The organism is Sphingobium sp. CFD-2, from assembly GCF_024611135.1.
In the GTDB taxonomy this organism is placed as follows: Bacteria; Pseudomonadota; Alphaproteobacteria; order Sphingomonadales; family Sphingomonadaceae; genus Sphingobium; species Sphingobium fuliginis.
In genome coordinates this window covers 2203781-2312779 of sequence record NZ_CP084405.1, presented here as the reverse complement: position 1 = coordinate 2312779, position 108999 = coordinate 2203781, and the positions used below count along the sequence as shown (strand labels likewise).

Below are 108999 nucleotides of genomic sequence, written 5' to 3'. Positions count from 1 at the left end.
CGTGGCGAAGGCGAAGGGGATGCGCTGTTCCACCAGCGCGTCGGCGACGGGAAACGCCATGTCGCCGCACAGATTGACGTCGAGCACGGCCAGGTCGATCCGCGTTCCGGACCCGATCAGGGATAGCGCGTCCGCGACGCGCGGCACCGGCCCCAGGATCACGGCATTGTCCTGTTCCAGGGCCTCGGCAATATCGGCGGCGATGAGATATTCATCCTCTGCGATCAATATGCGGCAATCCTGCAGCGCAGCTTCCGTCATCTTACACCGCCTTCACTATCCTCAGAGGGGACGCGCACGTCGATCGTGCAATGAACGCCGTCGGTTTCCACGGCGTAGCTGGTTTGCGCATTGAGCTGATAGGGCAAGGCGCGTTCGATCAGTTCCCGACCATAGCCGCCGCCCTTCGGCTCCGCACCGGGGGCGGGCAGTTCGGACACGCCGCGCTCGCGCCAGTCGACGAACAGCCGGCATTCGCCCGGCGCGGGCCTGCGGATGTCCCAGCGGACCTCCAGCCGGCCGGCGGGTTGCGACAGCGCGCCATATTTCACCGCGTTGGTCGCCAGTTCGTGCAGGGCGAGCGCGAGCGTCTGAACCGTCGCCGATTTCAGCGATATGCCGGCCGGCCCGGTAAGCGTCACATGCTCTCCCCTGCCGTCTGCATCCAGCGGGACATGGGCGGACAGTTCCTCGCGCAGCAGCGCGTCGAACGTGACCCGCAGCCCGCCCTTGCGACGGGATAGCAGTCCCTGGACGCGGGCCAGCGCATCGAATCGGTCCCCGATGCACTGGGCGAAATGATCGAGCGAATGGCTGCCCTTCAGCGTGCGCGCCGTGACCGACTGGACCACCGCCATCAGGTTGCGCGTGCGGTGCTGAAGTTCCCCCACCAGCACTTCCTGATGCGCCTGCAACTGGACGATGTCGTCGACATCGGTCGACGTTCCCAGCCATTCGAGCAAGCTGCTCTCGCTGGAGCGCACGGGCACGCCGCGGGTACGGAAATGGCGGTAGCGCCGGTCCTGCGCGTTGAATATCCGTCCTTCGATCTCCAGGCTGCCGGTCTGTTGCGCCCGGGTCCATGCCGCCATGGCATGGTCCCGGTCGTCGGGATGGAGCATCTCCAGCCAGCCGAGCGACCGGCTGGCCTTCTCGCTCTGGCCGGTGAAGGCGCTCCATTGCGGGCTGGACCAGGTCCACTGGCCGCTGTCCACGGCGCGCCAGACGAGCTGGGGCATGCCCTCGATCAGCGTGCGGAACCGCAACTCGCTGCGTTGAAGCGCCTCCATGGCGGTGCGCTGCTCATGCATGTCGGTGGCGGCGGCGAACCAGGCGAGGATCGTGCCGTTCGCGTCGCGCATCGGTTCGGCGCGGATCAGGAACCAGCGATAATCGCCCTGCGCGTCGCGAATGCGATGCTGCTCCTGATAGACGGTGCCCGCCGCCATCGCCTGCGCCCAGGCCGCGAGGGAGGAGGCGCGGTCCAGCGGATGCAGCGCATTGGCCCAGCCTTCTTCCTTCAGTTCCTCCTCATCCCAGCCGGTATAGTCGCACCAGCGCTGGTTGAACCAGTTGGCATGGCCGGTGGCGTCGCTGCGCCAGAGGAGGTCGGGCACGAGGTCCGCGATCGTGCGCAGGGAGTCCTCGGTCGCGCGCAACGTGTCGTTGATCTCCTGGATCTGGCGAGTGCGTTCCTCGACGCGGCTGTCCAGTTCGTGATTGGCCTGTTGCAGGCTGCTGTTGGCGACCTCCAGTTCCTCCGTCAGGACCTGCAATTCCTCGAAGGCGACGCGCAGCTCCTCTTTGGCCTGCCCCTGTTCGACGGACGGCAGGGAAGGGGGCGCCGGCGGCGGCGCCGAGCGGGCGGCCTGAAGGTCCTGCGACAATTGGGTCACGCGGCGGCTCAGCCGGTCGCGATCCTCCATCAGGCGCGCATTCTCCTCCAGCGAGGATTCGAGGGACGTGCGCAACTGTTCGACCTCGTCGAGCAGCCTGGCGCTGATCTGCCCCGGAGCTTCAGCCTTGTTGCCCATGATTTTCCCTGTTGCGTCACCCTGATAACGCGCCCGCGGGGGAATTGGGTCTAAAATAAGTTGGTTCCGTCTGAACCTTTTTGTCGGCACGCTTCGTTGCCTCCCTGGAGAAGCGCAGCATGCCCAGCAGGGACATTATCGTGATCGGGGCATCGGCCGGGGGAGTGGATGCCCTGCGCCGGCTCTGTGCCGCGCTGCCCGCCGATCTTCGCGCCTCGCTGTTCATCGCCCAGCATCTTTCGCCTTCGGCGCGCAGCGTGCTGCCGCAATTGCTCGACAGGGCCGGGCCCTTGCCTGCTCTGTCCCCGGTGGACGGACAGGCGATCGAGCCGGGGCGCATCTATGTGTGCGCGCCCGACATGCATCTGCTGCTGCGTCCCGGCAGGATATTGATGCGGCGCGGTCCCTATGAGAACCGCACGCGGCCGGCGGTGAACGCCCTGTTCCGATCGGCGGCGATCCATTATGGCGGGCGCGTGACCGGCATCGTGCTGACCGGCCTGCTGGACGACGGGACCGATGGGCTGATCGCGGTCAAGGCGGCCGGCGGGCTTTCGGTCGTGCAGGACCCCGCCGACGCGGAATGGCCGTCCATGCCGTGCAATGCGCTGAAGCGCGATCATGTCGACCATGCGCTTGCCCTGGACCATATGCCCGACCTGCTCGCGCGGCTGGTGCGGGAGGAAGCGGGGCCGACCATACCCCTGCCCGAGGAATATCTGATCGAGGACCTCATTGCCGCACAGGAGTTTGCCGTGGCCGAACCGCAGATCGTCACGCCGGGTGAGCCCAGCCACCTGTCCTGCCCCGATTGCGGGGGCGTGCTGAACCATATCGAGACCGAGGATGAAGTCCGCTTCCGCTGCCAGGTCGGCCATGCCTTCACGCCGCTGGGACTGGCGGCGGCGCAGAATGACGAACTGGAGCGGGCGCTGGCGATTGCGGTGCGGACGCATCGGGATCGCATCCGGCTGTTCGCACAGATGCAGGACAGTGCGGAGAAACGGGGCCTGGCGCATGCGGTCCGGCGCTGGACGGAAGCTTCGCGGGAAAGCGGGCATATGATCGAGGTGCTGGAAGAGGCGATGACGAGCCTGCGCAAGGCGTCGAACGAAGCGGAGGGTTGAGCCCGTCCGGCGGCCGGCCGTAATGGAGCAGCAGCGCGCTCATCTCTGCAAGGGGGCAGACATGGTCCACCGGCGCGCAGGCGATGGCCCGTTGCGGCATGGAAGGAGCGACCGCCTCCGCCGGGTCCTGCACGATCGCGATGCCGCCGCCCTGCTTGATCGCCAGCAGACCCGCCGAACCGTCCTGCAGCTTCCCGGTCAGCACGATGCCGACGACGCGCGGGCCGTAGGCGGCGGCGGAGGATCGGAACAGCGGGTCGATGGCGGGCCTGCTGAAATTCTCCTTGTCGCCATGGGCCAGCCTGACGCGGCCGCCCTCCACCGTCATGTGCAGGTCGGGCGGGGCGACATAGATATGCCCGGCTAGTATCTCCTCGCCATCGGCGGGCTGGCCGGCGGGCAGCTTGCCAGCGCGGTTCAATATGTCCGCGAGCCGGCTGACGCCGGTGCCGACATGCAGTACGATGAGCATGGCCGCGTCCATCCCGGCGGGAAGCTGCGCCACCAGCCGGACGAGCGCATCGACGCCGCCAGTGGAGGCGCCGACGACGATGATGTCATGGCCGGCCATGTGCCGCCTTTCTATTCGAGCGCGGCGGACAGTTCGCGCTCGCTCCTGTCATATACCATGGCGACGAGGATGGGCGGCGTTTCTTCGGAAAAATATTGCAGGCGCAGGTCGACGGGCAGACTGCCGCCTTCGCCGAACCGCATCGCCGTCTGGAGGGGCAGCTCCGGCAGTTCGCCGCCCAGCAGCGGGGCGAGGATGGCGTGCAGGTCGTCGGCGGATATGTCCGGCAGCAGGTCGGGCAGGGCCATGCGCGAAAGCTGGTGGGCGTTGAAGCCCAGCTTCTTCTGCGCGCTGTCGTTCACCAGCAGGAAGCGCAGATTATCGGGGTCCAGAAAGTAGATCTGATTGGCCGCGCCGCCCAGCACGCGGCCAAGATAACGGGTGTAATCCTCGCTGTTGCGTTCGTCGGTAATGTCCTGGAAGACGAGCACCAGCCCGTGATTTGCGCCGATTTCGTCCATCAGGCCGGTAATGCGTATCCGGCAGATGATGCGGCGTCCGCGTCGGTCCAGCCCCTCGAGCTGGCGCTCGGTCTGCTCCTCCGACCCCGACTGGACCGCGATCATGCTGTCGCGCAACTGTTGGACGGGCAGGCCGATGTCCAGCCTGTCGAAACTGGTGCCGAGCACCTCCTCCGCGCGCAGGCCCCAGCTGTTTTCGCTCCAGCGGTTCCAGCTCTGGATGAAATGGCGCGGGTCGAGCACGACGATGCCCGCATTCATCGAGCGCAGCACCGATTCCAGATGGAGGCGGTACCCCGCGGCCTGTTCGGCCTGTATGCGCAGTTCCTCGTTGACCGACTCCATTTCCTCATTGGAGGAGCGGGCTTCCTCGTTCAGCGTTTCCAGTTCCTCATTGGTGGACTGGAGTTCCTCATTGGTGGTCTCCAGCTCCTCATTGGTGGACTGAAGCTCCTCATTTGTGGTTTCCAGCTCTTCATTGGCGGACTGGAGTTCCTCGATCGACTGTTCGAGATTTTCCTGCGCCGCCTCCAGTTCCCGCCGCAAGCCGTGAATGCCGGTATGGTCGTGGAAGGCGAGCAGGATGGCATGCACGCTGCCGTCCGCGCGCTGGAGCGGGCGGACGTCGATGGTGAGCCGCATCACCTCCGTCTGGTTGAGCCGATATTCCTGGTCCTCCAGCCGCAGGCCCCTGCGGCCGCGGAACGCCTCATCTATGGGGCCGCGCAATTCTATGGGACGGTAGGAAATGGGCAGGTCCTGGAACGGCCGGCCAAGATCGGCCTCGCCCACGCCCAGCAGGTTGCGGGCCGGTAGATTGGCGAGCGCCACCGCGCCGCTGTCGTCGATCACCAGCAGGGCGGTGCCGACCTCGTCGATCACGGCTTCCAGCAGGTGGACGTCGGGCAGGGGCATGTCGAGCCGGGTCGGGCGGTTGGCGGTGAAGCTGCCGTTCAGGGGGCGGCGCCATTCCTGGGGCACCTTGGCGAAGATGCGGTGCTTCATGTCGACGGGCCGGAACAGCGAGGATCGCGCAAGCTGCGTTTCCGCCTTGCCCAGGAACAGGAAACCGTCGGGGTTCAGCGCATAATGCAGGCGCGGCAGCACGATCGACTGGGTTTCGGCCTCCAGATAGATCAGCAGGTTGCGGCAGGTGAGCAGGTCGATGCGCGAGATGGGCGCGTCATGCACGACATTGTGGCGGCCGAAGATCACGCATTTGCGCAATTCCCGCTCGAACACATAATGATTGCTGGTACGCTCGAAATATTTTTCGAGCAGATGGCCGGGCACGCTCTCGACCTCCCGGGGCGAATAGGTGGCGACCCGCGCCACCTTCAGCGCTTCCTCGTCCAGATCTGTCGCATATATCTTCACGCGCCGGCAGAAGTCGGCCATGCCCATCGCCTCGGCCAGCAGCATGGCGATGGAATAGGGTTCCTCGCCGCTGGCGCAGCCCACGCTCCAGACCCGGATCGCGCGGTCGTCCTCCGCATTTTTGAGGATTTCCGGGATCACCTCGTCGCGGATCACGTTCCACGCATCCTCGTCGCGGAAGAAGGAGGTGACGTTGATCAGGACGGTGTTCAGCAGTTCCTCATATTCGCTGGGCTGCGCCTCCAGGCAGGTACGGTAGGCGGCGAAATCCTCCGCGCCGACCGCCTCCATCCGCAGGGAGATGCGCCGCCGCAGGCTGGTGCGCTTGTAGCCGCGGAAGTCCAGTCCCCGACTCTCCTGAATGTGGCGCAGCAGGGCTTCGAACTCGGGATCGGGGGCAGCTCTTTCGACCATTGAACTCTTTCGGCTCCGCAACAGGATTGCCCTTGCTATGCCCGAATGGCGCCGCCGTCCATGCCGCTTGCTTGCAAAGCCGAAATATCAACGGGTTGCCGGGCCGCAACAGGGTCAATCGTCCGTTTCAGCGACGCCGTTGCGATTGTCGTCCTCGCCCACCTTGCGGCCGCCCAGATGGCCGGTGCCGTGATAGCCGATCTCCGTCTGCCCGCCATGGCCCATGCGGCTGCCGAAGTCGTTTTTCGATTTCCTGCGCCCGTGCGGATAGGGGGCGCCGGCGCTTTCCCCGCCGGGACTCGCGGCGGACATGTCGAGATCGCTGACCCCGTCCGGATGGGCGCGCCTGCCGCCTTCCTGCCGCGGCTGCATGCGCCTGTCTTCGCCGTCGCTGTCGCCGTCGTCGTGGGTGGACGCCATGTCCGCGCCGCCCGCCTCGACGAAGGCGGTGCCGGATATGTCCTCCACCTCCGCCTTCACGCCTGTGATCCGGCGCCGCCTTGGACCTTTTCCAGCCGGTTCGTCGGCGGCGCGTTCGCCGCGCCAGCCCTGTTCGGGCGGCGCCGCGTCGTCCCTGATGGGCGATCCTTGCCCTTGCAGAAATGCATTGCGGTCGTTCATCGCGCGTCTTCCTGAAAATATCCGCTTTCCAAAGCAACGCATCGGGTGGAGGGGCGATCCGCGCGGGACGATAAACTGGATCAGCTTCGGACTGTCTTTTCCATGGCGCGGCGTTCGCCACCGGAAGCGCAGCCGGAGCCCGGATGCCGGTCCTTCATCGGAAATCCTGCCGGGTGGGGACGGAAGTTTCCAGGCTTCTGCTTCCGATACTTTCATGATACGGGCCGCCATGATTGTCGATCCGGAATGGTTCTGGATCGCAGTCGAAGTTTTCCGGCGGAAATATCGTAGATCGGTTCGCTGTAAACTGCATTAGCGTTCCATCGCGGATCGCGGAACGCTTGCTCCCGGTGAGGCTTAACTGTCCTTGTTCGATGTGGGAGCAATCATGAGCAGGGTAAATAGAAGCGCCAGGGCAACGGCAAGATTGCTCGTCGGTGCGGCCATAGAGGCGGCGGGGATCGCGGCCCTGTGCATCCTGCTTCATGTCTGGCTGACCGGCGCGCCGCTTCGGCGGGAGGCGGTCATGGCGGCGGTGCTGGGCGCCGGAGCGATGGTTCTGATCGCCGGGGGTGTGCTGGCCTGCGTCCGCCATATCCTGCACGGCGAATTCAAACCCGGCGGGGCCAGCGCCCGCACCCATCATCCCGACATATTTTCATCCGGCGGCGGAGTCTGAGGAGACCATTCCATGTTCATGCATAACAAGCGGCTTCAATATACGGTCAGGGTTTCGGAAACCAATCCTGCGCTCGCTTCGCTTCTTCTGGAACAATTTGGCGGACCGGACGGAGAACTGGCGGCGGCCATGCGCTATTTCACCCAGGGCCTTGCCGAGGACGATCCCGGCCGGAAGGACATGCTGCTGGACATTGCGACCGAGGAACTCAGTCACCTGGAAGTGATCGGATCGATCGTCGCCATGCTGAACAAGGGCGCGAAGTCGGCCTTGACCGAAGCGTCGATGGAGGAGGCGGAACTCTACATGTCGCTGAATGCGGGCGGCAACAGCCATACCCAGTCGATCCTCTATGGCGGCGGGCCTTCGCTCACCAACAGTTCGGGCGTTCCATGGACGGCCGCCTATGTCGACAGCCGCGGCGACCCGACCTGCGACCTGCGGTCCAACATCGCGGCGGAAAGCAGGGCCAAGATCATCTACGAACGGCTGATCAACATCACCGACGATCCGGGCGTCAAGGATGCGCTGGGTTTCCTGATGACGCGGGAGGTTTCGCACCAGAAGAGCTTCGAGAAGGCGCTCTATTCGATCAAGGACAATTTCCCCGCCGGCAAGCTGCCCGGCCTTGCTCCCTATGCCAACCTCTATGTCAACGCCTCCCAGGGGGAGGGCGATGCGGTCGGCCCCTGGAATACGGGCGAGCAATGGGAACGGCTGGACGATGTCGAGGGCAAGCTGCCGGTCGATGGCGGCGACGGCCAGGCCTCGGTCACGCTCCGCGAGCAGGAGATGCAGGATTTCGCGGCCATGACCGGCCGGCTGCAGTCCGATCCCAACGCCAATCCGGTGACAGGCGCGGACCTGGGCGGCGGGCCAGGCGCGGGCAAGTTGAGCGACGAGGATCTGGGCGGGGCGAGCGACATGGCCGACGCCCGGTCGCAGGCCGCCGCCAAGAGCCCCCTCCCGTCCGACGGGGAGTGAGATGGACCAGGACACCGTCCGGCACATGTTCATCGTCGGTCTGCGCGACGCCCATGCCGTCGAGCATCAGGCGCTGGGCATCATGGACCGGCAGATCGAGCATCTCGCCCAATATACCGAGGTCGAGGCGCGGCTTCGCAGCCACAGGGGCGAAACCGAACGCCAGATAGAACGGCTGGAGGGCATATTGGACGCGCTGGGCGACAGTCCGTCGGCCATCAAGGACGCGGCGCTGAAGTTCGGGGGAAGCGTTGCTGCGCTGTCCCACGCGCTGGCGCCGGACGAGGTCATCAAGAACAGCCTCGCCAACTATGCGTTCGAAAATTATGAGGCGGCGGCCTACAAGGCCCTGATCGCCATGGCCAAGGCGGGCGGGTTCGAAGCGGCCATTCCCGTGCTGGAGGAAAGCCTGCGCGAAGAACTGGCGATGGCCACCTTCCTGGACGAGATGCTGCCCAGGGTGATCGACAGGTTCCTCGCGCTGCGCAGCCGGGGAGAGCAGGCCAGCCATTGAGCATCGACCTGTCGCCGGTTCTGGCCGGCACGATTGCAAGCCTGCTGGCAGGCGCGGCGACCGGCTTGGGCGGATTGCCCATATTGGGCATCGGCCTGTCGGCGGCGCGCTGTCAGGGCGTGATGCTGGGATTTGCGGCGGGCGTGATGCTCGCCGCTTCCTTCTTCTCTCTGATCGTGCCCGCCATCGGTATATTGGACCGGCAGGGCATCGGCTCCTGGCCGGCGGCGGCCATGATTGCCGTGGCGGTACTGGTCGGCGGGGCGCTGCTGCTGGTCCTCGGTCGCTTTTCCGTCGAGCGTTTCACCAGCGAGGAGGGGCTGGACCGGACGGGCCATCGCATCTGGCTGCTGGTCGCGGCGATCACGCTGCATAACGCGCCGGAGGGGCTGGCGGTCGGCGTCAGCTTCGCGCGGGATGCGGGGGGAGAGGGCTATGCCACGGCCCTGGGCATCGGAATCCAGAACATACCCGAAGGTTTCGCCGTGGGCAGCGCGTTGGCGTTGCGCTATCCGCCGTTCCTGGCCTTTGCCGGGGCGCTGGCATCGGGACTGGTGGAACCGGTGTTCGGCGCGCTGGGCGCGACGCTGGTGCATCGCTTCGCCATGCTGTTGCCGATCGCCCTGTGCCTTGCGGCGGGGGCGATGATCAGCGTCGTGATGAGCCAGATCGCCCCTGAACTTGGCGAGGACGGGCATGCCGCCCAGGGAAGCCTGCTGATCGGCCTTGCGGTGATGACCTGCCTCGACGTCGCGCTCGGTTGAGGGCGTTCAGCGGCCCGGCGACCGCAGCGTGAGCGCTGCGGGATAGAGAAGCGCCATGCCGCAAACGGCCAGCAGGACGATGAGCATCAGCATGGCCATGGACGCCCCGACCCGGCGACGACGCAGCGCGACGAGGATGCCGGTCAATCCCGCCAGCGCGACCGCCGCGACGATGGCTATGATGATCATGCCGCCTGCCTGCCCGACTTGATCATGCCGGGAATCGGGTGTTTCGCGACCAGCCTGCGCCGTCGTTCATCCTTGTTGATCATGCTGCGCCTTGCCATGCTGTTTTGTCGAAAATCTTCCGATGAAGAAGCGCCGATGAAGGAAGATGTCACCAACACAGATGAATCCGGAGGCGATTTCTTCCCCATTTCATGGGTTGCGCTAACATAGGAAAGGACGTGTTTCTGCGTTCCGGCAAAGGCGATTCCGCGCTAAGATGGATCAGCGTCCATTCCGATGCGGTCGGGGCGGTTCCGCTCTACTCTTCTCCTCATCGTCCGGCTCGCCCGTGATCATCCGCAGGCCGCCCCCTCTTACCGATGCGCCGCTCCTGCCATTGAACGGGGCGGATGGAAGGACATGATGGCCCGCGAACCGACCAGCGCAACCCGGAATTTCGCTCATCCCATAGCAGGAGAGGAGCCGACGCCCGGCGACACCGCCATCCACAATTACACGATCAATTTCGGACCGCAGCATCCGTCGGCCCATGGCGTGCTTCGACTGGTGCTGGAACTGGATGGGGAAGTGGTGGAGCGGGTCGACCCGCATCTCGGCCTGCTGCATCGCGGCACGGAAAAGCTGATAGAATATAAGACCTATTTGCAGGCGCTCCCCTATTTCGATCGCCTCGACTATGTATCTCCCCTTTGTCAGGAGCATAGCTTCGTTCTGGCGATAGAGAAGCTGCTCAATCTGGAAGTTCCCATGCGCGGCCAATATCTGCGGGTATTGTTCGCGGAAATGACGCGGATCAAGAATCATTTGCTCTCCGTGGGCGCACATATCATGGATGTCGGGGCGATGACCCCCAATCTCTGGCTGCTTGAGCTTCGGGAACAGCTCATGGGCTTTTACGAGCGGGCATCGGGCGCGCGGATGCATGCGGCCTGGTTCCGGCCGGGCGGGGTGCGCGTGGACGTGCCGGAAAAGCTGCTCGACGACATAGGGGCATGGCTGGACCATTATTCCACCATGTTCGAAGATGCCGTCGGCCTTGCCATCGACAACCCGATCTTCAAGGCGCGCAATGTCGACATCAGCGCGGTTTCAAAGGAGGATGCGCTGCGCTGGGGCTTTTCAGGGCCGATGCTGCGCGCCTGCGGCGTACCGTGGGACTTGCGCCGGAGCCAGCCCTATGACGTCTATGACCGGATGGATTTCGACATACCGGTGGGCAGCCGGGGCGATTGCTACGACCGGCTGCTGGTGCGCGTGGAGGAGGTGCGGCAATCCGCCCGCATCATGCGCCAGTGCCTGAACGTCATGCCCGGCGGACGCGTGTCGAGCGACAACAACAAGGTGGTGCCGCCGCGACGGGCCGAGATGAAGCGGTCGATGGAAGCGCTCATCCATCATTTCAAACTCTACAGCGAGGGTTTCCACGTTCCGGCCGGGGAAGTCTATGTCGCGACCGAAAGCCCCAAGGGAGAATTCGGCGTCTATCTGGTCGCCGACGGCACGGACGCCCCCTATCGCTGCAAGATCAGGCCGACCGGGTTCAGCCATCTTCAGGCGATGGATTTCCTGACGCGCGGCCATATGCTGGCCGATGTGACGGCGATATTGGGATCGCTGGACATCGTGTTCGGAGAGATCGACCGCTAGAGCCAATCGACATTCAGCCCTGACGGCCTGCAAATGACGCTTTTCCGTGCTTCCGGTGCTCACCTACTTTGAGTAGGCTGCGCTCCGGGTCACGGAAAACCACCATTTTCGGCTCGTCATCATCTGAATGTCGATTGGCTCTAGGCGGGAACCGGCCGGTTCAGCCGCGCAGTTCGCCCTCTTCCGACAGGGCGGCGATGACGCGGGCGGCCTTGGCCACGCCCTCCGCCCTGCACTGTTCGCGCGCCTCCGACGCGATGCTCTGCGCGTCCTGGGTGGTGATCAGGCCCTTTTCCACCAACCTGCCGACCAGCGCGGCCACCCATTGGACGCCGGCGGTGGCGATGTCTCCGTCGGTCAGGGCTTCATCCTCGATCGTCATGGTGTCTCTCTCCTCTTCAGCTCATGTGCGTCGTCGTCAGAACCGACGGATAGACCAGGATGACGGAGGCGGCCGCCAATATGAGGATCGCCGCCGCGAGCGCGCCGCCCCGGCTCAACCGGCCCCTGTGCAGACCGTAGAGCACGACGCCCAGAAGCGCGGCCGCCACGAGGACGATGATCGCCGTCAAACCTGTCACCGACATGGCCGTCTCCGATCGCGATGTGTCGCGCTCCATCGTCAGGATGGCGGCGCACGGGATGGGGGAAAGCCTCTATACGCGGCCCGTCGGCAGGGGGTTCCCGGGTCGGCGGATGGCCGCGCCGCAAAAGGGGAAAAGCGCGCCCGCGCTAACATAGGGTTATCGCACGGACGCTGCCCTTCGGCCTGCCGGGCGTTGTCGCCGCAGCAGCCCCGCAGAAGGAGAACCTCATGCTCTGTCCCAGCATGCCCCGCCCCATATCGACCGCCCTGATCCTGATGGCGTCCTCCGCCCTGCTTTGCGCCTGCAGCCCCGCCGCGCAGAATGAGAATGGCAGGGTGCCCGGCGGAACGAACCAGCAGGAGGCGATCAATGCCGCTGGCGACATGGGTGGCGCGAACGCCATGCCCGGCATCGGCGCTCCGGGCGCGGCCGGCAATGGAACGCAGCCATGACCGGCGGCCGTTCGTTCCGGCCGGGACTGCCCGCCTGCCTCGCCATGCTGGCCCTTTCCGCCTGCAACCAGACCGATGGCGCGTCCGAACGGGGACCGGCCAATGGCAGCGCCACGGTGGCCAAGCATTATGAAGGGCCGAAGCCCGAGGGCGTCTCCCGCCCTGACGAGGCGGTGACCACCACCTTCTACATTCCGCAGGCCGCGATCGGCGACATGTATGAGATAGAGGCGGGCAAGATCGCCATGGTGCGTGCCCGCGCGCCCGAGGTGAAGGCCTTTGCGCGGAAGATGGTCTCCGACCACCAGAAGAGCAGCGAGCGGCTCAGGCGCTTCGTTGCGGACAATCCGGTCAACATCGCCATCCCGCAGAATATCGATGCGCGCCGCCGGGCGATGCTGGGGGCCCTCAACGGTTCGGGCGACCGGGAATTCGACAGCGTCTATGTCGGCCAGCAGGCGGCGGCGCATCTGGAGGCCTTCAACCTGCAGAGCAGCTATGCCCGGCGGGGCGATTATCCCGCGTTGAAGAAGATGGCCGGGGAGATGGTCCCGGTGATCGCGGCGCATCGCAGGGAGGCGGAGGCGCTGGACGCCAGCTTCGGTCCGACCGCCAGGCCGGTTCCGGCCGGGCAATGACCTGCGGAAATGCCCGGATGGCACGGCCGGAATGCCGAGGGCAATCGCCTGTTTCTACCGGCGCGAACTGGATTCCGACCGGCGCCGCTGTACCCCCGGCGCCGGAAACGCAAAAGCATTCATTTGCAGGCCGTCAGGGCTGAATGTCGGTTGGCTCTAGCGGTCGCCCTTTCCGCTGGCCGTTTTCCCGTCTTCCTTCTTCTTGCCGGAACTGGCGCTGCCGCTGCCGCGCGCGTTATTGCCGCCGCCGCGGCCCGTGCCGGTGCTTCCATGAGCGCCATCGCCGCCCTTCTTTGTGACCGCGCCCGGATTTCCGCCTGCACCTTTTTGCGCCATTCCTGCCTCCTGATATGATCGAAGGATCAACGGAGCGGCGCTTGCGGCGTTCCGGACGCCGGCCCCTTTCATGCGCTGGCGCTAACCCAGATGAACGACTTCGGGAAAGACCGTCTGGGGCTTATCGCGCCCGCCTAGCAGGCCGTCCGCCGAAGGGGCATGGTCATGCAATGGATGCCGCCTCCACAGGCGGCGAATTGCGACACGTCCAGCGCGACGCCTTGAAATCCCGCCGCGCTGATCCGGGCGGCGACGTCGTCATGCCCTGCGCCCATCAGGATCGTCCGGCTGTCGATGGAGAGGATATTGCAGCCCAGGCCACGCGCCTCCTTGTAGGAAACGGGCAGCAGCGTGATGCCGCGCGCCTCGACGGCTGCGAGGAAGGCATCGTCGAGAACGTCGACGCAGGCCAGTGCATGATGGGCGTCGAGCATGCAGAATTGCGTGTCTAAATGGAGGAAATGCGGATCGAAGGGGTAGCGGAGAATGTCCCAGCCATTGGCGGCAAAGGGCTCCGCAAAGGCATGGGCGCCCGCCTCGTCCGTCCGCTCGCCGGATATGCCCAGGATCAGCAGCCCGCGCCGCGCCAGGCAGATGTCGCCGCCCTCGATCCTGCCTTCGCGGATGCGCCGGACGGGGCGGGCGCCCAGGCGGGACAAGGCCTGCGCCACATGGTCCGCTTCCCGCGCGCGGTGCGGCATGGCGGGATTCAACGCGACAAGGCCCCAGGGCGTCGCCACGCCCGTATCGCGGGTGAAGCAGAGGTCCGGCAGATCGGCATGCGCCGGCAAAAGATGGCACCGCACCTGATGATCGGCCAATGCCCCGCGCAGGGCGCGATGTTGCCGTTCGGCCTTGTCGACCGAAACCGCCAGTCCCTTGCGCAGGCTTTCGCGCGTCACCGAACAGCAGGGAACCGGCTCCAGATGGGAAGGCGCGCAAAGCAGCACGTCGGTCAGCCTGTCGCTTTCCCATTCCACGAAAAAATCGCGGATGATGGTGGCGCCTGCTCCGCCGTCTTCGCCGTGCCAGTCCAGTTTCATGCCTGCGCTCCGTGCCGCCTTGCTTCCTTCGCGTTCAACGCATCCGCCTTGCGACTGTATCCCGGCAATCTTCCCGCGACTGTCGAAGCATTGCGCCGCTCCTGCCCGGAAAATCGACGGCTTACGGGCACTATCATAAGTTAATGTCGGCGGTTCGGTTCGCACCTATTCTTTGCAATGGGGGCCATATTGTCGCAGGCGCAAAATAATGGATCGAATTTTCACCAACATCGCCACCAGCAGTGCACGCCTCATGGGACAGCCCCAGGCCTTCATCATATCCACCTTGCTGATCCTCCTCTGGGCTGTGTCAGGGCCCTTTCTCCATTTCTCCGATACCTGGCAGTTGATCGTGAACACCGCCACGACGGTGCTGACCTTCCTCGCCGTCTTCCTGATCCAGAACAGCCAGAACCGCGACGGCGCGGCCATGCAGGCGAAACTGGACGAGATCATCCGGGCCCTGGACAGGGCGCGCGTGGAATTTGTCGGCATCGAACATCTGACGGATGCGCAGATCGCCGCCATCCGCGACGCGCTGGAACGCGACATCAAGGACAAATCGGGCCGCGAAGGGTCGGCCGCCCCCACGGTCGAACGCTTGCTCAAGCGGTATTGAGCGCCGCTATTGGCTGAGACGGCTCAGCCTGAACCGGATCTCTATCGTCAGGCCGGCATCCTTCCACAACCGGACGAGGGTGCCGCCCGTTCCCCTGAGCGACGCCTGCTCCAGCGCCGTTCCGAAGCCTTCGCGATCCGGCGCCCGGTCCAGGGTGGGGCCGCCGCATTCCACCCACTGGATGAGCGCATCGTCATCCTGGATGCTGACGGTGACGTCCAACCGGCCGTCCGGCGTCGAGAGCGCGCCATATTTGGCGGCATTGGTCGCCAATTCGTGCAGCAGCAGCGCAACCGACGTCAACGCGCCACCGCCGATGGTCAGGTCCGTGCCCTTCACGAATATGCGCTTGCGCTCATCCGCCAGTTCATGGGGGGCGACGATGGCCTCCAGCAGCGAGAACAGGGTCGTGGCGGTTCCCGCCGTCCCCTCATTGTCCACATCGGGCAAGGTAAGCTGGTGCGCGGCGGCGAGCGCCATCAGCCGCGCCGTCAGATCGCGCGTCAGTTCCCCGACATCCTTCGCTCCGCGCGCACTCAGCGCCACCAGCCCGGTGGCCAGCGCGAAGAGGTTCTTGACGCGGTGGCGCATCTCCTTGAGCAGCAGGGTCTGTTGCGCGGCTGCGCGTTTCTGCGCCGTGATGTCGCGCGCGATCTTGGATGCCCCCAATATCTGCCCAGCCGCGTTGCGGACGGGGGAAACCGTCAGCGATATTGCGATGAGCGTGCCGTCCTTGCGCCGGCGAACCGTCTCGAAATGATCGATCCGCTCTCCCGCCCTCAGGCGCGCGAGGATATGATCTTCCTCATGCAGGCGGTCTTCGGGAATGACGATCGTCACCGGCCTGCCGATCGCTTCCTCGGCGGAATAGCCGAACAGGCGGCTGGCGCCCCCGTTCCATGTCGTGATGATGCCGTCCAGCGTCTTGCTCAGAATGGCGTCGTCGGAATTTTCAACGATGGCGGCCAGCCAGGCGCCGGCATCGATCTCTGATTTTCCGTCCGAACCGCCTGCCGCCCTGGCTGTAGCTGGTATATCCGACAATCCTGCTTCCTTGCGTGCCCCCATTCAGGGGCGATGGCGTTGACTGGCCGCTTATAATGGCGCCCGGCCTCCATGCACTAAAGCAGGTTAAGCTCTCCGCCCTGGAGTGCCTGTGATGCGGGTGAGGCGGGTGGCCTTCAGCCTGTGAAATGGCCGTGCGGCTTTGCGTGGCCATGGGTTCGGAGGTAGCGATCGTCCAGTTCCGCGATCAGCGCATCCGCCTTCTCCCCGCCTTGCAGTTTCAGCAGCGCGTCGATCTTGGCCTCCATCCGATCATCATTCTCCTTCGACGCGGGGGAGCCGACATAGAGGAAATAGGCAAGGCCGACGACCTGCCAGATCAGTTGCAGAAATTCCGATTGCCAGTTCTCGAAAGTGTCGCGGCCCATTTCCACGGCATATTGCGCGAATTCGGCGGCCTGCCCATGTTGTCGCGCGTCGTCCACATAGGCGAGCCATCCGAACGCCCAGTGACCGACGATGGAAACCAGGAAGAATATCGCCGTGATCCATCCATAGGCATATCGTTTCATGAAGGCCGCTTCCCTGCATCATCTTCCACGTGGAAGATGAAACGCCCGGCAAGGGATTGGGATCACTAACATAAGTTGGCCTTTGCGCCTTTTGTCTCATGCGGTCGGGCCGGAAGGAATCCGGGGGGCGGGAGAGATGCTAACCCAGGTCATCGCCATGCGCGTTTCGGGGCGGCATTCCGGAACAGCCTGCCACGCCGAAGCGATATGGGTCGTCTTCCCGAGCCGGAGAGCGCCGTCATGCCCCACCCCGCCGATCCGCCCGCCGCGCCGCCGGTCACGTCCACCCCCCGCTTCACCGGGCGATCCGCCCTGATCACCGGGGCGGGACGCGGCATCGGGCGGGCCTTCGCCGTGGCGCTGGCGCGGGAAGGGTGCAGGCTGGTGATCTGCGACATTTGCGAGGGCTTGCCCGAAGGCACGCCCTATCCCCGGACATCCCGCGCCGACCTGACGGAGACCCAGCGCATCTGCGAAACGCTGGGTGCGGAGGTGGTCTGGAAGGTCGGCGATGCAGGCGATCCGGCCTTGGCGCGCGAACTGGTGGCGCTGGCCGAGCGGCACTTCGGCGGGCTGGATTTCCTGATCGCCAATGCCGCCCTGACGATCGAGGGCGAGATCGTCGACCTTACCCCGGAGATATTCGAGACGGTGGTCCGCAACAATCTGCTGGGGGTGTTCAACATCCTCTCGCCTGCGCTGCGCAGCATGCGCCAAGCCGGGCGCGGGCGCGTGATCGTCGTCGCTTCGGGCGATGCGCGCCATGCCGAGCCCAACGCCGCCCCCTATGTGGCGTCCAAATGGGGGCTGATCGGCCTTGCCAAGGTCGCCGCGCTGGAGGTGGCGAAGGCCGGCATCACCGTGAACGCGATCCTGCCGGGGCCTGTCGACACGCCGATGATGTCCAGCGAGCAACGCTTCCGTCAGGTGGTCCCCGACAAGGAAAATCCGACGCGCGACGATTATCTGGAGGCGCGCAGGGATGCGACGCCGATGGGCTATGCCTGGGTCAAGCCGGAGGACATTGCGGCCGGCGCGCTTTTCCTGCTGAGCGACGAGGCGCGCTTCGTCAGCGGCGGAACATTGAGCATCGACGCGGCCGACAGCGCCAACTGGACCTGATGCGCAGCGGCGAGCCCATCGTAGGATGGCCCGGCCCTGACGGCGTGCCGCCGCAGGTGGAGGCGGCGGCGGAAAGGCCCGCTTCGCCCTGGCGGCCGATCGGGATGATCCTGTGCGCGGTGTTCCTGTTTTCCATTTCGGACGTCTTTGCCAAGGGGCTGGGCAAGACGCTTCCCGGATTTCAGGTCGCCTGGCTGCGCTATCTGCTTTTCTTCATGCTTGCCGCCATGCTGGCCGTGCGGGCGGGCAGCGTGCCGTGGCGCAGTCGCCAACCGGGGTTGCAATCGCTGCGCGCCTTGTGCCTGTTGCTTTCCGCCAGCCTCTTCCTGCTGGGCCTGGGGCGGTTGCCGGTCGCGGAGGCGACGGCCATATCTTTCGCGACGCCCGCCTTCGTGACGATGCTGTCCGTCCCCCTGCTGGGCGAGGTCGTGCGGCGAAGGCGCTGGACCGCCATGTTGCTGGGTCTGGCCGGCGTGCTGATCGTCGTCCGGCCGGGGGCGGGCGCCTTCGCGCCCTCCGCCCTCCTGCCATTGGGTTCCGCGCTATGCGGCGCGCTGGGCATCGTCGTGACACGCCGGATCGGGGACCGTGATCCGCTGTCGATCACATTGTTCTGGTCGTCGGGTCTGGGACTGCTGGTCCTGACTTCGGGCAGCCCCTTGTGGTTCACGGCCATGGACCGGGGGGAGGTGGCGGCCGCGGCGCTGATGGGCCTGCTCTATGCCGCCGCGCAATTGCTGCTGATCCTGGCCTACCGGCGGTGCGAGGCGTCGTTCCTGGCGCCCTTCTCCTATGCGCAGGTGCTGTTCGCCACGCTGGTCGGCTATCTGGCCTTCGGCGCCCTGCCGGACGGCGTTTCGCTGCTGGGCATTGCCCTGGTGGCGGCGGGCGGAGCCTATACGCTGCGGCGGGAAGGATTTCTCGGCCGGTTGCGGCTGCGGGGCGGGCGCCTGCTGCGGCGGCCGGGCTATGCCGGCAGGATCTGAGCGCGATCCTTGCCCTGTTCCGCGATCAGCCGCATCGGCCTTCCCCGCACCCAGAGGCGATCGACGGCGATGGAGGACCAGCCAGATGGCAGCGTCACGGGGCGGTGGGGCCATGCCTCCGGACTGTCGCCGCTGATGCGGAGGCCGGGCAGTCCCAACAGCATCGTCATCAGCATGCCGCCGATATTGGCGAGGAAGGGGCCGGCGGGCACGGCCGAGTCCGGATGGTCGACGCGATATTCCAGGCATTGGTGGAACCGTCCCGCATCATAGGCGGCATAGCCCTCCTCGAACAGGTCGAGCGCCAGCTTCCGGTCGCCCGCCATGGCCGCCCAGGCGGGATAGAAGGCGGCCAGCATGGGCGATCCCACATAATCGCGCCAGCGGGACAGGAAGAAGTCCAGCGTCGCCTGCCGCTCCCTTTCGCCTGCGGGATAGTCCATCGGGAACAGGCCCGCCAGCGGACTGGGCGTGGCGCCCTTGTCCTCGTCGATGCGGAAGTCTTCATGCGCGGGGATGACCCCGTCGCTCCGGCGCGGCAGGTAGAGCGCGTCCAGCATGTCCTGCCAGGCCGCCGGGATGTCGGCGCCGATGCCGGCGCCGATCCGGATCGCGCGCTTCAGCAGGTCGGCGGCCGTCATCAGGGTGAAGCTGTCATTGTCCGGCGGATCCGGCACTTCGGCGGGGCCGGTGGCGCAGGGCAGCTCTGCGCCGCGCTGGGTGCGTCGCAGCCTCCCGGTCAGCCAGTCGGCAACGCCGGCGATGATCGGCCAACCCCGGTCCCGCAGGTAGCGCAGATCGCCCGTGCAATCGGCGTCCAGGGAAAAGGCGCGGGCGACGTGGAGGGACAGGTGGGCGGCGAAGGCTGCTGCCGGGCCATCGTCCGGAGCGGCCTCCTCCCCGCTCAGGGGCGCGGCCTGCCACGGGAAGCGCATGCCCGGCTTCCCATCCAGCCGGGCATAGCGCCGGGCAGCCTCGACATGGCGCGCCCGGAAGTCGATCAGGCTGCGGGCGGCGCCAGGTTGCAGGAGCAGAAGGGGAGGCACGCAAAAGGCGTCGATGTCCCACATCACATGGCCGTAATAATAATGATAGCCCGGCCAATGGGCGAGGCCGAACATGGATGTCGCGGCGGGTGAAGAGCGGTGGGCCGAGGCGTTGAGATAGTAGAAGCCGGCGTCGATCAGTTGCTGATGCCGGGGTTCCGCGCCTTGCGCAACGATGCGGCCCTTCCAGATTTCCGCCCAGCTTTCCCGATTGAGGGCGCGCAGACGCGCCAGCCCGCGCCGCGCGCCTAGGCTGGCGCGTCTGACCGCCTCCTCCCTTGGCCGGTGATGCACGATGGAGGGGATGAGGGCGGCGATCTGATGCAGTTCCACCGGCTGGCCGGCCCTCAGGTCGACGCGATATTCGGCGACCAGAGGGCCGGAGCCGAATTTCGGCGCGATCATGCTGTCGTCCGTCAGCGAGCAGCGGCTGTGGAAGGCAATGCCGCAATGGCTGAGATCGCCCTCGGGCACCCAGAGCAGCGACCCTTCGCCCCCGCCGGCGGAGGGGCCGCCGGTGCGCCTTTCGGCCATGCGTCCCTGCGCCGGGCGGGAATCGACCAGCGTGCGCAGCCGGATCGAGCAGGCCTGCCCGGCGGTGATGCGGCTTTCCTGCAGGACCAGCGAGCAGTCGCTGCGGCTGGCGAAAGTCGTGACCTCCACGGTCAGCGCCACGTCCCCGATGCGGAAGAGAAACTGGCTGAACAGTTCCCCTGTGCCGAAGTCATAGCTCTGCAGAAGGTCTTCGGCGGCCCAGGGCTGGTCCGACAGCCATGCCTCCCCAATCGCGATGTCGGCGGCGAGCGGATAGGGAATGGGCACCGCCGCTTCGATCCCCTTGTCCGGATCGGGACCGACGACGCCGTTCAGGATCGCGGAACCCGCCAGCAGGGGGATTTCCCGCACCCGAAGGCCGATCATGCCGTTGCCGACATAGGCCGGCAGGTCGCTGCCGCGGGCGCCGCGACAGGGCGGCGGATTGAGGGGGGCGGAGGTCATCTCCCCGCCCCGGTCATCGCACCTGTCGCGTGGGCACCGGCGGCGCATGGTGAAACGCCATGTCGTCCGGCTCTATGGTGGTGGGGGACCCTTGGTCGTCGGCAGGCGGATCGGGGGGTATGCGCGGCTTGCCGGGAGACAGCGGCAACATCTTCCCGGTCTTTCGGTCCAGCGCGCGCGCCACGATGATGTCCGCCACCGTGGCGCCCATGACGAAGGCCATCGGCCCCCAGAGCGGGCGGCGCCGGCTGGCCAGGGCGAGCGCCGCAAGATCGAGGGCATCGCCCGCCACGCGGTTCCAGACCCGCGTGGAATGCGCCGGCGCCGCAAGGATGCCTGCGCCGGCCAGCAGCTCGCGCGCTCCGAACAGCCTTATCGTCGCACGGGCGGCGGCATGGTCCTGTCCCAGCCGCCTCGCAATGGCGCGTGGTCGTGCGACTTCCGCCAGTCCCAGACCGATGGAGAAAAGACCGAGTCCAAGGCTCCAGCTCTTCGGTGTCATGTGCAGACGGCCTCCTCGGCGGAAGAACGGCGGCTCTCGCGGGCAGGTTCCCCGATGCCGGGGCAAGCCATATAATTCATGTTAGGGCGGTCGCCTTATATTCCGGTGCAATCCTGTTCCCATCCGGAAGAGAAATATATCGGCATCGAAGATCAGGCCCAGACCTTGGCGGAGGATGCGACAGTCGGCATCCGCATCATCCAAGTGGAACACAGTCGCCACATGATTCGTTCTCGTGGCCTCAAGAAACGAATACAGGAGAGTATATGCGTGAGATCAGCTTTTCCATGCGTGCTTTCGCTGCTGCATCGGCCCTGTTCCTGGCAAGCACGCCCGCGCTGGCGGGCGATGAAGAACGCGCGCTTGCGGCGATTGCGCAGGCCCAGGGGAAAATCGACGCTGCGGGCAAGTTGAAGGCCGGCGACTTCGATCCGGCGGTGTTGGCGAAGGCCCAGGCGTCCCTGCGTCTGGCGCAGGAGCATCTCAAGAGCGGCAAGGAACAGGCCGCCATCCGGACGGCGGTGGAAGCGCAGCAATTTGCGGACACCGCAATCGGTGAAAGCCGCCTGCGCGCCGATGCCGACGCCCAGGTGCATGCATCGACGGCCGTGGCCGCGCAACAGGATGCCGCGGCGGCCAATGCGCGCGCCGAAGCCGCCGAGCGCGCAGCGGCTTCCGCGGCAGCAGACGCCCGCGCCGCCCGCGCCGCCGCAGCGGTGCCCGCGCCCGCGACCACCACGGTCACCACGGAAACCGTGAAGACCACCCCCACTGCGACGCGCAAGGCCGCTCCGGTCAAGCGCAAGGTGGTGCAGCGCACGACGAGCCCGGCCCGCGCTTCCGTGGTGGAGAAGACGACCACGACCGTCACCCAGCGCTGACGGCAGACGCCGGACCCCGGACATGGCGGCTTCTTGAGCGGAGCCGCCATGTTTCATGCACGGGAATGGATCGCGTCGGAACAATCGCAGGCGGCGCGACTTATCCAGCCTGACTTAGCGACAGCGAGGCCGATCATGTTGTGGACCATCCTTATCATCCTCCTCGTCCTCTGGGCATTGGGCGCATTCATCGTGCCGGTGGGCGGGGGACTGATCCACCTGCTGCTGGTATTGGCGTTGGTCGTCCTCGTCTATCAGCTTGTGGCGGGCCGACGGGTTCCCTGATCGTTTCACCAGGATGATTGTCGGCACCCGTCCGGCAGTCATCATGGTCGTTTCCTGCAGAGTTGATCCGGATCAGTAAGATTTTCAGGAACGCTCGCCTGTCCCGGGATTTTTAGCCATGATGAATGAGAGGTTTTATCGTGGCGACACAATGGGAATATCACGGGTCACAATTTCTGCAGCAGCCGTTTCAGGAGGAGCTTACCTACTGGAATCGTGAACGGCTTTCGCCAGCATTTCCTTCGGACATGACCGCGGAGAGATTCGACCGCGATCGGCGGATGCTTCGTCTGGAGCATGGCTTTATCGAGGAGCTGCGGGCGGAAGTTCGCGAGGAAGCGGCGCAGGCGCCGACCGACCCGGACGGGTTCATCGCCTGGTTCGAAGGACTGAAGGAAAGCGGACCCGGCCAGAAGGACGCGCTTTTCCCCTGGCTGGCGCAGGAGGCGAGCCGGGACGAGATTCGATGGTTCCTTTCGCAGGAAGCGGCGGGGGAAGCGGGTTTCGACGATCTGGTCGCCCTGACTCAGGTGAAGCTGCCGCCGCGCGCCAAGCTGGAACTGGCGCGCAACTATTGGGACGAGATGGGCCGCGGCAATGCCAAGGGCATGCACGGCCCGATGCTGGGCCAGCTGGTCGACATACTTCACCTCGACATCGGGGTCGAGAGCACGGTCTGGCAGAGCCTGGCCCTCGCCAATGCGATGACGGCGATGGCGACGTCGCGCTGTTATGCCTGGCACAGCGTCGGCGCGCTGGGCGTGATCGAACTGACCGCCCCCGGCCGTTCCGCCCATACTGCCCAGGGCCTGCGCCGCATCGGGCTCAGCGGCAGCGAAAGGCGCTATTTCGATCTGCATGCCGTGCTGGACGTCAAGCACAGCCGCGACTGGAACGATGAAGCCATAGTGCCGCTCGTCGCCGAAGACCCACGGCGGGCGACGGCGATGGCGGAAGGCGCGCTGATCCGCCTTCAATGCGGGGAGCGCTGTTTCGAGCGCTATCGCGCGCATTTCGGATTGGGATGAGGCGCCATGGCGGCAAATCCCAAAATTTTGCTGGTGGAGGACGATCCGGCGATAGCGGGCATCATCGCGGACCTGCTGGAAGACGCGGATTATGAGGTGGACGGTCCATATGCCAGCCTGGCGGACGGCATGGCGGCGGTCGCGGCGGACTTCCCGGCGGGCGCGGTGCTCGACGTGCGGGTGAGGGATGGGGATGTCGGTCTGCTCGCCGACGATCTGGACCGATATGACATCCCTTATCTGTTCTGCACCGGCGCCTTTGCGCATCCTGCCGTCAACGCTCATCCCGGCGCTCCGCTCGTGCCCAAATGGGCCTTGTCCCGCCAGTTGATCGATGCCCTGCGCCGGATCGTGCATTAGAATGAGGATGGCCCGCCATGAGCGCATCGGATGGGAAGGGCGATACGGCGGAAACCCTGTCGCCTATCATTCCCGAAGATATTGAGAATGCCGCCGCCACCTTGCTGAAGGACTGTTGTTCCGCCGAACTGACGCTGGCGACGGCGGAAAGCTGCACGGGCGGGCTGCTGGCGTCGCTGCTGACCGATGTGGAGGGCGCGAGCCATGCCTTCGAACGCGGCTTCGTCGTCTATAGCGAGGATGCCAAATGCGAATTGCTGGGCATCCGCAGCGAGCGGATCGCGGCCTGCGGTGCGGTCAGCCGGGAGGTCGCCATGGCGATGGCCGATGGCGCGATCGAACGGTCCCATGCGGACATCGCGCTTGCCATAACCGGCTATGCCGGTGCGGCCCCGCCCGGGGAAGAAGCGGGCCTGGTCCATTTCGCCTGCGCCGCACTAGGCGGGCCGACCGAGCATCGGGAAGAGCATTTCGGGGACATAGGGCGAGGACCCGTGCGGATCAGGTCCATCCGGGTCGCGCTCGAGATGATGAGGCATGCCCTTGAGCGAGGTTGAAAGGTTCGCGTCGATCCATAGCCACGGCCTTGTCCGTGTCGCGGCGGCGACGCCCAAGGGCAGCGTTGGCGATGTCGGAGCCAATGCACAGGCGATCCGGGCGCTTGCGCGGCAGGCGGCGGGCGGCGCGGCCGACCTCCTGCTGTTTCCCGAGCTATGCCTGTCATCCTATGCGATCGACGACCTGCACCTGCAGGAAGCGCTGCTCGACAGGGTGGAACGGGAGGCGGCGGCGCTGATCGAGGCGAGCGCCGGCTGGCCGGTGTTGCTGATCGGTGCGCCGCTTCGGCGCGGCGGGCGGCTCTACAATTGCGCGCTGGTCATTGCGGACGGGCGGCTGCTGGGAGTGGTGCCGAAAAGCTATCTGCCCAACTACCGCGAATATTATGAAAAGCGCTGGTTCGCGTCCGGAGCCGGTCTTTCCGGGCTGGAAATCGACGTCGGCGGCCATGTCGCGCCGTTCGGCACGGACCTGCTGTTCGCGGCGGACAGCTATCCCGACTTCATCTTCCATGTCGAGATCTGCGAGGATTTCTGGGCGCCGCTGCCGCCCTCCACCATGGGGGCGATGGCGGGCGCGCTGATCCTGTGCAATCTTTCGGCCTCCAACATCACCATCGGCAAGGCGCGCGACCGGCATCTGCTATCCGCCTCCCAGTCGGTGCGCTGTCAGGCGGCCTATGCCTATTCGGCGGCGGGCACGGGCGAGAGCACCACGGACATGGCCTGGGACGGGCAGGCCATGGTGCATGAGCTGGGCGAACTGCTGGCGGAATCGGAGCGGTTCGGGGATGCGGCGGAACTGCTCTACGCGGATGTCGATGTGCAGAGGCTGCGGCTGGAGCGGATGCGCAACGGCACCTTCAACGACAATGCGGCCGCGGCCGGGCATCCGGAAACCCGCTTCCGTACCGTGCGTTTTCCCTTTCTGCGCGGCGGCAAGGATGTCGGCCTGCACCGGTCGCCCCGGCGCTTTCCCTTCGTCCCCGCCGATCCGGGGCAGCTTGCGGCGGATTGCTACGAGGCTTTCAATATCCAGGTCGAGGGGCTGGTCACGCGCTTTCGGGCGACCGCGGGCCGGCATTTCGTCATCGGCGTGTCGGGCGGCCTCGATTCCACCCATGCCCTGATCGTCGCCGCCAAGGCCTGCGACCGGCTGGGCCTGCCGCGCTCGGCCATATTGGGCTACACCATGCCGGGCTTCGCCACGGGCGAGTTGACCAAGGGCCATGCCTGGGCGCTGATGAACGCATTGGGGGTGAAGGGGGAGGAGATCGACATCCGCCCCGCCGCCCGCCAGATGCTGGGCGACATGGGGCATCCCTTCGCGCGGGGGGAGCCGGTCTATGACGTGACCTTCGAAAATGTGCAGGCGGGGCTGCGCACCGACTATCTGTTCCGGCTGGCCAACAGGCATGGCGGCTTCGTCGTGGGGACGGGCGACCTCAGCGAACTGGCGCTGGGCTGGTGCACCTATGGCGTAGGCGACCAGATGAGCCATTATGCGGTCAACAGCGCCATTCCCAAGACATTGATCCAGTTCCTGATCCGCTGGTGCATCGCGACCGGCCAGTTCGATGCGGCGACTGCGCGGATATTGGACGCGATATTGCATACCGAAATCTCGCCCGAACTGGTGCCGGCGGGGGAGGACGGCGCCTTGCAGAGCACGGAGGATCGGGTCGGCCCCTATGCGCTCAACGATTTCTTCCTGCATCATATCGTGCGCCTGGGCCTGCCGCCGTCGAAAGTGGCCTTTCTGGCATGGCACGCCTGGCGCGACGCCGGAAGCGGCGCATGGCCGACGGATTATCCGGAGAGCGCCAAACGCGCCTATGATCTGCCGACGATCCGGCACTGGCTGGAAAATTTCCTCTACCGCTTCTTCACGATCAGCCAGTTCAAGCGGTCCGCGCTGCCCAATGGCCCGAAAATCTCCTCCGGCGGCGCGCTGTCGCCCAGAGGCGACTGGCGGGCGCCGTCGGACGGGACCGCGACGGTGTGGCTCGATGAATTGGCGCGTGGTCTGGATGGCGACGACAAAGGGGGCTGACCTCCGCCGAAGTCGTCGTGGGGATCACGCGGCCTGACACCGGAACAATGTTTCGAACACGGATTTTATCACCCATGCCGATATTCCACATTCACCTGTTCAACGACGACAATGTGATCGACGAAGCCGGCCAGCAATTTGCTGACGTGGCGGAGGCGCGGGCCGAAGCGATCCGCAGCGGGCGCGAAATCATCGCGGAACATGTCATCCACGGCCGGCCTGTCAATCTCGATCATCATCTGGTCTTGCAGGACGATCAGGGCCGAAAGCTGGAAACGATCTATTTTCGCGATGTCGTGACGTTCGGTGGCTGACCTGCGGCGATTCTGCAGGCCGCCCCCCTCGCGCATCATCGCCCTGCGGCGGTTGCGCCCTCTTGTGGGGAGCGTCGGCTGATGCCGCATCCCGCCCTGCAATATTTCCTGAACCGGCTTCTGATCCGTTCCCCGCTGACGGAGGAGGAACGGCAGGCGATCCTGTCCATGCGCTTCCATTTGGCGCAGGTGTCGCCCAATGTCGACATCGTCCCTCCCGGTCATCTGGTGACCTATTCCTGCCTGGTGGCGGAAGGCCTTGCGGGGCGGTTCGGGCAGTTGCCCAACGGCATGCGGCAGATCACGGCGATGTATATTCCCGGCGACATGTGCGACCTGCATTCCGCCATGCTGCCGCGCGTGGAATGGGCGGTTCAGGCCCTTTCCGCGCCGCTGACCTACCTGAAGATCCCGCATGAGGAACTGCTGCGGGTCTCGCGCGCCCATCCCCGCGTGGCGGAGGCCTTCTGGCGCGACTGCGTGGTCGACGCTTCGATCATCGCCCAATGGGTGGTCAGCCTTGGCAGGCGGGATGCGGCGGCGCGCACCGCGCATCTGCTGTGCGAAATGGCGTTGCGGCTGGAATGCGCGGGCCAGGGTTCGCGCACGGCCTTCGAATTCAAGGCGACGCAGGCGCATATTGCCGACGCGCTCGGCATCACGCCGGTGCACATGAACCGCGTCGTTCGCTGGCTGAGGCAGCAGGGTGTCCTGTCCTGGACCGGGCGGACCATCCGCGTGCTGGACTGGGACGGCCTCGTCCGCATCGCGAGCTTCGACAGCGGCTATCTGGAAATGCGTCGGGAATAGGCTCATAGCAGCCAGCTCGCCGCCAGCGACAGGGCGCAGAGGAAGGTGACGCCGGTCGTCGTCCAGCCCAGCAGGTTGGTCCAGCGGCCGTTGGTGCGCGCGCCGACCACGGCCGGGCGGTTGGTGAGCAGCATCATGAGCAGCAGCAGCGGCGGCACGGAAAAGCCCTGGACGATGCCCGACCAGACCAGCGCCTTCATCGGGTTGAAGCCCAGGAAGTTCATCGCCACCGCCAGCGCCGTCACCGCCGCGATGATGGCATAGAACAGCCTGTTGTCCTGCGGCGCGTCATGCAGGCTGCCCGCGCGGCCCAGCCCCTGCACCACGTCATAGGCCGCGCCCGTGGTCATCACCGGCACCGCCAGGAAGCCCACCCCGACCACGCCGGCGGCGAACAGGAATTTCGCGGCCTGACCGGCGATGGGTTCCAGCGCGGCGGCGGCGTCGGCGGCGGTCTCGATCTCCGTCCGTCCGGCGGCGTGCAGGGTGATCCCGGTCGCGAGCAGGATGAAATAGAGGATGAGGTTGGAAAAGATCATGCCGGTCAGCACGTCGCGGCTCGTCCGCTTCATCTCCGACGCGGTCGCGCCCTTGCGCTGCCAGAGCCGGCGGCGGCCCAGGGCGATCTGCTCCTCCACCTCCTGATTGGATTGCCAGGTATAGATATAGGCGGAAAGCGAGGTGCCTATGCAGGCGACGATCAGCGACAGCGATTGCGCATCGATCCTGAGCGCGGGGATGAAGGTGGCTCGCAGCACCGCGATGGGATCGGGGCGGGCCATGACCGCCGCCGCCACATAGGCGAAGAGGATGAGCGCCAGCCAGCGGAACACGCGCCGGATGAGCATGTAGGAACCGAAATATTGCAGGGCGAAGATGATCGCCGCCGCGCCCACCACGATCAGCGGCACCGGGATCGGCACCAGCAGGTTGAGCGCCGCGCCGATGCCGCCCAGGTCCGCCGCCGCCTCTATGATGTTGCCGGCGAAGGCGAGCGTCACCAGCGGCAGCAGCAGCCAGCGCGGGAACTGATCGCGGATGCAGGCGAACAGGCCCTTGCCATAGACCTGCCCGATCTTCGCGGACAGATAGACGACGACATACATCATCGGCAGCAGGACCGGCGCGATCCACAGGAAGGCAAGGCCGTAGCGCGCGCCCGCGCTGGCATAGGTGCCGATCGCGGAAGGATCGTCGTCGGCGGCGCCGGTCACGATGCCGGCGGCGAGCATCTTCATGACGCCCCGGCGCGGCCTGTCCACCGGCCTGAGGGTTTTCAGCGGTTCACGGGATTGGGCAGTCAATTTCCACCTCGAACGGGCAAAGCCGTGGTTCAACACGGCAGGCACGGCGGGAGGTGCATGGCCGTTAACCCATGATAGCGGGCCGGTTTCCACGACGCGCCGATGCCGGAATTTCGATCACATAGGTTAGCGGATCGTCCGGGTCGCGCCGGCGGTCCGGAACGCGCTCCACCGGGCGGGAATTGGGGACGGCATGGCGGATCACATGGCAGATTGGGCGGCTGCGATGCGCGCGGGGGACCATGCCGCCGCCTGGGCGATTTCGGAACGGGAACTCCAGCGGCGCGATCCCGCCCGCCGGGACGATCCGACGCTGCCCTATCATCAGCGCTGGGTATGGGACGGGCGGCCTTATGAAGGCAGGCACTGTCTGGTGCGCTGCTATCATGGCCTGGGCGACAGCATCCAGTTCGCGCGCTTCCTGCCGATGCTGGCGGCGCGCACGGCCTCGCTGACGGTGGAGATGCAGCCGCGGCTGATCGACCTCATCGCCGGACCGGGCGGCGGCATCCGCTTCGTCCCCTTTATCGACGCCCATCCGCTGCCGCAGTCGGAATGCGATCTGGAGATCACGGAACTGGACTTCGCGCTTCGGCTGACGCCCGCCGATGCGGCGATGCCCTATCTCGCGGCGGAAAGCGGCGTGCTGCCGCATGGTTGCGTCGGGCTTTGCCATGGCGCGGGACCGTGGGACCCTGCGCGGTCCATTCCGCCGCACCTGCTGGCGCCGATCTGCGCCATGGCGCCCTGCATCAGCCTGATGCCGGAGGCGACGATGCTGCCCGTGCTCAATCCGGACGGCTGCCCCTTCGACATGAAGGCGACGGCGGCCCTGGTCGGCGCGACGGATCTGGTCATCACCGTCGACACGATGATCGCCCATCTGGCCGGCGCCATGGGCAAGCCGACCTGGCTGTTGCTGAAGTCCGATCCCGACTGGCGCTGGCCGGTCGGCGCGCGCGGCACGCCCTGGTATCCGTCGATGCGGATCTATGCCCAGCCCAGCGCCGGCGACTGGGAAACGCCATTGGCCGAACTGGCGCGCGACCTTGCCGCCTGTCCGGCGCTCGCAGCGGAAAGGTAGCTGAACATGGGATATATGCCGACCCCTTCCGTACCGGTGTCCTGGGGGGAGCTGCTGGACAAGATGACGATCCTGCAGATCAAGCAGGAGCGGATCGCCACGCCCGCCGCGCGGGACAATGTGGGCAGGGAATATCGGTTGCTGAGCGCCATTGGCGAACAGGCCCTGCGCGACGGGGCCGTGGGCGGTTTGGTCGAAAGCCTGAAGCGGGTGAACGAGGCGCTGTGGGAAATCGAGGACGCGATCCGGGGGGAAGAGGCGGCAGCGCGGTTCGGCGCGTCCTTCATCGACCTTGCCCGGTCGGTCTACAGGATGAACGACCGGCGCGCCGCGATCAAGCGGGAGATCAACCGCCTGCTGGATTCCGAACTGGTGGAGGAAAAAAGCTATGCCGCCTGCGCAGCGGACTGAGATGCGGCGGCTGGGCGTCCTGACATTCCACCGTTGCATCAACTACGGTTCCTATTGGCAGGCGCGCTGTCTGGTCGAAGGGTTGCGGCGCATGGGCGTCGAGGCCGAATTGCTGGACCATGAGTCGCCGCGCGTCACCCGGGCGGAGCTTCGATGCGCGCTCAGTCCCACCCTGCCGCAGCGGACGCCGCGCAGCGATTTTCCGGCCTATGCCCGCAAGACCCGGAAATTTCGCGAGGCGTTCGAGCGGTTGCCTCTGTCGCGCCGCTTTCCCATCGACCGGCCGGAAGAGATGGGCGATTATGACGCCGTCATCGTCGGCAGCGACGAGGTGTGGAACCTGCGCCACCCCTGGTATGGCGGATGTTCGGCCTTTTACGGCAAGGGGGTTCGCGGGACGCTGATCTCCTATGCGGCCAGTTTCGGCAATCAGAATGCGTCGGAGGGACTGTCCGACCATTGGGCAAGCCAGATCGGCAACTTCGCCTCCATTTCCGTGCGCGACCAGAACAGCCGCCGGATGATCAGAACCGCGCTGGGTCATGACCCCGACATCGTGCTGGACCCTTGCCTGCAATTCCCCGGACCGGCGGTGCGCAGGGGCGCGTCGGGCGAAGGCTATGTGGCGCTTTACGGTCATAATTTCCCGGAGTGGTTCTGTCTTTCCGTCCGCAACTGGGCAAGGGCGCGCGGGCTCCCGATCCGCAGCATAGGCTATCGCAACGACTGGGCGGACGAGCAATGGCTGGAGGCCGGACCGCTGGAATTCGCCGAGCTGATGGCGGGCGCCGACGCCGTCGTCACCAATTTCTTCCATGGCTGCGTCTTCGCCCTGCTGAATGGGCGTCCTTTCGTCACGGCGCCCTCCGCCTACCGCATGAACAAGGTGCGCGATCTCCTCTGGGAGCTGGGCGCGCAAGGGCATATGATCCTGACGGAGGATGATGATCGGGTCGTCGCCCGGAGCCTCGACGAACCGCCGGCATCGGCCGTGCAGCAGCGCATCGATCGATTGCGGGCGCAGTCGGGCGATTTCCTGCGGCGGGCGCTGGCGATGCCGTCATGAGCGCGGCGGCGGTCAGCCCCCGCGACATGGTTTCGTCGGGCCTCTGCATCGGCTGCGGCGGCTGCGTCGCGCAGGCCCGGCCCGAGCAGGCCCGGCTGGAGTGGAACAGGGACGGCCAGCGCAACCCGGCCGGCGATCCGGATTGGTATCGGCGGCGGAGCGAGGGCTTTTCGGCATGCTGTCCTTTTTCCCCGCACGCCATGAATGAGGATGAGATCGCCCGACAGCGCTTTCCGGCAGCGGCGGCGCAGGACGAGTATATCGGCCGGTTCGACGCTGCCTATGTCGGCCACGCCGCCGAAGCCGGCTATCGCGAAAGGGGCAGTTCGGGCGGCATGGTGAGCTGGGTCGCGGGTGAACTGCTGCGCCGGGGGATGGTGGATGGCGTGGCGCATGTGACGCGGGCCGATCCCGCGACCGAGGGGCGTCTGTTCCGCTATCGCATAGCGCGCGATCTTCCTGCTTTGTGGGAGGGCGCGCAGTCGCGCTACTATCCCGTCGACATGGCCGAGGTGCTGCGCGAGATCCGGGAGGTGCCGGGCCGCTATGCCGTCGTCGGCATTCCCTGCTTCATCAAGGCGGTGCATCTCGCCCGCGCCGCCGATCCGCTGCTGCGGGAACGTATTGTCTTCACGCTGGGCCTGGTGTGCGGGCATATGAAAAGCCGCCATATGGCGTCCAGCTTCGCCCGGCAGATGGCTTTCGACCCCGCCGCTGTCCGGCAGATCGACTATCGCGTCAAGGACCCGGAGCGGCCGGCCAACTGGTACAGGGCGCGGCTGACCGATCGTGCCGGCGAACAGCGTATGCGGGACTGGTGGCATCTGGTGGATGGTGACTGGGGGTCGGGATTCTTCCAGAACAGCGCCTGCGACTTTTGCGACGATGTGGTGGCGGAGACCGCCGACATCGCCTTTGGCGATGCCTGGGTGGAACCCTATTCCTCCGACGGGCGCGGCACCAATGTCGTGGTGGTGCGGTCGCCCGCGCTGCATGCAATGCTGCGCGAAGGCATCGATGCGGGAAGGCTGGCCTTGCAACCCGTCGACGCCGGTTTCGTGCGGGAAACGCAGGCGGCGGGCTTTCGCCAGCGGCGGGAAGGACTGGCCTATCGGCTTTGCTGGCGCAAGGCGGGCGTCCGGCCGCGCAAGCGCGTGCGGCCGGGCAGCGCGGGCCTGCCGTGGCGGCGCAGGATGATCTATCGGCTGCGCCACGCGATCAGCAGGGGCAGCGGCACGGTGTTCCGGCTGGCCGAGGCTCTGGGCAGGCCCGGCCTGTTCCTGGTCTGGGCGCGGGCCATGCTGAAGCTCTACCATGGCCTCGCTTATTCGCGCGGCTGGCTGGGGAAGCTGTTCGACCGTTTTGCGTGACCCTTGGCCGCAATGGTCGGCGGGCGCCTGCTGCCGGCTTACCCCTTGTCGCGTTCCACGAATTTGCTGAACCGGCTTTCCTTCCCGTCCTTCGTCTTGTCCTGATAGAGGAAGGCGAGATTGTTCTCATCGAAGATGCGGAAGAATTCATCCCACTCGATTTCGTCCAGCGCCTCATCCTTCTCGCGAAAGTCGATGCGCAGCAGGCCGCCGCCCTTGCCATTGTCTTCCGTCGCCTTGACGACTGCGGGGCGGCCGCCGCGATCCTCCACCCATTTGCGGATGGTGTCATGGTCGGTGGTCGTGTCCGATGTGCTCATGATGAAGTCCTTTCCTTATACCGTTGCGGCGGCGTAGATGCCGTCCATGATGTCGGCCACATGCGCCAGTTCTTCGCATCCCGGATCGAAGCGAGGGGAGCGCGCCAGCTTTTCGGCCCATTCCGCCGCCATTCGGCCGCCCCATGGATCGCCGGGCTCCGACAGCGTTTCCCGCGCCGTGCCGCGGAACAGCTCTGCCCGGAAGTCGTAGAAGGAGCCGCCGATGTTGCGGAATGCGGCTCCCGCCCTGTCGCCGTAGAAATCGGCGGCGATCACCGCATCCTGCCCCGCATGGAGGTTCCAGGAGCAGGCGATCCGGACCATGCGCCCGTCCGCCAGATGCAGCGTCGCCATGCCCAGATCCTCGACCTGCCGGCCGCGATCCTCCAGCGGACGTCCTTTCGCGAAGAGGGCGGCCTCGATCCGCTCCACCTCGGGGAAGTCGAGCACCCAGAGCGCCAGGTCGACCAGATGCACGCCAAGGTCCATCATGCAGCCGCCGCCCGACAATGCGGGATCGTGGAACCACGGCTTGTCCGGGCCATAGGCATTGTGGAAGATGAGGTCGACGGCATGGACATGGCCCAGTTGGCCGGCGCGGACATGATCCCGCAGGGCGCGCATGCCTGCGGTGCCGCGATAGGACAGGTCGACGCCCAGCAGCCGGTCGGCCGCGCGGGCGGCGTCGATCACGGCCCGGACCTGCGCCCCGGTGCGGCCCAGCGGCTTCTGGCAGAAGACCGGCACGCCCCGCTCCAGCGCGCGGATCGACTGTTCTGCGTGGAGTGCGCTGGGAGTGGCGATGACCATGCCGTCGAGCGGCTGTTCCAGCAGCGCGTCGAGCGACTCCAGCCGCACCGCGTCGGGAGCGAGCAGGGCCGCCTCCGCACCGTTGCCGGGCAGGGCGTCGGCAATGGCGGCCGCCTCGATCCCGCCGGTCGCCAGCATGGCCTCCATCCGGTTGCGGCCGATCCAGCCCACGCCCAGAAAGCCGATGCGCGGGCGGGTGAGGAGGGTGGGTGCAGGGGCGATAGCGGCATTCATGGGACGATGATCGCCTTTACGAAACCGTCCGGCTTGTCGCGCGTGGCGTCCAGCGCCTCGCCCAGCCGGTCGAGCGGATAGCGGTGGGTGAGGAGCGGCGCGGGATCGATGCGGCCGGAAGCGACCGCCGCCACCGCTTCCCTCATTCCCTCTGCATAGGCCGCGGGATCGCGCTCATGGGCGTTGATGACGTCGATGCCGCGCCAGTTCCACAGCCACATGTTCACCTGGCGCGGCCCGTCCTGATGATAGCCCGCGACGATCAGCTTGCCGCGCTCGGCGGTGAGTTCGCCCGCCAGGTCGAGCGGCCATTGCTTGCCCACCGCCTCTATCGTCCGTTCGCAGAAGCGTCCTTGGGTGAGCGCGCTGACCCGGTGGATGATCGCCTGATGATCGTCCATCGCGATCGTCTCCGCCGCGCCATGATCGCGGGCGAGGGCGAGCGAGGAGGGGCGCCGCGAAATGGCGACGACGCGGGCTCCGGCCTCCGTCGCCAGCCGGGTGAGCAGCGCCCCCAGAAAGCCGATGCCGATGATCGCGATGGTCTGGCCGGGCTGGATGTCGGCGCGGCGGAAGATGTTGAACGCGCACCCCAGGGGCTCGCCGGGGAAGGGCAGCCCGTCCAGTTCGGACGGCAGCCGCACGATGGCGCTTTCGTCCGCCAAATCATGGTCGGCATAGCTGGCATAGGAAAGCGCCGCCACGCGGTCCCCCACCGTTACAGAGGTCACGTCCTCCCCGATGGCATCGACAATGCCCCAGCCCTCATGGCCGAGCGCGCCCGGCTCCAGCGGGAAGCTTTGCCATTCCGGTCCCGCCCAGGGGGTGAGGTTGGAGGCGCAGACGCCGCATCCCTCCAGCCTTATGCGGACCTGACCGGGGCCGGGCCGCGGCATCGGAACCCGGTCGATCCGCACCGCGCCGGGGCCGGTGACAACCGCCGCGCGCATGGTCGCCGCCTTTTCGGCCGGTTCGCGCTCCGGCATCAGCAATTCGCTCATTCCGCCGCCAGCGCGATTGCGCCCTCCCCACGGATAAAGGCCTCCAGCGCTTCATGCGCCCGGTCATCGGTCATCTGCATCGGCGGATGCTTGCAGAAATAGGCTGCCGCCGGATGGATGGGGCCGCCCAGACCGCGATCCAGCGCGATCTTGGCGCAACGGATCATGTCGATGGCGACGCCCGCCGAATTGGGGCTGTCCTCCACCGACAGGCGCAGTTCCAGGTTCATCGGCACGCCGCCGAAGAGTTGGCCTTCCATGCGCAGGAAACAGACCTTGTTGTCATTCTGCCAGGCGACATAATCGGACGGGCCGATATGGATATTCTCATCCTCCAGCCGGGTTTCCGCGACCGACTGCACGGCTTCGGTCTTCGAAATCTTCTTCGACTTCAGCCGCGAACGGTTCGACATATTGAGGAAATCGGTATTGCCGCCGGTGTTGAGCTGGTAGGTGCGGTCCAACTTCACGCCCCGCTTGGCGAACAGGTCGGTGAGAACCCGATGGACGATGGTCGCGCCCAGTTGCGCCTTGATGTCGTCCCCGATGATCGGCACGCCGGCCCGCTCGAACCGGTCCGCCCAGGCGGGGTCGCTGGCGATGAAGACCGGAATGTTGTTGACGAAGGCGACGCCCGCCTCCAGCGCGCATTGCGCGTAGAATTCCGTCGCCTGCTGCGATCCCACCGGCAGATAGTTGAGCAGCACGTCCACCTTCGCCTCGCGCAGCCGTTCGACCACCTGCGCGCGGTCGGGTTCGGCGTCGTCGGCAGGCAGGAAGGTGCGATCGTCGGGATGGTCCGCCATATGATCGGCGCAGCCGTCGAGCAGGCGGCCCATCTCCACCTTCACCCCGCTGGGGCGGACGTCGCCGCAGAAGGCCTGGGTGCAATTGGGCCGGGCGAAGATCGCTTCGGCAATGTCGCGGCCGACCTTTCGCCGGTCGATGTCCCAGGCCGCCGTCAGTCGGATGTCGCAGGGGCGATAGCCGCCCAGTTCCCAATGCATCAGGCCGCTATGGTCGTTGCTCTCGGCGCGATAGTGGGACAGGCCCTGCACCAGCGAACTGGCGCAATTGCCGACGCCGACGATGCCGATGTTGATAGGTTGCATGATGCGTCTCCGTCAGGCGGTGCGGGCGACCGGCAGGGCGGCCGATGCCGGCGCGTAGCGGTCGACCATCCAGGCGCAGAAATCCGCGAAGGCCTGCGGATCGTGGACCGCGCTGCTGTGATGGGGGGCGATGCCCAGATGTTCGGGCGTGAAGCAGAAGGTGACGGTGACGTCGAAATCGCTGAGCGCCTCCATCTGCCGGTCGAACCAGTCGACCGCATTGGGGCGGAAGCTGTCGGCCCAGCTCAGGCCGGTGCGCAACTGCCTGACGCCCAGCCGCTTCATCCAGTCGACGGCATCGTTCAGGCGCGGGTCCTCGAAATGGAACCATTGCATCAGCCCCATCTCGCCAGCGACCCTGGCATAGTCCTCCAGTGCGGGCTTGGGCGTGCCGTCGGCGCGGATCAGCCCCATGTAGAAATGGCGGTAATAGCTCGATCCTTCCGCTTCCCGATGGCGCGTGGTTGCGCCCCATTCCTGCGGCAGGTCGTAGAGGCTGTACCAATAGATGCGCGGCACCCGCCCGATCAGCAGTTCGGCGGTGCGGTTGAGGCCGAAGACCTGCACTTCCTCCGCGCCGAAGGAGCCGACGCCGACTTCCGTCACCCAGACCGGCTTGTCGGGCACCACCGCCTCGATCTCCGCGATCCGGGAGGGCCAGTCATTGAGCGGCCAGAGGTTCCAGTCGAGCGGGAAGCCGTGCACCGCCACGACATCCACCGCGTCCAGCGCGCCATGGTCGCGCATCCGGTTCACCCAATGCGGATCGATGGGCGACATGCCGCCCAGCACGCGGGTCACGGCGGGATTGGCGTCGGCGATGGCGGCGCCCGCGCGGATCACCATGTCGGCATAGAGCGACCAGTCGGGGTCGACCTCCGGGTCCCAATGCGACTTGTTATTGGGTTCGTTCCAGATCATCGCGGCTTCGATCATGCGTCGGTTCCCTCCTCTGGCCCTTGGGCTGGATAGACGGCCGGCCTGCCCATCAGCTCCCCGAACGGGATCGGGGCGGCGCGGCAGAGATAGACTTCCTCCTCCGGCTCGGCCTCTATGGTGAAGCCGGCGGCGCGCAGCAGCGCCTGCGCGCCGGCCTTGTTCGGGGCCCACCAGTTGGTCCAGTCATGCGCGAATTTCCGTTCGATGAAGTGCAGGCGCGGATAGGCCGGATTGTCGAAGAAGCCGGGCGGGCGGCTGGTGCCGGGGACGTGGAAGGGATGATCCTCCGGCACCAGCAGCACGTCGGACGAACCCTGCTGCATCGTCTGGAACAGCATCATGTCGCCCGCCACATGCTCGCGGATCAGGTCGAGCGCGAGCAGGGGGTGCCGCAGATGGTAGAGCACGCCCATGAAGATCACGAGGTCGAAGCGGCGACCGAGCTTTCCGACGTCATAGACGGACAGGTTGCGGAACTCGATGCCGTCATGGCCCAGCGCTTCGGCGGCGAAACGGGCCTGGGCCAGATACCGGTCGTCGGAATCGATGCCCAGGACTTCGGCTGCGCCCCGGCGTTTCATCTCGAGCGAATAGAAACCGGCGTTGCAGCCGATGTCGAGTACGGATTTTCCGGAAAGGTCTTCGGGAACGGCATCCGCAAAGCGCGCGAATTTGAAAGCCGGATAATCGCCCAGGAAATGATCCGGCGCGGTTTCCATGCCGCCGATGCGAAGATTGTGGAACCATGGGCCCAATTCTTCGATCTGGCGGCGCAATGCGTCGGTCTTGCGGTCTGCGGCGAGATTCACTGTCTTCATGCGGGTACCTCGTTCAATCGGGTCACGCTACCGCCGCCTGGTCCCAGCAGGATCGTGCTGATCGAACCGGGATCGACTTCGAACCTCAGCAGATTGTCGAGGCTGAGGCCGAGATAATGCGCGATCGTCCCGCGGATGATGTCGCAATGGGTGACGCAGAGGATGGTCGCGCCCGCCTTTTCCCGCGCGACTGTTTCCAGATGCCGGACGGTTCGGGCGACCGCGCCGCCCATCGTCTCTCCGCCCGGCGTCGCGCTGGTGGAGCGGTTGCGGTTCCAATCGCGCCAGCGCGGATTTTCCTCCAGTTCCGGAAAGGACTGTCCGTTCCAGGAACCGAAATCGACCTCGTCCAGATCAGGGACGATGGCGACCTCCAGCCCCAGGGACCGGGCAATGATGGAGGCGGTTTCCACCGTGCGCCGGCGCGGGCTGGCATGGACGGCGTCTATGTCGTGCAGGCCGCGCCATGCCGCGACGCCGGCTGCCTGCATGCGGCCCCGCGCAGTGAGGGGCGACGCGCCCGCCCGTCCGCTCAGCAGGCGGCCATATTCGCCATGCATCCCATGACGGATCAGGTGAAAGCAGGTGCGGGGCGGTTCGCGAGAGGAGGACAGCATCAACATAGATGCTGCTTAACAGGATTAAGAGAAGGAAAGTTCCATAGCCGTAATTCTCAAACAGGTAAATGGAAACATCATGAATAACCTGTGTTTTTGTCGTATAACATGAGTTATTTTCATGAGTTTATATTGAGTATAGATTCAACGGTTTTCTGAAATATTTCCGGAACCTGACGGTAGAAGAAGATGTTCATGATCCCGTTGCCACGGTTGCGGGGAATATCACATTCCCGCGGCCAATCCTTGGCAAATCATCATCAATGAAGGGGAGCGGCCGTGGAAAAGATTCTTGTCACGGGTGGCGCCGGTTTTATTGGCCGGACGGTTTGCCGGGAGTTGCTGGAGCGCGGCCATGCCGTTCGCGTGCTGGACAGCATGATCGAGCAGGTTCATGGAGACATCGAGCGGCCGGCCGATCTCGATCCGGAGGTTGAGCTGATCCGCGCCGATGTGCGCAACGGCCATGCGGTGGATCGCGCCTTGCAAGGCGTCGACGCCGTCATCCACCTCGCCGCGGAAGTCGGCGTGGGCCAGTCCATGTATGAAGTGGAGCGCTATACCTCGGTCAACGACGTCGGCACCGCCGTCCTCTTCGAACGGCTGATCGACCGTCCGGTGCGGCGTGTGGTGACGGCCTCCTCGATGAGCATCTATGGCGAGGGGCTGTACCGCGACGAGGACGGCCGGATCGTCCAGGACGCGGAGCGCGGGTCGATCCGCGACAATCAGAAGGTCTGGGACCCGGTCGACCGGCAGGGCCGTCCGCTCACCCCCATCGCCACGCCGGAATGGAAGCAGCCCAATCTCGCCTCCATCTACGCGCTCAACAAATATGTGCAGGAACGCACGACTCACATCATGACCGCGCCCTATGGCATGGAGGGCGTCTGCCTGCGCCTGTTCAACGTCTATGGGCCGGGGCAGGCGCTGTCCAATCCCTATACCGGCGTGCTGGCGATCTTCGCGTCGCGCCTGCTGAACGGGCAGAAGCCGATGATCTTCGAGGATGGCGGGCAGCGGCGCGACTTCGTGCATGTCGGCGACGTGGCGCGCGCCTTTGCCGATGCGCTGGAACTGCCGCAGGCGGCGGGCGGCACCTTCAACATCGGCTCGGGGCAGGACCGCTCCGTCACGGAGGTGGCGCAATCGCTTGCACTGGCGATGGGCCGGAACGACGGGGAACCGGAAATCGTCGGCAAGGCGCGCACCGGCGACATCCGCCATTGCTTCTGCGACACCGGCAAGGCGGAAGAGGTGCTGGGCTTCAGGGCGCGGCAGGACTTCCAGCAGGGCCTTGCCGTGCTGGCCGAATGGGTGGCGCGGCAGACCGCCGACGACCGCGTCAATCAGGCGCGGGCGGAGCTGGAAGCGCGGGGGCTGGTCGCGTGAAGCGCGCCGACGGAAGGCCCGTGCTGGTCACGGGCGGCGCCGGCTTCATCGGCTGCAACATCGCCGACCGGCTGGCGGGGGAGGGCGAGCAGGTCGTCGTCTATGACTCGCTGGCCCGGCCCGGCGTCGAGCGCAACCTTGTCTGGCTGGAGCAGCGCCACGGCGCCGCGATCACGCCGGTCATCGCCGATGTGCGGGACGATGCGGCGGTGGACCGGGCGGTCGCCGGCGCGAAGGCGGTCTTCCACATGGCCGCGCAGGTCGCCGTCACCACCAGCTTCACCGATCCGCGCGCCGATTTCGAGGTGAACGCGCTCGGCACGCTCAACGTGCTGGAGGCTGCGCGCCGCTGCGCCACGCCGCCCCCGGTGATCTTCGCCTCCACCAACAAGGTCTATGGCGGGCTGGAGGACCTGGACTTCCCGTTGATCGACGGCGCCTATCAGCCGGCCTCGGAGCATCTGCGCGCCAGCGGCATCGACGAGAGCCGCCCGCTCGATTTCCATACGCCCTATGGCTGCTCCAAGGGGGCGGCGGACCAATATGTGCTGGACTATGCCCGCAGTTTCGATCTGCCCGCCGCAGTGCTGCGCATGAGCTGCATCTACGGCCAGCGGCAGATGGGGACGGAGGATCAGGGCTGGGTCGCGCATTTCCTGATCAGCGCCCTGGAAGGGCAGCCGATCACCCTTTATGGCGACGGCCATCAGGTGCGCGACATATTGGACGTGCAGGATGCGGTGGACGCCTATCTGGCGGTCTGGCGGCAGATCGGACGGGTGGGCGGCCGCGCCTTCAACCTGGGCGGCGGGCCGGACAATGCCGTCAGCCTGCGGCAGATCCTGGCCTTCATCGGCGTCCATCTGGGCAAGTCCATCGTACCCGACTTCGCGCCCTGGCGGGCGGGCGACCAGCGCTATTTCGTCGCGGACACCGGCGCGGCGCGCATGGCGCTGAACCTGAAGGCGCGCAAGCCCTGGCGGCAGGGCGTGGCCGACCTGACCCGCTGGCTGGCGGAGGAACGGGCGGAGCGCGCCGGGCCCAGGCTGATGACCGCGAGCGCGCTGTGAGGGGCGGCGGGCATCTGCTGCTGTCCGCCGACGCGGTGGGCGGCGTCTGGCAATATTCGACCGACCTCATCCGCGCGCTCCAGCCCCATGGCTATGAGGTGACGCTGGCCGTCATGGGGCCTGCGCTGAGCGAGGCGCAGCGGGCGGAGGCGGCGGCCATAGCCAATTGCCATCTGGTGGAAACCGGCCTCGAACTCGAATGGCTGGCGGCGGAAGCGGCGCCCATCGTGCAGGCCGAGGCGCGGCTGGCGGAAATGGCGGGCGACCTTCGCGCCGACGCGGTGCAACTGCATACGCCGGCGCTGGCCAGTGCCGGCCGTTATCCCTGCCCGGCGATCGCGCTGCTGCACAGTTGCGTCGCGACCTGGTGGGAAGCGGTACGCGGCGGTCCCATGCCGGAGGATTTCAACTGGCGCACCGCGCTGGTCGCGGCCGGCCTTCGGCAGGCGAGCCGCATCGTCGCGCCCAGCATGGCCTTTGCGCAGGCGGCGCGTCGCCACTATGGCGTGCTCCCCATGGCGGTCCATAATGGCCGGTTCTTTCCGGTGAAGCCGCAGGCGATGCAGGACCATGTGTTCACCGCCGGCCGTCTCTGGGACGAGGGCAAGAATGTCCGGGTGCTGGATGAGGCGGCCGCCCGCATCGCCGTGCCGTTCAGGGCCGCCGGGCCGCTTGAGGGGCCGCAGGGAGGGGCGATCGGTCTGCGTTCGCTGCTGCCGCTCGGCCCGCTCGACAGCATGGCGCTGGCCCGGCATCTGGCCAGCCGGCCGGTCTTCGCTTCGGCGGCGCTTTACGAACCCTTCGGCCTTGCGGTGCTGGAGGCGGCGCTGGCCGGTTGCGCGCTGGTGCTGTCCGACATTCCCACTTTTCGGGAGCTATGGGATGGCGCCGCCATCTTCGTCCATCCTCACGACGCGCGGGGCTTCACCTTGGCGATAGAGGAATTGCTGGGCGACGGCGCCGCTCGCGGGGAAATGGGCCAGCGCGCCCAAGCACGGGCGGGCGCCTATACCCCCGCCGCCACGGCCGCGCACATGGCCGCCCATTATCGCGCCGTCCAGCGGAAGGTCGCCGCATGAAGATCCTCTATTTCACCCATTCGCTGCTGTCCTGCTGGAATCACGGCAATGCCCATTTCCTGCGCGGCGTGCTGCGCGAACTCGCCGCCATGGGCCATGACGTGCTGGCGCTGGAGCCGGAGGGCAATTGGAGCCTCGCCAACCTCCTGTCCGACCATGGGGAGGAGGGTCTCGCCGCCTATCGTCAGGCCTATCCCGAACTCCGTGCCCAAGGCTATGGCATGAAGGACGATCTGGTGGCCCTGCTCGACGGCGCGGAACTCGTCATCGTCCATGAATGGAACGAGCCTTCGCTGGTCGGGGCGCTCGGCCTGATCCGGGCGGGGCGGAGCGATTTCACGCTACTGTTCCACGACACCCATCATCGCGCCGTGTCCGATCCCGACGCGATCCGGGCGTTCGACCTGTCGGGCTATGACGGCGTGCTGGCGTTCGGCGAGGCCCTGTCGGAGGTCTATCGAAGCTGGGGCTGGGGCGAGCGCGTCTGGACCTGGCATGAAGCCGCCGACACGAGGCATTTCCGTCCCTTGCCCGGTGAGAAAAGCGGCCTCGTCTGGATCGGCAACTGGGGCGATGGGGAGCGTACCGCCGAGCTGGAGGATTATCTCTTCCGCCCCGCGCGGCAGGCGAAGCTCCCGCTCGACATCTATGGCGTGCGTTATCCTCAGGAGGCGCTGGCGATGCTGGAACGCTACGGCGTCGCCTATCATGGCTGGGCGCCCAATGCCGCCGCGCCGGCTATCTTCGCCCGCCACCTTGCCACCGTCCACGTGCCGCGCCGCTATTATACGCAGCTTCTGCCCGGCATTCCGACGATCCGGGTGTTCGAGGCGCTGGCCTGCGGCATTCCGCTGCTGTCCGCCCCTTGGGACGACAGCGAAGGGTTGTTCCGGCCCGGCGAGGATTTCCTCTTCGCCCGGACCGGCGACGAGATGAAGGGCCATATGCGCGCCATCAGCGAGGATGCGGACCTTCGCGCCAGCCTCGTCCGCAACGGATTGGAGACGATCCGCAGCCGCCATAGCTGCGCCCATCGCGCGCAGCAGCTGATGGACATCACGGCGTCGCTCGACGCGCAGCCGATCAGGAGCGTAGCATGAAGATCGCCTTTTACGGCTCCAGCCTGCTTTCCTCCTACTGGAACGGCGCGGCCACCTATTATCGCGGGATATTGGAGCAGCTGGCCCGGCATGGCCATCGCATCGCATTCTATGAACCGGATGCCTTCGACCGGCAGCAGCACCGTGACATCGACCCGCCCGACTGGGCGCGCGTGGTGGTCTATCCCGCCACGCCAGACGCGCTGAAGGGCGTGATGGACGAGGCCGCCGATGCCGATGTCGTCGTGAAGGCCAGCGGCGTGGGCGTATTCGACGACGAGCTGCTGGACGGCGTCATGCGCCGCGCCGGGCCCCATGCGCTGCGCATCTTCTGGGATGTGGACGCCGCCGCGACGCTGGACGAGATGCGCGCCGATCCGGACCATGCCGTGCGCCGCGCCTTGCCCGGACTGGACATGGTGCTGACCTATGGCGGCGGCGATCCGGTGGTGAACGCCTATCGCGGCTTCGGCGCGGTGGAGTGCGTTCCCGTCTACAATGCGCTCGATCCGCAGAGCCACCATCCCGTGCCGCCCGATCCGCGCTTCACCGCCGATCTCGCCTTCCTTGGCAACCGCCTGCCCGACCGGGAGGCGCGGGTGGAGGAATTCTTCCTGAAACCCGCCGCCCTGTCGCCCGGCCGCCAGTTCCTGATCGGCGGCAATGGCTGGGACAGCAAGGCGATGCCCGGCAATGTCCGCCATCGCGGTCATGTCTACACCGCCGAGCACAACGCCTTCAATTGCAGCCCGCTGGCCGTGCTGAACGTCGCCCGCGACAGCATGGCGCATATCGGCTTTTCCCCCGCGACCCGCGTGTTCGAGGCGGCGGGGGCAGGGGCCTGCCTGATCACCGATGCGTGGGAGGGGATAGAGATGTTCCTGACCCCGGACGAGGAGGTGCTGGTCGCCCGCGACGGGCAGGATGTGGCGGATCATCTGGCGGCGCTGACGCCGGAGCGGGCGCGGGCGATCGGACAGGCGGCGCTCGCCCGTGTCCGGGCCGAACACAGCTATGAACTGCGCGGGCGCCAGGTCGACGAAATCCTGCGTGACCGGTCCGGGCGGCGCGCCGCCAGGCAGCATCAGATGGAGGGAGCATGAAACTCGTCGTCCTCGGCCTCAGCCTGTCTTCATCCTGGGGCAATGGTCATGCCACGACCTTCCGCGCCCTGCTCTCGGCCTTTGCCGGGCGCGGGCATGAGATACTCTTCCTGGAGCGGGACGTGCCCTGGTATGCCAGCCAGCGCGACCTCATCGATCCCGCCTTCTGCCGGCTGGAATTCTACGACAGCGTGGAAGCGCTGGAAGATTGGCGGCAGGAGATCGAGACGGCGGACGCGGTCATGGTCGGCTCCTATGTGCCCGACGGCATCGCGGTCGGCCATTATGTGCAGCGCACGGCGCGCGGGGTCACCGCCTTCTACGACATCGATACGCCCGTCACGCTGGCGGCGCTGCGCGAAGGGCGGTGCGACTATCTGTCGGCGGAACTGATCGCGGGCTATGGCTGCTATTGCTCCTTCACCGGCGGCCCGACGCTCGACCTGCTGGAGCGGCATTATCGTTCCCCCATGGCGCGGGCGCTCTATTGTTCGGTGGATGCGTCGGCCTATCGGCCGATGGACGTGCCGAAGAAATGGGATCTCTCCTATCTCGGCACCTACAGCCCGGATCGCCAGCCCACCTTGGAGAAGCTGCTGATCGAACCGGCGCGGCTGCTGCCCGACAGGCGTTTCGTCGTCGCCGGGCCGCAATATCCGGACGACATGGACTGGCCCGCAAATGTCGAGCGGATCGAGCATCTCGCCCCGCGCGACCACGCCGCTTTCTATTCCGCCTCGCGCTACACGCTGAACGTCACGCGCGCCGACATGATCGAGGCGGGCTGGTCCCCCTCCGTCCGGCTGTTCGAGGCGGCGGCCTGCGGCACGCCGATCATCTCCGATGTCTGGCCGGGGCTCAATGAACTGCTGGAGCCCAATCGCGAAATCATCTTCGCCTGGAATCCGGAGCAGGTGATCGTCGCCCTCCATGAGGATCGCGCCGATGTGGGCGAGGCCGCACGCCGCCGCATCCTGGACCGGCATATATCGGGCAGCCGCGCCGCCGAGCTGGAAAACTGGCTGCAAGAGGCCGCCCGGATGCGCACGCGGGACATGGCGGCGGCCGAATGAAGAACGACAGGACAGAAAAGGACGGAGGGTCGATGAACGGAAAGCGTGAAACAGCCCTGGTGGCCGGAGGAGCCGGCTTCATCGGGTCGCATCTGTGCCGGGCGCTGCTGGACCGGGGGCATGAGGTGATCTGCCTCGACAACCTCCAGACCTCGCGGGAGGTCAACCTGCGGATGCTGGAGGGGCATCGCGCCTTCACCTTCGTGCGCGGCGACATCGTCGATCCCCTGCCCGATGCGGTCACGCGCCGGCGCGACATCAGCCGCATCTACAATCTCGCCTGCGCCGCTTCTCCCCCGCAATATCAGGCCGATCCCGAACATACGATGCTGACCAGCGTGGTCGGAACCGATCGCCTGCTGCGGCTGGCGGAGCAGGTCGGCGCGCGCTTCCTGCTCACCTCCACCAGCGAGGTCTATGGCGATCCGGAGGCGCATCCCCAGCGCGAGGACTATCGTGGCTGGGTGAACTGCACCGGCCCCCGCGCCTGCTATGACGAGGGGAAGCGCGCGGCGGAGGCCATGGCCTTCGACTTCGCCCGGCTGGGCCGCGCCGATGTGCGGGTGGCGCGGATCTTCAACACCTATGGCCCGAACATGCATCCCGACGATGGCCGGGTGATCTCCAACCTCGTCTGCCAGGCTTTGTCGGGCGATGCCATCACCATCTATGGCGACGGATCGCAGACGCGCAGCTTCTGCTTCGTGTCGGACATGGTGGACGGGCTGATCCGGTTGATGGAGGCGCCCTTGTCCGACATGGCGCCGGTCAACCTGGGGAATCCTGAGGAATATACCATCCTGCAACTGCTGGATCAGGTCGTGGCCGCCACCGGCACGCGGTCCCAGGTCGTGTTCCAGCCGCTGCCGGTCGACGATCCGCGCCGGCGCAGGCCGGACATCCGCAGGGCGCGCCAGTTGCTCGGCTGGGAACCGCACGTTCCCTTGAGCGAGGGGCTGGCGATCACCTGCGCCTTTTTCGAGAAGGAGCTTTACGATCGCATGCCGGGCTTTGCATGCAGTCCCGCGTTGAGCGGCGCCTCCTTCGTGGGAGGCGCGGGCATCGCGGCCGAATGAATCCGGGCGTCAGGCGCTGCCCTGGCGGCGCTTGGCGAGCGATGCGACGATCTCCCGGGGCGCGACCGGCTTTTGCAGCCGCAATGTATCGCCGAGATCGGGCGGTATGATCTCCTCGTCATAGCCGGTCAGGAACAGGAACGGCACGCCCCGTTCCTTCAGCAACCGCGCAAGGTCGAAGGAGGGACCGTTTCCCAGGTTGATGTCCAGCACGGCGGCGGTGGGGCGTTCCTGGCGGATCGCCGCCATCGCCTTCTCCTCGGTCGGGAAAGGCCCCATGATCCCGGCTCCCGCGCCTCGCAGCGCTTCCGCCGTATCGAAGGCGAGATAATAGTCGTCCTCGACGATCAACACCGTCTGTGCCGCAAGGTCGGTCTGGCCCATCATGCCGGGACTCAGCCTCCGTTCGCTTCGGCCGGGCTGGCCATGTGCGATCCGTCGGCGCCCGTTTCGGCAGTGCTGAAGAAGCCGCCCGCCAGAAGGATGGCGAAGGCGATCACGACCAGTAACAGGCTGATGCCCAGAACATAGCGGGTGACATGGGTGGAAGCGCCGCTTCGCGCCTCCTGCCGTGAGACATGGGTGACGATGCGGCCGTCTTCCTCTTCCTTGTGCATCGAAAACTCTCCTTTCGTTGAGGAGAGAACAGGCGCGCCGACGGGCTGGTTCCCGGAAAGGCGCGGCCCTGGTCGATCTTTTATCCGGGTGCAACAAGGGTCTGGCCGCCACGCCCGCCGTCAGCCGCTGTGGCGGAGGAACTCCGCTATGGCGCTGACATTATGGCCGACCTGCTCGACCGCCTGCTCCAGCCGGGCACGCGATGTGCTGAAACGCTGCTGCCAGTAGCGCGCATCGCTTTCCCGATCCAGCGAGACATGCTTCAGGTCCGGGGGAGCGGCAGGGGCGGCGAGGCTATGGACGTCCGTCATCGGTCTGCGTTCAGAAGGTCGAGATGATGTTTCACCACAGGCACGATCTTCGCCGCCGCGTCCTTGAGCGACCGGTCGGAACCGTGGGCGGCATAATCCTGATGCAGTTGCAGCGCCTGGCTGTGAGCCGCCTTCTGCTGCTGCCAGTAGAGGGTGTCGCGGGCGGCGCCCTTCGCCTGCTTCAGCGCCCTGACCTTCGCCTGCTGATCGGGCGTCAGACTGGGCGGCGGCGCCTTGACGCCCGATGCCGCAGCCGCGCTTTTCAGCATGGCGGTGCTCTTGCCGTGATCCCTCACCATCATGGTGGCGAAGCTCTTGACCCTGGCATCCCTGGTCGTTTCCAGCACGATCTTGCTGGATGTCTGTTCGTACAGGTCGCCCGCGCCCGCTTTCCCCAGATAGGCAGTGGGCGATTCCGCCGCGGCGGCGGGCATCGCCACGGCGATCAGCGGCATCAGCAAGAGCATTTTGGACATGGTCGTTCCTCCTGCAAAGCCAGCGGTTTTCGGGGTTAGGAGGTTCCACGGCCCCACGCCCGCGCGATAACCTGCATTAGGCTGTGTAGAGATTCAGCCCATGGCGGGCTGCAAATGGCGGCTTTCTGCGCTTCCAGTGCTCACGTACTTTGAGTACGCTGCGCGCTGGTTCTCGAAAGCCACCATTTTCGCTCCACCCTGAACTGAATCCCCACACACCCTAGACAAACGGCAATTTTCCGGAGGCCGCCGGAGGGCGTGCCGCGTTCATCGGCTCTTTTTCTCGCTCCATCCCAATTATTTGCTGCGAGGAAACATAGGTGAATCCAGCATGAACCAGAAACGCTATGGTGGGGGCAGGTTCAATCGATATTGGTCCAGGGGGGCTTAACAGGGAGTAGTCCATGTTAAGCCAGGTTGCCGAAGGCGAAAACCAGGTTCATTTCCGAATGCATCAGTTTCTGGCCCGGGAAAATGAAAAACCCGACGCCATGCTTTATGTTCAGGAAGGGTGGGCGTGCCGATACCGGCTGCTGTCGGATGGCCGCCGCCAGATTACGGCGCTTTATCTGCCGGGCGATTATTGCGATCCGCAATGGGCGCTGGGCGGGGTGGCGTCCCAGCCCGTGGTGGCGATCACCAACGTCAGGGCGCTCCGGCTGCCCTGTCGCATACCCTCGCACGCCGGTTTCGACGGGCATAACGGCTTCTGGCAGGCGCTGTCCGGCATGATCGAACGGCAGGCCAACTGGCTTGTCACCCTGGGCCGCAAGACGGCGCTCGAACGGGTGGCGCATCTGCTGCTGGAATTGTTCGAACGCATGCGGCAGGCGGGCCTTGCCTATGGCCAGCAATGCGCCATGCCGCTGACGCAGATGGAGATCGCGGACATGACCGGGCTGACCCCGGTCCATGTGAATCGCACGCTGCAATCCATGCGGGCGCGCGGTCTGGTCGAACTGCAATCCAAATGGCTGCGCATACCGGAGCTTCAGGCCCTGCGCGAAGTGGCCGCCCTGACCGGCCAGGACATGGCGGCCTGATCGGACGGGCGCGAACTTCTTGATGTCGCGCAACTTCTGCAACCGTCCAGCCCCGGAAAATGAGGCCCAACGGCAAAAATTGCACCTGCATTAGCATATGTTAGCGAGCGTCGGCGGGCGGCTGGAGCAAGGTGAATCCTTCTTCGTTCGAACGCCGGCGCCGGCCGGTCGACCGAAGGAGAATGAGCAGCGCCACCAAGACGACGAGTCATGACACGATCCGGGATGAATTCCTCCACCCTTATAATGAGTCCCATGCCGCACTGCTCCGTCGTTCTTCCCGCCGGGGGGAGAGCGCCGCGTCGCGACGGCCCGGTCCTGCATGCGGCAGGCCGGCATTCCGCCATGGACAGCCGGACGGCCAGCGGCGAGCATCGCGGCCGTGGCGGAGACGAAGACGGCATCCCATCCCGCTCATGAAAATGCCATCACCGATCCTGTTGCCGCTGCTGGCGCGCCTTGGCGGGCGCACGGCTCTCTCGAAGGAAGACGGCGCCGCTCTGCTATCCCTGCCGCACAGCCTGCGTCATTGCGAACCGGGGGACTATATCATCCGGGAGGGCGACCGGCCGCAATCCTGCCTGATCCTGCTGTCGGGCTTTGCCCATCGCCACCGCATATCGTCCAATGGCGGCCGCCATATCGTGGGAATACATGGCCGGGGCGACATATTGACGCTGCCGCCGGTGCAGCTCTTTCCATCGGAGGATTTCGTCCAGGCGCTGACCGATCTGCGCGTCGCCGCCATTCCGCTGGAGGACGTGCTGGCGCTGATGCGCGAGCGGGCGAACATCGCCGATGCGCTGTGGGCGGAGATGACGGCCGAAACATCGGTCTTCCGCGCCTGGATCAGCAATATGGGCCGGCGGGACGCCAGGGGAAGGATAGCCTATCTGCTTTGCGAGCTGGTGATGCGCAGCTATCCGGAAGGGGGATCGGACGGGTGCCGGCTGATCCTGCCCCTGTCCCAGGTGGAGCTGGCCGACGCCACCGGCATGACCACCGTGCATGTCAACCGGACGCTGAAGGCGCTGGAAAAGGCGGGGGTGATCGAACGCGACCGGCGGCGGATCACCATCCCCAACTGGCGCCGCCTGACCGAACTGTCCGATTTCCGCCCCCAGGCCTGGCTCGGCCGGATGGACCGGCATGTCGAGTTGGAGGAAGAACAGGGTTAGCCGGCGGAAGGGCGAAGAAGCGCGCCGGCCATGATCCAGGTTATGGGCCGGCCAGGAACGGGGGAACGTCCGCCGCCGTTCTGTGTGCTGGGAGGCATGGCCATATGCTTCCCCTCAAGACCATGAAACCAGAGGAACCGCCGACATGCACGAACCGGAACGTCCCAGCGATCGGCGTCTCGGGCTGGCGGCGATCTGGGTGGTGGGAATCGTCCTGCTGGTGATCGCCGTCGTCTTCATCGGGCGCAATTTCTGGCATCATGACGTGCTGAAGGAAGACCAGCAGACGGGCGAGAACAGGGCCGACGACCATGAGGGCCTGACGCCGAACGAAAAGCGCTGAAGCGGCGCCATGCGGCGCGTGGATGCTCCAGAGCCAATCGACATTCAGAAGATGACGAGCCGAGCCGGAGGCCACCGAAGGTAAAATGGCGGTTTTCCGTGACCCGGAGCGCGGCCTACTCAAAGTAGGTGAGCACCGGAAGCACGGAAAAGCGTCATTTGCAGGCCGTCAGGGCTGAATGTCGATTGGCTCTAGTCGCTGGGGTGCAGCAGCCTCTTGGTCATGGGCAGGCTGATGTGCACCTTGAACGCGCCGGGCGTCCAGTCGATGGTGCCCGAACCGTCCAGTTCGAACGGGATCGTCTTGGTCAGCATCTCCGTGCCGAAGCCGGACCGGCGGGCGGCTGTCGGGCTGTCGCCGCCCTTTTCCTCCCAAAGGATGCGCAGCACCGGGCCGGCCGGTTCGCGGTCGCTCCACCATCGGACCCAGACCCGGCCGCCGTCCGACCCGAGCGCGCCATATTTGATGGAATTATTGCCCAGTTCATGAAAGGCGAGGGCCAATGTCGTCGCGGCCGAGGTGCGCAGCCGGACATCCGGCCCCTCCAGAAAGGCCTGTTCCCCCGCACGGACGGCGAACGCCGCCAGCTCGTCCATGATCAGGTCGTGCAGTTCAAGTCCATGGCGTTCCGCCAGGGCGAGATTGGATTCGATCCGGGCGATGGCGTCCAGCCGTCCCAGGAAATGGCTGGTGAGATGGTCGACGGAATCGCTGGTCGCGGCTGTCCGCCGGAAGATGGAGCGGACGGAGGCGATCAGGTTGCGCAGCCGATGCTGCACGTCGCGCAGCAGATATTGCCGCGCCGCCGCCTCCAGGGCGTCGACATTGCCGAACTGCACGACGCAGACGCGATAGTCGGGCGTCGTCACCAGTACGGCGGCGAACAGCCGCGCCTCGCATTTGCCGTCGTCCCAGCTCAGCCGTGCCGCCGACTCGCCCGATGCCGGCACGACCAGCCGCCCGCCGATCAGCCGGTCCGGCCGAATGCCCAGCAATTCCGTCAATGCCGCATTGGCGCGCAATATATTGTCGTTGGGCCCGACCTGGATCTGGGGCAGGGGAGAGGCATCGAAGAGGGCGAGGAAGTCGCGCCAGCCGTCGGTCGGGGATGGTGTCGTCACGATGCCTCTTGCGCCGCCGGATGCAGATAGGAAGGATCGAAGGCGCAGACGCGCTCCAGCGCTGCGAGATCCGGCACGAAAAGATGGCGCCGGTGCAATTCTATCAGCCTTTGGCGACGCATTTCCTGCAATATTCTGTTGGTGTGCACCATCGTCAATCCCGTTGCGTCCGCCAGTTCGAGCTGCGTGACGGGAAAGTGGAAGCCGTTGCCGCTGACCAGGCCCACTTTCAGCAGCCGGTGATAGAGTTCGCAGAAGAGATGGCTGAACCGTTCCAGCGCGGTGCGGCGGCCCAGATTGACGCACCACTCCCGCTGGATGGACGCGGTGATCAGGGCGTTGATCCACATCGCCTTGGTGATTTCGGGATGGGCCAGCGCGATCTCCTCGAACTGGCTGCGTCCGACTTCGGCAACCCTGACCGGCGTGAGCGCGGTGACGCCATGGTCGGCGCGATGGAGCAGGAAGCAGAAGGGATCGCACAGATCGCCCGGCAGCAGCAGGCTGACGATCTGGCGGCGGCCGTCCTCCAGCATCTTGTACCGGGCCGCCCATCCCTCCAGCAGGAAGAAGATGGAGGTCAGCCGGTCGCCCTGGGTGAACAGGTCCGTGCCGGTGCGAAGCGGTTGAAGCGCCCGACCGGCCAGGCCGTTGATCACGTCCCGGTCGCGCCGGCCGAGCGGCCAGTGCGCCGCCAGTTTCTGGGCAGTGATGCTATCCTTCATCGCAACCTGCGGGATATCGAGCGATGACATGGCGCGTTTCCACCTATGTTATTTTCTGCCGCCCATTCCCGTGCGACGGCTGGCGGGAGAGGAGAGATGAATGATGGAAGGGGTGACCCCCGGCGCGGTTCGCGTGCTGGTGGTGGAGGATGATTATTTTCTCGCGAGCGACCTTGGCGCCTTGCTGGCCGAAGAGGGGTTTTCGGTGATGGGCCCGCATGGCAGCCTGTTCGGCGCGCTCAAGGCCATTGCGGAGCACTTGCCTGACATCGTCATGCTCGACGTCAATCTTCAGGGGGAGATGAGCTATCCCCTGATCGACGAACTGGTCGCGCGTTCCGTGCCGGTGATCATCGTCACGGGCTATGACGAACAAAGCCTGCCGTCGGCCTATGAAAGCTGCAGGCGGGTGATCAAGCCCTATTCCCGCACGGACATATTGGGGGCGATCGGCATGGTTCTGGCGGGCACGGACCACAGGCTCTGACATCGGGCTCTCCCTTTCTTTCCGAACCGGTCGTGCGCTGGACGTTCCGCCCGACCGGGGCGTCTGTCATTCACACCGATGGTCTGCCCTTGCCCATATCGGTGGGGCGGGGAAGGGACAAGGCCATGCATACTGCGTGACAATGGCAGTGGACCGGCCGACGCCCGGACGATCGGCGAGGATAGGGCGAGTGGCATGGCAGAGCAACCAGCGGCAGGTCTTCCTGTTCCCCGGCGGATATTGATCTGAGTTAATAATCGCCTGCTTTCCGGGCGGATGACATATCGGGGTCGCCGCGCCATGGCGGGACGAAAGCTCAACCCCGGCCGCGGATCGAAAATTCCGACATCATCTGAACCAGCGCTTCGAACCCTTCGTCGCCCTTTTCCAGCGCATCGTTCAAGGCGCGTTCGATGATGTCGGAAACGAAATGGGAAGGGCCGGCATAGGCGAGGGACCAGGTGACGAAATGGCGATGCGGCGCTTCGCCCGATGCGATCGTCTGAACCTCCCTGTGGCGCCGGTCGCGCAGGATGCTCGCCTTGAGGTTTTCGATGGCGGCCGGCGCGCCTTCCAGATATTGGGCGAAGCGGTTGCCCGTGAACAGCAGCGCGCCCGTCACTTCCAGCGAGCGGTTGCGCGGAATGGAGACCTGGACGATCTCTTCCATGTGTTTTTCGGCTTGGGTTGCATCCAACTGGCTGGTGCTAATATAGGACCATCGAGCAAGCATGCGACGATGATGCCATTTGTCTGAGGAAAGTAAAGGCGAGGCGCATGATGGGACTGAAAATGCGCCCCGCCGGTTCCAGGCCGGCCTCAGCGGAGAAAACGGCCCCCGGCTGTCTAGGAGATGAAGGTTAATGCAACCGCTCCGGGCGATATCGTAAAAATACCTATTTCCCCGCTAATCGGCGTGCAAGTCCAATCATTTATGGGATTCCGCGAATCTGTGGGAACCCGTATGACCGAGCCGCTAGAAAAGCCGTCCGACGACCGGAGCGCGATGATGGAGAAACGCCGGCACCCCCGGCAGACCGTCTTCAAGACGGCATTGCTCTATCCGGTCGTCGAGGAAGCGAACCTGTCTGTCGAAAATGTGTCCCATGCGGGACTGAGCGGACGGTGCGCCCTGTCGCTGGGCTTGCACCAGCAGGTGCATGTGAGCTTCGACGACGCCAGCTTCCGCACGGCGGAGGTCCGCTGGATCAACGGGCCCAAATGCGGTCTTCTGCTTGAAGAGACATTGCCCTGGATTCCGGGCGAGGAGCCTGATGCGAACCCCGCGCCCCAAACCTACGAGCCGCGCAGCCGCCGACTGGCGGTCGATTTCTCCGCAACGCTGGTGACTTCCACGCCCGTGTTGATCGGGACGATCCGCAACCTGTCGGCCGAAGGGATGATGATCGAAGTGGGCGGTCTGGGCGAAGGTACGCGGCTGCTTGTGAAAACCCGCGGCCTGGATGTACGGATGGGGCGGGTGCAGTGGTCGAGCGGCGGGATGATCGGGGTCTTCTTCGAACCCCGCCGGACGGCTGCGAACTGACGCGATAAAAAAGAAAGGATCGGAGCCGAAACCATTGGCGGCTTCGCGCGTTGGCGCGGGAATGATGGTCTAGGCAATTGGCTATGAACCCAGGATGTCCAGTCTATATCGTGGACCACGACAGCAGGATGCGCCAGGAACTGGTGCGAATCCTGCGCCGGGAAGGGTTCGGGCCCGTCCCCTTTTCCTGCGGTTCCGACTTTATCGAGGCGCTTGATTTTCTAGCGCCCGGCATTGCGGTGATGGAACTGCATCTGGCCGACATGGCCGGGCCGGCGGTTCAGCAGGAACTGTCCGCGCGGCGGGTGGACATCCCCCTGATCGTCATGACGGCGTCGCGCGATATTCCGACGGCGGTCGACGTCATAAAGCGGGGCGCCATCGACTTTCTGGAAAAGCCCTTTGCCGACGGCCTGCTGCTCAAGGTGCTCGCCAATGCCTGGCCCATGCTGGAACGGAACATCGAGATACAGCGCCGGCGGGAAGCCGCCGCAGCCTATTTCGGCAGCCTCACCAAAAGGGAGCTGGATGTCGTGCGCGCGCTGAGTTCCAGCGGCAGCAACAGGGATGTGGCGGACGCGCTGCAGATCAGCATCAGAACGGTGGAAATGCACCGCGCCAGCATCATGAAGAAGTTCGGCGTCAAGAAATTCTCCGAAATCATCCGGTTCTTGCCCGATTCAGGATTACCCTGACCTGTTGAATATGTGAAATCGTCGCCATCATTCCCAATATACAGGATTGGAAATGACAAAGATGGATGTTCCCGGCCCCATATTCGGGGGCGGGATTGTCAGAAAGAAATGGACCGATCTCAGGCAGGCATCTGATTGTGAAACATCGTCTGCGTTTACGCCATGGTTAATGGTGAAAAAACCGAAGCAGGACAGGGTCCCGGGTGACGATGATTTCGGATATTTCAAGTCGCAGGAAGAATGCAGGCGAATAATAGGCAGATATAAGAAGGTGGCGGACGCCATGATTTCCGACGAAGAGGAATCGGGTGTCGACTGCCTTTGCTGAGCCTGTCGACTTTTCCATGAAGCGCTTTTGCGATCACCGGTTTTCCTCAGCTTCGCGCCTGGCGGCAGCGCAGGGCGGCCATTGAGGCGAGCAGCATGACGCCCGCTGCAAAGGCCATGGTCCAGATCGGCTCCGTCGGGAAAAAATGCCGCATGATCGTGCCCATGACGGTGGCCACCAGCAGTTGCGGGATGACCACGAAGGCGTTGAACAGCCCCATATAGATGCCGAGCTTCGCCTGCGGCACGCTGGAGGCGAGCATCGCATAGGGCATGGCGAGCGTGGATGCCCAGGCGATGCCGATGGCGACTTCCGACAGCAGCAGCATGCGGGCGTCGCGCAGGAACAGGAAGGAAAGGAAGCCCAACGCGCCCAGCATCAGCGCCAGGGCATGGGTCTGCGCCTGGCCGATCCGGCGGGCGAGCGGTTGCAGCAGGAAGGGTGCGGCCAGGGCGGCGACGCCATTATAGGTGGCGAAGAGGATGCCGACCCAGTTGCCGCCCGCATTATAGGCGGCGCTGGTGGGATCGGCGGACCCGAAGACATATTGGGCGACGACCGGCGTGGTGTAGATCCACATGATGAACAGCGCGGACCAGGTGAAGAACTGGACGAGCGCAAGGCGCTTCATCATGACGGGCATGGTCGCGAAATTGCCGACCACATGGGTGAGGAGATTGTCGGTGCGACCGCCCCGGTGCAGCCGGCGCGCCAGCATCCGCGCCGCGCCATAGCCGGCCAGCAGCGCGCCGAGCAGGTACAGTTCCTTCTCCAGCGACCGGATGCGGACGATCGCGACGACGGCCAGCCCGGCGACGATCCAGAGCGTGCCGCCGGGCGGGATGGCCGGGACAGCGTCCCTCTCAGCGACGGGCTTGCCCTCCGACGGTTCGAAGCGCGTCATTTGCTCGGGCGAATATTCGCGGGTGGTGAGCACGGTCCACAACACCGCCAGGAACAGGGCCGCGCCGCCGATATAGAAGCTGATCCGCACCGTGTCGGGAATGCCGGACCCGCTGGCGACATTGGCGACCCCCAGCTTGTCCAGCAGCCAAGGCGTGGACGAGCCGATCACCGCGCCCGCACCGATAAAGGCGGTCTGGAGCGCGTAGCCCGCCATATGCTGTTCCTTCGCCAGCATGTCCCCGACAAAGGCCCGGAAGGGCTCCATCGAAACATTGAGCGAGGCGTCCAGCACCCACAGCATCATCGCCGCAGCGAGCAGGCCGGGCGCATTGGGCATGCCGACCAACGCCAGCGCCGCGAACAGCGCGCCCGCAAAGAAATAAGGCCGCCGCCGCCCAAAACGGCACCATGTCCGGTCGCTATAATGGCCGATGATCGGCTGGACGAGCAGCCCCGTCAGCGGCGCTGCGATCCACAGCAGCGCCAGATCGTCCAGACTCTCGCCCAACGACTGGAAGATGCGGCTCATATTGGCGTTCTGCAGCGCAAAGCCGATCTGGATGCCGAAAAAGCCGAAGCTGATGTTCCACAGGCCCCAAAAGCCCTGGCGAGGGCGGGACTGCGGTTCCAGATTATCTTGCGCCTGATCCATGCGTCCCCAACCTTTGCTTCATACTTATTCCTATCCCCGTTCAGGCTCAGGGCGAACGGCGTGGGGTATCTTATCGTATTGAGCGCCTGCCCTTGCCCCCACCCGCCACGAAGCGGATCGCTTCCCCCCCGCCCGGCGCGAGATTGATGCTCAACACATCCCCCTTCTTCACCGCCTTCTTCACGATCACGATCGCATGACGCGCCTCGGTGCGATAGTCCGCCCCCGGCCCATCCCGATAAATCTCCGCCACATAGGACCGCCCGGCCTCCAGAAAGTCGAGCTTCACCTGACTGGAGCGCGCCTCTTCATCCCCGACCGCGCCCAGATACCAGTCATTGCTGCCCTTGGCCTTGCGCGCGATGGTCACATAGTCGCCCACCTCGCCATTCAGCACGCGGGTGTCGGACCAGTCGGTCGGCACATCCTTGATGAACTGGAACGGCCCCGGATATTTCGCGTAATTTTCGGGCGTATCCGCGGCCATCACGAAGGGCGAGTACAGCACGACATAAAGCGCCAACTGCTTGGCGATGGTCGACTGGATCGCACTCCCCTCCGACCCGGAGAGGCTGAGCACGCCCGGCGTGAAGTCCATCGGCCCACCCAGCATCTGGGTGAAGACGAGATTGGCTTCATGCTCAGGCGGATTCTTGCCGCCGACCCAGGCATTATATTCCATGCCGCGCCCGCCTTCGCGCGCCACCCAATTGGGATAAGTGCGCCGCAAACCCGTATCCTTCACCGGCTCGTGACTATCGATGCTGACCTTATATTTCGCGGCCGCCTGCACCACGCGGAGATAGTGGTTCACCATCCACTGCCCCTCATGCCATTCGCGATGCTGGGAGCCATCGGGATCGACCCGCTCGATTTGCCCGGCGTCGGTGACATAGCCGGTCTTCACCACCCGCTCGCCATGGTCGGCGGCCCATTTGAACGCGCTGTCGAGCTGCCCGTCATAATGGCTGGCGGAGCCGCCCGTCTCATGATGGCCGATCAGCGTCACGCCCTTCGACCTGGCATAGGCGGCCAGCCCATCGGCATCGAAATCCTCGGTGGGCTGGGAGAAGTTCATGCCGTTGCCATTGCCGAACCAGTTGCCGTCCCAGCCGACATTCCATCCCTCGACCAGCACGGCGGGGATGCCGTTGGCGGCGGCGAAGTCGATAGTGCGGCGGACATTGGCGGTGGTCGCGCCATGCTTCGGCCCGCGCGCCCACGTCCAGTCTCCCTTGATCATGTTCCACCACACGCCGACGAACTTGCCCGGCCTGATCCAGCCCGACACGTCGCCCAGCCTGTTCGGCTCATTGAGGTTCAGGATCATATGGTTCATGTACAGCCCCGCCGCATCGTCCGCGATGGCGATGGTGCGCCACGGCGTCGAGAAACCGGCGTCCCGCGAAACCTTGGGCGCCCCGGAACCCGGCGTCAGCGCGGCGCGGAATATATTGCCCTGCGCCCGCGCCAGGTTCATCCCCGCATAGTCCACCAAAGCCGCCTCATGCAGCGCGACATGCGTGCCGCTGGCAAGCTTCACCGTCATCACCGTCTGCGCGGTGCCGACCGCATCGAGCGGCGTCCTGTTGTAGAGATATTCCTCCCGGTTCCATTCGAAGGCGGGCTTCCACCAGGCGGTCCCGCCCTCCGCAAAGGCGAACTGGGTCAGTTCCTCCGCGATATTGGCGTGATGCAGGTTTGCCTGATCGGGCAGCGTGTAGCGGAAGGCCACGCCATCGTCGAACAGGCGGAAGGTCACGTCCATCTCGCGCTGAAGGTCGCTTTTCTCGCGAAAGGCGAGGCGGATCTCATTGTGATGGTCGCGGATGCTGGACCATTCGCCCCAGGGCTGGGTCCATGTCGTGTCGCTCTTGCCGGTCTGGCTGTCGGCCAGCGTCAGGTTGCGCTCGATCTTCGGCGCGTCGGTGAACATGAAGCCCAGGCGGCTGTCCGCGATCAGCGCCTTGCCGTCGCGCTGCACGGCGTAGCTGGGGCGGCCTTCATTATCGAGGCTGACGGTCAGCGTGATGCGGCCATCGGGGGAAGCTGCCTTCGCCACCACATCGGCGCGGGCAGCCACCGGGGCCAGCGAAAGCGCGAAAAGCGGCAGGGTGAGCGCGGTCAGTTTCTTCATGATAATTCCTTTTGAGTCTGCCCTGACGAGATCAAAGCGCGACGTGCTGCCGCGGAGGCAGGAGCCCAGTTCAGGTGGTGGGACTGGATTCCTGCCTACGCAGGAACATTGTACGATGCCTTTAAACGCGCGCGACAAGGCCGGAAGCTGCGGGGAAATGCCATCCTTCGACTCCGCCGGTCGACAGCAACGGCTGCCAATGACCCGCCGGCGTCCATGTCACAGGCTCATCCCCAAGGTTGAACACGCACAGCAACCGCTCGCCCTCATGCTCCCGCTCGAACGCCAGCAATTCCTCCGGCGTCTCCAGGAAATCGATCGCCCCCACGCGCAGCGCGGGCGACCTGTTGCGCAGCGCCAGCACCCGCCGCGTCCAGTGCAGCAGCGAATCCGCATCCGCCTCCTGCACATCCACGGCGAGCGCGCGATGCGCTTCCCCGACCGGCAGCCAGGGCTTGGCCTCCGAAAATCCCAGATAGGGGGCATCCGCCCGCCACGGCATCGGCGTTCGCGCGCCGTCGCGGGAAAGCGTCAGCGGCCAGTTGGCGATGGCCTCGGGGTCCCGCAGATCCTCGAACGCGATGTCGACCTGCGGCAGTCCCAGTTCCTCGCCATAATAGAGGAAGATATTGCCGCGCAGGCAGGCGAGCAGCAGCATCTTCATCCGGCAATAGGCGTCCGGGTCCACCCCCTTGGCCCATCGCGACACCGCACGCGGCGCATCATGATTTTCGAACGCCCAGCTCGGCCAGCCCGTATGGGTTTCGCAGGGCCATTTGACGAGCGCCGTCTTGAGGAATTCGGCGGTCAGTTCCGGCGCATAGAGAAAGTCGAATCCATAAGCCGTATTCAGCCTGCCATCGCCCTGCGTGAAGGCCTTCATCTCTATGTCGCTGTCCGCTCCGCCGACTTCGGCCACGGTGAAGCGATCCCGATATTCATCGAATACTTGCCGGACTTTTTCCAGGAACAGCGGAATGTCCGGATGGCTCTGGCTGTACTTCTTGATCTGGAAGTCGAACGGCCGGGTCCGCACCTTGCCATCCTCCGGCGCGGGCGGATTGTCGCGCAACTCCGGATCGTGCATCGAATGGTTGATGGCATCGATGCGGAACCCGTCCACCCCCCGGTCCAGCCAGAAACGGATGATGTCGAAGACGCTCTCCTGCACCTGCGGATGATGCAGGTGCAGTTGCGGCTGCTGCGCCAGAAACTGGTGCATATAATATTGGCCGCGCCGCGCATCCCAGGTCCAGGCCGGGCCGCCGAACACCGACTGCCAGTTGTTGGGTGGGGAACCGTCCGGCTTGGGATCGGCCCAGACATACCAGTCCGCCTTGGGATTGTCGCGGCTGGAGCGGCTTTCGACGAACCAGCGATGCTCCTCCGACGTATGCGCCCAGACCTGATCGACGATGATGCGCAGCCCCAGCTCATGCGCCCGCGCCGCCAGCGCGTCGAAATCCTCCAGCGTGCCGAAGATCGGATCGACGTCGCAATAATCCGACACGTCATAGCCGAAATCGCGCATCGGGCTCTTGAAGAAGGGCGACAGCCAGATCGCATCCACCCCCAGCGACGCCACATAGGGCAGATGGGCGGTGATGCCTTTGAGGTCGCCGATGCCGTCGCCATTGGAGTCGGCAAAGCTGCGCGGATAAATCTGGTAGATGGCGGCGCCGCGCCACCAGGGGAGGGTCGTGTCGGTCATTGGGGTACGGCACTCCGGACAGCGCAGACGCTGTAGCTGAGAGGGGGGAGGGAGACGGCGGTGCTGCCGGGGGCGGAGGCGCTTGCGGCGCATTCGGCTCCGGCCAATGTGGTGAACTGGTCGGACCGCGCATCGACCTCGACCTGCGCCCTGATCGGCGCGGTGGACGTGTTGAAGGCGATCAATGTTTCCGCGCCGCTCTCCGGATCGAAGCGGGAGAGGGCGAAGAGGCCCGGCTCGTCGCCCCGCGCCCGGATGACCTCCCGGCCGCGCCGCAACGCCGGATGGGCGGTGCGCAGACGGGCCAGCGCGGCGATCTCCCGATAAAGCGGATGGCCGGTGTCGAAGCGCGGCGTGGCCGTGGTGGCGTCGGTCCCCAGCAGGCGGTTGTCGTTATAGCTCGCGACCCGGCTGCCGAACATATCCTCCCGCGCATCCTGATCGCCGCCGTCCCCGACAAAGCCCTGCTCGTCGCCATAATAGACGGTCGGCACGCCGCGCATCGTCAGCAGCATGGCGTTGGCCAGCATCACCCGGCGCAGCACTTCCTCATCGCTCGCCTGCGGGAAAGCCTTGCGCACGAAGGTGGCGAAGCGCCCGGCATCATGATTGCTGACGAAGGTCGGCAAGGTTCGCGCTGTCGCCTCGCCATCGCGATAGAGCACGTCCCCGGCCAGCATCCGCTCCCAGATCGCCGTCGCGCCGCTGCCCGCGACCGTCTCCAGCGCCGCCTGCCGGAAGGCGAAGTCCAGCACCGCCGGAAAGCCGCCCTCCTTCGTATGCCAGGCGAGCGGCCCGGCATCGACCGTCTCGACATAGACTTCCCCGAAAATATGGAAATTGGGGATGCCTTTCGCCTTGGCGCGGGCCTGCATCGCGGGAACGAACTGCTGCCAGAAATGCGGATCGACATGGCGCGCGGTGTCCACCCGGAAGCCATCCACGCCGAAACGGTCGATCCAGCCGCCGAAAATATCGATCATGCCCGCGATCACCCGCGGATTCTCCGTCATCAGGTCGTCCAGCCCCGCAAAGTCCCCCATGGTCGCGCTCTCGCCCGAATAGGTCGTTTCCCCGCGATTATGATAGTAAATCGGATCGTTGAGCCAAGCCGGGTTTTTGACCCGCTCCTCGCCCTTGGGCACATAAGGCGTATAGGCATAGGACGGGTCGGTCAGCCTGGCGAAATTCGCTTCGCCATGATCCTGATCGCCCGTGAAGCCCGCGTTGATCGGCTTGCCCCCGACGCCGCCCTGCCGCTGATAGGGATAGTCGGCCCGCGAACGATAGGGGCATGGTGTGTCCGCATTTGTGCTTGGGCATTCCCGGTAACGGATCACGTCCGCCGTATGATTGGCGATGATGTCCATATAGACCTTCATCCCCCGGCGATGCGCGGCCTCCACCAGCGCCGCGAAATCGGCGTCGGTGCCGAAATGCGGATCGACATGGGTGAAGTCGGTGATCCAGTAACCGTGATAGCCTGCGCTTTCCTGCCCCTTCGGCCCCTGCACCGGCTTGTTGCGGAAGATCGGCCCGACCCAGATGGCGGTCGCGCCCAGCCCCTGAATATAGTCGAGCCGCCGGATCAGCCCTTTCAGGTCGCCGCCATGATAGAAACCCTTGGAGGCGGGATCATGGCCGGTGACGAGCCGGTCGCCCTTCAACCCGCCCTTGTCGTTGGCCGGGTCGCCATTGTCGAACCGGTCGGGCAGCAGGAAATAGATGACTTCATCCTCCGGCAACCGCGCCCGGAAATCGGACGGCTGGGCTGCCGGCGACAGGGCAGGGATGGCCAGGGCAGCCAGCGCGGCAAACAGCATCGCCTTCCTTCCACGCATGGCGTTCCTCCCTTTGCCTTCTGGCTTGATTGCAGCGGCTTTCATAGGGGGTCTTAATCGGTTCGCACCCGCCGGGCCAAGCAGCCGACATACGTATTCAAAAGCTTATCTTTCCAATATCCGGGGCAGGGCGTAGGATCGCGCGATGGCCGTGAACGAAAAACCGACGTCCTTCGACATCGCGACGCTTGCGGGGGTTTCCCAGCCGACCGTGTCCCGGGCCCTGCGCGGCGACCGCACCGTCAGCGAAGCCACCCGCAAGCGGATCGAGGCCATCGCCCGCCAGCTCAACTATACGGTCGACAAGAACGCTTCCTCCCTCCGCCGGGGCAAGAGCAACACGCTGGCGCTGCTCTTCTTCGAAGATCTGCTGCCCGACGAAAGCTATATCAATCCCTTCTTCCTCTCGATGCTGGGGCCGATCCTGCAAACCTGCGCCAAGCGGGGCTACGACCTGCTGACCTCCTTCCAGCAGCTTTCGACCGACTGGCATGTCGATTATGAGGACAGCCGCAAGGCCGACGGCATCATCCTGCTGGGCTATGGCGATTATGAAAGCTATCGCGCCCGGCTGGAGCAACTGGTGGCGCAGGGCACCCATTTCGTGCGCTGGGGATCGGTCGACCCCAATGCGCTGGGCATGACCATCGGCTGCGACAACCGGCGGGGCGGGCGCGAAGCGGGACAGCATCTGATCGAGCGGGGGCGCCGGACCATCGCCTTCCTGGGCGATGCGTCGAGCCGCTATCCGGAATTCCGCGACCGCTATGCCGGGTTGACCGAGGCCATGCGGGAGGCCGGATTGCCGGTCGACATCGGCCTGCATGTCGACGCCCTTTCGACCGAACAGTCGGGGCATGAGGCGGCCAGCCGCCTGATCGCGCGCGGCCTGCCATTCGACGCGATCTTCGCGGGATCGGACCTGATCGCCATCGGCGCGATGCGGGCGCTGGACGAAGCGGGCATGCGCGTGCCGCAGGATGTGGCGCTGATCGGCTTCGACGACATCCCCGCCGCCAGCCTGACGCGCCCGCCGCTGACCACCGTCGCGCAGGACTATCTGCGCGCGGGCGAGGTGCTGGTGGACGCGCTGATCGGCCAGATCGACCGCAAGCCGGTGGAGCCCACGCTGCTCGCGCCAAGACTGGTCACAAGAATGACCGCCTGACTTCTCCCCTCCCGCAAGCGGGAGGGGCCGGGGGTGGGCAAGCCGCGCAGCGGCGTTCCTCCCTAGCCGATAGTGAAGAAGCTCGCTCCGCTCGCACCCACCCCTAACCCCTCCCGCCTACGGGAGGGGAATATAAAAAGGGAGGACCGCCACCCCTGAAAGGGGCGGCGGTCCGGGGGAGAACTGCCTGCGTGCAGTCAGGCAGTCGGGGGGACGTTAAAATTTGTAGGTCAGACCCAGATAATAATCCCGGCCATAGCGCTGATAGTCGATCACCTGCCGCGGATCGTCATTCTGATAGGTGACGAAGGGCTGATCGGTCAGGTTCTTGCCCTGCAACAGGATCGAAAGCCCCTGAAGCGGCCCGGACTGGAACTCATATCCAATCTGTGCATCCAATATCCCTTCTGCCTTCGCCGTGCGGAAGGTCGGCGCCGCCGAAAGCCCCGCCACTTCGCCCAGGAAGGAGGAGCGGTAACGATAGCTCACCCGCGCCTGGAAACCGGCCTTCTCGAAATAGGCGGTGCCGCTGGCGACCCATTTCGACAGGCCGGGCAGGGTGACGCTTTCGGTCGGATTGCTGCCATATTCGACCTCGCTATGCGTATAGGACCCGCTGGCGAAGATGCCGAAGCCGTCGAGCGCCGGGCTGAACAGCTTGAACGGCAGCGACGCGGTCGCCTCGACGCCCATGATCGTGCCCTTGCCGGTATTGGCGGGCGACTTCACCAGCCCGATATAGCTTCCGTCGGCCAGAATGGCGTCGCGCTGATCGGCCGGCAATGTCGGCAGAACGGCGGAAAAGTCGTAAGCGATATTGTTGTTGGGATCGACGAAGTCGGTCAGGTTCTTGAAGAAGCCGGAGACCGATACATAACCGCCGCCCCGGAAATATTTCTCCAGCGACAGGTCGATATTGGTCGACTGATAAGGCCGCAGGAAGATGTTGCCGCCCTCTGACTTGAACGGACTGAACTGCGGATCGGACGACCCTATCCCGACATAGCTCAAATTATATTTGAACTCCTGGTTGATCCGCTCCTGGTCAAGACGCGGACGCACCATGGTCTGCGCCGCGCCCAGCTTCACGAAGAAGCTCGGCTCCAGTTCCACCGAAATCTGCGCGCTTGGCAGGACGTTGGTGTAGCTGTCCTTGCCCGACACCGGCAGTATCGTCACCACGCCGTTGGCGAAGTTGGAAATCGTGCCGGTCGATGCCTGCCGCGAATGGATCACCTGCACGCCGATCGCGCCCTTCAGCGGCTTGCCGCCCAGTTCCCCGTCCATGCTGAGCTTCGCATAGCCGGTGAACACGTCTTCCTTCACCACATTGTCGCGGACCAGCGAGCCGGGGCGGTTATCGTACACCGCATCCAGCACATTGTCGTACAGATAGAGCGGGTTCAGCGTCAGCATCGCCGGCACGCCCAGATAATCGAGCGAGACGTTCGATCCCAGCAGCGCTTCGTTCGGCACCGCCACCGATCCCGGCGTCCCGCCGGCGATGGTGCAGTCCGTGCCGCCCGGCGGACAGAGGAAATAGGATGTATAGGCGCTGGTCTTCTTGCGCCGGCTATAATTGCCGCCGATTTCCCATTGGGAGAAGAGACTGCCTGAAATGTCCCCGACCAGGTTCGCGCGGAACGACTTCATGTCGTCGATGAATTTCGGCCGGTTGAGGAAACCCGCCTGCACCACCGCGGTCGTGCCGTTATAGCCCCAGCCATTGGGATCGGTCAGGCTGATGATGCCGGTATCGGTATAGTCGAGCGTCGGGGCGATGTGGAACAATCCGTTCGACTGGCGTTCCACCCGCACGGTGTCCGGCACGCCGGAACGCAGATAGCCGGTGCCCGAATAGGTCTCCAGCAGGAAGTCGGTGCGCTTGGCCCGCGACCAGCTCGCATCGACATTGAGTTTCAGCGCATCGTTCAGGCGGATGTCATTGTTCCACCCCAGCGAGATCATGTCGGCCTTGCGCTTGTTATAGTCGTTGCGCTGCACGCCATAGACATTGCTGAAGGTCGCAGCGGTGACGAAGCCGTTTTCGACCGTCACGTCGCTGACGCCGACATCGGTGCCCCAGACCAGCGGGAATTCGATGCCGCGCAGCCGCTGTTCTTCCTCGAAATGCGACGCCAGCACGTCGAAGGTCGAATGGAAATCATCGCTGGGCTGCCATTCCAGCGTGCCCACCGCGCCATAGCGCTTCAGCAGGTTCGATTGCACATAGGGCTTGGCGCCGCCGATGATGAGCGTGCCGTCAGGAGCGGAAGGATAGCCCCAGGAATTGAACCGCTCGTTCTGGGAGGGCGTTTGCGAGGCGGAAAAGCCCAGCGACAGGCCCAGCGTGTCGTCCGCGAACTGGTCGATATAGGTGGCCGAAGCGCGGTAGCCGTAGCGCTTGCCGTCGGGATTGAGCTTGTCCATCCCGTTCATCTGCCCGCGCAGCGACACCGCCATCACGCGGTCCTTCTTGTCCAGCGGTCGCAGCATGCGCAGGTCGACCGAGCCGGAAATGCCCGCCGCGATCAGCGCCGCGTCCGCGCTCTTGTACACATTGACGTTCTGGAAGAATTCGGACGGATATTGGTCATATTCGACGCCGCGATTGTCGCCCACCGTCACCTGTTCGCGCCCGTTGAGCAGCGTGGTGGAGAAATCGGGACCAAGCCCACGGATCGACAGACGCTGGTCGCGCCCTTCCAGACGCTGCGCCGTCACGCCGGGCAGACGGGCGAGCGAGTCCGCGATGGACACGTCCGGCAGCTTGCCGACATCCTCCGCCGAGATCGAATCCACGATCAGCACAGAATCCCGCTTCAGCTTCGCGGCGGAGGCGAGCGATGCGCGGATGCCGGTGACGACGATGGCCTCTCCCTGCGGCTCGGCGGGGGCGGCGGTCTCAGCCGCGGTCTGAGCGGAGGCTGCCGCCGCGACCGACAGCGAAGCGCCGGCCAGAAGGGCCGCGCGCAGGATGGAATGATGGGACATGTGCATTTGTGGACCCTCCCCAAGACGCATTGCTTGTGTTTCTTGCCGTCACCGATAGCCGCGCCGCCCATGGTCTGCACAGAATCCCACATACGTATTCAGTATGATCGGCTATCTATTTGAAAAATCATGACTATCGTGAAATTCCATCCGTCCGGCAGCCAGTGGCGCGCCGCTTTCCTCTACGGTTTCGGGGAATTTCGCTGCATGGAAGACGCCTCTTGAAACTGCTGGCGCTGCTGGCATTTTCATCGTCGGCCGATGGATTTCCATGTCATATGGCCATGATGCGGATGGACGGGGGGAGGGCCAATGCACCCGATGCAGTTGTTCGAACTGGTGATCGTCATGCTGCTGGCGATCATCGTCCTGCATTATGCCGCGAACAGGCTGGGCCTGCCGCCCGCCGTCGCGCTGCTGGCGGGGGGCGCGCTGTTCGCTTTCCTGCCCGGCCTGCCGGTGATCTCGCTCGATCCGCAACTGGTGCTGGTGATCTTCCTGCCGCCGCTGCTGATGGACGGCGCCTGGTTCATCGCCCTGCGTCACTTGCGGCGGCATATGTTCGGCATATTAGCGCTGGCCCTGGGCGCGGTGGTCTTCACCACAGTCGTGGTCGCGGCGGTCGCGCACTGGCTGGTGCCCGGCCTCCCCTGGGCGGCATGCGCAGCCCTGGGCGCCATCGTCTCGCCGCCCGACGCCGTATCGGCCCGCGCGGTGTTGCAGCATGTCCACCTGCCCCGTCGCCTCTCCATCCTGCTGGAGGGGGAAAGCCTGTTCAACGACGCCACGGGGCTGGTGCTCTTTCGCTTCGCCATAGCCGCCGGCGTCACCGGCGCCTTCAGCATGGTCGACGCGTTGCAGAGCTTTGCCCTGCTGGCCGTGGGCGGGGCGCTGGTCGGGGCGGTCATCGGCGCGCTCTGGGTGCTGACGGTCAAGCGGCTCGACGACAAATATCTGATGATCGCCTCCTCCCTGCTGGCGCCATGGGCGTCCTATCTGCTGGCGGAATCCATCCATGCCTCCGGCGTGATCGCGACCGTCACCACCGGCCTTATCTGCGGCTGGTACCAGCATGTCGTCTTCCCCGTGATGGTGCGGATGAACGGCACGGCCTTCTGGGCGGTGATGATCTTCCTGATGGAGGCGTTCGTCTTCCTGTTGATCGGTTCGTCGCTGCGCGGCGTGATCGATCGCGTCGGCGGTTTCGGCGTCGTGCTGGACGAAATGGCGCTGCCGATATTGGCGATACTGGCCGCGCTCACCGCCGCACGCTTCATTTGGGTTTTCGGTTCCGACGCGGTGATCGCGGGGCTCAGGGCGACGGGTCTTTGCGGCTATCGCCCGCTGGGATTCCGGGCGGCGACCATATTGGGCTGGGCCGGGATGCGCGGCGTGGTGACGTTGGCGGTCGCGCTCAGCGTGCCGGCCGATTTCCCCGGACGCGACTTCATCCTGACGGCCGCCTTCGCGGTCATCATCGGCACCGTATTGCTGCAAGGGACGACCCTGGGCGCCGTGATCCGGCTGGTGAAGCTGGAGGAACCGGAAAGCGACCGTCCGCGCATGACGATGAGCGAGGCGGAAGCCGCCATGGCGCAGGCGCAGGTCCGCGTCGTGGAGGTGCACGCCTATGATGAGCAGGGCACGCTGCTCCACCCCCGGCTGCTGGAGCGCTATCAGCGCCATGCCGAACTTTCCGCCAATTATGCCGGGCAGGAGGCGCAGTTTTCGGAGACGCTCCACGCCCATTTCGACCTGGTGCTGAAGGCCATAGCCGCCGGGCGGGCGGAACTGCTGCGCCTCCACCGCACAGGAGAGATCGATGAACATACGTTGCAGGAACTGGAACGCGACCTCGATCTGGAGGAACTGAGCGCCCTGTCCGCCAAGGCATGACCGACCGACGTCACCCCAGGCGCCATGCCATCCCCGCCGCGCTGCGGCTGATCGAGGCGGCCGAGGCGCTGTTCGCGGAGCGGGGCATCGACGCCGTTTCGATGCGGGAGATCGCGGCCGCCGCCCGTTGCGGCGACACCAATGCGGTGACCTATTATTTCGGATCGAAGGAAGGGCTGCTCTCCGCCATCTTCGCGAGCCGTGCCGAGAAGATGGAGGGCGTGCGGGGCGGGATGCTGGACAGGCTGGAACGGCAGGGCAGGCTGGACGATCCGATGGCGCTGCTCGGCATATTGTTCCTGCCGCAGCTTCATCTGGCCGATGGCCGGGGACGCCATCCCTATGCGGCGTTCATGCTGCATTTCGCGACGCGCTACTGGTCGCTGAACGCCGGCCTGCTTGCACAGGTGCGGGACAAGGCGCCGAACCTGATGCGCCTGATGGGGCATTTGACGGCGCTGGCCGGGCATGTGCACCCGGACATCGCCCGCAATCGCATCCTGCTCTGCAACATGATGCTGCAATGCGTGCTGGTCCGCTGGGACCATGGCGAGCCGCAGGATCGCGCGGTGCCGTTGCAGGCGCATGTGCGCGACGTGATGCGAGCCGCCTGCGCCAGCCTGCTGGCCGGGCCGGAGGACAAGGGCGTGCCCGCCTCCGTGGAGGAATGGTTCGACGGCCTCGGCTGATACGGCCCTCCGGTTCCGGACGCGCCGATGAAGCCGAATCCCACCGTTGAAACCGCGCTCCCGCGAGCCGCTTGTCTCGTTCGGGCCCCTTTGCGGAGGCGCGGCGCCCGCCAGCTTATCTGATCGTCACCTCGACCCGGTCCAGCGGCCCGTTGAACCGGCTCGCCGCGCTGTCATAGGCCGCCGGGTCGACGGGGCTCACCAGGTCCATGCCGATGTCGAAGTCTTCCGTATGCGAAACCACCTGCGCGAAGGTCCGTTCGACCCGCCCTTGCGCCACCGCCTTGCCATCGACGGTCAGCGTGACGGTGGCGCCGCTGGTCGGGGCTGCCCTGTCCATCGCGAAGTCCAGCCCGACGACATGCGCGCCGGCCGCCAATGGCGCAGGCGCCACGATCCGCGTCATATGCGCGGGCGTCAGATTATAGGTGAAGGCAATCCTCCCCCGGTCGAAGAACAGGCTGTAGCCGCCGAAGCGTCCGCCCTGCGCGACGATGACGCCCTTGCCGCCCTCCGCCGCTATGCCGAGCTTCGCCGTGATCGCGAAGGATCGCCCGACCAGGGCCGGCGCGGCGCTTTCCGGAATATGGCTGACGGGCGCGCTGTAGACGAAGTTCGTCCGCCCCTCATTGGGGTCTGGCCTGCCCTTCTGCCCGCCCTCGCTGCCGTGGATGGGCAGGATGTTGGACAGCGCGGCCTCCGCCCAGAACGACTCCTTCAGCGCCTCCAGCTTCCGCGGATTGGCGGCGGCGAGGTCATGGGCCTCGCTGAAGTCGCTGCGGGTGTCGTAAAGCTGCCAGGTCCGTTGATCCAGCGGCACCGGCGGGGGCGGCGTCCGTTCCCAGGGGGTCGTCATGGGCGCGGTCGCGGCCACCCAGCCATCCTTGTAGATGCTGAGATTCTGCGCCATGGCCGACACCTGCACGGTGCGGCGGGAGGGCGCGTCCCTGGCCCTGAAGCTGTAGGCCATGCTGATCCCGGTGATCGGCTGTTGCGGTACGCCGTCCAGTATCTCCGGGGCTTTCACTCCCGCCGCCTCCAATATGGTGGGCATGATGTCGCTGACATGGTGGAACTGGCTGCGCAGGCCGCCGGCATCCTCGATATGCCCCGGCCAGGCGATCACCATGCCGTTGCGCGTGCCGCCGAAATGCGATCCATAGCGCTTGGCCCAGGGGAAGGGCGCGTTCATCGCCCAGCCCCAGCCGCCCGGCATCAGATTATAGGCGTCCTTCGTCCCGATCTCATCGATATGGGCGAGGGCGTAGGACGGTTCTTCCCTGACCCCGCTCAGCGCCGACTGCTCGAACAGCTTGCCGTCGAAGCTGCCTTCCGCGCTCGCGCCATTGTCGCCCTGGATGTAGATGATCAGCATATTGTCCAGTTCGCCATTGTCGCGCAGCTTCTGGATGACCCGCCCGATCTGTTCGTCGGCATAGGCGAGCGAAGCGGCATAGGCCTCCATATAGCGGGCATAGAGCCGCTTCCGGTCTGGCGTCAGACTGTCCCAGCGCGGCAGCGTGCCCGGATGCGGCGCATCGTCGGTGCCGGGCGGAATGACGCCCAGCTTCTTCTGCCGCGCCACGGTTTCGGCGCGCAGCACGTCCCAGCCCGCATCGAACCTGCCCCGGAATTTCTTCAGCCAGTCGGCGGGCGGCTGATTGGGCGCGTGGGCCGTGCCGGTGGCGTAATAGAGCAGGAAGGGCTTGTCGGGGGCGGCCGCATGCTGGCTGTCGATCCAGCCTATCGCATGATCGGCCAGATCGCGCTCCAGATGATAGCGGGGATCGGCGGGCGGTGTGACCGGATTGATATTCTCGACCAGATTGGGTTCCGCCATGCTGCTGTCGGCGCCCAGAAAGCCGTAGAAATATTCGAAGCCCAGACCGGTCGGCCAGCGGTCGAACGGCCCGGCCCGGCTCATTTCCCATTCCGGGGTCACATGCCCCTTGCCGATCATGGCGGTGTTATAGCCATTTTCCTTCAATATCTGCGCCATCGTCCCGGCGCTTTTGGGGATGACGCTGTTATAGCCGTCATAGCCCGTCGCCCAATTGGCGACATAGCCCATGCCCACCGCCTGCGGATTGCGCCCCGTCAGCAGCGAGGCGCGCGTGGGGGAGCAGATGGCGGTGGTGTTGAACTGATTGTAACGCAGCCCTGCCTTCGCCAGCGCGTCGAAGGTCGGCGTAGGCACCGGTCCGCCGAAGGTGCTGCTGGACCCGAAACCGACATCGTCGGTCATGATCAGCAGGATATTGGGCGCGCCCCTGGCGGCGCGCACCGGTTGAGGCCAGGCGGGCGGAGAGGATTCGGCGGGCGTGCGGCCATATACCTTTTGCGCGGGCGCGTCCTGCGCCGTGGCCGGCGCCATGGCGAGCGCCAGCAGGGGGAGGGCTGGCAGGCATTGCCGGACGAGCTTGGCGCGAAGGGAGGACATGGGCTCTCCTGCTGCAATATTATTATCCTATGGTGCAGATTTCATATTAACGCAGTTGATTGAAGTCAAGCCCGATCCGCATCCTCCCTCCTCTTGTCCCGCCGCCCTCGTCGCCCCATATTGTGATGAGGTTCATGCAGAACGAGGCGCGCCATGGAAAACCGGCTGCTCCAGATCGAGAAAGCGTGGGAACAGGCGCTGGGCGATATTTTCCAGCCTTATGTCGATCTGAAACGCGAACCGACCGCCAGCGCCATGGAGGCCTTTCGCACCGTGCTCGGATCGACCGATCATGACATCCGCCGCCACATCGCGCGAACGGCGGCGCGGCAGGGATCGACATTCCTCAGCCGCTATCTGGTCGAGGAAGACTGGCGGCGGCCCAGCCCCTGAAGCCACGGGCATCTCCACGCCCCGTTCGCCCTGAACCTGTCGAACGGCTTCACTTCTCTTCAAGAAAAGAGCGGGGTGGTATGCGACCCGCCGCCACCGCCCTATCGCGCCGCAACCACCTTCGGCTGCGGCAAAGGCGGCGCCCCCGTCCCCAAGGTCGCCAGATATTTGATCACCGCCGCCCGATCCTCCGGCTTGCGCAGCCCGGCAAAGCTCATCTTCGTTCCCGGCACCTCGCGCCCCGGAGAGGCGAGGAAAGCGAACAGCGACTCATAGCTCCAACTGCCCTTATGTCCCTGCATGGCGGGCGAATAGGCAAAGCCCGCATGGCTCGCCACCGGCCGCCCGACCACGCCCCACAGATTAGGCCCGATGCGGTTGGGTCCGCCCTGGGTGAAGTCGTGACAACTCATGCAAAGCTGCACCTTCTGCTTCCCCACCCCCGCATCCGCGCTGGCGAGCAGGGTGCCCAGATCGACCGGAGGAGCAGCCGCCGCCCCGCCGCCGCCCGTCCCGGGCATCGGCGCTTTCCCCCGCATGTCCCGATGATAGGCGATCACCCGGCTGCCTTCCCCCGCCTCGCTGAAACTGGCGGGCCAGTCGCGCTGGATCGACGCCATGTCGACGCGCGGCGGCATCTCGTCCATCGGCTTATAGGCCAGCTCCCCCGGCCGCACCCGCGTATAGAGCTTGTCGCTGAACCATCCCAGCCCCAGCGCCGTCACCGCCGCTCCCGCAACGCACAGTCCCACCGCCATCCCATGCATCCGGCCCATGGCTCACCCCCCTCCGCCCATGAAGATGGCGCGGGTCCAGAAGGCGTAATTCGCCTCGATCGTCATGATCCGCACCAGCACCAGCAGCACCAGCGGCGGCACCAATATCGCATAGATCAGCGACAGCCGCTCCCACGCCAGATGCATGAAGATGGACAGGATCAGCCCCGCCTTCAGCAACATGAAGGTCACGATCAGCACCCAGCGCACGATCCCCTGCACATGCATATAGTCGACCAGATAGGACATGGCGCTGAGCAGGAACAGCAGGCCCCAGACCTTCAGATACAGGCTGATCGGATGTTGCTGGCCCTTATGGGTCGCTGAAGGATCATGCTGCATGGAGCCCCTCACCAGAGATAGAAGAAGGCGAAGATGAACACCCAGACGAGATCGACGAAATGCCAGTACAGCCCGGCGATCTCGACCGCCGAATAATCGCCGGCCTTGTCATAATGTCCCCGCGCCACCTTGGACGCGATGATCAGCAGCAATATGACCCCGCAGGTCACATGCAGCCCGTGAAAGCCGGTGATCATGAAGAAGGTCGCGCCGAATTGCGGCGCGCCCATCGGATTATACCACGGCCGCACGCCCTCTTCGAAGATCAGCTTGCTCCATTCGAACGCCTGCATGCTAAGGAAGACAAGCCCGAACAAAGCGGTGAGCAGCATCAGCGCCGTCGTTTTCCGCCGGTCGCGCTGATAGCCGAAGTTGACGGCCATCGCCATGGTGCCGCTGGAACTGATCAGCGCGAAGGTCATGATCGCGATCAGGACGAGCGGTATATCCTGCCCGCCGATATTCAGGGCGAATACTTCCGCCGTATTGGGCCAGGGCAGTACAGCCGACGCCCGCATCGTCATGTAACCGGTCAGGAAGCAGGAAAAGATGAAGGTGTCGCTCAGCAGGAATATCCACATCATCGCCTTGCCCCAATGGGTATGGCGGAAGACTTCCTGATCGGCGGACCAGTCGGATGCGATCTCCCTCAACGTGGGAGCGATGACTTCTCTATCTGGGACAGCCTGAGCCATGGCGGAACATCCTCAAGTCGACAGCAGCAAAGCGGCCAGAACCAGCCAGACGATCAACAGAAAATGCCAGTAGAGCGCGCAGAGGGCGACATTGCGCATATTGGCCGCCGCCAGCGCCCGCCCGGCGGCAAACAGCCCCCCGATGATGTGCAGCCCATGCAGCGCCGTCAGCAGATAGAAAAAGGCATTGGCCGGATTGCTCGACAGCGTATAGCCCGCCCCCTGATAATGCCGCCAGAGCAACAATTGCCCAACAAGGAACAGCACCCCCATCGCCGATCCGGCAATTGCCGCGCGCGCGGCCCGTTCTCTCCGCGCCACTTCCCAGGCGACGCTGCTCGCCGCCAGCACCAGCGTATTGATCCACAGCAGCGGCGGATCGGGCATCGGCTTCCAGTCATGGACATGCTCCGCGCCCGCATGCAGCCCCATGCGCATCAGATAGGCCGCCAGCAGCAGCGAGAACATCACCATGGCCACGCCGAAATAGGCGACCATCCCCACCGCCCCCGCCGACGGCCGATCCCGCTCCACCGGCTGCGGGCCCGGCTCCCAGCTCTTTTCGGTGAGGCGCGCGAGGATGGTCATGCCCGCTGTTCCGCTTGGGGTTCCGTCTGGGGAATGAAGTCCCGCGCCGCGCCCGGCACGCTATAATCATAGGCCCAGCGATAGACGACCGGCAGATGCGGCCCCCAATTGCCATGCGCCGGCGGCGTGTCGGGCGTCAGCCATTCCAGGCTGGCCGCGCCCCAGGGATTGGGATCGGCGCGAGGCCCCCGGAACAGGCTCCAGATCATGTTGAAGAAGAACAGCCCCTGCGCGGCGAACACGACCAGCGCCGCAATGCTGATCCACGCATTGGCGAGATGCACCGATTGCGGGATGAAGGCCGTCTCGCCCAGAGCGTAATAACGGCGCGGAACCCCCAGAATCCCCAGATAATGCATCGGCAGGAAGATCGCATAGACGCCCAGGAAAGTGATCCAGAAATGGAGCTTCCCCAAAGTTTCGTTCCACATCCTGCCGAATATCTTGGGATACCAGTGATAGATGGCGCCGAATATCACCAGAACCGGAGACACGCCCATCACCATATGGAAATGCGCGACGACAAAGAAAGTGTCGGACAACGGCACATCGACACTGACATTGCCCAGAAACAGCCCCGACAGCCCGCCGTGGATGAAGGTGAAGATGAAGGCGATGGCGAACAGCATCGGCACCCGCAAATGGATGTCGCCGCGCCACAGGGTCAGCAGCCAGTTATAGACCTTGATCGCCGTCGGAATGGCGATGATCAAAGTCGACGTGGCGAAGAAGAACCCGAAATAGGGATTCATGCCGCTCACATACATATGATGCGCCCATACCAGGAAGCTCAGCGCCCCGATGATCACGATCGCCCACACCATCATGCGATAACCGAAGATATTCCGCCGCGCATGGACGCTGATCAGGTCCGACACGATGCCGAAGGCGGGCAGGGCGACGATATAGACTTCGGGATGGCCGAAGAACCAGAAGAGATGCTGGAAGAGGAGGGGACTGCCGCCCTGCGTCGGGGTGATGGCCCCCATGGATTGCATCGTCGGCATGAAGAAGCTGGTGCCCGCCAGATGATCGAACAGCATCATGATCGCCGCGACGAACAAAGCCGGAAAGGCGAGCAGGCCCATCACGGACGCCGTGAAAATCCCCCACACCGACAGCGGCATCCGCATCAGCGTCATGCCCTTGGTCCGCGCCTGCAACACCGTGGTCACATAATTCAGCCCGCCCATGGTGAAGGCCGCGACGAAGATGGCGAGGCTGACCAGCATGGTCACGATGCCCCATTGATGCCCCGGCGTCCCCTCGCTGATCGCCTGCGGCGGATAGAGCGTCCACCCCGCCCCGCTCGGCCCGCCCGGCACGAAGAATCCCGCCACCAGCACAATCACCGACAGCAGATAGAACCAGAAGCTCAGCATGTTGACGAAGGGAAACACCATGTCCCGCGCCCCGATCATCAGCGGGATCAGATAATTGCCGAAGCCCCCGAGCAGCAGCGCCGTCAGCAGATAGACCACCATGATCATGCCGTGCATCGACACGAATTGCAGATAATTATCAGGCTGGATCGCCGGAAAAGCCCCCGGAAACCCAAGCTGCAACCGCATCAGCGCCGACAACACCAGCGCCACCAGCCCGATGGAAATGGCCGTCACGCTATATTGGACGGCGATGACCTTATGATCCTGGCTCCAGACATATTTGGTGACCCAGCTATGCGGATGATGCAGCGGGCGCAGGTCGTCGGCCAGGGTGGTAGCCATCAGCGAATGCTCCAGGAGGCAGGGACGATACAGGCATTGGCCTTGATCAGCAGGATCGACATGGCGGCCGGCGGCGCCTCCGCCAGAATCTGTCCGAAGCTGCTCTGCTGCGCCTGCCATTGCGCGAAGGCCTGGGGCGTCTCCACCACCACCTTGCCGCGCATCGCATGGTGGCCGGTGCCGCACAGTTCGACGCAGAGGATGTCGAACGTGCCCGTCTTGGTCGGGGTCAACCAGAAATAGGTGACGATGCCGGGTACAAGGTCCATCTTGGCCCGGAATTCAGGCACATAGAAGTCGTGCAGCACGTCCTTGGAGCGCAGCACGATCTTCACCGGCTTGCCGACCGGCAGATGAAGGTCGCCGCTTTCCACCAATATGTCATCCCGGCCGAACGGGTCGAGCGGATCGAGGCCCAGCCCATTGTCGGGGGTGATATATTTCACCCCCGCCGCGCCCAGCACGCCATCCGGACCGGGATAGCGGAAGGACCATTGCCATTGCTGGCCGACCGCCTCGATGACGGTGGCTTCTTTCGGCACCGAGACATATTTGCCCCAGGCCGCGAGCCCCGGCGCCAACATGCCGGCGATGCCGATGGCGGTCCAGAATGTCAGCCGCCTTTCCAGCGAAGGGTTTTCTGGCTCATAATGGGCGCGATGGCCGGGGCGATGGCGATATTTGACCAGCGCCCAGGCAAGGAACAGGTTCAGCCCGACAAAGGCCGCCCCGCATATCCAGAGCGTCACGTCGAGCGCGGAATCGATCGATCCCCAATTGGAGGCGATGGGCGTGCGCCACCATGGACTGAACAGGTGAAAGGCGACCGAACCGACCACGAGCATGGCGATGGCTACCGCAACCGGCACAAGCCCTCTCCCACATTGGCAGGCGCTCGCAGCCTTTCAGTCCGGCATTTCGAGTCGCCTCGGTAACACCCGCCGCGACAACTTACAGAAAAAGCGCTGACGGGGGAAGCGTTTGGGAAATTGCGGGGTGCGAGCGTCGCCAGCGCCTTTTCCGGCTCGGGCCTTCACGGTCGATTGACAGCGCCTGCCATTGCGGCGAAAAGAACAAACAGGGAACGAATATATGGCTGAGTCGGTGAAGACCCTCGCCGCCCTCAGGCGGCATATCGCATTGCTGGAGGGCGTTCCAGCCTCCCAGCCCCATGCGCGGGTGGAAACCGGCTATGCGCCGCTCGACCTGGCGCTGGACGGCGGTCTGGCGCGGGGTCGGGTGCATGAATTCTTCGCCGCGACAGAGGAAGGGGGGGCGGGGGCTGGGCTGGCCCTGATCCTCGCGCGGCTGGCGGCGGGGGAGGCGCCCCTGCTCTGGCTGCGCACGATGGCGGCGGGCCGGGCGGGGGGCATGCCCTATGGCCCCGGACTGGCCGCATTGGGCATCGATCCCGCCCGGTTGCTGATCGGCGCGATGGCCGATGACGCCATGCTGCTGCGAGCGGCGGTCGACGCGCTGCGATGCCCCGCTTTGGGCGCACTGGTGGTGGAATTGCGCGGGCCGGCGCCCTTGCTCGACCTGACAGCCAGCCGGCGGCTGGCGCTGGCGGCGGAGTCGTCCGGCGTCACCGCTTTCCTGCTGCGGGTGGGCGGCGATCCGGTGCCTAGCGCGGCGGACACGCGCTGGCGCATTGCGGCGGCGCCCTCTCTGCCCGTGCCGGGAAACGGGCCGGGCAGAAGCGCCTTCGACCTTGGCCTGTTGCGACGGCGGGCGGGACGGGACGGGCTCGGCTGGCGGCTGGTCTGGGACAATGGCCGGGGCATGTTTGAAGGAAGTGGAGGTGGGCGCGATGAACGCCATGGCCTTGGACAGGATGGCAGCGGACGGGAGGGCGGAGGACGCGATGGGCAAGCGCCGCTATCTGGCGCTGTGGTTTCCGTTCCTGCCGATCGACCGGCTTCGGATCGCGCGGCCTGATCTCTGGGCGCAGGGCGAAGGTCCCGCAGCCGTCGTCGAACAGGTGCGCGGCGCGATGCGGCTGGCGACGCTCGACGCCGACGCTCTCGCGCTGGGCCTGACGCCGGGCATGACGCTGGCCGATGCGCGTGCGCGGGAACCGGACCTGCGCGTGTTCGATGCCGATCCCCATGGCGATCAGGACTGGCTGGAGCGGCTCTGCGACGGTTGTTCCCGCTACACGCCGGTTGCGGCGCTGGATTCACCCTTCGGTCTGATGCTCGACATTACCGGCTGCGCGCATCTTTGGGGCGGGGAGGGGATGCTGGCGCGCGAGGCGGCCGAACGGCTGGAGCGTCATGGCATGCGGGTGCGCCATGCCCTTGCCGGAACGGCGGAGGGTGCGCATGCGCTGTGCCGTTTTCCGGTGGGCGCGGCGGCGGACGAGGATGCGGCGCTGCGCCGCCTGCCGGTCGAGGCGTTGCGGCTGGAGGATGAAAGCGCGGTGGCGTTGCGCCGCGCGGGACTGCGGACCGTGGGCGATCTGGCGGCGCGGCCGGCGGCGGTTCTGGCGTCGCGCTTCGGTGAGGCGGCGGTGGACGCGCTGCACGCTTTGCTGGGATTGGGGAGGCGGCCTCTTGCACCCCGGCGGTCGCGTCCCGCGATCCGGATCGAGCGGCGTTTTGCCGAGCCGATGGGCAGCACCGCCTTTGCCCTCCGGACGCTGGAGGAGATGGCGGCCGAGGCGGGGGAGCGGCTCAGCGAACGCGGGCAAGGCGGTCGACGGTTCGAGGCGCTGTTCTTCCGCAGCGACGGCCTTGCCTTTCCCTTGCGGGTGGAAACCAGCCTGCCGGTGCGGGACGCGCCCGCTATCATGCGGCTGGTGCAGGAACGGATCGATGCGCTGTCCGATCCGCTCGATCCCGGTTTCGGCTTCGACATGCTGCGCCTCACCGTGCCGCAGGCGGAGCCGATGACGCCGACGCAACTGGCGCTGGAAGGAGGAGAGGCGCGTCGCGAGGAAAGCGTCGCGGCTCTGGTCGACCGGCTGTCGATTCGGGCAGGCCGGGCTCGCATCCAGCGGCTTCACCCGAAGGACAGCCATATCCCCGAACAGGCCCAGCTTGCCCTGCCCGCCGTGGAAAGCCGCGCCCCCATGAACTGGCCGCAAGAGGGGCAGGAGGGGGAGCCGCCCATGCGCCCGCTGCATCTGTTCGATCCGCCGCAGCCGATCGACGTGGTGGCCGAGGTGCCCGATGGTCCGCCCCATCGCTTCCGCTGGCGCAAGGCATTGCATGAAGTGACGCGCTATGAAGGCCCCGAACGCATCGCGCCCGAATGGTGGACGGCCAGGGACGGCGCGCTGGAGGGCGAGAGCGTGGGGCTGACCCGCGACTATTACCGGGTCGAGGATGCGCGCGGGCGGCGCTACTGGATATTCCGCAACGGGCTTTACGGCTCCGAAGCGGAACATCCCGGCTGGTACATCCATGGCCTGTTCGCATGAAGCGCCACGGCAAGGGTCCAGACCCGTCCAGGCCCAAATCCATCGACCGGCGTGAACTGAATGCGCTGGAGGCCGCGCGGGAAAAGGGGCGGCGCGGGTCGCGCGGCGAATCTCCGCCGATCGGGCCGGCAGAGGCGCCTCCCTTTGCCGAGCTGGTGGCGGCGACCAATTTCTCCTTCCTGCGCGGCGCATCCCATCCGCAGGACATGGTGGCGCGCGCCATCGCCCAGGGGCTTGTGGGCCTGGGCATAGCCGACCGCAATAGCGTCGCCGGGGTGGTCCGCGCCCATGTCGCGCGCAAGCGCTGGCCCGAACGGATGCGCGCTGCTTTGCTGGAGGCGCGCAAGGAAGCGGGGCAGCCGCTGGAACTCAGCGAAGAGGAGGAGCGCGCCTGCCGGACCGACCTGCGGCTGGTCGTCGGCGCAAGGCTGGTCTTCGTGGATGGAACGCCGGACATCGTCGCCTATCCCGCGACGCGGCGGGGTTGGGGCGAACTCACCAAATTGCTGACCGTCGGCAATCTCCGTTCGGTGAAGGGCGACTGTATCCTGCGCTATGAGGATCTGACCGCCTATCTGGACGATCTGCTGCTGATCGTGATGCCTGGCTCCACCGCCACCCAACAGACCGCGCATCGCAAGCCGGTGGACTATGATTATGACGACCGGCCCCCGAAGGAAGCGATCAGGCAGGGCCATCTCAGTCTTGTGCCGCCGCCGGCTCCGTCCGATCTGAAGGGATTGCTGGCGCGCTTGTCGCGTCTTGCGCCGCGCCGGGTCTGGCTGGCGGCGGCATTGGGGCGGGATGGGCGGGATGCGCGGCGGCTGGCGCAGTTCAAGGCCTTGTCCGTGGCGGCGGGCGTGCCTTTGCTGGCGACCATGGACGCGCTCTACGCCAGTCCGGCGCAGCGTCCCCTGCAGAATGTGCTGAGCTGCATTCGCGAAGGCACCGGCATCGCCAGGGCAGGGCGCCTGCTGGAGGCGAATGCGGAAAGGCATATCCATGACCCTGCCGAAATCGCCCATCTGTTCCGCGATTGCCCGGAGGCGGTGGCGGAAAGCGGACATTTGCTGAGCCGGGTGCATTTCACGCTCGACCAGCTTGCCTATGAATATCCCCATGAACCGGTGCCGGAAGGATGGACGGCGCAGCAATGGCTGGAGGAACTGACCTGGTCCGCCGCCCATGCCCGCTATGGCGCGCGTCTTCCCCTGAAGGCCCGCGAGACACTGGAAAAAGAATTCGAACTGATCGCCAAGCGCAACTATGCCTATTATTTCCTGACCGTGCATGACATCGTCGCCTTTGCCAGGACCAAGGGCATCCTTTGCCAGGGACGCGGATCGGCGGCGAACAGCATGGTCTGCTTCCTGTTGGGCGTGACATCCATCGATCCGCTCAAGCACGACCTGCTCTTTTCCCGCTTCGTATCCGAAGATCGCAACGAACCGCCCGACATCGACGTCGATTTCGAACATGAGCGGCGCGAGGAGGTGATGCAATATATCTACGAACGCTATGGCCGTCATCGCGCCGGGATCGCCGCGACCGTCATCCATTACCGTTCGCGCAGCGCCGTGCGGGAAGTGGCGAAGGCGCTGGGCCTTAGCGAGGATGTGTCGGCCCGCCTCTCCAGCACGGTGTGGGGCAGTTATTCGAGCGACATGAACGATGCGCGGATCGTGGAGGCGGGCTTCGCGCTCGACAATCCGCAGATCGCGCAGTTGAAGGCGATTGTCGACCAGTTGCTGTCAGAGCCCTTTCCGCGCCATCTTTCGCAGCATGTGGGGGGCTTTGTGCTGACGCAGAACCGGCTGGACGAGACGGTGCCGCTGCATCATGCGGCGATGGAGGATCGCAGCTTCATCGAATGGGACAAGGATGACATCGACGCGCTCGGCCTGATGAAGGTCGACGTGCTGGCGCTGGGGATGCTGAGCTGCATCCGCCGGGCGTTCGACCTGATGCGGGAACAGGGGCTGGGCGATCACCAGCTGACGGTCGATATGGAGGCGGCGGACGAAACCGTTTACGACATGCTGTGCAAGGGTGACAGCATCGGCGTTTTCCAGGTGGAAAGCCGGGCGCAGATCAACATGCTGCCCCGTCTGAAGCCACGCTCCATCTATGACCTGACCGTGCAGGTGGCGATCGTTCGTCCCGGGCCGATCGAGGGCAATATGGTCCATCCCTATCTGCGGCGGCGATGCGGGGATGAGAAGGTCGAATATCCCCGGCCGTCCCCCCATCATGGACCAGCCGATGAACTGGAGAAATTGCTGGGCGAGACTTATGGCGTGCCGCTGTTCCAGGAACAGGCGATGAAGCTTGCGATCACGGCGGCGGACTTCAAGCCGACGGAAGCGGATGCCCTGCGCCGCGCCATGGCGACCTTCCGCAATGTCGGCACGATCCATCATTTTCGCGAGAAGATGATCAGGGGCATGGTGAAGCGCGGCTATGAGGCGGAGTTTGCCGAACGCTGCTTCAAGCAGATCGAGGGTTTCGGCAGCTACGGTTTTCCCGAAAGCCATGCCCTGTCCTTCGCGCGGCTGGTCTATGTGTCGGCCTGGATCAAATGCCATCAGCCGGCGGTGTTCGCCTGCGCGCTCCTCAATTCGCAGCCCATGGGTTTCTACGCCCCGGCCCAGATCGTGCGCGATGCGCGGGAGCATGGCGTCACCGTGCATGATGTCGATGTGAATATGAGCGGGTGGGACAATGCGCTCGAACCGCTGCTGCGGTCGCGGGATGACGGTCGGGGCGAGGGGGCGGGGCGGGCCCTGGCGCTGCGCCTTGGACTGCGGCAGGTGGATGGTTTTCGCGAGGATTGGGCGAAGCAACTGGTCGCGGCGCGAAAGGAAGGGCTGTTTTCCACCATGGAGGATCTGGCGCGGCGGGCGGGATTGCCGGCGCGGGCCTTGCGGTTGCTGGCGGACGCCGATGCCTGCCGCTCGCTGGGGAAGGACCGGCGGGCTGCCCTGTGGGAAGCGCGACGGACGCCTTCGGATGAATTGCCGCTGTTCGCCGCCGCCAAGGCCCAGGAACTGGGGGAGGAGCCTGATGCGATGCTGCCTGCCATGGCTTTGTCCGAGCATGTCGAGGCCGATTATCTGGTGACGCGCCTGTCGCTCAAAGGGCATCCGATGCAATTCCTGCGCCCGATCTTCGAGGCGGAGGGCGTGCTGAGCTGCGCCCAGATTTCGGCGGCGAAGAACGGAGCCCTGGTGAAGACGGCCGGCGTGGTGCTGGTGCGGCAACGGCCGGGCAAGGGCAATGCGGTCTTCATCACCATCGAGGATGAGACGGGAATCACCAATATTCTTCTATGGGCGCGATTGTTCGAAATGCAGCGGCGTCCGGTCATGGCGTCGCGGCTGATGCTGGTCGAAGGGGAAGTGCAGCGCAGCAAGGAAGGCGTCGTCCACCTGATGGCTTCCCGCGTGCATGACAGGACCGCGGAATTGTCACGGCTTTCGCAAACGGATGTGCAGGAGTCTTCCCGCACGCGCCAGAGGCACGCTTCAGGACATCCGCGCAATGTGCGGATATTGCCGCAATCGCGGGATTTTCATTGAGACTGAAGGGTGGTTGAGCTTGTCGTTCCAGAGAGGAGAGAGGCGAGAAAATCTCAGTTATTTCAAAAATAAATAGAAATATTTCACAATATATTATAGTTTATCGGTATTATTTCGAATATAGATGCGAAAATAAATCAATTAATTTCTATCTATATTGATATAACTAAAGTTATATACTATTCAATATAACTAATTTATGTTGGAAAATCATATTTCATTAACCCATAATATTTAAAACCCCGCCTGTGATCTGGAGCGATGCTCCACGCAGGAAGGGAATGGGAATGTTCGGCAGAGCGGTGGGGCGGTTGCTGCGGGACAGGACGGGCAATGTCCTGATGATGGCCGCAGCCTCCATGCCAGTACTGGTCGGCGCGGCGGGCCTGGCGACAGACACGGTGCAATGGACCCTCTGGAAACGACAGATCCAGCGCCAGGCGGACAGCGCCGCGCTGGCAGGAGCCTATGCGGTCGCGCAGGGCTTCAGCGCGTCGGACAGCGCGACATCGGACATCAACCGCATGTCATTGGTCACCCTGACGCAAACCCCTACGATCGAAAATGCGCCGACGACAGGTTCCTATGCCGGCAACAGCAAGGCGGTTCGCGTGGTGCTGCAAACCTCGGCGGAGCTGCCCTTTTCGAAGATATTGGGGGTGAAAGCGCCGGTCATCTATGGTGAAGCGACCGCAGCCGTGGTCGGCAGCGGCGACTATTGCGTCGTCTCGCTCGAAAAGACGAGTGCGGTCGGCATCACGCTCCAGGGCAATGCCACGGTCAATCTGGGCTGCGGCATCGCCACCAATTCGCGGGCATCCAACGCCGTCTATGCAGGCGGCAGCAGCACGGTGACGGCGACGCCGGTGGCGGCGGTGGGCGGGCTGACGTCCAGTTCCAACTATGTCTCGCCGACCACGCTGCTGCCCTACAGCATCCCGGTGCTGGACCCCTATGCTGGGCTGCCTACTCCCAACGTATCCGGCTGTTCGGCCAAGGTCAGCGTTAACCCACAACAAAGCGTAGTGAGTCCACCATTGCAACCTGGCTGCTACAAGGGCTTCGACATCAAGGGCACGCTGACCATGGCACCCGGCGTCTATTATGTCGACGGTGGCACTTTCGATGTGGGCTCGCAGGCGGTGATCAACGGCACCGGCGTCACCATCATCCTGACCAGCAGTAACGCAGCCAATAACCCCAGTTCCATCGCCAACGTCAATATCAATGGCGGTGCGACGCTCAACCTGAAGGCGCCGACGGACCTCAGTGACCCTTATCATGGCGTCCTCTTCTATCAGGACCGGCGCGCGCTGGATTCGGGAACCAACACGATCAACGGAAATGCGAGTTCCGTCCTGCAAGGCGCTTTCTATTTTCCGGGCCAGGCGATGTCATTCAGCGGCACATCGGGCATGACCACCGACTGCGTGAAGATGGTGGGCAAGCGCGTCACCTTCATCGGGAACAGCAATATCGTCAATCAATGCAAAGATACGGGAGTCGATAAATTCACAGCCACGCTGGTGAAGCTGGTGGGATGATGAAGCGGCTTCTCTCCGACCGATACGGCAACAGCACCGTCGAACTGGCGATCATCATGCCGGTCCTGGTCCTGCTGACCTGCATGGCGGGGGATGTCGCCATGGCGTTCAAGGCGAAGATCGGGCTCCAGCGCGCGGCGGAGCGCACGGCGCAACTGGCGGCCGCGGGCGGCTACACCAACGACACCACAGACACTTCGAAGGCCTATAATAATCTGGCCGCAGACGCCGCTGCGGCAGCCGGCGTTCCAACCGGCAACGTCACCGTCACGCCCACGCTGCTCTGCAATGCCACTGTGCAGACCGCCAGCCCGGAGGTTCCTTGCCCCGACGGCCAGCAGACGAAGCGCTATGTCGCGATCAGCATTTCAGGAAGCTATACGCCGATGTTCGCGAAACTTGCCCCCGGCAGCAGATGGTCGTCCCAGGGCATCGCGCTCACCGGCTCGGCCTCGGTGCGCCTGCAATGACGCGCCTGATACGCGACCAGCGCGGCGCGGCGGCGATCGAATTCGTTCTCGCCGTGCCGCCCTTCATCATGCTGCTGATGGGCGCGCTGCAACTCGGCATCATCGCCTGCGCGCGCACCGGCCTGCAACATGCGGTCGACGAAGGCGCGCGCTATGCCAGCATCTTTCCCAGGCCCACCGACGCTGAGATCATCGCCAAGGTGAAGAGCCGTGAATTCGGCCTCGACCCGACCTACACCAACGATCCGACGGTCGTGCAGGGCACGCAATATGGCGTTTCCTACAGGGAAATCACCATGACCTATTCCCGGCCATTGAATTTCATCCTTTACCAGACCCCGGCCATATCGATCAGCTATACCCGGCGAGCCTATTAACGCCTCAACTGGCCCCGGATACCGGACGGGCTGTCGCACCCTGCTTCTGCTTGGAGAGGGGGCTGTGCAGGGGATGCCATCCCGCTTCCCCTGCACAGATTGTCCGCCATTCGCATGAAACTGCCGCGCTTCTTTTCCTCTTCCGCCTGCGACATGGCCATCGACCTCGGCACCGTCAACACGGTCATCTATGTGCGCGACCGGGGTATCGTCCTCAACGAACCCTCCGTCATCGCGATCGAGACGCGCGACGGCATCCGCAAGGTCAAGGTGGTCGGCAACGAAGCCAAGCTGATGATGGGCAAGACGCCGGCCGGCATCCAGGCGATCCGGCCGCTGCGCGACGGGGTGATCGCGGACATCGACGTGGCCGAGCAGATGATCAAGCATTTCATCGACAAGGCGCTGAACGGCGCCAACCGCTTCGGCCGCCGCCATGAAGTGGTGATCTGCGTACCGACAGGTTCCACCATGGTTGAACGCCGCGCCCTGCGCGACGCCGCCTCCAACGCGGGGGCCTATCGGGTCCAGCTGATCGAGGAACCCATGGCTGCCGCGATCGGCGCCGACCTGCCCGTCACCGAGCCGCGCGGGGCGATGGTGGTCGACATTGGCGGCGGGACGACGGAGGTCGCCGTCCTGTCCCTGCGGGGCATCGCCTATAGCAGCTCGGCACGGGTCGGTGGCGACAGGCTGGACGATGCCATCGCCTCCCACATTCGCCGCACGCATAATCTGATGATCGGTGAAGCGACGTCCGAACGTGTGAAATGCGAACTGGGCGCGGCGACCTCACCCGATGGCGAAGGCCGCCGGATGACGGTGAAGGGCCGCGATCTGGTGAACGGCCGCCCCGCCGAAATGTCGATCAGCGAGGCGGAAATCGCGGATGCGCTGTCCGAGCCGGTCGGCCAGATCAAGATGGCGGTGATGACCGCGCTGGAACAGACCGCGCCGGAACTGTCCGCCGACATCATCGAGGAAGGGATCACCCTGACCGGCGGAGGCGCGCTGCTCCGGCGTCTGGACGAAGCGTTGTCCGACGCGACGGGGCTGCCCGTCACGGTCGCGGACAAGCCGCTGATCTGCGTGGCCATGGGCGCAGGCCGGGCGCTGGAAGACCGCGCCTATGACGGGGTGCTGACGGTTTCTTGACATCCACCTGCCGTAAGTGACGGCGGGAATGGGGTGGAATCAGGACATTCCCCCTCCCGCAGGCGGGAGGGGGTTAGGGGGTGGGCTGGCGCGGCATCTGCGCTGTTTTGCAACGGCTAAGCTGGAAGCTCGCTACGCTCGCGCCCACCCCTAACCCCTCCCGCCTGCGGGAGGGGAATGTCTTGGATTGGCCAAACAGGACATGCCTCCAGGCCGCGCCTGTGCGTCGGGATTCTATTCCTCGCGCCCATAGGCGACCACGGTTTCCACCTCGGCCTTGTCGCCCAGCACGACGCCGACGCGCTGGTGCAGTCCGGTCGCCTTGACGTCCATGATCCGCTGATAGCCGTTGCTGGCCGCGCCGCCCGCCTCCTCGACCAGGAAGGACATGGGGTTCGCCTCATACATCAGCCGCAGCCGGGCCTTGTCGGCGTAGCGGTGATCGGCGGGATAGAGGAAGATGCCGCCCCGTTTCAGGATGCGATGCACATCCGCCACCATCGAAGCGGTCCAGCGCATGTTGTAATCCTTGCCCAGCGGCCCTTCGGTGCCCTGGATGCGTTCCTCTATGTAGCGTGCGATGCCGGGCGACCATTGCCGCCGACGCGCCATGTTGATGGCGAATTCGGCATTGCCCTGCGGCATCTGCATCGGTCCATCCGTCATCCGCCAGGAGCCGATTTCCCGGTCCAACGTGAATTCATAGACGCCGGTTCCGATGGTCAGCACCAGCAGCGTCTGCGGTCCGTAGATCGCATAGCCCGCCGCCACCTGCTGCGTGCCCGGCTGAAGGAAATCCTGTTCCGTCACCTCACGGCCCGAACATTCCTCCGGCGCCTTCAGCACGGAGAAGATGGTGCCCACGCTCAGGTCGACATCGATATTGCTGGACCCGTCGATCGGATCGAACAGCAGCAGATATTCGCCCTTGGGGTAGCGATTGGGGATGCGATGGATCGTTTCCATCTCCTCCGAAGCCATGGCGGCCAGATGTCCGCCCCATTCATTGGCGTCCAGCAGCAGTTCGTTGGCGATGACGTCCAGCTTCTTCTGGACCTCCCCCTGCACATTCTCGCTACCCAGGCTGCCCAGCACTTCGCCCAGCGCACCCTTGGACACGCTGTGGCTGATCGTCTTGCAGGTGCGCGCAACGGTTTCGATCAGCAGGCGCAATTGCGGCGGGATGGCATTGGCCTCGCGCTGCTGCTCGATCAGGAAGCGGGTGAGGGTGACGGACTGCATAGGCGGTTTACTCGCTCAAGAGAATATGGCGCGCCGAACGCACGCCATGCATGGAACCAGGGAATGCCGTAGCGGCCAGACAGGCGTCGGAAAAGCGCCAATTCGTGACGCCCCTGTGACGAAGGACGACCCGTTCACGCTTCGAGACTGGCCGCGACCTCTGGCCCATGCGCGAATAGCGTGGCATCCCGCACCTGTTCCGGCGTCGGCCGGATGCCGGTATAGAGCGCGAATTGCTCGACGGCCTGCAGCACAATGACCTCCCCGCCGGAGATGATCGCCTTCCCCGCCGCCCGTGCGGCGCGGACGAACGGCGTATCCACCGGCTGTGCCACGACGTCGAAGGCGATGTCGCAGGCGGCGATAAAGTCGGCCGGAAAGGCCATCGCCTCGCTATCCGGCCCCTCCATTCCAAGCGGCGTCACATTGACGAGCAGGGGCGCGCCCGTATCGGGCAGGGCGGGCTGCCATGCATAGCCATATTGTTCCGCCAGCGCTCGGCCCGCCGCCTCATTGCGGGCGACGATGGTGCCCTTGTCGAAGCCCGCGTCCCGCAGCGCCGCCGCAACGGCCTTCGCCATGCCACCGCTGCCGCGCAGCAGAAAGGGCTGGGGGTTTGCGATCCGCCGCTCCAGAAGGTCGCGAACCGCCACGAAATCCGTATTGTAGCCGGTGAGGACGCCCCCGTCATTGACGATGGTGTTCACGCTGTCGATGATCCGCGCCGATTCCTCCAGCCGGTCGACAAGCGGGATCACGGCTTCCTTGAAGGGCATGGAGATGGCGCATCCCCGGATGCCCAATGCCCTGATGCCGCCGATGGCCGCGGGCAGGTCCGTCGTGCTGAAAGACTTGTAAACATAGTCCAGTCCCAGCAGTTCGTAGAGCCGGTTGTGCAGGCGCGATCCCGCATTGCCGGGCCGTCCGGACAGGGACATGCACAAGCGGGTATCCCGCCCAATGGGTGGTTTCATAAGCTGATGGTCTCCTCGCGCATGGCCTAGACAGCCACCGGCATGGGATCAATGACGAGAGCGACCATCCATGCCCTTTGTCCGCCGGATCGGCGCAGGAGCGCTTATCCCCCCAGCACCGCCGGCACCAGCGCCGCGACGCAGATGCCCAGGCTCCATTGCAGGGCACGCCGCACGCGGTACCGCTCCGGCAAGGCGGTGCTCAGGACCACCAGCACCGCCAGCGAAAGCCAGAAGATCGTCTTGAACGGCGCCGCATTGCCGATCCACAGCCGTGCCAGCAGCGTCAGGGCCAGGGCCAGTCCCGAACCCCAGACGATCGCGTTCCACCCGTTGCGCAAGCGCGGTTGCCGGTAGCCGCGCCGCTCCCGCTTGCCGAGCCAGATCGAAGTGCCCGTCGCGATCACCACGCAAAGCGCTCCACCCAGCAGCAGATAGGCGATCTTCACCGGCAGTCCGCCATAATTGCCGAAATGCAGATTATAGGCCGACGCCGCCACCTGCTGTCCCGTCGCGCCGTCCGCCAGGCCGACCGTCCCCAGAAAGCGCCCGGCCTGATCGAAATTATAGGTTTCGCCATAGACCAGCCGTCGCTGCGGCAGGGCAAGCACCTGTAGCTGCTGCCCCGCGGTTCCCGGTTCGTGCATGAAGACGTAGATCGGACGCACCTCCGGAAAGCGGGCGGTCATCGTCTGCAACGCGGCGGCCACGTCCGCCAACGGGGCGGGCTTGGCATTCGGCTTGCCCTCAGCGCCGAAGATCGGCGCATAGGCCGCCTCCATATCGCCCTTGTAGAAGCCTTGCGCCAGTCCATAGACGTTGATCGATCCCAGGCCGATCATCGCGCCGGTCAGGGCGATCGCCAGCGCGAAAGGCAGGGTCCACACTCCCAGCCTGTTATGCCAGTCCGCCAGCCCGAGGCCACCCCGGTCCCGCGCCCGCAGGCGGAAGGCATCGCGGAAGATGCGGGGATGGGCGATCAGGCCAGTCAATGACAGGGCGATGGTCATCACCCCCAGTCCGCCTACGATCGTCAGGCCGACCATGCCGGGAATGTTCAGCGTATAGTGCAGGTTCAGCAGGAATTCGGACCATCCGTTCAACTCCTTCGCGACCACCCGTCCCTGATCGTCGACATGCACCGCCTGATGGTCGGTGGTGACGGTCGTGCGGGGCAGCGCGTCGGTCGGCAGATGGACGTAGAGATGCTCGGTCGCTTTCCGGTCCTTCTCGCTTGCCAGCACGGAAGCCACGGCGCGTTGCACCGCATCGGGCGCGATCCGCTGCATTTCCGGAGCATCGGGCTGCTCGGCGCGTTGCCATTCCTCGTAGAACACCGTCACCGTGCCGGTCAGGCAGACGATATAGAGCAATGCGCTTGCCAGCAGGCCGATGGCGGCATGGGCGGACAGGCCCCGTTGGACCAGCGTTTTGGACAGGCCAAGGTTCATGGCCGGACCATCCACAGCATGGCCAGACCCAGCAGGGCAGGGGCCGTCAGCAGTCCCACTTGCCGCCGCCGTTGCGGCCAGAGCAGGATCAGCATGGCCATCACCGCCCAGAGCAGCGGCATCAGGAACAGCATCAGCACATTGCCGTCGGCCTCATGCGCGCCCAGCGCTCTGGCCGTGCCCCGCGCCGCCAGTCCCAGGATCAGCGCCACCAGCATCGCACCCGGCACGCTGAGCAGAAAGCTGACCATCCGCCCGCCGATGCGCAACGGCTCCTGTCCTTCCGGCAGCATATGGGCGCGGCGGTTGGAGGCGCCGGTCTTGCCAGGTGGCGCGGTCGCGGCGGCAAGGGCCAGGCAGCAGAAGGCCATTGCCAGCGCGGCCAGCGTCACCATGGCAACGCCCCAGGCGCCGCCTCCCGCCATTCCCATCGTCAGGGCAAAGGCGAGCAACCCCCAGGCAGCAGCGTTGAGCGGAGCCGATCGTAGCGCCCTGCCCCATGAGAAGCGCAGCAGGCACACCGCCGCCGCCGCCAAAAGCGCGCTGGTCCAGAGCAGAAGGGAAGGCTGGTTCACCATCATCCTCAATAATCGAAGCGCAAGGTGCCCATCACGCTGCGGGGGGCCGCGTAAAAGGCCTGCCCCCACATCAGGCTGCCCAGATATTTGCTGTCGGTCACATTGCGCACATTGATGCTGGCGGTCAGCCTGTCGATGGGCTTGATGCTGGCCATCAGGTCCAACACCGCATAATCCTTCTGCCGGATGTCGCGGCCGACCGTGCTGTCGAGGGTGCTGATGTCGCTCTGCCACCGGAACTGTGCGCCCAGCTTCAGGTCGCGCCACTCGGGAATATGATAGGTGCTGGCAAGTTTCAGCGACTGACGCGGCAGGTAGGTGCGGGCGCGGTTCCCGGCCTGATCCTGGATCCTGAGGCCCGTATAGCCGCCGCTTACCGACCAGCGGTCCGTCACGCGGCCGGTCAGCTCGATCTCGAAACCCTTGGCCGTGGTGTCGACGCCCGCATAATAGACGTCGCCCACCTGCCCCGGATCGCCCGCGCCGAACACGCCGGCCTGCTCCGCGAGGTTCTTCTGCTTCGCGCGGAAGAGCGAGGCGCTGGCATAGAGCCGCTTGTCGAACCATTCGCTCTTGATGCCGCCCTCCATGCTGCTGCCCTTGGCAGGATCGAGCCGGCGGTTGGTGATGTCGACCTTGTCCTGCGGATTGAAGATGTCGGTGTAGCTCGCATAGAAGCTGATGTTGGACGTGGCGTCGAACACCAGGCCCAGATAGGGGCCGACCGCGCTGTTCTTGCGATACTGGTCCGTGCCGTAGGATGCGCCGGTAGTCTTGAGCCAGAAGGCGCTGGCGCCGACGACCGCCTTCAGCCTGTCGGCCAGATTGGCGTGCAGCGCGCCATAGGCCCGCGTCAGCCGGTCCGTCACCTCTTCCTCCAGGCTTTCCTGCGTGAAGTCGGGTTCGATCAGCGTGGTGCGGTTGAACGCCCATTGGGCAACAGCGGGGTAGGCGACGGCAGCCAGCCCGCTTTGCTCATATTCGCGGCCGTCGGTCCTGCCGGTGGAGAGGCCGAAGGCGAGTTGATGCTCGCGCCCGAACAGCGTCACTGGGCCGGAAGCGTAGAAATCGCCCAGATACTGGTCGGAGGGGGAGCGATATTTGCCCGCCATCCCCGTCACGCCGACGCCCGTCGCCGCATCGGGATAGCCATAGGCGTAAAGCAGTTCCGCCCCCGAACTGCGATGATTATAGGTGAAGCGGCCGCGGGCGTTCCAGCCATTGCCGAAAGCATAGGCCAGTTCCGCCCATGCGCTTTCGTCGCTGACGTTCCAATAGGTCCAGTCGGCCGAAGTGCTGGCCGAACGCGGATAGGCGATCCGATCGCCATTATCGTCGAGCAGCGGCAGCGCGCCCCACAACACGCCGTCCGCGTCATTGTCCTGCCGGGTATAGCCGGCCGACGCCCTTAATTGCGGCGTGATCTCCCAATCCAAGATCGCGCCATAGACGTTGCGGTCGACATGATTGTAGCGGAGGTGGTTGTCCCTGTCCTCATGGGCGAAGATCAGCCGTGCCGACAGCGTGCCCGACGCATTCAACGGGCCCGAAATATCGGCTTCCACGCGGCGGTCGTCCCAGCTTCCCAGCATGGCGGAGAGGGAGGCCTGCAATTCCCTGGTCGGCTTCTTGCGGACATAGTTGATCGTGGCGGACGGATTGCCGACCCCGGTCATGATCGCATTGGCGCCGCGAACCACCTCGACATTCTCGAACAGGATGGTGTCGAGGTCCCCGAACTGGATGCCCCAGCGCAAAGGCAGGCCGATGCCGTCGACCTGGAAATTGGTGATGTCGAACCCCCGCGAATTATAATAGGTCCGATCGGTCTCCACCCGCTCCACATTGATGCCGACCATCTGGGTCAGCAGGTCGTTCACATTGGTCAGCGCGAAATCCTGGATTCGTTCGCGGTCGACGACGGTGATCGACTGCGGCGTTTCGCGCAGCGTCAGGGCAAGGCCGGTGGCCGATGCATTCTCATCCGTGATCGTGCCCGTGACGACGATATTGTCTGCCTCCGCCAGCACGTCGGCCTGGGCGGGCGACGCCCAGCAAGCGGCAAGGACAGGGGTGAGCAGAACGGAACGGAAAGCGATGGACATGCGGACGGACCCTTTTTCTTGCCGGATGCAGCCGGCAGAAAGGGCCTTATTGCTCATAATAATGCAAGTCAATCGCAATAAATATATGAATATAAGTCGTGCGTCTCCTTTTCAGACGACGCTTTGGGTGGAATGCCGTGCCTTGCCGCACGGCATTCCACCTGCACGATTCACTTCGCCCTGGCGGCGGTCACGATGATCTCGACCTTGTAATCGGGGCTGGCGAGCTTCGCCTCGCCCGTGGCGCGGGCGGGTGCTTCGGCATCCGCGATCCACGCATCCCACACCGCGTTCATCTCGGCAAAGTCGTTCATGTCCGCCAGCCAGATCTGCGCCCTCAGCATATGGTTCCTGCTGCTGCCCGTGCGTTCCAGCAGGGCGTCGATCTCGGCCAGCACGGCCCGGGTCTGCGCCGTGACGCTCTCGCCGGGCGCGCCGATCTGCCCCGCCAGATAGATGGTGTCGCCATGAATGACGGCCTCGCTCATGCGCGGGCCGCGATCGATGCGGGTGATGGTCATGGGAAAGGCTCCTTTTCGGTTATGAATAGCGGCTGATCGCAAGATCGGCGGTTTCGATCCGGGGCCTGCCCCCGCCGATGATGTCCGCGATCACATGCCCCGACCCACAGGCCATGGTCCACCCCAATGTGCCATGCCCGGTGTTGAGGAAGAGGTTTGGGACTTTCGTCGCCCCGATGACCGGCGTGCTGTCCGGCGTCATCGGCCGCAGCCCGGACCAGAAGCTGGCGCCGCCCAGATCGCCTGCGCCCGGAAAGAGCGAACCCACCGAATATTCCAGCGTATCACGCCGCGCCCTGGGCAGCCCTTTGGAATAGCCCGACAGTTCCGCCATGCCGCCCACACGAATACGGTCGCCCAGCCGCGTGATCGCAACCTTGTAGCTTTCGTCGAGCAGGGTCGACACCGGCGCCCTTGCCTCATCGACGATCGGAACGGTGATCGAATAGCCCTTCACCGGATAGACCGGCAGCCTGATCCCCAGCGGGGCCAGCAGCTGCGGGGAATAGCTGCCCGTCGCAACAAGATAGGCGTCGGCCACGACATGGCCCCTGTCGGTTTCGACATGGCTGACCTTTCCATTGTCGACGGCGATCCTTCCGATGGTCCGTCCGTTGAGGAAGGTCACGCCCTTCGCCTTCGCCATGTCGGCCAGCGCGTTGGTGAATTTGAAGCAGTCGCCGGTTTCGTCATTGGGAAGCCGCAGGCCCCCGGCCAGAGGCACGCCGCTGCCTGCCAGCCCCGGTTCCGCCGCGATGCAACCTGCCGCATCCAGCACTTCGAAAGGCACTCCGTCCGCCTTCAGCACGGCGATGTCCTTCGCGATGCCGTCAAGCTGCTTCTGCTCGCGGAAAAGCTGCAAGGTGCCCCGCGACCGCTCATCATAGGCGATGCCGGTTTCGCGCCGCAGGTCGATCAGCCGGTCACGGCTATATTCCGCCAGGCGCACCATCCGGCTCTTGTTGATGGCATAGGCGCGTTCGTTGCAATTGCCCAGCATCGCCACCATCCAGCGTAGCATGGCCATGTCCATCCGCGGCCGCAGGATCAGCGGGGCGTGCTTCATGAACAGCCAGCGCAGCGCCTTCATCGGTATCCCCGGCGCAGCCCAGGGGGAGGCATAGCCGGGCGAGATTTCTCCAGCGTTGGCGAAGCTGGTTTCCAGCGCCGGCCCGTCCTGCCGGTCGATCACCGTCACTTCATGCCCGGCCTGTGCCAGGTACCAGGCGGATGTGACGCCGATGACGCCGCTGCCCAGAATGGCGACCCTCATATGGCGACTTTCATGGCGTGATGCTCCGCTTGTGCCGGATCGCGGCCATCCCGTACGGAGCGGTGATAGCGATGCCCGAGCTGTGTCAGTATTTCATAGGCGATGGTGCCGGCGTCGGCGGCGACCTGATCCACTGTCTGATGAGGCCCCAAAAGTTCCACCAGGGCGCCAGGATAGAGGAGCACATCGGGCACGTCGGTCACGTCCAGCGTGATGCTGTCCATCGAAACCCGTCCCGCTATCGGCGCGCGATGGCCGTCGATATAGGCGGAGCCGCCGTTGCCCAGGTGGCGAGGCCAGCCATCGGCATAGCCCACGGCGATCGTCGCGATCTGCGTCGGCCGCTCGCAACGGTAGGTGAGGCCATAGCCGACGGCTGCGCCCGCCGGGATGTTCCGCAACTGGATGATCCGCGCGTCCAGCGAGACCACCGGCCGCATCTCCCGGCGCTCGCCCTGCGGGGCTCCGCCATACAGCGCGATCCCGGCGCGGACGATGTCGAAATGATCGGCGGGCAGGAAGCTTCCGCCGCTATTGTCCAGCGAGCGCGGCACGCCGGGGAAATTCATGCTGAACGCATCGAATTTCCGGCGTTGCATCGCGTTGGAGGGGGCATCGGGATCGTCGGCGCAGGCGAGGTGGCTCATCAGCAGGCGAAGGTCCACGCCCTCCAATCTTTCCCGCTGGGCAAGCAGAATGGCGACCTCCTCGGGCGGAAGGCCGAGCCTCGACATGCCGCTGTCCACCTGCAACGCAGCGGGCAGGGTCCGCTCCAGCGTGCGTGCCGTCCTGGCCCAGCGCCCGATCTGGTCGAGCGAGTTCAGGACCGGAATGGCGCCGATGGCTGCGCACTCGCCTTCCGCGCCAGGTTGCAGGCCGTTGAGGATGAACAGCACCATTCCATCGCTCAGCATGGGTCGGAGCGCCATGGCTTCGCTGAGATGCGCGACGAAGAAGTGTCGGCACCCGGCGCCGATCAAGCTGCGCGCGACGAGGTTCGCGCCCAGGCCGTAACCGTCCGCCTTGACCACGCCGGCGACGGTGGCGGGGGCGACCTGCCGCTGGATTGTGCGGTAGTTTTCGACGAGTGCATCAAGGTCGATGCGAAGCACGGCTCCGGCGGTATCGATGGACTGCATATGTGCCCCCTTTTGCAGGGAGGGTAACGCGGCGCTCGGTAAAAATGCTCTCAAATGACCGCAGGATCGTCTAATGTGACGGGATAATTGAACGATCCTTCGCAGGAAATGGAAAAAATGGCAGAATCGCTGGATGCCGTGGACCGCTCGATCATCCGCCTGCTGCGGCTCAATGCGCGGCGTCCCAATTCGGAGATTGCGGCGGAGATCGGCTTGTCTCCCTCGGCCTGTCACCGGCGCATCCGGATGCTGGAGGATGCCGGCGTGATCCGCGGTTATACCATCGTGACCGCACCGATGGAAAAGGAGGGCCGCGCCGTCGATGTCCTTGTGCAGGTGACGCTCGACCGGCAGACGGAGGATTATCTCGCCCGTTTCGAACATGCCGTGCAGCAATGTCCTGAAATCCGCGAATGTTTCCTGATGACCGGTGGCGTTGATTACTGGCTGCGCGTCGAGACCGAGAGCGTGGCCGCCTATGAAGCGATCCACAGCGAAATCCTCTCCCGCATGCCGGGCGTCACCCGGATCAACAGCAGCATCGCCATGCGCGATGCGCTGCGGCCCAGGAAAGCGGCGCGGCGCTAAACCCGCCTGGCTATTGCGCCTGCTGCCCATCCCATGCCAACGGCCAGCATCATCGCGACCAGACCATAGGCGAAGGGCCATTGTTCCGCCGCGACGGCCATGAAGCGTTCGAAGCCCGACTTGCGGACGGTGATGTCGCGCACGGCGGCGGCCACCACGCGGCCATCCTGCACGAGGAAGGTTTCCGCCGTATAGTCGCCGACGATCACACGCGCCGAAAGCGGCAGCCGCGCCCTGTAGAGCACGCCGTCGGTGATCTCCACCGTTCCCGGCCGCTCGACATAGAGCCCGGCCCGTTCCCTGAGGTCGATCAGCCCCTTCTGGAACCGGTCCAGCTCCGCGCTGTCGTTGAGCGAGGAAGGGGAGAGCTGGAGCTTGTCCACGCCCATTTCATAGATCGCCGCCGTTCGCTCATCGACCACCTTGTCCACCGGTCGGGACGATGCGATGGCGTAGAAGCTGGGCGCTGACCGGAAGCGCGCGCTGTCGGCATTGACCCAGATGCCGGCCACCTTTTGCTTTTCGCGCATCGTGATCGACTGGTCCGGACCCTTCAGCACGACCATGATGTCCGGCGGCTTGCTGGGCCGACGCCCATCGGGATAGACGATGGCGCCGAACAGCAGCAGGTCAGCGCCGGTGAAGCTATATTGTATTTCCACCTCGCGCTGGGACACGTCAGGCACCAGCATCGGTTCGTCCGCCGCCGTCAGCAGCAGCAGGGCCGGCGGCAGGGCCAGAAGCGCCCGCCGCCTCACCGGATCTCCACCGTGTAGATTTCATCGGGCCGAAAGCCCAGCCCCAGCGCCATGCGTGCCGCCACCAGCAGCACGATCGCGGCAAGCAGGATGCGCAGATATTCCGGCCGGATCGTCATCGAAAGGCGCGTTCCCACCTGCGCTCCCGTGACGCTGCCGATCAGCAGCAGCAGGGCCAGCACCAGGTCGACCGCATGGGTCGTCATGGCGTGCATCATCGTCGTCGCCATGGTGACGAACAATATCTGGAACAGCGACGTGCCGACGACGGACTGGGTCGTCATGCCCAGCAGGTAGAGCATCGCCGGAACCAGGATGAAGCCGCCGCCGACCCCCAGCAACATGGTGAGGATGCCCGTCGCCATGCCCAGCAGCAGCGGCGCCAGCGGGGAAATATACAGCCCGGACCGATAGAAGCGCCACCGCATCGGCATGGCCGCCACCAGCGGATGGTGCCGTCTTTTGCGGGCCTGAATCTTCCGCCCGGTCTTGAGCGCGATCAGCGCCTGGATGGACTCCTTCGCCATCAGCGATCCGATGCCGCCCAACATCAGCACGTAGAGGATGCCGATCACCGTGTCGATCTGGCCGATGGCCTGAAGCAGGCGGAAGATCAGCACGCCGAGGCCGGCGCCCACCACGCCGCCGGCGATCAGCACGCCGCCCATGCGGAAATCGACCGTTCCGCGCGACATATGGGTGACGACGCCCGATACGCTGGCGCCCGTCACCTGGCTCGCCGCCGAAGCGGCCGCGACGGTCGGCGGAATGCCGTAGAAGATCAGCAACGGCGTCGTCAGAAATCCGCCGCCTACCCCGAACATGCCGGAGAGCAGGCCCACCACGCCGCCCAGGGCGATGATGACCAGCGCATTCACCGACAGGTTGGCGATGGGCAGATAGAGATCCATGCGCTTCCTGGGTTAAGCGCAATATGCGGAGAGATAAAGGCGCTCCCGCTTAAAAATCAGCGCCCAGCGTAACGGCCGGGCCGGACGGCGGTGCCGCGCGCCCCGCAATCCGTTCCCGCCATTCGATGCTCAGCCTTGCGCTCACCGGCCTGAGCGGCAGGCGGACCTGCAATTCCGGCCCGATGTCCAGCCGCTCGACCTGCGGCTGCGCGCCGCCGGAAAGGCTCGCGCCGATCCGCATGGGCGAATGGCCTAGCGGCGACAGCAGCGACATCTTGCCATCGACGAACAGGTCGTGAGAGCGGAAGCCGACCATGCCGCCCTGGGCATAGGCTTCGACTTCCAGCGAGGGCGCCACCGGCGTCGGCCCGAAACCGCCTGCCGCCAGCAGGGCATGGGCGTTGCGCCCGCCCTTGCCCAGTGCAATCCGTCGTTCCGCCGCGAAGCTGACCGGAATGGTGCGCGCCGGTTGCCATGCGATACCGAGCGCGCCTTCCGGAGATGCCGGTTCGTTCAGCGCGGCACTGGCTCGCGCATAGGCGGCCGCCCGGCTCGATGAGCGCGGGGTCAGGTCGAAATCGAGGCGTAGGCCCGCCTGCGATCCGCCCAGCCTGCCGCCCGTCACGGCATCGGCGCGGGTCGTGCTTCCGTCGCGCCAGAGCAGCCAGGCGCTGCCATGCCAGCGGGCGTCGCTTGCGGATGGCGTGGAAGCGAGGGGCAAGGCTGGCGCAGGATTGTTCGATGGAACGACGCGACCGCCACTCTGGTTCTGTGCTGCCGGCGCCGCCTTCTCTTCGATGGACAGGAAGGCGGCGTTCGCGCTTGTCCTTCTCCCAAGGCGTCGAGAGTCCTTGAATATAGGGCGCTGGATGGCGGCATGCTGGCGCTTTTGCGGCATTTCACCGAACCAGGCCGGTGCGTCATGCCCCGTCGCGGCTGCGGGGCTCTTCTTCTTCTTCGAATAGGCGGTGGGGTGAAAACGCCCCTCGCCGTCAATTTCCCTCGCCATTTGGGGAAGATCACCCTCCGGACCTGCCAGACGGATCGCGACCCAACCCGCCATCACGAGGAGGAAGAAGCGGAGCGGGCGCCCCGTGGCGGCTTCGCTCACCCCGGATAATCCAGCTCGGGAAAGCGGTGATGCGTCTTGTCCCAGGTCAGCGGCTTGCCGAACAGCGACTGAAGATACAGGAACATAGCCCGACGGGCAGCCATCATCGCGATGATGTTGGCGATCAGCGTGCGCGGTATCGCCCCCAGCCCGAAGGCCCAGCCATAAGCCATGCCCGAGAAAATCGCGCGCATCGCCATCCGCCAGCTCATGAAGCCGAAGTTGAGCCACAGCAGGGCTTCGACCACTGGCGTGGGTCTGGGCACGGGGAAGGCGCTGAACAGGCTCCCGGCAAGCAGCACGCCCCAGAGCAGCAGCGCCAGATAGGCGGTGAACAGGACGAAGGCGGAAAGCGCCGCACCCCGGTCCCGCATCCGCATCCACCATTCGGCGGGGCCGCCCTGCCAGCCCATGCGATCCCATCCGGCAAGCGAGATGCCGACCATCCAGCGCGCCTTCTGCTTGACGGCATCCGTCAGATTGTCCGGAAAATATTCCTTGGTCGCGACAAGCTGGCCCTCCCCATCGCGCATGCGGACGAACACGCCGCGCCCGCCCATATTGCTGATACGCAGGCCGACCTCATAATCCTCGGTCAGCGATTTCGGATCGAACGGTCCGCCATTGGCCGGATTCACAAGCCTTTCCAGCATTTGCCGCTCGAATGCGCAGGCCACCCCGGCCGAGGGCATGGACGCACCCATGGCCTCGCGCACGGTCAGGAACTTTCCATGGCTTTCCAGTCATTGGACACTGGCGCAATTCCGCAGCAGTTGGACTCCTATCTCGTTGCAGTGAGACGGTCTGGGTGGGCAGCGGAAATCTCATCTAGCCGCCTGAATTGACCCCGTCATTTCACCCCCATAATACGCCCCCAAGGAAAACCAGCGGTCCGTTCACCGCTTGTAAAGCAGGGCATGACTACAAATATGTTGACATGGGCGGACCTCGAGATGCACTGCACGACTGGTAGATTGATGAAGTGGCAGCCGACAGCCCGCATGCAAACGCGGGCAGATGGTAGATGCCTCTACATGCTGGGGGATGTGTTCGATGCTGTTCAAAAGCGCCCGTGGGAAACCACTCAATGGCACTCTCCGAAACAGCTCAAAGAGCGGCGTCAAGCTATGCGAGCGGTGCTCGAGCGCTACGTCATCGGGGCCCACCTTAATTTCAATATAGACATGAAGGAATTGGGCTCGCTGAAGCCCGATAGCTCGATGCAGGGGTTCTGGGAGTTTCGATCGGGTCTCCCCGTTGAACAAACTCGGCTCTTCGGCTTTTTTGGCAGGCCAGGCGCTTTCGTTGCGACCTCGTTCCAGCCAAGAGGAAACTTCGGTGGCATGTCGGACCCAGCGTGGAAGGCCGTCCGGCAGGACGGGGAGAAGCATTGGAACGATTTGTTCGGTGAAAAAGAATACATAAAAATGCCTTGGCCGGTCTCAGCCATCCCCTCATTTTTGAGATGACGTGGGTTGGGAAAGATGATTCTGCATTTCCGTGTCGAAGGGAGATCAGAATATCATGAACGGGAAGGCGGCGTTTTCTTCTGAAGCGGTCCATTCGTTTGTCGACGAACTGTTTGGCGAAGGCCTGCACGCGAAGCGGGTAAGATCGCTGGCGAATGCGACGGTGGGCGCGTTGCGGGCGTCATCGCTGGCGGTGAGCGCGATTGGCCACGGTCTCGCACTGGCTCAGGAAGGGCGCCTCTCGCGTCACGCGATCAAGCAGGTCGACCGGCTGCTGTCGAACGACGGGATTGATGTCGACGCGCTGATGGCCGACTGGGCCGGCTATTGCCTCGGTAGCCGCACCGAGATCGTCGTCGCCATGGACTGGACCGATTTCGATGCCGACGGGCACTCGACCCTGATGCTGTCGCTGCTTACCGAGCATGGCCGGGCGACGCCGCTACTGTGGTTGACGGTACGCAAGACGGAGCTGAAAGAGCGGCGCAATCATTATGAATATTGGATCATTACCCGGCTTGCCGAGCTATTGCCGACAGAAGTGAAGGTGCTGCTCGTCGCCGATCGCGGCTTTGGCGACACCAAGCTCTACGGCGTCCTCAAGGACGAGCTGCACTTCGACTATGTCATCCGCTTTCGCGGCAACATCAAGGTGACGGCCGCCGGGGAGAGCCGCCCGGCGAAGGAGTGGATCGGCCCATCGGGACGGGCCAGGCTGCTGCGCGAGGCGACAGTCACGGCGCAGGGTTGCCCGGTCGGCGCGGTCATGTGCGTCCACGCCAGGGACATGAAAGAGCCGTGGTGTCTCGCGACCAGCCTGACCACAGTGACGGCCAAGACCCTGATTGACCTCTACTCGCGGCGCTGGGGCATCGAATGCTCGTTCCGCGATGCCAAGGACTGGCGGTTCGGGATGGGCATGTCGGCAACCCGCGTCTCCACGCCCGCCCGGCGCGACAGGTTGTGGCTGATCGCCGCTCTCGCCATTGTGCTTCTGACCGTGCTCGGCGCCGCCGGGGAGGCCATCGGCTACGACCGGCATCTGCGCACCAGCACGACCAAAAGACGCGTGCATTCGCTGTTCCGCCAAGGGGTAATGTACTATCAACTGATCCCCAACATGACCGAAGATAGACTACGGCCTCTCATCCTGCAGTTCGAAAAGCTTATCCGCGAGCACCAGCTCCTCAAACGCACTTTCGGGATCATTTGAATGAGGGGATTCGTGAGTTGGCCGGTCGCATCTAAGGATCAATTTCTCGCTTATCTGGATCGACAAGATGATTGACCAAACTGAAGTGCAGCTACCACTTTTTGCGTGCTTACCCGCGCTAGAAGAAGATGAACTGGACGACGCGGAATTTCGCGCAAAGGATCGTGCGTGGGCCGCTTTGGTCCATGTTTACGAGGATAGAAAAGAGTGTGACGGCCTGAATTACCAGATTTTGGGTGATCGTATCGGACGCTCTCGCAAGCAAGTGCAACGATGGCTTAGTTCGTCCATGAATATGACCCTTCGCTCAATCGGTCTGCTTGCTGAGGGCATGGACGCTGACTTGGATATCCAAGTTCGCAAGCGATTAGCTTGCGATCCACGGGCAAATTATGTTCATCCGAGCGAAGCAGCTCGGTCATGGGTGACTTTTCACAATTCGGCGGCGGCTACCAACTCTACCGTAAAGCCGTGTCCAGGCATTCACACTGCGGAAGCCGCTCCACAGGTCGCCATTATTTCAAAGTTTTCGATAAAGTCGGATCAGCCATAAATGATTAAAGTGGGAAACTTCTCTGTTAATTCTGTCGTCTTGTGCGAGTTGATAAGGCCGGAAGCGAACAATAAGCTTTCCATACTCGGTGTGTATTCATCGGATATAGTGGTTTCTCAGTTCCCCGTTCAGCTTGGTCTATCCGCTTATGTTGAATTTACACCTTCTAAGATCGGCCCTTGTGAAGTCGAGTTCCGCTTCTCCGCTCCGGGTGGAAATTCCGAACTGAAGTCTGAGGTGGAGGTTCTTGCATTGGGGCAGTCAGCAATGCCTCTCCCAACTGTGCCGTTAGTTGTAACGGAAACAGGCCCCGCGAAGGTCGAAATGAGGGTTAACGGTTCGGACTGGACGACGATCTTAGAAAAGCGGGTGATTGCGGGGACGGTGGGACCGATCCCGATGCCGGTGGAGTTAGCTCCGCAATAATTGTCGCTTATGTGCTTCGCGGATCTACCTGCACTGTATCCATATTCGCTCCAAACAGCCTTTCAGCCGTGGAAGCACTTTCCTTTTTGTTTTCAATCACCCTTCCCCCAAATTGCTGCCAGAACCACCCACGGTTTTTCGCGGCTTTTCGACGTGTGGGGGAACGGAATTTCCTGCTTGGCGCGATCCCTAAATCGAATGTATGGCTTCCATTATGGGGGACTGGGGCAAAGCACTAGACATTCTGAAGGCTAGCGGCGGGCAGACCCTTGCCATCGCAGTAGCCGCAGGACTCTTCATTTGGCTCAGTCGGCAGGGCATCGTTCCTGAGCCGGCCGTATGGATGGTTATAGCCGCATGGGCGGTGATGCTTGTATGCGGCTGCCTAGCTGCGATCAGCTTTCTCAGCGTGATCGGCCGCTTACTTGCATACCCAAGGCGTTATGTGCTGCGCCGATATCAGCATTGGGCCGCTCAGCGGTCCTTTGAGGCTCATATCCCCCATCTGACGGGCGTTGAGCGGAGGATCTTCGGCTATCTGCTGCACCATAATCACAAGACATTCTCCGCCGATGTCGACGGCGGTTACGCTGCCGGACTTTTAGGACTCGGTTTCATAAGGATCGCTGCCCGGCCTGGTCAGCAGTTCGATATCGACAAATGCCCTATGATTATCCCCGACCCAGTTTGGAGCGTCCTCGAAAGACGGCGTGACGAATTTCCTCATCAGGAAGATGCCACCGAAGGCCATCCTTGGCGGATCCATTGGATGGCTCGTTGATGCAACCTGAGCAGGTATGGCTGGAGGTTGCAAAATTGGCTGCTCAGTTTGTTGGCGCGATGGCGGTCGCCAGACTTACGGTCACATGGGCACTCCGTAGATACAAAAGCGAGAAAACGTGGGAGCAGAGGCTCGCGGCCTATTCGGAGGCAATCGCCTGCATGAGCGAAATGAGGTTGATCCTCGGGCGCTGGATGGATGATGAGCTATGTCGGCGTGAACCGTCGACCGAGTTCTCCCAACGTCAAGGAGACAGGATGAAGGATGCTGTTCGGCGGTGGGAAAGCAGCATCGCGACGGCTCAGTTGATCCTGCCGTCAGAGGCCGGCGAGCGGTTAAGCCAAGCGTTCAAAGACTATCACGATGACGAGCACGGTGACCATTACGCGACACTGGAGAAAGATTATCTGGTGATCGACAAGGCGCTGAAATGGATGATCGGCGAGGGACGCCGTGAGCTGGGACTGTCGTCAAAGTAACGACGGCCGAAGGGGGAAACATTGCCTGCGTCAGAAGAAGATTTCCGCGAAATATATCGCCTGAACCATGATGCCAAGCTTGCGGAGGAGTCCGCACGGCTGACCTATCAGACCGATTTCGCTCAAGCAGCCTTGAAGAATCTCATGCTGGTAAACGGAGGCGCCGTCGTCGCCCTTCTCACCTTCATAGGAAATTCTCAGGCGACGTTCGATCGGGCAGCTATGAGTGTAGCATTCTCATCATTCATAGGCGGACTTTTGCTCGGCTTAGCAGCCTACATTCTAGCCTACTTTTCGCAGGCGTTCTTTATGAACATGAACGCGCTCGAGCGATCCAATACGCAGTTTAAGATGGTCATGCTTGATGAGCCGCACAAAACCGACCCAACTCGCCGCATCGGTAACTGCGCTCTCTATGCTGCCATCGGCGCAGCGGTTGGCAGTGTTGCCGCCTTTGGCATCGGCGCGTGGCACGCCATGAATAGCATCCTCCCATGATTGCCGCGTTCATTCTTGCCGCCGCCGTAGCCGTTGTGGACGGAGACACCCTCCGTATTGATGGTGAGCGCATCCGTCTGCTGGGCATCGACGCTCCCGAGATCCACGGTTGCCGACAAGGCAGGATCTGCGTGCCCGGCGACGGGCAAACCAGCAAGCGGAGCCTACAGGCGATGGTCGGTGGGCGGACCAACGTGCAGCGGGTCGGACAGGATCGATATGGGCGCACGCTCGCCCAAGTCTATGTTGGCGGGCGCAACCTCGCCTGCGAGCAGATCCGGCGTGGACAGGCACAGTATGTCGCTAAGTGGGACAATGGCGGGCTGCTGGCCAACGACTGCCGCTGAATAGTTCCGCATGGCGGCCCTGCGATGTCAATCCGGGGCGAGCGCCGTGGGCACGAACCCACGGCACCCACAATCAGGCCGCCGCGCCGGACGGCACTAGGCGCTCGATCGACACCTCGCGGCAGTTCGTGAGTAAGCGTGGGCTGGAGGCCGCAGATCAGGCGGCTTCGGCGATCGGTTGCTGATCTGGTCGCCAATTCCAGGGCATGAGTTCATCCCAGCGAGCGGCAGGCCAGTTGCCGGCGATCTTGGCGATAACGTCGGCAATATAGGCCTGTGGTTCGAGGCCGTTGAGCTTTGCGGTCTCGATAACGGAGTAGATGGCCGCCGCCCGATCGCCGCCTGCCTTTGATCCGGCGAACAGCCAGTTTTTACGGCCCAAGGCCACGCATCGCATGGCACGCTCCGCAATGTTGTTATCGATCTCCAGACGCCCATCATCGAGGAAGCGCGTGAGCGCCACCCAGCGCTTGCGACCATAGGCGATCGCTTTCGCCATCTCGGACTTGGGCGAGAGGCGGCGCAGGGCATCGTCAAGTGCTTGCCGCAGCTCATCGATCAACGGCTGAGTGCGGTCGTGCCGGCTTCGTCGGCGGATCTCGGGTTGCTGGCCTTGAACCTCTGCCTCGATCTCATAGAGTTGGCCGATGCGTTCTAGCAGGTCGGTGGTGAGCGGCGTCGGCTTGGTGGCGTGGATGTCGAATATCTTCCGCCGGAAATGCGCCCAGCAAGCAACCTCGGTGACGCGGTTCGTGTCGTAGAGCTTGTCATAACCGGCGTAACCATCAGCCTGCAGGTAGCCGGCGAAGTTGGCCAGCTGACGCTGGGGATGCGCACCGGTGCGATCGGTGGTGAACTCATACCAGACGAGCGAGGGGGTCGTAGCGCCCGAGCCACGATCATCGACGGCGTAAGCCCAAAGCCTGCCGGTGGCCGTCTTGCCCCGGCCCGGATCAAGCATGGGAACAGGCGTATCGTCGGTATGGATCTTTGAGGCGGTGAGGCCCACCTCGCGAATGCGACTGACGATCGGGTCGAGCAGCACGGATGCCTGTCCTACCCAGCCCGCCAGTGTCGATCGGTCGATCTCGACCCCCTGCGCAGCCATGATCTCGGCCTGGCGGTAAAGCGGCAGATGATGGTCGAACTTGGAGACGACAACGTGGGCCAGCGTGCCGAAGGTCGCCTTGCCGCGCGCTATCGCCTTTACCGGCACGGGCGCCTGGACGATCTTCTCGCAGGACCGGCAGCTATACTTGGGCCGGATGGTCCGAACGACACGCCATTGCACTGGCACGGCATCGAGCATCTCGTCGCTATCCTGCCCCAGAGGCCGCAGCGCTCCGCCGCAATCTGGACAGGTGCAACTGCCCCGTTCGGGCTCGATCCGCTGTTCCTCCCGCGGCAGATGAGCAGGCAGCGCACGAACAGGCGACGGCCGATCAACCTCTGCCGGATCGGCCCGGCGGGCGGCGGCGACGATGGCCTCGCCTTCGAGCTCTTCGAGCGCAAGCTCAAGCTGTGCGATCTGAGTGTCGAGCTTCTCGGACGACTTGCCGAACTGCATCCGCTTGAGGCGCGCGATCTGCACGCGCAGCGTGTCGATCAGGATGTCGCGGGCAGAAATATCGGCGTGGGCGGCCGCCAAAGCAGCTTCGAGCTCGGCGATCCGAGCGTCTTTATCAGCGGTGGAAAGGCCTGCGTCCGACACCGCGACCCTATAGCGGAACAGACGCCGCAATGCCAGAAAAAGCGCCGGAAAATGGGCGTTTTAGCCCGCAAGTGACGGGGTGAAAGTGCGTTCCGGCCGCCGCCAGTCGATGCCTTCCAGAAGCATGGAAAGCTGGGCCGCCGTCATCACCACCGAACCGGTCTTGGTCGATGGCCAAATGAACCGGCCTCGGTCCATCCGCTTGGAGAAAAGGCACATGCCCTGACCGTCATACCAGAGCAGCTTTACCAGATCACCGCGCTTCCCTCGAAAGGCGAACAGCGCACCGGAATGCGGGCTCTGCTCCAGAACTTGCTGCGTCATCACAGCCAAGCCGTCAAAACCCTTACGCATATCTGTTGCGCCGCAGGCCAGGAATATCCGCGTTGAGGGCGGCAGCGGGATCATTGCGTCAGGACGCCGATCACCCGCGACAGGGCATCGGCATCGACGGTGGCGTCCACGTTCACCCTGATGCCAGACGGCAGCTCGATGCCGATCACTCCCTCGCTGCGTGCTGCGACCGTTGGCCCAGGCAAGGCCAGCTGATCGCTGATCTGCACCTCCGCAAAGGCAGGCTTGATCGACTTGCGCACCCCGGCGAGCTCACCGGACATCGCCTGTCGCCGCCATGTGTAGATCGAGCCGCTGCCGACGTCATGGCGTTCACAGGCCGCGCGCACGCAGCCCTCCGGGCCGAATGCATCCTGCAGCACGGCCAGCTTCTGCTCTACCGTCCACCGCCGCCGGCCTGACACCCGGCTAACGATCTCTATCCGACTACTCATACGACCGCTCGTATGAGTAGTCGCTGCGCTGCTCGCTGAATCTTCAATCTCGTCCGACACCGGCCACCCCGCTTAAAGAGCGGCAATCATCCCGGCTAATGGGCGCTGCGCAAGGCGGTCGCCAGACCCCGCTTACGTTCGTGATGAGGAGTTCGCGCGCTTCTACCGGCGATCCATTGCCGACGGTGTATTGGAGGTCGACGGTCGCCATGGCGAAGCCGGCGAACGCCTCGCGGATCTCCGGCACATCATTGATGCTCATCAGGAACTGCCCCTCGATCCCGCGCAGCTGCTCCGCCATTACAGCGAACTCCGCCCGATCGAACATGCCGGAACCATAGTCGCCCTCGCTGCCATGGTATGGCGGATCGAGGTAGAAGAGCATGTCGGGCCGGTCATAGCGGCGAATGAAGTGCGACCAGGGCAGCCGTTCGATTGTGACGCCCGCGAGCCGCTCATGCAGTTGCTCCAGCATGGGCTGCAGCTTCGTCACATCGAAACCGCCTGAATTGGCCGCGTCAACACCGAAACTGCGGCCAGCGACCTTGCCGCCGAATGCGAGGCGCTGGAGATAGAGGAACCGGGCAGCGCGTTCTAAATCGGTCTGCGTCGACGGGTCGACTCGCATCAACCGCTCGAAATTGCTCCGCGTGGTGAGCTGGTATCGAAGCATGTCGAGGAAGGCGATGTAGTGGCGCTGGAGGATGCGGAAGAAGGTCGCCACGTCCTCCGACCAGTCATTCACATATTCCGCGCGCGGCCGCCGCCCACGCCGCAGGAACACCCCTCCCATGCCCATGAAAACCTCGCCATAGGACTGGTGCGGCACCAGATCGATCGCGCGGGTGACGCGCTTCCACAATCTCCGCTTGCCGCCGATGTAGGCCGCCACCGGCGGCACGGGGGACACGAAATCATCAAAAAGCGGACTCGACTCCATTATGTTTGTTCCATATCTGTTCACCCCTCCCGAGCGCCGGGAGGCGGGATGAAACCGGCAGGCCAGCCGGGGACATGGCGGGTCGAGACCGCCGGCTTGAGGCGTTGGCGCGCCTCAACCCCCGCCGAGGCGGGGAACTTACTGGCTCACCGGACGGAGAACCAAATGGATGATGAATTGAAATCTCGGTTCCGGCGCTTCGCTGAGAAGCTGG

At 64.7% G+C, this 108999-nt stretch carries 114 protein-coding genes and 2 pseudogenes (2 of these 116 only partly in view); 58 read left to right on the top strand and 58 right to left on the bottom strand.

Features of this window, described 5'->3' with window-relative positions; all coding sequences use genetic code 11:
- A protein-coding gene (locus LDB29_RS11380) for a response regulator (protein WP_044662694.1) crosses the window boundary here: on the bottom strand, window positions 1-261 show its 5' portion. The gene continues 108 nt to the left of window position 1, outside the view; the window shows 261 of its 369 coding nt (coding positions 1-261); its start codon is at window positions 259-261; its stop codon lies off the left edge, out of view.
- Window positions 258-2033 (bottom strand): sensor histidine kinase, encoded by a 1776-nt coding sequence (locus LDB29_RS11375; protein WP_025547540.1) that lies wholly within the window; start codon window positions 2031-2033, stop codon window positions 258-260. The genes LDB29_RS11380 and LDB29_RS11375 overlap by 4 nt, the downstream gene beginning before the upstream one ends.
- 119 nt (window positions 2034-2152) lie before the next feature.
- Here LDB29_RS11375 and LDB29_RS11370 point away from each other — a divergent pair, with 119 nt between their 5' ends.
- The gene (locus LDB29_RS11370; RefSeq protein ID WP_025547538.1) at window positions 2153-3160 is read left to right on the top strand and encodes a chemotaxis protein CheB; all 1008 of its coding nucleotides are present in this window, start codon (window positions 2153-2155) and stop codon (window positions 3158-3160) included.
- 91 nt (window positions 3161-3251) lie between these two features.
- Here the strand turns inward: LDB29_RS11370 and LDB29_RS29385 are convergent.
- The 3 genes and pseudogenes from LDB29_RS29385 to LDB29_RS11355 form a co-directional block, all read right to left on the bottom strand.
- Window positions 3252-3731 (bottom strand): annotated as a pseudogene (locus LDB29_RS29385) (chemotaxis protein CheB); the annotation flags it as partial.
- A gap of 11 nt (window positions 3732-3742) precedes the next feature.
- Window positions 3743-5983: a CheR family methyltransferase gene (locus tag LDB29_RS11360; RefSeq protein ID WP_099185644.1), complete on the bottom strand. Its 2241-nt coding sequence runs from the start codon at window positions 5981-5983 to the stop codon at window positions 3743-3745.
- 114 nt (window positions 5984-6097) lie between these two features.
- Window positions 6098-6604 (bottom strand): hypothetical protein, encoded by a 507-nt coding sequence (locus LDB29_RS11355; RefSeq protein ID WP_025552045.1) that lies wholly within the window; start codon window positions 6602-6604, stop codon window positions 6098-6100.
- Between the two features lie 388 nt (window positions 6605-6992).
- On the opposite strand from LDB29_RS11355, the gene LDB29_RS11350 reads away from it, so the two are divergent.
- Genes LDB29_RS11350 through LDB29_RS11335 form a run of 4 tightly spaced genes read left to right on the top strand, consistent with a single transcriptional unit; the run spans window position 6993 to window position 9545 of the window.
- Window positions 6993-7283, top strand: a complete 291-nt coding sequence (locus LDB29_RS11350; RefSeq protein WP_025552046.1) for a hypothetical protein — start codon at window positions 6993-6995, stop codon at window positions 7281-7283.
- Between the two features lie 12 nt (window positions 7284-7295).
- Complete coding sequence (locus tag LDB29_RS11345; protein ID WP_025552048.1) at window positions 7296-8267, top strand: manganese catalase family protein; 972 nt, start codon at window positions 7296-7298, stop codon at window positions 8265-8267.
- Window position 8268: 1 nt separating this feature from the next.
- Entirely contained in the window at window positions 8269-8781 is a 513-nt protein-coding gene (locus LDB29_RS11340) for a ferritin-like domain-containing protein (RefSeq protein ID WP_025552049.1), read from the top strand.
- Window positions 8778-9545 (top strand): ZIP family metal transporter, encoded by a 768-nt coding sequence (locus LDB29_RS11335; protein ID WP_257554207.1) that lies wholly within the window; start codon window positions 8778-8780, stop codon window positions 9543-9545. Before LDB29_RS11340 ends, LDB29_RS11335 begins: the two co-directional genes overlap by 4 nt.
- A 6-nt stretch (window positions 9546-9551) precedes the next feature.
- Here the strand turns inward: LDB29_RS11335 and LDB29_RS11330 are convergent, their stop codons facing one another.
- A complete protein-coding gene (locus LDB29_RS11330; protein ID WP_025552051.1) occupies window positions 9552-9734 on the bottom strand; it encodes a hypothetical protein in 183 nt (60 codons plus the stop codon).
- On the bottom strand, window positions 9731-9889 hold the full coding sequence (locus tag LDB29_RS11325) for a hypothetical protein (protein ID WP_257554206.1): 159 nt from the start codon (window positions 9887-9889) through the stop codon (window positions 9731-9733). Before LDB29_RS11325 ends, LDB29_RS11330 begins: the two co-directional genes overlap by 4 nt.
- 247 nt (window positions 9890-10136) lie before the next feature.
- On the opposite strand from LDB29_RS11325, the gene LDB29_RS11320 reads away from it, so the two are divergent.
- Window positions 10137-11381 (top strand): NADH-quinone oxidoreductase subunit D, encoded by a 1245-nt coding sequence (locus LDB29_RS11320; protein ID WP_099185968.1) that lies wholly within the window; start codon window positions 10137-10139, stop codon window positions 11379-11381.
- A gap of 160 nt (window positions 11382-11541) precedes the next feature.
- Here the strand turns inward: LDB29_RS11320 and LDB29_RS11315 are convergent, their stop codons facing one another.
- Complete coding sequence (locus tag LDB29_RS11315; RefSeq protein WP_025550130.1) at window positions 11542-11763, bottom strand: hypothetical protein; 222 nt, start codon at window positions 11761-11763, stop codon at window positions 11542-11544.
- A 16-nt stretch (window positions 11764-11779) separates the two neighbouring features.
- The gene (locus LDB29_RS11310; protein ID WP_025550129.1) at window positions 11780-11968 is read right to left on the bottom strand and encodes a hypothetical protein; all 189 of its coding nucleotides are present in this window, start codon (window positions 11966-11968) and stop codon (window positions 11780-11782) included.
- A 227-nt stretch (window positions 11969-12195) separates the two neighbouring features.
- Here LDB29_RS11310 and LDB29_RS11305 point away from each other — a divergent pair, with 227 nt between their 5' ends.
- Window positions 12196-12420 (top strand): hypothetical protein, encoded by a 225-nt coding sequence (locus LDB29_RS11305; RefSeq protein WP_025550128.1) that lies wholly within the window; start codon window positions 12196-12198, stop codon window positions 12418-12420.
- A complete protein-coding gene (locus LDB29_RS11300; RefSeq protein WP_025550127.1) occupies window positions 12417-13058 on the top strand; it encodes a DUF4142 domain-containing protein in 642 nt (213 codons plus the stop codon). Before LDB29_RS11305 ends, LDB29_RS11300 begins: the two co-directional genes overlap by 4 nt.
- Window positions 13059-13214: 156 nt before the next feature.
- On the opposite strand, the gene LDB29_RS11295 is transcribed toward LDB29_RS11300, so the two are convergent.
- Entirely contained in the window at window positions 13215-13394 is a 180-nt protein-coding gene (locus tag LDB29_RS11295) for a hypothetical protein (RefSeq protein ID WP_025550126.1), read from the bottom strand.
- Window positions 13395-13528: 134 nt separating this feature from the next.
- Entirely contained in the window at window positions 13529-14437 is a 909-nt protein-coding gene (locus LDB29_RS11290; RefSeq protein ID WP_257554204.1) for a dimethylarginine dimethylaminohydrolase family protein, read from the bottom strand.
- A gap of 208 nt (window positions 14438-14645) precedes the next feature.
- On the opposite strand from LDB29_RS11290, the gene LDB29_RS11285 reads away from it, so the two are divergent.
- Entirely contained in the window at window positions 14646-15056 is a 411-nt protein-coding gene (locus tag LDB29_RS11285) for a low affinity iron permease family protein (protein WP_025550123.1), read from the top strand.
- 6 nt (window positions 15057-15062) lie between these two features.
- On the opposite strand, the gene LDB29_RS11280 is transcribed toward LDB29_RS11285, so the two are convergent.
- Together LDB29_RS11280 and LDB29_RS11275 are read right to left on the bottom strand one after the other, a co-directional pair.
- Window positions 15063-16100, bottom strand: coding sequence for a PAS domain S-box protein (locus LDB29_RS11280; protein ID WP_025550122.1), 1038 nt, complete (start codon window positions 16098-16100; stop codon window positions 15063-15065).
- 137 nt (window positions 16101-16237) lie between these two features.
- Window positions 16238-16633 carry a DUF6766 family protein gene (locus LDB29_RS11275; protein WP_025550121.1) on the bottom strand — a complete coding sequence of 132 codons (396 nt, stop codon included), beginning with the start codon at window positions 16631-16633 and terminating at the stop codon, window positions 16238-16240.
- 207 nt (window positions 16634-16840) lie between these two features.
- On the opposite strand from LDB29_RS11275, the gene LDB29_RS11270 reads away from it, so the two are divergent.
- Together LDB29_RS11270 and LDB29_RS11265 are read left to right on the top strand one after the other, a co-directional pair.
- Entirely contained in the window at window positions 16841-17755 is a 915-nt protein-coding gene (locus LDB29_RS11270; protein ID WP_052816734.1) for an SDR family oxidoreductase, read from the top strand.
- Window positions 17755-18741 (top strand): DMT family transporter, encoded by a 987-nt coding sequence (locus LDB29_RS11265; protein ID WP_025550119.1) that lies wholly within the window; start codon window positions 17755-17757, stop codon window positions 18739-18741. The genes LDB29_RS11270 and LDB29_RS11265 overlap by 1 nt, the downstream gene beginning before the upstream one ends.
- Here LDB29_RS11265 and LDB29_RS11260 read toward each other — a convergent pair.
- Together LDB29_RS11260 and LDB29_RS11255 are read right to left on the bottom strand one after the other, a co-directional pair.
- A complete protein-coding gene (locus LDB29_RS11260; protein WP_099185647.1) occupies window positions 18723-20786 on the bottom strand; it encodes a glycoside hydrolase family 65 protein in 2064 nt (687 codons plus the stop codon). The two genes, LDB29_RS11265 and LDB29_RS11260, sit on opposite strands and share 19 nt — an antisense overlap.
- 13 nt (window positions 20787-20799) lie before the next feature.
- Window positions 20800-21288: a hypothetical protein gene (locus LDB29_RS11255; protein WP_025550114.1), complete on the bottom strand. Its 489-nt coding sequence runs from the start codon at window positions 21286-21288 to the stop codon at window positions 20800-20802.
- 266 nt (window positions 21289-21554) lie between these two features.
- Between LDB29_RS11255 and LDB29_RS11250 the strand changes: the two genes are divergently transcribed.
- From LDB29_RS11250 to LDB29_RS11215, 8 genes are all read left to right on the top strand, one after another.
- On the top strand, window positions 21555-22169 hold the full coding sequence (locus tag LDB29_RS11250; protein ID WP_044662678.1) for a hypothetical protein: 615 nt from the start codon (window positions 21555-21557) through the stop codon (window positions 22167-22169).
- A 135-nt stretch (window positions 22170-22304) separates the two neighbouring features.
- On the top strand, window positions 22305-22454 hold the full coding sequence (locus LDB29_RS11245) for a lmo0937 family membrane protein (protein WP_128830790.1): 150 nt from the start codon (window positions 22305-22307) through the stop codon (window positions 22452-22454).
- Between the two features lie 125 nt (window positions 22455-22579).
- Window positions 22580-23482, top strand: coding sequence for an iron-containing redox enzyme family protein (locus LDB29_RS11240; RefSeq protein ID WP_044662676.1), 903 nt, complete (start codon window positions 22580-22582; stop codon window positions 23480-23482).
- Window positions 23483-23488: 6 nt separating this feature from the next.
- The gene (locus LDB29_RS11235) at window positions 23489-23842 is read left to right on the top strand and encodes a response regulator (RefSeq protein WP_025550112.1); all 354 of its coding nucleotides are present in this window, start codon (window positions 23489-23491) and stop codon (window positions 23840-23842) included.
- Between the two features lie 17 nt (window positions 23843-23859).
- Window positions 23860-24399: a CinA family protein gene (locus tag LDB29_RS11230; RefSeq protein WP_025550111.1), complete on the top strand. Its 540-nt coding sequence runs from the start codon at window positions 23860-23862 to the stop codon at window positions 24397-24399.
- Window positions 24386-26452: an NAD(+) synthase gene (locus LDB29_RS11225; RefSeq protein WP_099185648.1), complete on the top strand. Its 2067-nt coding sequence runs from the start codon at window positions 24386-24388 to the stop codon at window positions 26450-26452. Before LDB29_RS11230 ends, LDB29_RS11225 begins: the two co-directional genes overlap by 14 nt.
- Window positions 26453-26526: 74 nt before the next feature.
- Entirely contained in the window at window positions 26527-26766 is a 240-nt protein-coding gene (locus LDB29_RS11220; protein WP_025550110.1) for a hypothetical protein, read from the top strand.
- 81 nt (window positions 26767-26847) lie between these two features.
- Complete coding sequence (locus tag LDB29_RS11215) at window positions 26848-27576, top strand: Crp/Fnr family transcriptional regulator (protein WP_048576829.1); 729 nt, start codon at window positions 26848-26850, stop codon at window positions 27574-27576.
- A 2-nt stretch (window positions 27577-27578) separates the two neighbouring features.
- Here the strand turns inward: LDB29_RS11215 and LDB29_RS11210 are convergent, their stop codons facing one another.
- Window positions 27579-28880, bottom strand: coding sequence for an NRAMP family divalent metal transporter (locus tag LDB29_RS11210; protein ID WP_257554200.1), 1302 nt, complete (start codon window positions 28878-28880; stop codon window positions 27579-27581).
- Window positions 28881-29085: 205 nt separating this feature from the next.
- Between LDB29_RS11210 and LDB29_RS11205 the strand changes: the two genes are divergently transcribed.
- From LDB29_RS11205 to LDB29_RS11190, 4 genes are read left to right on the top strand one after another with little or no spacing between them, the layout of a single operon-like run.
- Window positions 29086-29964, top strand: a complete 879-nt coding sequence (locus LDB29_RS11205; RefSeq protein ID WP_226869856.1) for a glycosyltransferase family 9 protein — start codon at window positions 29086-29088, stop codon at window positions 29962-29964.
- 15 nt (window positions 29965-29979) lie between these two features.
- Window positions 29980-30375, top strand: coding sequence for a DUF6165 family protein (locus LDB29_RS11200; protein ID WP_025550107.1), 396 nt, complete (start codon window positions 29980-29982; stop codon window positions 30373-30375).
- Complete coding sequence (locus tag LDB29_RS11195) at window positions 30353-31441, top strand: polysaccharide pyruvyl transferase family protein (RefSeq protein WP_037483270.1); 1089 nt, start codon at window positions 30353-30355, stop codon at window positions 31439-31441. Before LDB29_RS11200 ends, LDB29_RS11195 begins: the two co-directional genes overlap by 23 nt.
- Window positions 31438-32811 carry a Coenzyme F420 hydrogenase/dehydrogenase, beta subunit C-terminal domain gene (locus LDB29_RS11190; protein WP_257554198.1) on the top strand — a complete coding sequence of 458 codons (1374 nt, stop codon included), beginning with the start codon at window positions 31438-31440 and terminating at the stop codon, window positions 32809-32811. The genes LDB29_RS11195 and LDB29_RS11190 overlap by 4 nt, the downstream gene beginning before the upstream one ends.
- A gap of 38 nt (window positions 32812-32849) precedes the next feature.
- Here LDB29_RS11190 and LDB29_RS11185 read toward each other — a convergent pair whose 3' ends face one another.
- The 7 genes from LDB29_RS11185 to LDB29_RS11155 are packed head-to-tail and all read right to left on the bottom strand — an operon-like array spanning window position 32850 to window position 38668.
- Complete coding sequence (locus LDB29_RS11185) at window positions 32850-33131, bottom strand: hypothetical protein (protein ID WP_025550104.1); 282 nt, start codon at window positions 33129-33131, stop codon at window positions 32850-32852.
- A gap of 15 nt (window positions 33132-33146) precedes the next feature.
- Window positions 33147-34175: a Gfo/Idh/MocA family protein gene (locus LDB29_RS11180; protein WP_257554194.1), complete on the bottom strand. Its 1029-nt coding sequence runs from the start codon at window positions 34173-34175 to the stop codon at window positions 33147-33149.
- Window positions 34172-35176 (bottom strand): zinc-binding dehydrogenase, encoded by a 1005-nt coding sequence (locus LDB29_RS11175; RefSeq protein ID WP_037483267.1) that lies wholly within the window; start codon window positions 35174-35176, stop codon window positions 34172-34174. The genes LDB29_RS11180 and LDB29_RS11175 overlap by 4 nt, the downstream gene beginning before the upstream one ends.
- Entirely contained in the window at window positions 35173-36288 is a 1116-nt protein-coding gene (locus LDB29_RS11170) for an inositol-3-phosphate synthase (protein WP_099185649.1), read from the bottom strand. Before LDB29_RS11170 ends, LDB29_RS11175 begins: the two co-directional genes overlap by 4 nt.
- A 12-nt stretch (window positions 36289-36300) precedes the next feature.
- Window positions 36301-37224 carry a glycosyl hydrolase gene (locus LDB29_RS11165; RefSeq protein ID WP_025551714.1) on the bottom strand — a complete coding sequence of 308 codons (924 nt, stop codon included), beginning with the start codon at window positions 37222-37224 and terminating at the stop codon, window positions 36301-36303.
- Complete coding sequence (locus LDB29_RS11160) at window positions 37221-38045, bottom strand: TIGR04290 family methyltransferase (protein ID WP_025551715.1); 825 nt, start codon at window positions 38043-38045, stop codon at window positions 37221-37223. The genes LDB29_RS11165 and LDB29_RS11160 overlap by 4 nt, the downstream gene beginning before the upstream one ends.
- Window positions 38042-38668, bottom strand: coding sequence for a histidine phosphatase family protein (locus LDB29_RS11155; protein ID WP_025551716.1), 627 nt, complete (start codon window positions 38666-38668; stop codon window positions 38042-38044). The genes LDB29_RS11160 and LDB29_RS11155 overlap by 4 nt, the downstream gene beginning before the upstream one ends.
- A gap of 273 nt (window positions 38669-38941) precedes the next feature.
- On the opposite strand from LDB29_RS11155, the gene LDB29_RS11150 reads away from it, so the two are divergent.
- From LDB29_RS11150 to LDB29_RS11120, 7 genes are read left to right on the top strand one after another with little or no spacing between them, the layout of a single operon-like run.
- Window positions 38942-40054: an NAD(P)-dependent oxidoreductase gene (locus LDB29_RS11150; protein ID WP_025551718.1), complete on the top strand. Its 1113-nt coding sequence runs from the start codon at window positions 38942-38944 to the stop codon at window positions 40052-40054.
- Window positions 40051-41124, top strand: a complete 1074-nt coding sequence (locus LDB29_RS11145; protein WP_025551720.1) for an SDR family NAD(P)-dependent oxidoreductase — start codon at window positions 40051-40053, stop codon at window positions 41122-41124. The genes LDB29_RS11150 and LDB29_RS11145 overlap by 4 nt, the downstream gene beginning before the upstream one ends.
- Window positions 41121-42203, top strand: a complete 1083-nt coding sequence (locus tag LDB29_RS11140; RefSeq protein WP_099185650.1) for a glycosyltransferase family 4 protein — start codon at window positions 41121-41123, stop codon at window positions 42201-42203. Before LDB29_RS11145 ends, LDB29_RS11140 begins: the two co-directional genes overlap by 4 nt.
- On the top strand, window positions 42200-43303 hold the full coding sequence (locus LDB29_RS11135; protein ID WP_257554190.1) for a glycosyltransferase: 1104 nt from the start codon (window positions 42200-42202) through the stop codon (window positions 43301-43303). Before LDB29_RS11140 ends, LDB29_RS11135 begins: the two co-directional genes overlap by 4 nt.
- Entirely contained in the window at window positions 43300-44406 is a 1107-nt protein-coding gene (locus LDB29_RS11130; protein ID WP_099185651.1) for a glycosyltransferase, read from the top strand. Before LDB29_RS11135 ends, LDB29_RS11130 begins: the two co-directional genes overlap by 4 nt.
- Entirely contained in the window at window positions 44403-45479 is a 1077-nt protein-coding gene (locus tag LDB29_RS11125; RefSeq protein ID WP_025551723.1) for a glycosyltransferase, read from the top strand. The genes LDB29_RS11130 and LDB29_RS11125 overlap by 4 nt, the downstream gene beginning before the upstream one ends.
- Before the next feature lie 32 nt (window positions 45480-45511).
- Window positions 45512-46555 (top strand): NAD-dependent epimerase/dehydratase family protein, encoded by a 1044-nt coding sequence (locus LDB29_RS11120; protein WP_025551725.1) that lies wholly within the window; start codon window positions 45512-45514, stop codon window positions 46553-46555.
- 9 nt (window positions 46556-46564) lie between these two features.
- Here the strand turns inward: LDB29_RS11120 and LDB29_RS11115 are convergent, their stop codons facing one another.
- The 4 genes from LDB29_RS11115 to LDB29_RS11100 form a co-directional block, all read right to left on the bottom strand.
- Window positions 46565-46942, bottom strand: coding sequence for a response regulator (locus tag LDB29_RS11115; protein ID WP_244968605.1), 378 nt, complete (start codon window positions 46940-46942; stop codon window positions 46565-46567).
- An 8-nt stretch (window positions 46943-46950) separates the two neighbouring features.
- Window positions 46951-47172, bottom strand: a complete 222-nt coding sequence (locus tag LDB29_RS11110) for a hypothetical protein (RefSeq protein WP_025551728.1) — start codon at window positions 47170-47172, stop codon at window positions 46951-46953.
- 120 nt (window positions 47173-47292) lie between these two features.
- Window positions 47293-47484 (bottom strand): DUF3606 domain-containing protein, encoded by a 192-nt coding sequence (locus LDB29_RS11105; protein WP_025551729.1) that lies wholly within the window; start codon window positions 47482-47484, stop codon window positions 47293-47295.
- Entirely contained in the window at window positions 47481-47960 is a 480-nt protein-coding gene (locus LDB29_RS11100; protein WP_244968604.1) for a DUF4142 domain-containing protein, read from the bottom strand. The genes LDB29_RS11105 and LDB29_RS11100 overlap by 4 nt, the downstream gene beginning before the upstream one ends.
- A 404-nt stretch (window positions 47961-48364) precedes the next feature.
- On the opposite strand from LDB29_RS11100, the gene LDB29_RS11095 reads away from it, so the two are divergent.
- The 3 genes from LDB29_RS11095 to LDB29_RS11085 all read left to right on the top strand — a co-directional run bounded on the left by LDB29_RS11095 (window position 48365) and on the right by LDB29_RS11085 (window position 50524).
- The gene (locus LDB29_RS11095) at window positions 48365-49003 is read left to right on the top strand and encodes a Crp/Fnr family transcriptional regulator (protein WP_025547767.1); all 639 of its coding nucleotides are present in this window, start codon (window positions 48365-48367) and stop codon (window positions 49001-49003) included.
- A gap of 416 nt (window positions 49004-49419) precedes the next feature.
- Window positions 49420-50181, top strand: a complete 762-nt coding sequence (locus LDB29_RS11090; RefSeq protein ID WP_025547769.1) for a Crp/Fnr family transcriptional regulator — start codon at window positions 49420-49422, stop codon at window positions 50179-50181.
- A gap of 145 nt (window positions 50182-50326) precedes the next feature.
- The gene (locus tag LDB29_RS11085; RefSeq protein WP_099185653.1) at window positions 50327-50524 is read left to right on the top strand and encodes a hypothetical protein; all 198 of its coding nucleotides are present in this window, start codon (window positions 50327-50329) and stop codon (window positions 50522-50524) included.
- Between the two features lie 191 nt (window positions 50525-50715).
- On the opposite strand, the gene LDB29_RS11080 is transcribed toward LDB29_RS11085, so the two are convergent.
- Both LDB29_RS11080 and LDB29_RS11075 read right to left on the bottom strand, forming a co-directional pair.
- On the bottom strand, window positions 50716-51645 hold the full coding sequence (locus tag LDB29_RS11080) for an HWE histidine kinase domain-containing protein (protein ID WP_025547771.1): 930 nt from the start codon (window positions 51643-51645) through the stop codon (window positions 50716-50718).
- Entirely contained in the window at window positions 51642-52400 is a 759-nt protein-coding gene (locus tag LDB29_RS11075) for a Crp/Fnr family transcriptional regulator (RefSeq protein WP_025547772.1), read from the bottom strand. The genes LDB29_RS11080 and LDB29_RS11075 overlap by 4 nt, the downstream gene beginning before the upstream one ends.
- A gap of 70 nt (window positions 52401-52470) precedes the next feature.
- On the opposite strand from LDB29_RS11075, the gene LDB29_RS11070 reads away from it, so the two are divergent.
- The gene (locus tag LDB29_RS11070) at window positions 52471-52857 is read left to right on the top strand and encodes a response regulator (protein ID WP_037481721.1); all 387 of its coding nucleotides are present in this window, start codon (window positions 52471-52473) and stop codon (window positions 52855-52857) included.
- Window positions 52858-53173: 316 nt separating this feature from the next.
- On the opposite strand, the gene LDB29_RS11065 is transcribed toward LDB29_RS11070, so the two are convergent.
- Window positions 53174-53590: a BLUF domain-containing protein gene (locus tag LDB29_RS11065; RefSeq protein ID WP_025547774.1), complete on the bottom strand. Its 417-nt coding sequence runs from the start codon at window positions 53588-53590 to the stop codon at window positions 53174-53176.
- A 231-nt stretch (window positions 53591-53821) separates the two neighbouring features.
- Here LDB29_RS11065 and LDB29_RS11060 point away from each other — a divergent pair, with 231 nt between their 5' ends.
- From LDB29_RS11060 to LDB29_RS11050, 3 genes are all read left to right on the top strand, one after another.
- On the top strand, window positions 53822-54403 hold the full coding sequence (locus LDB29_RS11060; RefSeq protein WP_025547775.1) for a PilZ domain-containing protein: 582 nt from the start codon (window positions 53822-53824) through the stop codon (window positions 54401-54403).
- Window positions 54404-54486: 83 nt separating this feature from the next.
- Window positions 54487-55098 carry a response regulator transcription factor gene (locus tag LDB29_RS11055; RefSeq protein WP_025547776.1) on the top strand — a complete coding sequence of 204 codons (612 nt, stop codon included), beginning with the start codon at window positions 54487-54489 and terminating at the stop codon, window positions 55096-55098.
- 52 nt (window positions 55099-55150) lie between these two features.
- Window positions 55151-55426, top strand: coding sequence for a hypothetical protein (locus LDB29_RS11050; RefSeq protein ID WP_062017419.1), 276 nt, complete (start codon window positions 55151-55153; stop codon window positions 55424-55426).
- Between the two features lie 46 nt (window positions 55427-55472).
- On the opposite strand, the gene LDB29_RS11045 is transcribed toward LDB29_RS11050, so the two are convergent.
- From LDB29_RS11045 to LDB29_RS11030, 4 genes are all read right to left on the bottom strand, one after another.
- Complete coding sequence (locus LDB29_RS11045; protein WP_193666640.1) at window positions 55473-56984, bottom strand: MFS transporter; 1512 nt, start codon at window positions 56982-56984, stop codon at window positions 55473-55475.
- 70 nt (window positions 56985-57054) lie between these two features.
- Window positions 57055-59121, bottom strand: a complete 2067-nt coding sequence (locus LDB29_RS11040) for a glycoside hydrolase family 97 protein (protein ID WP_025547780.1) — start codon at window positions 59119-59121, stop codon at window positions 57055-57057.
- Window positions 59122-59242: 121 nt separating this feature from the next.
- Window positions 59243-60832, bottom strand: a complete 1590-nt coding sequence (locus tag LDB29_RS11035) for an alpha-amylase family glycosyl hydrolase (protein ID WP_025547782.1) — start codon at window positions 60830-60832, stop codon at window positions 59243-59245.
- Entirely contained in the window at window positions 60829-62673 is a 1845-nt protein-coding gene (locus tag LDB29_RS11030) for an alpha-amylase family glycosyl hydrolase (protein WP_025547784.1), read from the bottom strand. Before LDB29_RS11030 ends, LDB29_RS11035 begins: the two co-directional genes overlap by 4 nt.
- A gap of 145 nt (window positions 62674-62818) precedes the next feature.
- On the opposite strand from LDB29_RS11030, the gene LDB29_RS11025 reads away from it, so the two are divergent.
- Window positions 62819-63841, top strand: coding sequence for a LacI family DNA-binding transcriptional regulator (locus LDB29_RS11025; protein ID WP_025547785.1), 1023 nt, complete (start codon window positions 62819-62821; stop codon window positions 63839-63841).
- A 216-nt stretch (window positions 63842-64057) separates the two neighbouring features.
- Here LDB29_RS11025 and LDB29_RS11020 read toward each other — a convergent pair whose 3' ends face one another.
- On the bottom strand, window positions 64058-66841 hold the full coding sequence (locus LDB29_RS11020) for a TonB-dependent receptor (RefSeq protein WP_025547787.1): 2784 nt from the start codon (window positions 66839-66841) through the stop codon (window positions 64058-64060).
- A 306-nt stretch (window positions 66842-67147) separates the two neighbouring features.
- Here LDB29_RS11020 and LDB29_RS11015 point away from each other — a divergent pair, with 306 nt between their 5' ends.
- Together LDB29_RS11015 and LDB29_RS11010 are read left to right on the top strand one after the other, a co-directional pair.
- Complete coding sequence (locus LDB29_RS11015) at window positions 67148-68731, top strand: Na+/H+ antiporter (protein ID WP_257554175.1); 1584 nt, start codon at window positions 67148-67150, stop codon at window positions 68729-68731.
- On the top strand, window positions 68728-69420 hold the full coding sequence (locus LDB29_RS11010) for a TetR/AcrR family transcriptional regulator (protein ID WP_025547791.1): 693 nt from the start codon (window positions 68728-68730) through the stop codon (window positions 69418-69420). Before LDB29_RS11015 ends, LDB29_RS11010 begins: the two co-directional genes overlap by 4 nt.
- Before the next feature lie 115 nt (window positions 69421-69535).
- Here the strand turns inward: LDB29_RS11010 and LDB29_RS11005 are convergent, their stop codons facing one another.
- Window positions 69536-71860: an arylsulfatase gene (locus LDB29_RS11005; protein ID WP_025547793.1), complete on the bottom strand. Its 2325-nt coding sequence runs from the start codon at window positions 71858-71860 to the stop codon at window positions 69536-69538.
- Window positions 71861-72013: 153 nt separating this feature from the next.
- Here LDB29_RS11005 and LDB29_RS11000 point away from each other — a divergent pair, with 153 nt between their 5' ends.
- A complete protein-coding gene (locus LDB29_RS11000) occupies window positions 72014-72253 on the top strand; it encodes a hypothetical protein (RefSeq protein WP_025547794.1) in 240 nt (79 codons plus the stop codon).
- A 101-nt stretch (window positions 72254-72354) separates the two neighbouring features.
- Here the strand turns inward: LDB29_RS11000 and LDB29_RS10995 are convergent, their stop codons facing one another.
- Genes LDB29_RS10995 through LDB29_RS10970 form a run of 6 tightly spaced genes read right to left on the bottom strand, consistent with a single transcriptional unit; the run spans window position 72355 to window position 77250 of the window.
- A complete protein-coding gene (locus tag LDB29_RS10995) occupies window positions 72355-73029 on the bottom strand; it encodes a cytochrome c family protein (protein WP_025547796.1) in 675 nt (224 codons plus the stop codon).
- 3 nt (window positions 73030-73032) lie between these two features.
- Window positions 73033-73371 carry a cytochrome C oxidase subunit IV family protein gene (locus tag LDB29_RS10990; protein WP_025547798.1) on the bottom strand — a complete coding sequence of 113 codons (339 nt, stop codon included), beginning with the start codon at window positions 73369-73371 and terminating at the stop codon, window positions 73033-73035.
- A gap of 8 nt (window positions 73372-73379) precedes the next feature.
- Window positions 73380-74066, bottom strand: a complete 687-nt coding sequence (locus LDB29_RS10985; RefSeq protein ID WP_025547800.1) for a heme-copper oxidase subunit III family protein — start codon at window positions 74064-74066, stop codon at window positions 73380-73382.
- Window positions 74067-74078: 12 nt separating this feature from the next.
- Window positions 74079-74654 (bottom strand): cytochrome c oxidase subunit 3, encoded by a 576-nt coding sequence (locus tag LDB29_RS10980; protein ID WP_099185656.1) that lies wholly within the window; start codon window positions 74652-74654, stop codon window positions 74079-74081.
- A complete protein-coding gene (locus LDB29_RS10975) occupies window positions 74651-76381 on the bottom strand; it encodes a cbb3-type cytochrome c oxidase subunit I (RefSeq protein WP_099185657.1) in 1731 nt (576 codons plus the stop codon). Before LDB29_RS10975 ends, LDB29_RS10980 begins: the two co-directional genes overlap by 4 nt.
- Window positions 76381-77250, bottom strand: coding sequence for a cytochrome c oxidase subunit II (locus LDB29_RS10970; protein ID WP_025551701.1), 870 nt, complete (start codon window positions 77248-77250; stop codon window positions 76381-76383). The genes LDB29_RS10975 and LDB29_RS10970 overlap by 1 nt, the downstream gene beginning before the upstream one ends.
- 223 nt (window positions 77251-77473) lie before the next feature.
- Between LDB29_RS10970 and LDB29_RS10965 the strand changes: the two genes are divergently transcribed.
- From LDB29_RS10965 to LDB29_RS10935, 7 genes are all read left to right on the top strand, one after another.
- A complete protein-coding gene (locus LDB29_RS10965) occupies window positions 77474-78319 on the top strand; it encodes an ImuA family protein (RefSeq protein WP_025551703.1) in 846 nt (281 codons plus the stop codon).
- Window positions 78216-79805, top strand: coding sequence for a DNA polymerase Y family protein (locus LDB29_RS10960; protein WP_037484011.1), 1590 nt, complete (start codon window positions 78216-78218; stop codon window positions 79803-79805). Before LDB29_RS10965 ends, LDB29_RS10960 begins: the two co-directional genes overlap by 104 nt.
- Window positions 79802-83383, top strand: coding sequence for an error-prone DNA polymerase (locus tag LDB29_RS10955; protein ID WP_099185658.1), 3582 nt, complete (start codon window positions 79802-79804; stop codon window positions 83381-83383). Before LDB29_RS10960 ends, LDB29_RS10955 begins: the two co-directional genes overlap by 4 nt.
- A 287-nt stretch (window positions 83384-83670) precedes the next feature.
- Window positions 83671-84927 carry a pilus assembly protein TadG-related protein gene (locus tag LDB29_RS10950; RefSeq protein WP_025551706.1) on the top strand — a complete coding sequence of 419 codons (1257 nt, stop codon included), beginning with the start codon at window positions 83671-83673 and terminating at the stop codon, window positions 84925-84927.
- Window positions 84924-85397 carry a TadE/TadG family type IV pilus assembly protein gene (locus LDB29_RS10945; RefSeq protein ID WP_025551708.1) on the top strand — a complete coding sequence of 158 codons (474 nt, stop codon included), beginning with the start codon at window positions 84924-84926 and terminating at the stop codon, window positions 85395-85397. Before LDB29_RS10950 ends, LDB29_RS10945 begins: the two co-directional genes overlap by 4 nt.
- Window positions 85394-85774 (top strand): TadE/TadG family type IV pilus assembly protein, encoded by a 381-nt coding sequence (locus LDB29_RS10940; protein WP_025551710.1) that lies wholly within the window; start codon window positions 85394-85396, stop codon window positions 85772-85774. Before LDB29_RS10945 ends, LDB29_RS10940 begins: the two co-directional genes overlap by 4 nt.
- Window positions 85775-85888: 114 nt before the next feature.
- On the top strand, window positions 85889-86929 hold the full coding sequence (locus tag LDB29_RS10935; protein ID WP_025551712.1) for a rod shape-determining protein: 1041 nt from the start codon (window positions 85889-85891) through the stop codon (window positions 86927-86929).
- 234 nt (window positions 86930-87163) lie between these two features.
- Here LDB29_RS10935 and LDB29_RS10930 read toward each other — a convergent pair whose 3' ends face one another.
- The 8 genes from LDB29_RS10930 to alr all read right to left on the bottom strand — a co-directional run bounded on the left by LDB29_RS10930 (window position 87164) and on the right by alr (window position 96212).
- Window positions 87164-88171 (bottom strand): class 1 fructose-bisphosphatase, encoded by a 1008-nt coding sequence (locus tag LDB29_RS10930; protein ID WP_025550243.1) that lies wholly within the window; start codon window positions 88169-88171, stop codon window positions 87164-87166.
- 134 nt (window positions 88172-88305) lie between these two features.
- Complete coding sequence (locus tag LDB29_RS10925; protein ID WP_025550241.1) at window positions 88306-89145, bottom strand: shikimate 5-dehydrogenase; 840 nt, start codon at window positions 89143-89145, stop codon at window positions 88306-88308.
- A gap of 104 nt (window positions 89146-89249) precedes the next feature.
- Window positions 89250-90596 carry a PepSY domain-containing protein gene (locus LDB29_RS10920; protein ID WP_025550240.1) on the bottom strand — a complete coding sequence of 449 codons (1347 nt, stop codon included), beginning with the start codon at window positions 90594-90596 and terminating at the stop codon, window positions 89250-89252.
- Entirely contained in the window at window positions 90593-91171 is a 579-nt protein-coding gene (locus LDB29_RS10915) for a hypothetical protein (protein ID WP_128830806.1), read from the bottom strand. Before LDB29_RS10915 ends, LDB29_RS10920 begins: the two co-directional genes overlap by 4 nt.
- An 8-nt stretch (window positions 91172-91179) precedes the next feature.
- Window positions 91180-93279, bottom strand: coding sequence for a TonB-dependent siderophore receptor (locus LDB29_RS10910; protein ID WP_257554172.1), 2100 nt, complete (start codon window positions 93277-93279; stop codon window positions 91180-91182).
- A 170-nt stretch (window positions 93280-93449) separates the two neighbouring features.
- The gene (locus LDB29_RS10905) at window positions 93450-93800 is read right to left on the bottom strand and encodes a RidA family protein (RefSeq protein ID WP_025550234.1); all 351 of its coding nucleotides are present in this window, start codon (window positions 93798-93800) and stop codon (window positions 93450-93452) included.
- A 19-nt stretch (window positions 93801-93819) separates the two neighbouring features.
- A complete protein-coding gene (locus tag LDB29_RS10900) occupies window positions 93820-95073 on the bottom strand; it encodes a D-amino acid dehydrogenase (protein ID WP_025550232.1) in 1254 nt (417 codons plus the stop codon).
- The gene (gene alr, locus LDB29_RS10895; protein ID WP_099185659.1) at window positions 95070-96212 is read right to left on the bottom strand and encodes an alanine racemase; all 1143 of its coding nucleotides are present in this window, start codon (window positions 96210-96212) and stop codon (window positions 95070-95072) included. Before alr ends, LDB29_RS10900 begins: the two co-directional genes overlap by 4 nt.
- Before the next feature lie 117 nt (window positions 96213-96329).
- Here alr and LDB29_RS10890 point away from each other — a divergent pair, with 117 nt between their 5' ends.
- Window positions 96330-96800, top strand: coding sequence for an Lrp/AsnC family transcriptional regulator (locus tag LDB29_RS10890; protein ID WP_257554171.1), 471 nt, complete (start codon window positions 96330-96332; stop codon window positions 96798-96800).
- On the opposite strand, the gene LDB29_RS10885 is transcribed toward LDB29_RS10890, so the two are convergent.
- From LDB29_RS10885 to LDB29_RS10870, 4 genes and pseudogenes are all read right to left on the bottom strand, one after another.
- Window positions 96797-97558 carry a TIGR02186 family protein gene (locus LDB29_RS10885; RefSeq protein ID WP_025550228.1) on the bottom strand — a complete coding sequence of 254 codons (762 nt, stop codon included), beginning with the start codon at window positions 97556-97558 and terminating at the stop codon, window positions 96797-96799. The genes LDB29_RS10890 and LDB29_RS10885 overlap by 4 nt on opposite strands.
- On the bottom strand, window positions 97555-98469 hold the full coding sequence (locus LDB29_RS10880; RefSeq protein ID WP_025550226.1) for a sulfite exporter TauE/SafE family protein: 915 nt from the start codon (window positions 98467-98469) through the stop codon (window positions 97555-97557). Before LDB29_RS10880 ends, LDB29_RS10885 begins: the two co-directional genes overlap by 4 nt.
- A 49-nt stretch (window positions 98470-98518) precedes the next feature.
- A complete protein-coding gene (locus LDB29_RS10875) occupies window positions 98519-99580 on the bottom strand; it encodes a hypothetical protein (RefSeq protein WP_025550224.1) in 1062 nt (353 codons plus the stop codon).
- A pseudogene (locus tag LDB29_RS10870) lies at window positions 99577-100320 on the bottom strand (glycosyltransferase family 2 protein); the annotation flags it as partial. The gene LDB29_RS10875 and the pseudogene LDB29_RS10870, both read right to left, overlap by 4 nt.
- 294 nt (window positions 100321-100614) lie before the next feature.
- On the opposite strand from LDB29_RS10870, the gene LDB29_RS10865 reads away from it, so the two are divergent.
- The 8 genes from LDB29_RS10865 to LDB29_RS10830 all read left to right on the top strand — a co-directional run bounded on the left by LDB29_RS10865 (window position 100615) and on the right by LDB29_RS10830 (window position 105346).
- Window positions 100615-101049 (top strand): hypothetical protein, encoded by a 435-nt coding sequence (locus LDB29_RS10865; RefSeq protein ID WP_257554168.1) that lies wholly within the window; start codon window positions 100615-100617, stop codon window positions 101047-101049.
- Between the two features lie 55 nt (window positions 101050-101104).
- A complete protein-coding gene (locus tag LDB29_RS10860; protein ID WP_087575690.1) occupies window positions 101105-102262 on the top strand; it encodes an IS4 family transposase in 1158 nt (385 codons plus the stop codon).
- Window positions 102263-102329: 67 nt separating this feature from the next.
- Window positions 102330-102815, top strand: a complete 486-nt coding sequence (locus tag LDB29_RS10855; protein ID WP_257554167.1) for a hypothetical protein — start codon at window positions 102330-102332, stop codon at window positions 102813-102815.
- Complete coding sequence (locus tag LDB29_RS10850) at window positions 102816-103241, top strand: hypothetical protein (RefSeq protein ID WP_257554165.1); 426 nt, start codon at window positions 102816-102818, stop codon at window positions 103239-103241. It begins immediately after the preceding gene.
- 214 nt (window positions 103242-103455) lie between these two features.
- Window positions 103456-104022 (top strand): hypothetical protein, encoded by a 567-nt coding sequence (locus LDB29_RS10845; RefSeq protein ID WP_257554164.1) that lies wholly within the window; start codon window positions 103456-103458, stop codon window positions 104020-104022.
- Window positions 104022-104501: a hypothetical protein gene (locus LDB29_RS10840; protein ID WP_257554163.1), complete on the top strand. Its 480-nt coding sequence runs from the start codon at window positions 104022-104024 to the stop codon at window positions 104499-104501. The genes LDB29_RS10845 and LDB29_RS10840 overlap by 1 nt, the downstream gene beginning before the upstream one ends.
- A gap of 21 nt (window positions 104502-104522) precedes the next feature.
- Complete coding sequence (locus LDB29_RS10835) at window positions 104523-104999, top strand: hypothetical protein (RefSeq protein ID WP_257554162.1); 477 nt, start codon at window positions 104523-104525, stop codon at window positions 104997-104999.
- Window positions 104996-105346: a thermonuclease family protein gene (locus LDB29_RS10830; protein ID WP_257554161.1), complete on the top strand. Its 351-nt coding sequence runs from the start codon at window positions 104996-104998 to the stop codon at window positions 105344-105346. Before LDB29_RS10835 ends, LDB29_RS10830 begins: the two co-directional genes overlap by 4 nt.
- A gap of 157 nt (window positions 105347-105503) precedes the next feature.
- Here LDB29_RS10830 and LDB29_RS10825 read toward each other — a convergent pair whose 3' ends face one another.
- The 4 genes from LDB29_RS10825 to LDB29_RS10810 are packed head-to-tail and all read right to left on the bottom strand — an operon-like array spanning window position 105504 to window position 108785.
- The gene (locus LDB29_RS10825; protein WP_373886338.1) at window positions 105504-107078 is read right to left on the bottom strand and encodes an IS66 family transposase; all 1575 of its coding nucleotides are present in this window, start codon (window positions 107076-107078) and stop codon (window positions 105504-105506) included.
- A gap of 39 nt (window positions 107079-107117) precedes the next feature.
- Window positions 107118-107465 carry an IS66 family insertion sequence element accessory protein TnpB gene (gene tnpB, locus LDB29_RS10820; protein WP_011950829.1) on the bottom strand — a complete coding sequence of 116 codons (348 nt, stop codon included), beginning with the start codon at window positions 107463-107465 and terminating at the stop codon, window positions 107118-107120.
- Window positions 107462-107845, bottom strand: a complete 384-nt coding sequence (locus LDB29_RS10815; protein WP_041380262.1) for a transposase — start codon at window positions 107843-107845, stop codon at window positions 107462-107464. The genes tnpB and LDB29_RS10815 overlap by 4 nt, the downstream gene beginning before the upstream one ends.
- A gap of 43 nt (window positions 107846-107888) precedes the next feature.
- On the bottom strand, window positions 107889-108785 hold the full coding sequence (locus tag LDB29_RS10810) for a DNA adenine methylase (protein ID WP_257554159.1): 897 nt from the start codon (window positions 108783-108785) through the stop codon (window positions 107889-107891).
- A 165-nt stretch (window positions 108786-108950) separates the two neighbouring features.
- On the opposite strand from LDB29_RS10810, the gene LDB29_RS10805 reads away from it, so the two are divergent.
- Window positions 108951-108999, top strand: partial view of a hypothetical protein gene (locus tag LDB29_RS10805; protein WP_257554158.1) — the 5' portion only. It continues 146 nt past the right edge of the window; the window shows 49 of its 195 coding nt (coding positions 1-49); its start codon is at window positions 108951-108953; its stop codon lies off the right edge, out of view.

Bases quoted from the DNA above. Each gene is read 5' to 3' on its own strand.
- LDB29_RS11375 (WP_025547540.1), bottom strand. From the start codon at position 2,033: ATGGGCAACAAGGCTGAAGCTCCGGGGCAGATCAGCGCCAGGCTGCTC.
- LDB29_RS11370 (WP_025547538.1), top strand. From the start codon at position 2,153: ATGCCCAGCAGGGACATTATCGTGATCGGGGCATCGGCCGGGGGAGTG.
- LDB29_RS11360 (WP_099185644.1), bottom strand. From the start codon at position 5,983: ATGGTCGAAAGAGCTGCCCCCGATCCCGAGTTCGAAGCCCTGCTGCGC.
- LDB29_RS11355 (WP_025552045.1), bottom strand. From the start codon at position 6,604: ATGAACGACCGCAATGCATTTCTGCAAGGGCAAGGATCGCCCATCAGG.
- LDB29_RS11350 (WP_025552046.1), top strand. From the start codon at position 6,993: ATGAGCAGGGTAAATAGAAGCGCCAGGGCAACGGCAAGATTGCTCGTC.
- LDB29_RS11345 (WP_025552048.1), top strand. From the start codon at position 7,296: ATGTTCATGCATAACAAGCGGCTTCAATATACGGTCAGGGTTTCGGAA.
- LDB29_RS11340 (WP_025552049.1), top strand. From the start codon at position 8,269: ATGGACCAGGACACCGTCCGGCACATGTTCATCGTCGGTCTGCGCGAC.
- LDB29_RS11330 (WP_025552051.1), bottom strand. From the start codon at position 9,734: ATGATCATCATAGCCATCGTCGCGGCGGTCGCGCTGGCGGGATTGACC.
- LDB29_RS11320 (WP_099185968.1), top strand. From the start codon at position 10,137: ATGGCCCGCGAACCGACCAGCGCAACCCGGAATTTCGCTCATCCCATA.
- LDB29_RS11315 (WP_025550130.1), bottom strand. From the start codon at position 11,763: ATGACGATCGAGGATGAAGCCCTGACCGACGGAGACATCGCCACCGCC.
- LDB29_RS11310 (WP_025550129.1), bottom strand. From the start codon at position 11,968: ATGTCGGTGACAGGTTTGACGGCGATCATCGTCCTCGTGGCGGCCGCG.
- LDB29_RS11305 (WP_025550128.1), top strand. From the start codon at position 12,196: ATGCTCTGTCCCAGCATGCCCCGCCCCATATCGACCGCCCTGATCCTG.
- LDB29_RS11300 (WP_025550127.1), top strand. From the start codon at position 12,417: ATGACCGGCGGCCGTTCGTTCCGGCCGGGACTGCCCGCCTGCCTCGCC.
- LDB29_RS11295 (WP_025550126.1), bottom strand. From the start codon at position 13,394: ATGGCGCAAAAAGGTGCAGGCGGAAATCCGGGCGCGGTCACAAAGAAG.
- LDB29_RS11290 (WP_257554204.1), bottom strand. From the start codon at position 14,437: ATGAAACTGGACTGGCACGGCGAAGACGGCGGAGCAGGCGCCACCATC.
- LDB29_RS11285 (WP_025550123.1), top strand. From the start codon at position 14,646: ATGGATCGAATTTTCACCAACATCGCCACCAGCAGTGCACGCCTCATG.
- LDB29_RS11275 (WP_025550121.1), bottom strand. From the start codon at position 16,633: ATGAAACGATATGCCTATGGATGGATCACGGCGATATTCTTCCTGGTT.
- LDB29_RS11270 (WP_052816734.1), top strand. From the start codon at position 16,841: ATGGGTCGTCTTCCCGAGCCGGAGAGCGCCGTCATGCCCCACCCCGCC.
- LDB29_RS11265 (WP_025550119.1), top strand. From the start codon at position 17,755: ATGCGCAGCGGCGAGCCCATCGTAGGATGGCCCGGCCCTGACGGCGTG.
- LDB29_RS11260 (WP_099185647.1), bottom strand. From the start codon at position 20,786: ATGACCTCCGCCCCCCTCAATCCGCCGCCCTGTCGCGGCGCCCGCGGC.
- LDB29_RS11255 (WP_025550114.1), bottom strand. From the start codon at position 21,288: ATGACACCGAAGAGCTGGAGCCTTGGACTCGGTCTTTTCTCCATCGGT.
- LDB29_RS11250 (WP_044662678.1), top strand. From the start codon at position 21,555: ATGCGTGAGATCAGCTTTTCCATGCGTGCTTTCGCTGCTGCATCGGCC.
- LDB29_RS11245 (WP_128830790.1), top strand. From the start codon at position 22,305: ATGTTGTGGACCATCCTTATCATCCTCCTCGTCCTCTGGGCATTGGGC.
- LDB29_RS11240 (WP_044662676.1), top strand. From the start codon at position 22,580: ATGAGAGGTTTTATCGTGGCGACACAATGGGAATATCACGGGTCACAA.
- LDB29_RS11235 (WP_025550112.1), top strand. From the start codon at position 23,489: ATGGCGGCAAATCCCAAAATTTTGCTGGTGGAGGACGATCCGGCGATA.
- LDB29_RS11230 (WP_025550111.1), top strand. From the start codon at position 23,860: ATGAGCGCATCGGATGGGAAGGGCGATACGGCGGAAACCCTGTCGCCT.
- LDB29_RS11220 (WP_025550110.1), top strand. From the start codon at position 26,527: ATGCCGATATTCCACATTCACCTGTTCAACGACGACAATGTGATCGAC.
- LDB29_RS11215 (WP_048576829.1), top strand. From the start codon at position 26,848: ATGCCGCATCCCGCCCTGCAATATTTCCTGAACCGGCTTCTGATCCGT.
- LDB29_RS11205 (WP_226869856.1), top strand. From the start codon at position 29,086: ATGGCAGATTGGGCGGCTGCGATGCGCGCGGGGGACCATGCCGCCGCC.
- LDB29_RS11200 (WP_025550107.1), top strand. From the start codon at position 29,980: ATGCCGACCCCTTCCGTACCGGTGTCCTGGGGGGAGCTGCTGGACAAG.
- LDB29_RS11195 (WP_037483270.1), top strand. From the start codon at position 30,353: ATGCCGCCTGCGCAGCGGACTGAGATGCGGCGGCTGGGCGTCCTGACA.
- LDB29_RS11190 (WP_257554198.1), top strand. From the start codon at position 31,438: ATGAGCGCGGCGGCGGTCAGCCCCCGCGACATGGTTTCGTCGGGCCTC.
- LDB29_RS11185 (WP_025550104.1), bottom strand. From the start codon at position 33,131: ATGAGCACATCGGACACGACCACCGACCATGACACCATCCGCAAATGG.
- LDB29_RS11180 (WP_257554194.1), bottom strand. From the start codon at position 34,175: ATGAATGCCGCTATCGCCCCTGCACCCACCCTCCTCACCCGCCCGCGC.
- LDB29_RS11175 (WP_037483267.1), bottom strand. From the start codon at position 35,176: ATGAGCGAATTGCTGATGCCGGAGCGCGAACCGGCCGAAAAGGCGGCG.
- LDB29_RS11170 (WP_099185649.1), bottom strand. From the start codon at position 36,288: ATGCAACCTATCAACATCGGCATCGTCGGCGTCGGCAATTGCGCCAGT.
- LDB29_RS11165 (WP_025551714.1), bottom strand. From the start codon at position 37,224: ATGATCGAAGCCGCGATGATCTGGAACGAACCCAATAACAAGTCGCAT.
- LDB29_RS11160 (WP_025551715.1), bottom strand. From the start codon at position 38,045: ATGAAGACAGTGAATCTCGCCGCAGACCGCAAGACCGACGCATTGCGC.
- LDB29_RS11155 (WP_025551716.1), bottom strand. From the start codon at position 38,668: ATGTTGATGCTGTCCTCCTCTCGCGAACCGCCCCGCACCTGCTTTCAC.
- LDB29_RS11135 (WP_257554190.1), top strand. From the start codon at position 42,200: ATGAAGATCCTCTATTTCACCCATTCGCTGCTGTCCTGCTGGAATCAC.
- LDB29_RS11130 (WP_099185651.1), top strand. From the start codon at position 43,300: ATGAAGATCGCCTTTTACGGCTCCAGCCTGCTTTCCTCCTACTGGAAC.
- LDB29_RS11125 (WP_025551723.1), top strand. From the start codon at position 44,403: ATGAAACTCGTCGTCCTCGGCCTCAGCCTGTCTTCATCCTGGGGCAAT.
- LDB29_RS11120 (WP_025551725.1), top strand. From the start codon at position 45,512: ATGAACGGAAAGCGTGAAACAGCCCTGGTGGCCGGAGGAGCCGGCTTC.
- LDB29_RS11115 (WP_244968605.1), bottom strand. From the start codon at position 46,942: ATGATGGGCCAGACCGACCTTGCGGCACAGACGGTGTTGATCGTCGAG.
- LDB29_RS11110 (WP_025551728.1), bottom strand. From the start codon at position 47,172: ATGCACAAGGAAGAGGAAGACGGCCGCATCGTCACCCATGTCTCACGG.
- LDB29_RS11105 (WP_025551729.1), bottom strand. From the start codon at position 47,484: ATGACGGACGTCCATAGCCTCGCCGCCCCTGCCGCTCCCCCGGACCTG.
- LDB29_RS11100 (WP_244968604.1), bottom strand. From the start codon at position 47,960: ATGTCCAAAATGCTCTTGCTGATGCCGCTGATCGCCGTGGCGATGCCC.
- LDB29_RS11095 (WP_025547767.1), top strand. From the start codon at position 48,365: ATGTTAAGCCAGGTTGCCGAAGGCGAAAACCAGGTTCATTTCCGAATG.
- LDB29_RS11090 (WP_025547769.1), top strand. From the start codon at position 49,420: ATGAAAATGCCATCACCGATCCTGTTGCCGCTGCTGGCGCGCCTTGGC.
- LDB29_RS11085 (WP_099185653.1), top strand. From the start codon at position 50,327: ATGCACGAACCGGAACGTCCCAGCGATCGGCGTCTCGGGCTGGCGGCG.
- LDB29_RS11075 (WP_025547772.1), bottom strand. From the start codon at position 52,400: ATGTCATCGCTCGATATCCCGCAGGTTGCGATGAAGGATAGCATCACT.
- LDB29_RS11070 (WP_037481721.1), top strand. From the start codon at position 52,471: ATGATGGAAGGGGTGACCCCCGGCGCGGTTCGCGTGCTGGTGGTGGAG.
- LDB29_RS11065 (WP_025547774.1), bottom strand. From the start codon at position 53,590: ATGCTTGCTCGATGGTCCTATATTAGCACCAGCCAGTTGGATGCAACC.
- LDB29_RS11060 (WP_025547775.1), top strand. From the start codon at position 53,822: ATGACCGAGCCGCTAGAAAAGCCGTCCGACGACCGGAGCGCGATGATG.
- LDB29_RS11055 (WP_025547776.1), top strand. From the start codon at position 54,487: ATGAACCCAGGATGTCCAGTCTATATCGTGGACCACGACAGCAGGATG.
- LDB29_RS11050 (WP_062017419.1), top strand. From the start codon at position 55,151: ATGACAAAGATGGATGTTCCCGGCCCCATATTCGGGGGCGGGATTGTC.
- LDB29_RS11045 (WP_193666640.1), bottom strand. From the start codon at position 56,984: ATGGATCAGGCGCAAGATAATCTGGAACCGCAGTCCCGCCCTCGCCAG.
- LDB29_RS11040 (WP_025547780.1), bottom strand. From the start codon at position 59,121: ATGAAGAAACTGACCGCGCTCACCCTGCCGCTTTTCGCGCTTTCGCTG.
- LDB29_RS11035 (WP_025547782.1), bottom strand. From the start codon at position 60,832: ATGACCGACACGACCCTCCCCTGGTGGCGCGGCGCCGCCATCTACCAG.
- LDB29_RS11030 (WP_025547784.1), bottom strand. From the start codon at position 62,673: ATGCGTGGAAGGAAGGCGATGCTGTTTGCCGCGCTGGCTGCCCTGGCC.
- LDB29_RS11025 (WP_025547785.1), top strand. From the start codon at position 62,819: ATGGCCGTGAACGAAAAACCGACGTCCTTCGACATCGCGACGCTTGCG.
- LDB29_RS11020 (WP_025547787.1), bottom strand. From the start codon at position 66,841: ATGCACATGTCCCATCATTCCATCCTGCGCGCGGCCCTTCTGGCCGGC.
- LDB29_RS11015 (WP_257554175.1), top strand. From the start codon at position 67,148: ATGCACCCGATGCAGTTGTTCGAACTGGTGATCGTCATGCTGCTGGCG.
- LDB29_RS11010 (WP_025547791.1), top strand. From the start codon at position 68,728: ATGACCGACCGACGTCACCCCAGGCGCCATGCCATCCCCGCCGCGCTG.
- LDB29_RS11005 (WP_025547793.1), bottom strand. From the start codon at position 71,860: ATGTCCTCCCTTCGCGCCAAGCTCGTCCGGCAATGCCTGCCAGCCCTC.
- LDB29_RS11000 (WP_025547794.1), top strand. From the start codon at position 72,014: ATGGAAAACCGGCTGCTCCAGATCGAGAAAGCGTGGGAACAGGCGCTG.
- LDB29_RS10995 (WP_025547796.1), bottom strand. From the start codon at position 73,029: ATGGGCCGGATGCATGGGATGGCGGTGGGACTGTGCGTTGCGGGAGCG.
- LDB29_RS10990 (WP_025547798.1), bottom strand. From the start codon at position 73,371: ATGCAGCATGATCCTTCAGCGACCCATAAGGGCCAGCAACATCCGATC.
- LDB29_RS10985 (WP_025547800.1), bottom strand. From the start codon at position 74,066: ATGGCTCAGGCTGTCCCAGATAGAGAAGTCATCGCTCCCACGTTGAGG.
- LDB29_RS10980 (WP_099185656.1), bottom strand. From the start codon at position 74,654: ATGACCATCCTCGCGCGCCTCACCGAAAAGAGCTGGGAGCCGGGCCCG.
- LDB29_RS10975 (WP_099185657.1), bottom strand. From the start codon at position 76,381: ATGGCTACCACCCTGGCCGACGACCTGCGCCCGCTGCATCATCCGCAT.
- LDB29_RS10965 (WP_025551703.1), top strand. From the start codon at position 77,474: ATGGCTGAGTCGGTGAAGACCCTCGCCGCCCTCAGGCGGCATATCGCA.
- LDB29_RS10960 (WP_037484011.1), top strand. From the start codon at position 78,216: ATGGCAGCGGACGGGAGGGCGGAGGACGCGATGGGCAAGCGCCGCTAT.
- LDB29_RS10955 (WP_099185658.1), top strand. From the start codon at position 79,802: ATGAAGCGCCACGGCAAGGGTCCAGACCCGTCCAGGCCCAAATCCATC.
- LDB29_RS10950 (WP_025551706.1), top strand. From the start codon at position 83,671: ATGTTCGGCAGAGCGGTGGGGCGGTTGCTGCGGGACAGGACGGGCAAT.
- LDB29_RS10945 (WP_025551708.1), top strand. From the start codon at position 84,924: ATGATGAAGCGGCTTCTCTCCGACCGATACGGCAACAGCACCGTCGAA.
- LDB29_RS10940 (WP_025551710.1), top strand. From the start codon at position 85,394: ATGACGCGCCTGATACGCGACCAGCGCGGCGCGGCGGCGATCGAATTC.
- LDB29_RS10935 (WP_025551712.1), top strand. From the start codon at position 85,889: ATGAAACTGCCGCGCTTCTTTTCCTCTTCCGCCTGCGACATGGCCATC.
- LDB29_RS10930 (WP_025550243.1), bottom strand. From the start codon at position 88,171: ATGCAGTCCGTCACCCTCACCCGCTTCCTGATCGAGCAGCAGCGCGAG.
- LDB29_RS10925 (WP_025550241.1), bottom strand. From the start codon at position 89,145: ATGAAACCACCCATTGGGCGGGATACCCGCTTGTGCATGTCCCTGTCC.
- LDB29_RS10920 (WP_025550240.1), bottom strand. From the start codon at position 90,596: ATGAACCTTGGCCTGTCCAAAACGCTGGTCCAACGGGGCCTGTCCGCC.
- LDB29_RS10910 (WP_257554172.1), bottom strand. From the start codon at position 93,279: ATGTCCATCGCTTTCCGTTCCGTTCTGCTCACCCCTGTCCTTGCCGCT.
- LDB29_RS10905 (WP_025550234.1), bottom strand. From the start codon at position 93,800: ATGACCATCACCCGCATCGATCGCGGCCCGCGCATGAGCGAGGCCGTC.
- LDB29_RS10900 (WP_025550232.1), bottom strand. From the start codon at position 95,073: ATGAGGGTCGCCATTCTGGGCAGCGGCGTCATCGGCGTCACATCCGCC.
- alr (WP_099185659.1), bottom strand. From the start codon at position 96,212: ATGCAGTCCATCGATACCGCCGGAGCCGTGCTTCGCATCGACCTTGAT.
- LDB29_RS10890 (WP_257554171.1), top strand. From the start codon at position 96,330: ATGGCAGAATCGCTGGATGCCGTGGACCGCTCGATCATCCGCCTGCTG.
- LDB29_RS10880 (WP_025550226.1), bottom strand. From the start codon at position 98,469: ATGGATCTCTATCTGCCCATCGCCAACCTGTCGGTGAATGCGCTGGTC.
- LDB29_RS10865 (WP_257554168.1), top strand. From the start codon at position 100,615: ATGCTGGGGGATGTGTTCGATGCTGTTCAAAAGCGCCCGTGGGAAACC.
- LDB29_RS10860 (WP_087575690.1), top strand. From the start codon at position 101,105: ATGAACGGGAAGGCGGCGTTTTCTTCTGAAGCGGTCCATTCGTTTGTC.
- LDB29_RS10855 (WP_257554167.1), top strand. From the start codon at position 102,330: ATGATTGACCAAACTGAAGTGCAGCTACCACTTTTTGCGTGCTTACCC.
- LDB29_RS10850 (WP_257554165.1), top strand. From the start codon at position 102,816: ATGATTAAAGTGGGAAACTTCTCTGTTAATTCTGTCGTCTTGTGCGAG.
- LDB29_RS10845 (WP_257554164.1), top strand. From the start codon at position 103,456: ATGGGGGACTGGGGCAAAGCACTAGACATTCTGAAGGCTAGCGGCGGG.
- LDB29_RS10840 (WP_257554163.1), top strand. From the start codon at position 104,022: ATGCAACCTGAGCAGGTATGGCTGGAGGTTGCAAAATTGGCTGCTCAG.
- LDB29_RS10830 (WP_257554161.1), top strand. From the start codon at position 104,996: ATGATTGCCGCGTTCATTCTTGCCGCCGCCGTAGCCGTTGTGGACGGA.
- tnpB (WP_011950829.1), bottom strand. From the start codon at position 107,465: ATGATCCCGCTGCCGCCCTCAACGCGGATATTCCTGGCCTGCGGCGCA.
- LDB29_RS10815 (WP_041380262.1), bottom strand. From the start codon at position 107,845: ATGAGTAGTCGGATAGAGATCGTTAGCCGGGTGTCAGGCCGGCGGCGG.
- LDB29_RS10810 (WP_257554159.1), bottom strand. From the start codon at position 108,785: ATGGAGTCGAGTCCGCTTTTTGATGATTTCGTGTCCCCCGTGCCGCCG.